The organism is Nocardia sp. NPDC059154 (genome assembly GCF_042755705.1).
Classification (GTDB): Bacteria; Actinomycetota; Actinomycetes; order Mycobacteriales; family Mycobacteriaceae; genus Nocardia.
In genome coordinates this window covers 1-114,395 of the sequence record NZ_JBHZCS010000032.1, presented here as the reverse complement: position 1 = coordinate 114,395, position 114,395 = coordinate 1, and the positions used below count along the sequence as shown (strand labels likewise).

105 protein-coding genes and 8 pseudogenes are annotated in these 114,395 nt (G+C 65.3%); 59 read left to right on the top strand and 54 right to left on the bottom strand.

The genetic code is table 11. The features are described from left to right. Positions 1-289 precede the first annotated feature (289 nt). The 7 genes from ACFXN1_RS26615 (at position 290) to ACFXN1_RS26585 (ending at position 8,179) form a co-directional block, all read left to right on the top strand. Complete coding sequence (locus ACFXN1_RS26615; protein WP_379439065.1) at positions 290-1,294, top strand: hemin ABC transporter substrate-binding protein; 1,005 nt, start codon at positions 290-292, stop codon at positions 1,292-1,294. A gap of 717 nt (positions 1,295-2,011) precedes the next feature. Beyond that, the gene (locus ACFXN1_RS26610; RefSeq protein ID WP_379439067.1) at positions 2,012-3,700 is read left to right on the top strand and encodes an MFS transporter; all 1,689 of its coding nucleotides are present in this window, start codon (positions 2,012-2,014) and stop codon (positions 3,698-3,700) included. Positions 3,701-3,762: 62 nt separating this feature from the next. Then, positions 3,763-3,984 carry a hypothetical protein gene (locus ACFXN1_RS26605; RefSeq protein ID WP_379439068.1) on the top strand — a complete coding sequence of 74 codons (222 nt, stop codon included), beginning with the start codon at positions 3,763-3,765 and terminating at the stop codon, positions 3,982-3,984. A 393-nt stretch (positions 3,985-4,377) separates the two neighbouring features. Beyond that, positions 4,378-6,765 carry a nitrate- and nitrite sensing domain-containing protein gene (locus ACFXN1_RS26600; protein WP_379439070.1) on the top strand — a complete coding sequence of 796 codons (2,388 nt, stop codon included), beginning with the start codon at positions 4,378-4,380 and terminating at the stop codon, positions 6,763-6,765. A 16-nt stretch (positions 6,766-6,781) separates the two neighbouring features. After that, the gene (locus ACFXN1_RS26595) at positions 6,782-7,228 is read left to right on the top strand and encodes a roadblock/LC7 domain-containing protein (protein WP_379439071.1); all 447 of its coding nucleotides are present in this window, start codon (positions 6,782-6,784) and stop codon (positions 7,226-7,228) included. Then, positions 7,225-7,602 carry a DUF742 domain-containing protein gene (locus ACFXN1_RS26590; RefSeq protein WP_379439072.1) on the top strand — a complete coding sequence of 126 codons (378 nt, stop codon included), beginning with the start codon at positions 7,225-7,227 and terminating at the stop codon, positions 7,600-7,602. The genes ACFXN1_RS26595 and ACFXN1_RS26590 overlap by 4 nt, the downstream gene beginning before the upstream one ends. After that, positions 7,583-8,179, top strand: a complete 597-nt coding sequence (locus ACFXN1_RS26585) for an ATP/GTP-binding protein (RefSeq protein ID WP_379439074.1) — start codon at positions 7,583-7,585, stop codon at positions 8,177-8,179. The genes ACFXN1_RS26590 and ACFXN1_RS26585 overlap by 20 nt, the downstream gene beginning before the upstream one ends. 100 nt (positions 8,180-8,279) lie before the next feature. On the opposite strand, the gene ACFXN1_RS26580 is transcribed toward ACFXN1_RS26585, so the two are convergent. Further along, positions 8,280-11,378 carry a protein kinase gene (locus ACFXN1_RS26580; RefSeq protein WP_379439075.1) on the bottom strand — a complete coding sequence of 1,033 codons (3,099 nt, stop codon included), beginning with the start codon at positions 11,376-11,378 and terminating at the stop codon, positions 8,280-8,282. Positions 11,379-11,548: 170 nt separating this feature from the next. Beyond that, positions 11,549-12,187, bottom strand: a complete 639-nt coding sequence (locus ACFXN1_RS26575; protein ID WP_379439077.1) for a TetR/AcrR family transcriptional regulator — start codon at positions 12,185-12,187, stop codon at positions 11,549-11,551. 155 nt (positions 12,188-12,342) lie between these two features. On the opposite strand from ACFXN1_RS26575, the gene ACFXN1_RS26570 reads away from it, so the two are divergent. The 4 genes from ACFXN1_RS26570 (at position 12,343) to ACFXN1_RS26555 (ending at position 16,960) form a co-directional block, all read left to right on the top strand. Further along, on the top strand, positions 12,343-13,413 hold the full coding sequence (locus tag ACFXN1_RS26570) for an alpha/beta hydrolase (protein ID WP_379439078.1): 1,071 nt from the start codon (positions 12,343-12,345) through the stop codon (positions 13,411-13,413). Continuing rightward, a complete protein-coding gene (locus ACFXN1_RS26565; protein WP_379439080.1) occupies positions 13,410-14,390 on the top strand; it encodes an MBL fold metallo-hydrolase in 981 nt (326 codons plus the stop codon). The genes ACFXN1_RS26570 and ACFXN1_RS26565 overlap by 4 nt, the downstream gene beginning before the upstream one ends. 28 nt (positions 14,391-14,418) lie before the next feature. Next, positions 14,419-15,348 carry a fumarylacetoacetate hydrolase family protein gene (locus ACFXN1_RS26560; RefSeq protein WP_379439082.1) on the top strand — a complete coding sequence of 310 codons (930 nt, stop codon included), beginning with the start codon at positions 14,419-14,421 and terminating at the stop codon, positions 15,346-15,348. Positions 15,349-15,652: 304 nt separating this feature from the next. Continuing rightward, positions 15,653-16,960, top strand: coding sequence for a lipase family protein (locus tag ACFXN1_RS26555; RefSeq protein ID WP_379463689.1), 1,308 nt, complete (start codon positions 15,653-15,655; stop codon positions 16,958-16,960). A gap of 72 nt (positions 16,961-17,032) precedes the next feature. Here ACFXN1_RS26555 and ACFXN1_RS26550 read toward each other — a convergent pair whose 3' ends face one another. The 10 genes from ACFXN1_RS26550 to ACFXN1_RS26505 all read right to left on the bottom strand — a co-directional run bounded on the left by ACFXN1_RS26550 (position 17,033) and on the right by ACFXN1_RS26505 (position 29,193). Then, the gene (locus tag ACFXN1_RS26550; RefSeq protein ID WP_379439085.1) at positions 17,033-18,463 is read right to left on the bottom strand and encodes a wax ester/triacylglycerol synthase family O-acyltransferase; all 1,431 of its coding nucleotides are present in this window, start codon (positions 18,461-18,463) and stop codon (positions 17,033-17,035) included. Between the two features lie 365 nt (positions 18,464-18,828). Next, positions 18,829-19,722, bottom strand: a complete 894-nt coding sequence (locus tag ACFXN1_RS26545; protein WP_379439086.1) for an SDR family NAD(P)-dependent oxidoreductase — start codon at positions 19,720-19,722, stop codon at positions 18,829-18,831. 25 nt (positions 19,723-19,747) lie between these two features. Then, a complete protein-coding gene (locus ACFXN1_RS26540; protein WP_379439088.1) occupies positions 19,748-20,791 on the bottom strand; it encodes an NADP-dependent oxidoreductase in 1,044 nt (347 codons plus the stop codon). Positions 20,792-20,799: 8 nt separating this feature from the next. Then, the gene (locus ACFXN1_RS26535; protein WP_379439090.1) at positions 20,800-21,945 is read right to left on the bottom strand and encodes an acyl-CoA dehydrogenase family protein; all 1,146 of its coding nucleotides are present in this window, start codon (positions 21,943-21,945) and stop codon (positions 20,800-20,802) included. An 8-nt stretch (positions 21,946-21,953) separates the two neighbouring features. Beyond that, on the bottom strand, positions 21,954-23,006 hold the full coding sequence (locus ACFXN1_RS26530; RefSeq protein WP_379439091.1) for a zinc-binding dehydrogenase: 1,053 nt from the start codon (positions 23,004-23,006) through the stop codon (positions 21,954-21,956). A gap of 42 nt (positions 23,007-23,048) precedes the next feature. Next, the gene (locus tag ACFXN1_RS26525) at positions 23,049-24,620 is read right to left on the bottom strand and encodes an AMP-binding protein (RefSeq protein WP_379439093.1); all 1,572 of its coding nucleotides are present in this window, start codon (positions 24,618-24,620) and stop codon (positions 23,049-23,051) included. 21 nt (positions 24,621-24,641) lie between these two features. Further along, complete coding sequence (locus tag ACFXN1_RS26520) at positions 24,642-25,946, bottom strand: acyl-CoA dehydrogenase family protein (RefSeq protein WP_379439094.1); 1,305 nt, start codon at positions 25,944-25,946, stop codon at positions 24,642-24,644. A 13-nt stretch (positions 25,947-25,959) separates the two neighbouring features. Next, positions 25,960-26,805: an enoyl-CoA hydratase/isomerase family protein gene (locus ACFXN1_RS26515; RefSeq protein WP_379439096.1), complete on the bottom strand. Its 846-nt coding sequence runs from the start codon at positions 26,803-26,805 to the stop codon at positions 25,960-25,962. A gap of 34 nt (positions 26,806-26,839) precedes the next feature. Beyond that, complete coding sequence (locus ACFXN1_RS26510) at positions 26,840-28,072, bottom strand: thiolase family protein (protein WP_379439156.1); 1,233 nt, start codon at positions 28,070-28,072, stop codon at positions 26,840-26,842. A gap of 2 nt (positions 28,073-28,074) precedes the next feature. Further along, on the bottom strand, positions 28,075-29,193 hold the full coding sequence (locus ACFXN1_RS26505) for a saccharopine dehydrogenase family protein (RefSeq protein ID WP_379439097.1): 1,119 nt from the start codon (positions 29,191-29,193) through the stop codon (positions 28,075-28,077). Positions 29,194-29,518: 325 nt separating this feature from the next. Between ACFXN1_RS26505 and ACFXN1_RS26500 the strand changes: the two genes are divergently transcribed. Next, a complete protein-coding gene (locus tag ACFXN1_RS26500) occupies positions 29,519-30,487 on the top strand; it encodes a helix-turn-helix domain-containing protein (RefSeq protein ID WP_379399632.1) in 969 nt (322 codons plus the stop codon). 135 nt (positions 30,488-30,622) lie between these two features. On the opposite strand, the gene dmpG is transcribed toward ACFXN1_RS26500, so the two are convergent. From dmpG to ACFXN1_RS26470, 6 genes are read right to left on the bottom strand one after another with little or no spacing between them, the layout of a single operon-like run. After that, entirely contained in the window at positions 30,623-31,651 is a 1,029-nt protein-coding gene (dmpG, locus tag ACFXN1_RS26495; protein ID WP_379439099.1) for a 4-hydroxy-2-oxovalerate aldolase, read from the bottom strand. Continuing rightward, the gene (locus ACFXN1_RS26490) at positions 31,648-32,634 is read right to left on the bottom strand and encodes an acetaldehyde dehydrogenase (acetylating) (protein WP_379439100.1); all 987 of its coding nucleotides are present in this window, start codon (positions 32,632-32,634) and stop codon (positions 31,648-31,650) included. The genes dmpG and ACFXN1_RS26490 overlap by 4 nt, the downstream gene beginning before the upstream one ends. Beyond that, positions 32,631-33,443 carry a 2-keto-4-pentenoate hydratase gene (locus ACFXN1_RS26485; RefSeq protein ID WP_379439102.1) on the bottom strand — a complete coding sequence of 271 codons (813 nt, stop codon included), beginning with the start codon at positions 33,441-33,443 and terminating at the stop codon, positions 32,631-32,633. The genes ACFXN1_RS26490 and ACFXN1_RS26485 overlap by 4 nt, the downstream gene beginning before the upstream one ends. Before the next feature lie 37 nt (positions 33,444-33,480). After that, on the bottom strand, positions 33,481-34,311 hold the full coding sequence (locus ACFXN1_RS26480) for an alpha/beta fold hydrolase (RefSeq protein WP_379439103.1): 831 nt from the start codon (positions 34,309-34,311) through the stop codon (positions 33,481-33,483). Then, complete coding sequence (locus ACFXN1_RS26475) at positions 34,308-35,246, bottom strand: 3-carboxyethylcatechol 2,3-dioxygenase (protein ID WP_379399637.1); 939 nt, start codon at positions 35,244-35,246, stop codon at positions 34,308-34,310. Before ACFXN1_RS26475 ends, ACFXN1_RS26480 begins: the two co-directional genes overlap by 4 nt. Positions 35,247-35,272: 26 nt before the next feature. Next, the gene (locus tag ACFXN1_RS26470) at positions 35,273-36,256 is read right to left on the bottom strand and encodes a zinc-binding dehydrogenase (RefSeq protein WP_379439105.1); all 984 of its coding nucleotides are present in this window, start codon (positions 36,254-36,256) and stop codon (positions 35,273-35,275) included. Between the two features lie 327 nt (positions 36,257-36,583). Between ACFXN1_RS26470 and ACFXN1_RS26465 the strand changes: the two genes are divergently transcribed. The 8 genes from ACFXN1_RS26465 to ACFXN1_RS26430 all read left to right on the top strand — a co-directional run bounded on the left by ACFXN1_RS26465 (position 36,584) and on the right by ACFXN1_RS26430 (position 43,751). Beyond that, positions 36,584-37,756: an SRPBCC family protein gene (locus tag ACFXN1_RS26465; RefSeq protein ID WP_379439157.1), complete on the top strand. Its 1,173-nt coding sequence runs from the start codon at positions 36,584-36,586 to the stop codon at positions 37,754-37,756. Then, positions 37,753-38,091 (top strand): non-heme iron oxygenase ferredoxin subunit, encoded by a 339-nt coding sequence (locus ACFXN1_RS26460; protein ID WP_379399639.1) that lies wholly within the window; start codon positions 37,753-37,755, stop codon positions 38,089-38,091. The genes ACFXN1_RS26465 and ACFXN1_RS26460 overlap by 4 nt, the downstream gene beginning before the upstream one ends. Continuing rightward, positions 38,091-39,305, top strand: coding sequence for an NAD(P)/FAD-dependent oxidoreductase (locus tag ACFXN1_RS26455; protein ID WP_379439106.1), 1,215 nt, complete (start codon positions 38,091-38,093; stop codon positions 39,303-39,305). Before ACFXN1_RS26460 ends, ACFXN1_RS26455 begins: the two co-directional genes overlap by 1 nt. A 65-nt stretch (positions 39,306-39,370) precedes the next feature. Next, positions 39,371-39,931, top strand: coding sequence for a 3-phenylpropionate/cinnamic acid dioxygenase subunit beta (locus ACFXN1_RS26450; protein WP_379439159.1), 561 nt, complete (start codon positions 39,371-39,373; stop codon positions 39,929-39,931). Between the two features lie 24 nt (positions 39,932-39,955). Continuing rightward, complete coding sequence (locus tag ACFXN1_RS26445; protein WP_379439161.1) at positions 39,956-40,840, top strand: alpha/beta fold hydrolase; 885 nt, start codon at positions 39,956-39,958, stop codon at positions 40,838-40,840. Next, positions 40,837-41,670, top strand: a complete 834-nt coding sequence (gene hcaB / locus ACFXN1_RS26440; protein WP_379439108.1) for a 3-(cis-5,6-dihydroxycyclohexa-1,3-dien-1-yl)propanoate dehydrogenase — start codon at positions 40,837-40,839, stop codon at positions 41,668-41,670. The genes ACFXN1_RS26445 and hcaB overlap by 4 nt, the downstream gene beginning before the upstream one ends. Before the next feature lie 30 nt (positions 41,671-41,700). Then, positions 41,701-43,290, top strand: coding sequence for an AMP-binding protein (locus ACFXN1_RS26435; RefSeq protein ID WP_379439109.1), 1,590 nt, complete (start codon positions 41,701-41,703; stop codon positions 43,288-43,290). Between the two features lie 2 nt (positions 43,291-43,292). Continuing rightward, positions 43,293-43,751 (top strand): hypothetical protein, encoded by a 459-nt coding sequence (locus ACFXN1_RS26430; RefSeq protein ID WP_379439110.1) that lies wholly within the window; start codon positions 43,293-43,295, stop codon positions 43,749-43,751. Between the two features lie 35 nt (positions 43,752-43,786). Here the strand turns inward: ACFXN1_RS26430 and ACFXN1_RS26425 are convergent, their stop codons facing one another. Beyond that, positions 43,787-44,425 (bottom strand): helix-turn-helix domain-containing protein, encoded by a 639-nt coding sequence (locus ACFXN1_RS26425; RefSeq protein WP_379399644.1) that lies wholly within the window; start codon positions 44,423-44,425, stop codon positions 43,787-43,789. A 360-nt stretch (positions 44,426-44,785) separates the two neighbouring features. Between ACFXN1_RS26425 and ACFXN1_RS26420 the strand changes: the two genes are divergently transcribed. Continuing rightward, positions 44,786-45,574, top strand: a complete 789-nt coding sequence (locus tag ACFXN1_RS26420) for an IclR family transcriptional regulator (RefSeq protein WP_379439111.1) — start codon at positions 44,786-44,788, stop codon at positions 45,572-45,574. Between the two features lie 309 nt (positions 45,575-45,883). Here the strand turns inward: ACFXN1_RS26420 and ACFXN1_RS26415 are convergent, their stop codons facing one another. Then, positions 45,884-46,048 carry an acyl-CoA dehydrogenase C-terminal domain-containing protein gene (locus tag ACFXN1_RS26415; RefSeq protein WP_379463691.1) on the bottom strand — a complete coding sequence of 55 codons (165 nt, stop codon included), beginning with the start codon at positions 46,046-46,048 and terminating at the stop codon, positions 45,884-45,886. Positions 46,049-46,055: 7 nt separating this feature from the next. Beyond that, positions 46,056-46,288, bottom strand: a pseudogene (locus ACFXN1_RS26410) (acyl-CoA dehydrogenase); the annotation flags it as partial. A 51-nt stretch (positions 46,289-46,339) separates the two neighbouring features. On the opposite strand from ACFXN1_RS26410, the pseudogene ACFXN1_RS26405 reads away from it, so the two are divergent. Continuing rightward, a pseudogene (locus tag ACFXN1_RS26405) lies at positions 46,340-48,620 on the top strand (protein kinase); the annotation flags it as partial. 38 nt (positions 48,621-48,658) lie between these two features. On the opposite strand, the gene ACFXN1_RS26400 reads toward ACFXN1_RS26405, so the two are convergent. From ACFXN1_RS26400 to ACFXN1_RS26385, 4 genes and pseudogenes are all read right to left on the bottom strand, one after another. Further along, positions 48,659-48,904 (bottom strand): hypothetical protein, encoded by a 246-nt coding sequence (locus ACFXN1_RS26400; protein WP_379439112.1) that lies wholly within the window; start codon positions 48,902-48,904, stop codon positions 48,659-48,661. Continuing rightward, positions 48,898-49,239 (bottom strand): hypothetical protein, encoded by a 342-nt coding sequence (locus ACFXN1_RS26395; RefSeq protein ID WP_379439114.1) that lies wholly within the window; start codon positions 49,237-49,239, stop codon positions 48,898-48,900. Before ACFXN1_RS26395 ends, ACFXN1_RS26400 begins: the two co-directional genes overlap by 7 nt. A 154-nt stretch (positions 49,240-49,393) precedes the next feature. Then, positions 49,394-50,110: pseudogene (locus ACFXN1_RS26390) on the bottom strand (sensor histidine kinase); the annotation flags it as partial. A 353-nt stretch (positions 50,111-50,463) separates the two neighbouring features. Next, positions 50,464-51,255 carry an amidase family protein gene (locus ACFXN1_RS26385; RefSeq protein ID WP_379439115.1) on the bottom strand — a complete coding sequence of 264 codons (792 nt, stop codon included), beginning with the start codon at positions 51,253-51,255 and terminating at the stop codon, positions 50,464-50,466. A gap of 231 nt (positions 51,256-51,486) precedes the next feature. Here ACFXN1_RS26385 and ACFXN1_RS26380 point away from each other — a divergent pair, with 231 nt between their 5' ends. From ACFXN1_RS26380 to ACFXN1_RS26370, 3 genes are read left to right on the top strand one after another with little or no spacing between them, the layout of a single operon-like run. Beyond that, positions 51,487-52,119 (top strand): DUF1989 domain-containing protein, encoded by a 633-nt coding sequence (locus tag ACFXN1_RS26380; RefSeq protein WP_379439117.1) that lies wholly within the window; start codon positions 51,487-51,489, stop codon positions 52,117-52,119. Continuing rightward, positions 52,116-53,237, top strand: coding sequence for an NADH:flavin oxidoreductase (locus tag ACFXN1_RS26375; RefSeq protein WP_379439118.1), 1,122 nt, complete (start codon positions 52,116-52,118; stop codon positions 53,235-53,237). The genes ACFXN1_RS26380 and ACFXN1_RS26375 overlap by 4 nt, the downstream gene beginning before the upstream one ends. Beyond that, complete coding sequence (locus ACFXN1_RS26370; protein WP_379439119.1) at positions 53,234-54,103, top strand: polysaccharide deacetylase; 870 nt, start codon at positions 53,234-53,236, stop codon at positions 54,101-54,103. Before ACFXN1_RS26375 ends, ACFXN1_RS26370 begins: the two co-directional genes overlap by 4 nt. Positions 54,104-54,161: 58 nt before the next feature. Here ACFXN1_RS26370 and ACFXN1_RS26365 read toward each other — a convergent pair whose 3' ends face one another. The 3 genes from ACFXN1_RS26365 to ACFXN1_RS26355 all read right to left on the bottom strand — a co-directional run bounded on the left by ACFXN1_RS26365 (position 54,162) and on the right by ACFXN1_RS26355 (position 57,642). Next, the gene (locus ACFXN1_RS26365; protein ID WP_379439120.1) at positions 54,162-55,736 is read right to left on the bottom strand and encodes a PucR family transcriptional regulator ligand-binding domain-containing protein; all 1,575 of its coding nucleotides are present in this window, start codon (positions 55,734-55,736) and stop codon (positions 54,162-54,164) included. An 89-nt stretch (positions 55,737-55,825) separates the two neighbouring features. Further along, positions 55,826-56,800, bottom strand: a complete 975-nt coding sequence (locus tag ACFXN1_RS26360) for an aldo/keto reductase (protein WP_379439122.1) — start codon at positions 56,798-56,800, stop codon at positions 55,826-55,828. 185 nt (positions 56,801-56,985) lie between these two features. Further along, positions 56,986-57,642 carry a response regulator gene (locus ACFXN1_RS26355; RefSeq protein ID WP_379439124.1) on the bottom strand — a complete coding sequence of 219 codons (657 nt, stop codon included), beginning with the start codon at positions 57,640-57,642 and terminating at the stop codon, positions 56,986-56,988. Positions 57,643-58,109: 467 nt separating this feature from the next. Between ACFXN1_RS26355 and ACFXN1_RS26350 the strand changes: the two genes are divergently transcribed. Continuing rightward, the gene (locus ACFXN1_RS26350; RefSeq protein ID WP_379439125.1) at positions 58,110-58,592 is read left to right on the top strand and encodes a Dps family protein; all 483 of its coding nucleotides are present in this window, start codon (positions 58,110-58,112) and stop codon (positions 58,590-58,592) included. 49 nt (positions 58,593-58,641) lie between these two features. Beyond that, positions 58,642-59,622, top strand: a complete 981-nt coding sequence (locus ACFXN1_RS26345; RefSeq protein ID WP_379463690.1) for an NAD(P)-dependent oxidoreductase — start codon at positions 58,642-58,644, stop codon at positions 59,620-59,622. Between the two features lie 461 nt (positions 59,623-60,083). Here ACFXN1_RS26345 and ACFXN1_RS26340 read toward each other — a convergent pair whose 3' ends face one another. Further along, complete coding sequence (locus ACFXN1_RS26340) at positions 60,084-61,328, bottom strand: M24 family metallopeptidase (protein ID WP_379439129.1); 1,245 nt, start codon at positions 61,326-61,328, stop codon at positions 60,084-60,086. A gap of 121 nt (positions 61,329-61,449) precedes the next feature. Here ACFXN1_RS26340 and ACFXN1_RS26335 point away from each other — a divergent pair, with 121 nt between their 5' ends. After that, positions 61,450-64,185, top strand: coding sequence for an ATP-binding protein (locus ACFXN1_RS26335; protein WP_379439130.1), 2,736 nt, complete (start codon positions 61,450-61,452; stop codon positions 64,183-64,185). 16 nt (positions 64,186-64,201) lie between these two features. On the opposite strand, the gene ACFXN1_RS26330 is transcribed toward ACFXN1_RS26335, so the two are convergent. From ACFXN1_RS26330 to ACFXN1_RS26310, 5 genes are all read right to left on the bottom strand, one after another. Further along, positions 64,202-65,020, bottom strand: a complete 819-nt coding sequence (locus tag ACFXN1_RS26330) for a class I SAM-dependent methyltransferase (RefSeq protein ID WP_379439132.1) — start codon at positions 65,018-65,020, stop codon at positions 64,202-64,204. Between the two features lie 100 nt (positions 65,021-65,120). After that, positions 65,121-66,119 (bottom strand): MBL fold metallo-hydrolase, encoded by a 999-nt coding sequence (locus ACFXN1_RS26325; RefSeq protein WP_379439134.1) that lies wholly within the window; start codon positions 66,117-66,119, stop codon positions 65,121-65,123. Between the two features lie 124 nt (positions 66,120-66,243). After that, the gene (locus ACFXN1_RS26320) at positions 66,244-66,450 is read right to left on the bottom strand and encodes a hypothetical protein (protein ID WP_379439136.1); all 207 of its coding nucleotides are present in this window, start codon (positions 66,448-66,450) and stop codon (positions 66,244-66,246) included. Positions 66,451-66,461: 11 nt separating this feature from the next. Continuing rightward, on the bottom strand, positions 66,462-66,953 hold the full coding sequence (locus tag ACFXN1_RS26315) for a MarR family transcriptional regulator (protein WP_379379002.1): 492 nt from the start codon (positions 66,951-66,953) through the stop codon (positions 66,462-66,464). A 46-nt stretch (positions 66,954-66,999) separates the two neighbouring features. Continuing rightward, positions 67,000-67,443: a nitroreductase/quinone reductase family protein gene (locus tag ACFXN1_RS26310; RefSeq protein ID WP_379439137.1), complete on the bottom strand. Its 444-nt coding sequence runs from the start codon at positions 67,441-67,443 to the stop codon at positions 67,000-67,002. A gap of 113 nt (positions 67,444-67,556) precedes the next feature. Between ACFXN1_RS26310 and ACFXN1_RS26305 the strand changes: the two genes are divergently transcribed. Beyond that, entirely contained in the window at positions 67,557-67,988 is a 432-nt protein-coding gene (locus tag ACFXN1_RS26305; protein ID WP_379439139.1) for a hypothetical protein, read from the top strand. After that, the gene (locus ACFXN1_RS26300; protein ID WP_379439140.1) at positions 67,985-68,701 is read left to right on the top strand and encodes a class I SAM-dependent methyltransferase; all 717 of its coding nucleotides are present in this window, start codon (positions 67,985-67,987) and stop codon (positions 68,699-68,701) included. Before ACFXN1_RS26305 ends, ACFXN1_RS26300 begins: the two co-directional genes overlap by 4 nt. 204 nt (positions 68,702-68,905) lie before the next feature. Here ACFXN1_RS26300 and ACFXN1_RS26295 read toward each other — a convergent pair whose 3' ends face one another. Next, on the bottom strand, positions 68,906-70,228 hold the full coding sequence (locus tag ACFXN1_RS26295) for a family 1 glycosylhydrolase (RefSeq protein ID WP_379439142.1): 1,323 nt from the start codon (positions 70,226-70,228) through the stop codon (positions 68,906-68,908). 441 nt (positions 70,229-70,669) lie between these two features. On the opposite strand from ACFXN1_RS26295, the gene ACFXN1_RS26290 reads away from it, so the two are divergent. The 3 genes from ACFXN1_RS26290 to ACFXN1_RS26280 all read left to right on the top strand — a co-directional run bounded on the left by ACFXN1_RS26290 (position 70,670) and on the right by ACFXN1_RS26280 (position 72,723). After that, positions 70,670-71,533 (top strand): Ig-like domain-containing protein, encoded by an 864-nt coding sequence (locus ACFXN1_RS26290; protein ID WP_379399667.1) that lies wholly within the window; start codon positions 70,670-70,672, stop codon positions 71,531-71,533. 357 nt (positions 71,534-71,890) lie between these two features. Beyond that, positions 71,891-72,349, top strand: a complete 459-nt coding sequence (locus ACFXN1_RS26285; protein WP_379399673.1) for a hypothetical protein — start codon at positions 71,891-71,893, stop codon at positions 72,347-72,349. Continuing rightward, on the top strand, positions 72,346-72,723 hold the full coding sequence (locus ACFXN1_RS26280) for a hypothetical protein (RefSeq protein WP_379439144.1): 378 nt from the start codon (positions 72,346-72,348) through the stop codon (positions 72,721-72,723). Before ACFXN1_RS26285 ends, ACFXN1_RS26280 begins: the two co-directional genes overlap by 4 nt. Positions 72,724-72,880: 157 nt before the next feature. Here the strand turns inward: ACFXN1_RS26280 and ACFXN1_RS26275 are convergent, their stop codons facing one another. Together ACFXN1_RS26275 and ACFXN1_RS26270 are read right to left on the bottom strand one after the other, a co-directional pair. Then, the gene (locus ACFXN1_RS26275; protein ID WP_379439145.1) at positions 72,881-73,324 is read right to left on the bottom strand and encodes a PIN domain-containing protein; all 444 of its coding nucleotides are present in this window, start codon (positions 73,322-73,324) and stop codon (positions 72,881-72,883) included. Then, positions 73,321-73,551: a ribbon-helix-helix domain-containing protein gene (locus ACFXN1_RS26270; protein WP_379439147.1), complete on the bottom strand. Its 231-nt coding sequence runs from the start codon at positions 73,549-73,551 to the stop codon at positions 73,321-73,323. The genes ACFXN1_RS26275 and ACFXN1_RS26270 overlap by 4 nt, the downstream gene beginning before the upstream one ends. A gap of 262 nt (positions 73,552-73,813) precedes the next feature. Here ACFXN1_RS26270 and ACFXN1_RS26265 point away from each other — a divergent pair, with 262 nt between their 5' ends. Beyond that, positions 73,814-74,524, top strand: coding sequence for a transposase family protein (locus tag ACFXN1_RS26265; protein ID WP_379463688.1), 711 nt, complete (start codon positions 73,814-73,816; stop codon positions 74,522-74,524). A 243-nt stretch (positions 74,525-74,767) separates the two neighbouring features. On the opposite strand, the gene ACFXN1_RS26260 is transcribed toward ACFXN1_RS26265, so the two are convergent. Beyond that, positions 74,768-75,073 (bottom strand): hypothetical protein, encoded by a 306-nt coding sequence (locus tag ACFXN1_RS26260; RefSeq protein ID WP_379439150.1) that lies wholly within the window; start codon positions 75,071-75,073, stop codon positions 74,768-74,770. A gap of 415 nt (positions 75,074-75,488) precedes the next feature. On the opposite strand from ACFXN1_RS26260, the gene ACFXN1_RS26255 reads away from it, so the two are divergent. Next, entirely contained in the window at positions 75,489-75,854 is a 366-nt protein-coding gene (locus tag ACFXN1_RS26255; RefSeq protein WP_379399677.1) for a hypothetical protein, read from the top strand. Between the two features lie 62 nt (positions 75,855-75,916). On the opposite strand, the gene ACFXN1_RS26250 is transcribed toward ACFXN1_RS26255, so the two are convergent. After that, positions 75,917-77,041, bottom strand: coding sequence for an RNA polymerase sigma factor (locus tag ACFXN1_RS26250; protein ID WP_379439151.1), 1,125 nt, complete (start codon positions 77,039-77,041; stop codon positions 75,917-75,919). Positions 77,042-77,405: 364 nt separating this feature from the next. Next, positions 77,406-77,705 (bottom strand): annotated as a pseudogene (locus ACFXN1_RS26245) (alpha/beta hydrolase); the annotation flags it as partial. 243 nt (positions 77,706-77,948) lie between these two features. On the opposite strand from ACFXN1_RS26245, the gene ACFXN1_RS26240 reads away from it, so the two are divergent. The 10 genes from ACFXN1_RS26240 (at position 77,949) to ACFXN1_RS26195 (ending at position 88,366) form a co-directional block, all read left to right on the top strand. After that, positions 77,949-78,620 (top strand): helix-turn-helix domain-containing protein, encoded by a 672-nt coding sequence (locus ACFXN1_RS26240; protein WP_379439153.1) that lies wholly within the window; start codon positions 77,949-77,951, stop codon positions 78,618-78,620. Beyond that, a complete protein-coding gene (locus ACFXN1_RS26235; protein WP_379439154.1) occupies positions 78,617-79,261 on the top strand; it encodes a hypothetical protein in 645 nt (214 codons plus the stop codon). The genes ACFXN1_RS26240 and ACFXN1_RS26235 overlap by 4 nt, the downstream gene beginning before the upstream one ends. A gap of 1,841 nt (positions 79,262-81,102) precedes the next feature. After that, a complete protein-coding gene (locus tag ACFXN1_RS26230; RefSeq protein ID WP_379444615.1) occupies positions 81,103-81,981 on the top strand; it encodes an amidoligase family protein in 879 nt (292 codons plus the stop codon). After that, entirely contained in the window at positions 81,969-82,712 is a 744-nt protein-coding gene (locus ACFXN1_RS26225; RefSeq protein WP_379444616.1) for a class II glutamine amidotransferase, read from the top strand. The genes ACFXN1_RS26230 and ACFXN1_RS26225 overlap by 13 nt, the downstream gene beginning before the upstream one ends. Before the next feature lie 446 nt (positions 82,713-83,158). Beyond that, positions 83,159-84,127, top strand: coding sequence for a hypothetical protein (locus ACFXN1_RS26220; protein ID WP_379444618.1), 969 nt, complete (start codon positions 83,159-83,161; stop codon positions 84,125-84,127). Then, on the top strand, positions 84,115-84,882 hold the full coding sequence (locus ACFXN1_RS26215) for a hypothetical protein (RefSeq protein ID WP_379444619.1): 768 nt from the start codon (positions 84,115-84,117) through the stop codon (positions 84,880-84,882). Before ACFXN1_RS26220 ends, ACFXN1_RS26215 begins: the two co-directional genes overlap by 13 nt. A 148-nt stretch (positions 84,883-85,030) precedes the next feature. Further along, positions 85,031-85,528, top strand: a complete 498-nt coding sequence (locus ACFXN1_RS26210) for a hypothetical protein (protein ID WP_379444620.1) — start codon at positions 85,031-85,033, stop codon at positions 85,526-85,528. Between the two features lie 1,225 nt (positions 85,529-86,753). Next, a complete protein-coding gene (locus ACFXN1_RS26205) occupies positions 86,754-87,335 on the top strand; it encodes a bifunctional DNA primase/polymerase (protein WP_379444622.1) in 582 nt (193 codons plus the stop codon). Positions 87,336-87,462: 127 nt separating this feature from the next. Beyond that, a complete protein-coding gene (locus tag ACFXN1_RS26200; protein WP_379444623.1) occupies positions 87,463-87,624 on the top strand; it encodes a hypothetical protein in 162 nt (53 codons plus the stop codon). A gap of 517 nt (positions 87,625-88,141) precedes the next feature. Further along, positions 88,142-88,366: a hypothetical protein gene (locus ACFXN1_RS26195; protein ID WP_379444624.1), complete on the top strand. Its 225-nt coding sequence runs from the start codon at positions 88,142-88,144 to the stop codon at positions 88,364-88,366. 607 nt (positions 88,367-88,973) lie between these two features. Here ACFXN1_RS26195 and ACFXN1_RS26190 read toward each other — a convergent pair. Next, positions 88,974-89,444 carry a DUF2267 domain-containing protein gene (locus ACFXN1_RS26190; RefSeq protein WP_379444626.1) on the bottom strand — a complete coding sequence of 157 codons (471 nt, stop codon included), beginning with the start codon at positions 89,442-89,444 and terminating at the stop codon, positions 88,974-88,976. A gap of 146 nt (positions 89,445-89,590) precedes the next feature. Beyond that, the gene (locus ACFXN1_RS26185) at positions 89,591-89,746 is read right to left on the bottom strand and encodes a hypothetical protein (protein WP_379444627.1); all 156 of its coding nucleotides are present in this window, start codon (positions 89,744-89,746) and stop codon (positions 89,591-89,593) included. 411 nt (positions 89,747-90,157) lie between these two features. On the opposite strand from ACFXN1_RS26185, the gene ACFXN1_RS26180 reads away from it, so the two are divergent. Beyond that, on the top strand, positions 90,158-90,376 hold the full coding sequence (locus ACFXN1_RS26180; protein WP_379444629.1) for a hypothetical protein: 219 nt from the start codon (positions 90,158-90,160) through the stop codon (positions 90,374-90,376). Here the strand turns inward: ACFXN1_RS26180 and ACFXN1_RS26175 are convergent. From ACFXN1_RS26175 to ACFXN1_RS26165, 3 genes are read right to left on the bottom strand one after another with little or no spacing between them, the layout of a single operon-like run. Then, complete coding sequence (locus ACFXN1_RS26175) at positions 90,370-91,215, bottom strand: helix-turn-helix domain-containing protein (RefSeq protein WP_379444630.1); 846 nt, start codon at positions 91,213-91,215, stop codon at positions 90,370-90,372. The two genes, ACFXN1_RS26180 and ACFXN1_RS26175, sit on opposite strands and share 7 nt — an antisense overlap. Then, entirely contained in the window at positions 91,212-91,736 is a 525-nt protein-coding gene (locus ACFXN1_RS26170; RefSeq protein ID WP_379444631.1) for a DUF6879 family protein, read from the bottom strand. The genes ACFXN1_RS26175 and ACFXN1_RS26170 overlap by 4 nt, the downstream gene beginning before the upstream one ends. After that, complete coding sequence (locus ACFXN1_RS26165; RefSeq protein ID WP_379444633.1) at positions 91,708-92,046, bottom strand: hypothetical protein; 339 nt, start codon at positions 92,044-92,046, stop codon at positions 91,708-91,710. Before ACFXN1_RS26165 ends, ACFXN1_RS26170 begins: the two co-directional genes overlap by 29 nt. Before the next feature lie 228 nt (positions 92,047-92,274). Between ACFXN1_RS26165 and ACFXN1_RS26160 the strand changes: the two genes are divergently transcribed. Together ACFXN1_RS26160 and ACFXN1_RS26155 are read left to right on the top strand one after the other, a co-directional pair. Beyond that, positions 92,275-92,745 (top strand): hypothetical protein, encoded by a 471-nt coding sequence (locus ACFXN1_RS26160; protein ID WP_379444634.1) that lies wholly within the window; start codon positions 92,275-92,277, stop codon positions 92,743-92,745. 195 nt (positions 92,746-92,940) lie between these two features. Further along, a complete protein-coding gene (locus tag ACFXN1_RS26155) occupies positions 92,941-93,474 on the top strand; it encodes a hypothetical protein (RefSeq protein WP_379444636.1) in 534 nt (177 codons plus the stop codon). A 59-nt stretch (positions 93,475-93,533) separates the two neighbouring features. On the opposite strand, the pseudogene ACFXN1_RS26150 reads toward ACFXN1_RS26155, so the two are convergent. Both ACFXN1_RS26150 and ACFXN1_RS26145 read right to left on the bottom strand, forming a co-directional pair. Further along, positions 93,534-94,563: pseudogene (locus tag ACFXN1_RS26150) on the bottom strand (IS30 family transposase). Between the two features lie 890 nt (positions 94,564-95,453). Next, the gene (locus ACFXN1_RS26145; RefSeq protein ID WP_379444637.1) at positions 95,454-96,119 is read right to left on the bottom strand and encodes a hypothetical protein; all 666 of its coding nucleotides are present in this window, start codon (positions 96,117-96,119) and stop codon (positions 95,454-95,456) included. Between the two features lie 245 nt (positions 96,120-96,364). Between ACFXN1_RS26145 and ACFXN1_RS26140 the strand changes: the two genes are divergently transcribed. The 9 genes and pseudogenes from ACFXN1_RS26140 to mobF all read left to right on the top strand — a co-directional run bounded on the left by ACFXN1_RS26140 (position 96,365) and on the right by mobF (position 109,375). Beyond that, a complete protein-coding gene (locus tag ACFXN1_RS26140; RefSeq protein WP_379444638.1) occupies positions 96,365-97,450 on the top strand; it encodes a DUF4192 domain-containing protein in 1,086 nt (361 codons plus the stop codon). Then, on the top strand, positions 97,447-97,617 hold the full coding sequence (locus ACFXN1_RS26135; RefSeq protein ID WP_379444640.1) for a hypothetical protein: 171 nt from the start codon (positions 97,447-97,449) through the stop codon (positions 97,615-97,617). The genes ACFXN1_RS26140 and ACFXN1_RS26135 overlap by 4 nt, the downstream gene beginning before the upstream one ends. A 12-nt stretch (positions 97,618-97,629) precedes the next feature. Continuing rightward, positions 97,630-98,315, top strand: a pseudogene (dprA, locus tag ACFXN1_RS26130) (DNA-processing protein DprA). Between the two features lie 149 nt (positions 98,316-98,464). After that, the gene (locus ACFXN1_RS26125) at positions 98,465-98,704 is read left to right on the top strand and encodes a hypothetical protein (RefSeq protein WP_379444641.1); all 240 of its coding nucleotides are present in this window, start codon (positions 98,465-98,467) and stop codon (positions 98,702-98,704) included. Positions 98,705-98,817: 113 nt separating this feature from the next. Next, on the top strand, positions 98,818-100,509 hold the full coding sequence (locus ACFXN1_RS26120) for a ParB/RepB/Spo0J family partition protein (protein ID WP_379444643.1): 1,692 nt from the start codon (positions 98,818-98,820) through the stop codon (positions 100,507-100,509). 64 nt (positions 100,510-100,573) lie between these two features. After that, positions 100,574-101,077 carry a single-stranded DNA-binding protein gene (locus ACFXN1_RS26115; protein WP_379444644.1) on the top strand — a complete coding sequence of 168 codons (504 nt, stop codon included), beginning with the start codon at positions 100,574-100,576 and terminating at the stop codon, positions 101,075-101,077. A 371-nt stretch (positions 101,078-101,448) separates the two neighbouring features. Next, positions 101,449-102,885: a hypothetical protein gene (locus ACFXN1_RS26110; protein ID WP_379444645.1), complete on the top strand. Its 1,437-nt coding sequence runs from the start codon at positions 101,449-101,451 to the stop codon at positions 102,883-102,885. Between the two features lie 418 nt (positions 102,886-103,303). Beyond that, positions 103,304-103,468, top strand: coding sequence for a hypothetical protein (locus ACFXN1_RS26105; protein WP_379444647.1), 165 nt, complete (start codon positions 103,304-103,306; stop codon positions 103,466-103,468). A 312-nt stretch (positions 103,469-103,780) separates the two neighbouring features. Continuing rightward, positions 103,781-109,375, top strand: coding sequence for a MobF family relaxase (mobF, locus tag ACFXN1_RS26100; protein ID WP_379463687.1), 5,595 nt, complete (start codon positions 103,781-103,783; stop codon positions 109,373-109,375). 227 nt (positions 109,376-109,602) lie between these two features. Here mobF and ACFXN1_RS26095 read toward each other — a convergent pair whose 3' ends face one another. The 4 genes and pseudogenes from ACFXN1_RS26095 to ACFXN1_RS26080 form a co-directional block, all read right to left on the bottom strand. Then, positions 109,603-109,923, bottom strand: coding sequence for a transposase (locus ACFXN1_RS26095; protein WP_379446434.1), 321 nt, complete (start codon positions 109,921-109,923; stop codon positions 109,603-109,605). A gap of 77 nt (positions 109,924-110,000) precedes the next feature. After that, a pseudogene (locus tag ACFXN1_RS26090) lies at positions 110,001-110,270 on the bottom strand (IS3 family transposase); the annotation flags it as partial. Positions 110,271-110,272: 2 nt separating this feature from the next. Continuing rightward, a pseudogene (locus tag ACFXN1_RS26085) lies at positions 110,273-110,554 on the bottom strand (transposase); the annotation flags it as partial. A 197-nt stretch (positions 110,555-110,751) separates the two neighbouring features. Continuing rightward, positions 110,752-111,090 (bottom strand): Lsr2 family protein, encoded by a 339-nt coding sequence (locus ACFXN1_RS26080; RefSeq protein WP_379446432.1) that lies wholly within the window; start codon positions 111,088-111,090, stop codon positions 110,752-110,754. 30 nt (positions 111,091-111,120) lie between these two features. Between ACFXN1_RS26080 and ACFXN1_RS26075 the strand changes: the two genes are divergently transcribed. Then, positions 111,121-111,351, top strand: a complete 231-nt coding sequence (locus ACFXN1_RS26075) for a trypsin-like peptidase domain-containing protein (protein ID WP_379446431.1) — start codon at positions 111,121-111,123, stop codon at positions 111,349-111,351. A 981-nt stretch (positions 111,352-112,332) separates the two neighbouring features. On the opposite strand, the gene ACFXN1_RS26070 is transcribed toward ACFXN1_RS26075, so the two are convergent. After that, positions 112,333-112,905 (bottom strand): 2-phosphosulfolactate phosphatase, encoded by a 573-nt coding sequence (locus ACFXN1_RS26070; RefSeq protein ID WP_379446430.1) that lies wholly within the window; start codon positions 112,903-112,905, stop codon positions 112,333-112,335. Positions 112,906-112,989: 84 nt separating this feature from the next. Between ACFXN1_RS26070 and ACFXN1_RS26065 the strand changes: the two genes are divergently transcribed. After that, positions 112,990-113,169, top strand: coding sequence for a hypothetical protein (locus ACFXN1_RS26065; protein WP_379446429.1), 180 nt, complete (start codon positions 112,990-112,992; stop codon positions 113,167-113,169). 212 nt (positions 113,170-113,381) lie between these two features. On the opposite strand, the gene ACFXN1_RS26060 is transcribed toward ACFXN1_RS26065, so the two are convergent. After that, the gene (locus tag ACFXN1_RS26060) at positions 113,382-114,227 is read right to left on the bottom strand and encodes a 3-hydroxybutyryl-CoA dehydrogenase (RefSeq protein WP_379446782.1); all 846 of its coding nucleotides are present in this window, start codon (positions 114,225-114,227) and stop codon (positions 113,382-113,384) included. A 58-nt stretch (positions 114,228-114,285) separates the two neighbouring features. Beyond that, the coding region (locus ACFXN1_RS26055) for a hypothetical protein (RefSeq protein WP_379446784.1) at positions 114,286-114,395 on the bottom strand (110 nt) is incomplete at its 5' end.

Sequence of the window (114,395 nt, the reverse complement as noted above, 5' to 3'; positions counted from 1 at the left end):
CGGCGCTCATCACAGGGCTACCGATCGGTTCGAAAATCGGGCAAAATACCTGGTCAGTCGCCCATTTCGGCGTGGTTCACGCCGCGTTCACCCCAGCCCCCTCGATTTCACCATGCGCACACGCCGAACCTGTCCTGTCAGGGGCACTTCGGCAGACGACAGGGGCGGCCGAGCGCTCACATTAATGCATCCTGAACACCTGAAAGCCGTTGCGGGAAAGGAACATGCACCGTCCGTCACACGAGAATTGAGTAGCGGTGGATGAGCTGCCGGCCGATACGCTGAGTGCGTGTTCAGCTGCGGCAAGCTCGGAATACTCACACTCGGACTGGTGGTCTCACTCGGGCTGGGGGCATGCTCGGCCACCGATACCGGCGACAGCGCCACCAAGAGCAATGCCACAGCTACGCTGGGAGACGCCAACCCGCAACCGATAGCCTCGGACCCGCACCCGACGCTCCCGGTCACGGCTCACAGTTTCGACGGCACCGACGTGACGATCCAGGACTCGAGTCGCATCATCGCCGTCGACAGGTTCGGCACCCTCGCACAGACCGTCTACGCGCTGGGCCTCGGCGGCCGTCTCGTCGGGCGCAGCACCTCTGCCAAGATCCCCGCGCTCGCCGGCCTGCCCAACGTCACCCCGGACGGCGAGGCCATGAGCGTGGAAGCCGTCCTGGCCCTGCACCCGACCGTACTGCTGACCGACACCACCACCGGCACTCCCGCGGTATTCGAGCAACTGCGCGCCACAGGGGTGCCGATCGTCTTCTTCGACCCGGCACGAACGCTGAACGGCACCGGCCCACAGATCCAGGCGATCGCCGATACGCTGGGTGTCCACGACCAGGGTGTCGCACTCGCACAGCGCACAACCGCCGAAATCGCCACCGCGACTGCGGCTCTCCCCGCAGAGAATCCGAAGTTGCGCATCGCATTCGTCTATCTGCGCGGCACGGCGCTCACCATGCTCGCCGGCCCGGGCTCCGGCGCGGACGCGCTGATCACCGGCCTCGGCGCGGAAGACGCGGGAACTGCGGCCGGACTCGGCGAACCCTTCGTCACCATCACCGGCGAGGCCATGATCGCGGCCCGCCCGGACATCCTCCTGGTCATGACCGACGGGCTCGATTCGATCGGTGGCACAACGGGATTGCTCAAACTCCCCGGCATCGCACAAACCCCCGCCGGGCACGCGCACCGGATCATCGACATGTCCGACAGCGTCCTACTCAGCTTCGGCCCCAACACCGGCAGAGTGCTGGCCGCACTCCGATCGGCGATATTTCGCTGAGTACCAGGGCACATAGCAGCCGCCGTAGCGGGTGCCGCCTGCGTACGCGCCTCATACGCGACGGCGTCGAGGCCGGCCCGCCGCAGCGCGACGCCGGATACGTGCTTTAGACAGGCACCGAAACCCTCCCGTTCGGGCCGAAATTCCATGCCTTGCCAGTCAGCACCCTGTGGAACGCGCGACCGTGATCGCCTTGAACAACATCAGGCCCGGCATTCGCCGAGCCTGATTATTTTCCCTGTGGAGCTGAGGAGAATCGAGCACCTGACCTCCAGCTCTGGGGCCCTGCTCACCTGTGGGACCGCAGCCGTGCGGCGCGGCCGCCTCTGTCGAGGCTGCCCTGCGAAAGTCCCGGACCGCTGTCGGTTGCAGAGCCGATGCTGGAAGACCGGACAGCCACCGCGCCCCGACAAAGAAGGTGGTACCACCAGTCCGGACACATGGGGGCCGTCACTCCGATCCCAACGGACGCACCGGACAAACCGTCAACTACATCCGCGCGAGTCTCCAAGAAGTAGCTGATGCGCTTGCGGCCATTGCAAATACTGTCCATCGAACCGAGGCGGTCCAATTACCGCCCATTGCACGGATCGACAACCGACACTGCACTCTCGATCAAGCATATCGGCACCACGACTGTAAAGGTGTTGGGCACGGAGAGTGACTGGCGCCACATCAGAGACTCACCCTGAACCGTCAGCTAATTTAGGGAATCGTATGACCAATGATCTTGCCCCTACAAAACCGTATGGAAATTGGATGTGGCAACGTCAGCTTGCGCACTATCCAGTCGGCCCGCGTCGGTACGTATATCTCGGTATCACCGTCATTGCAACGGTTGTCCTTTATTACGAGTTATATGTGCAGGGCGCAGTCGCTATCAACATCATGCGCGACTTTGGCATGAGCTTCACACAGTACGTGTGGGTCGCGGTCTCCTCGACGATAGCTGGTGCGCTGGCCTCCGTTGCCGCGGGGTTGGCCGACAGGTGGGGACGCGCCAACCTTGTGGTGGCCGGACTGTTCTCGAGCGGTCTGCTGGTATTGGTTGGCCTGCCGCATGCATCCAATAAGACGGCATATATGGTGATATTCGCGTTGCTGGGTGTCGTGGAGGGCGTGACGCTCGTGGCAACGCCCGCGCTCATCCGCGATTTCTCGCCGCAACTCGGTCGAGCGTCAGCCATGGGCTTCTGGGCATTGGGACCGGTGCTGGGCAGCCTCATCGTGACCGAGGTTTCCAGCAGCACACTCGATTCGCACCCTTCGTGGCAATTCCAGTTCTATGTCTGTGGCGTCGCCGGACTCATCGTGGCGGCCATCGCGTTCATCGGGCTGCGGGAATTGTCGCCCCGCCTGCGTGACCAATTGATGGTCAGTATGAACGATCGGCTACTCATTGAGGCCCGGGCAGCAGGAATCGATCCCGAAGCGGCGCTGAAGGGTGGATGGCGCCAGATGTTGAAGTTCGATATCGTGGGCTCTGCATTGGCCATCAGTCTGTTCTTGATGTTCTACTACATACTTGTCAGTTTCGTGATCGTGTATTTCGCAACCATCTTCGGCTACTCCGAAGCGCGTGCCAATGCGCTGGGCAACTGGTATTGGATCACCAATGTGATCGCACTCGTGGTGGCCGGCATCTTGTCCGACAAGTTGCGCGTTCGTAAGCCGTTCATGGCCGTCGGCACCGTTATCTCGATGATCGGTACCGGCATATTCGCGGTGTTGGCAACCAAGCCCGCAACCTCTTACTACACCTTCGCGGTGGTGTTCGTCGTCATCGCGATCGGTGTGGCTATGACGTACTGCGCGTGGATGGCGAGCTTCACCGAGACCGTCGAGAGGCATAATCCAGCGGCCACAGCCACCGGTCTGGCTGTATGGGGTGGCACGCTGCGCGCCTTCATCACAGTCGCACTGATCGTGTTCGCCGCTGCGTTGCCCGCCACGTCGGTGTTGGTCGATCGGGGTCCACAGGTCACCGCTCTCGCCGCGAAGTACCACGATCAAATCGCAACCGCGACTGCGGTGTCTCCCGTGGCGCTGGCTTCGCTGCAAAAGAACCCCGCTGATCCGGCGGCAGGCGCGGCCGCGGTGGGTGACCTGATGAAGGCAGGTCTGGCTTCCGACCCGCAAGCGGCGGTGAGCCGGTTGACGCAGTTGGCGACGAGGCCGATCCCCGCCGCTGATGCGCAGTATCTCGCAGCACATGGCGCGGAGGTGCAGCAAGCAGCAAAAGACAGCCCTCGCCAATGGCAGCGGTGGTGGTGGATCTGCTTCGCCTGTCAGGTTCTCTTCTTGCCGTTCCTTTTCATCATCGGGGGCCGTTGGAGCCCAGCACGCGCCCGTGAAGATGCCGAGCAGCATGAGGCTCTGGTCCAGAGGGAACTGGCCACGCTGTAGGTGGACTGCTGGTGCCTCATCCGGAAAGGTTGACACGATATGCGTGGGGATGGCGACCGGCCATGACTACCGAAGGATGGTTCCCGCCCGAAGGTGATGTCCACGTGCGAATCTGGCTGGCCGACGTGGTCTTCGACTACAGGGCCACCGCGGCGGCAGTACGCAACTTGATCCACGATTGGAGGCGAAAGCATTGGTTCACAATCGAATTGATACGCGCCACCATCGACGACTGTCGGTTGCTGCCGCGCCTGCCGTGCGAACAACTGTTCCTCGGACCGTGACCAGCGCGGTATAGCGCCGAGGGTTCCGCTTACTGAACCAACTTTTACGGAAATGACACCAGGCGAATGTCCCGCTCGAGATGCCAGCTCGGGCGGGACTCGGCGGGATGTGGCCCGGAGAAAATGATTGATACGACATCTGGGCGCGGGGGTTGTCGCTCTCGTGTCAAATCGTCTGGCCGAGGGCGTGTTCGGCTCCGATGGTCGCTCGCCAACCCTCTCCTATCACCCGGTCACCTGCTGAACGCTGATCGAATCCCGCTCGGCTCTGGATATCGGCGCGTCACCGAGTGCCGACCCAATCGACCAAGGAAAAGCGTTGAATAATCCGATCTTCACAGGACATCCTTCACTCTCGGTGCGAATTCGACTGCACCGCAAAGGGAGCACGCGATGCAGCAAGGCGTAGAAGCGCCCGTCACCCGATCGACGGGCTGGGCCCGCTATCGCGCCCTGCCGCGGTTTCGACCGCGTACGAGCATCCGGAGCAGGGTGCTGGCAATCGCGCTGATCCCGAGCATCATCTTGCTGATTACTGGCAGCTTGGTCGTGGTGTCGCTGGCAAGACAAGCACAATCGGCGCGCGATTGGTCGCAGTATCAAAGCAAGATCACCGACCCCAGCCTGGGATTTGTCAGTGCAGCCCAAGACGAGCGGACCGACAGTCTCCTGGCGCTGGCCGGATCACAGTCCGCCGCTGCGGAACTGGCGGTGCGACGCAACCAGACAACTACATCGGTCGCCGATCTGGGTCGGGCAGTCGCCGGGCTTCAGGACATCGATGCCGGCTCAGTCTCGAAATCCAGCGCCGCCTTCAAGGACCTGTCACAGCAATTGCAGCTCGTCAGACAGTCCGTCGACACGAAAAGTACCGACACAGGGAAGATCGACAGCTTCTATTCCCAGCTGGTAGCGGTTGTCTCCGCCGGCGTCCTGGAGAGCGCCGCTCGCAACGCACCCAACCACGAGAGTGTCGCGCAGCAATACGTCGCGGCAGCGTTGCTACAGGTCGCCGACCTTCATTCCCGCGCAGTCGGTTTGGCAACTTTTGCCGCAGTCCACGGCAACCCGGACCCGGCCCAGCAGCGCAGGATCGCCGCCCTCGACGGCGCGTTTCAAGAGCAGGCCAAGACCGTCGTTGCGCAGCTGCCCGAGCAGACAGCAAAGTCCTATCGGGATCTGTCCGGAAGCCGTCAGTGGCAACTTGCAGCCCTCGGTCGCGAAACCCTGGCAGAGGACGGCACCTTGTCGATGCCGTACCAAGACTGGTTGACCGCGGAGAAGGCGGTTGACGACGGATTGCTCGGATTGCTTCGGAACTACGGCGCGTACACCTTCAAGGCTGCCGATACGGCGGCTACCGATTCGCTGACGCGGTCGATCGTGGGCGGGGCCGCGTTGGCTGCCATGACATTGGCAGCCCTGTGGGTGGCTGCAACTCTCGCGAATCGACTCGTCACCAGGCTACGGAATCTGCGTTCACGCAGTCTCGAGCTCGCCGAGGAGGAGCTGCCATCTCTGATGCAGCGGATTCACAATGGCGAGGATGTCGATATCGAGGCCGAGACAACGGCTCTGGACACCAGGCCGGACGAAATCGGGCAGGTTGCGGCAGCATTCATCAGCGCACAGCGCACCGCTCTTGCGGCGGCTGTCGGCGAAGCACGTACCCGCTCGGGGTTCGGCCGAGTCTTTCTCGATATCGCCAACCGCAACCAGGCGGTGGTTCGCAGGCAACTTCAAGTACTGGATGCCGCCGAGTCCAAACAGACCGACCCCGAACAGCTGCAATACCTGTTCGACCTGGATCATCTGACCACACGGGCTCGACGAAACGCCGAAAATCTCCTCATCCTGGGCGGCGGCGAAGCAGCCAGGCGATGGCGAAAGCCCGTTTCACTCGAAGAGATCGTCCGCAGTGCGGTTTCGGAGACCGAACATCTGACCCGCGTCGGTGCCGTGCGTGTACCAGAGGTGTGGGTCGAGGGCCGGGCAGTCGCGGACCTTGTCCATCTGCTTGCCGAGCTCATCGATAATGCGACCGACTTTTCCCCGCCGGAGGCACCGGTCTCGGTGTACGGCAACGTCGTTGGGCGCGGAGTTGCTGTCGAGATCGAAGATCAGGGTCTCGGCATCCGGTTCGAGGAACGTGAGCGACTCAACGAACTCCTGCGGAATCCGCCCGACTTCCACGAGATGGCATTGGCGGGCAGACGAAACCTCGGTCTCTTCGTTGTGGGCCGGCTCGCACGCAGACAATCCCTCACCGTCAGTCTGCAGGAGTCCGCTTACGGTGGAATCAAAGCCATCACGCTGATTCCCGAAGGGTTGCTGCGGGAATCGCCCAGCGACGCAGCGCTTGTGCAGTCTCCGGACATCGCCGACGCTGATATTGGACGCAGCCGGGCCCGCCCCGCTCCCGCGACCAAGCCTTCAGGGTTCCGCGGCGGGGCCGACATATTGCCGGCGACCTCATCCTGGGAGGTCTCCGGTCCCACCGTTTCCATGGTGGACGACAACGGATTTGCCCACTCGTCCGCAGCCGACAGCCAACCCTCTGTGGGAGTTACAGGAACCGAGGGCCGCACCCAGCTACCTCGGCGGCAACGTCAGAAGCATCTGAAACGCGAGCTGCGGGTCGATGGTCGCCGACCGGAAGCCGACGTCGATCAGACGAGCCACGACGTTCGGCGGACTCCAGATGCCGTACGAGGTGCGATGGCTTCCTTCCAGCGCGGTACACGACAGGGCCGCGCGTCCTTTCCAAGTTCCTCTGAATGAAACGAGCAACCACACGATGAAGAACGAAACCCCTGTTCGGCTGGCGTCACCCGGATTGGACTGGCTGCTCGATGGTCTGGTCGACCGTGTCCCAGGCGCCGAGAACGCCGTGGCTCTCTCCACGGACGGCCTTCCGCTCGCCGCATCTCGCGGACTGGATCGTGAGCAGACCGAGCATCTGGCGGCCATGGGGTCCGCGCTGTGCAGCTTGGGCCGTGGTGTGGGTATGCGATTCGGCAAGGGCGCGCTCCAGCAAACCGTGATCGAACTCGACCAGGGCTATCTGGTCGTCACATCCGCGGGCTTCGGCACCTGCCTCGCATTACTCGCGGATCTGAGCGCCGATCTCGGCATGATCGCCTACGAATTGAACGTGATCGTGGGGCAGGTTCGTGATCAACTCTCGACCGGTTCACGAGTGCCCTCGGCCGGCAGTTCCCTTCGGACGCAACACCACCCATGAACGACAACGACATCGATTTCTGGCAGGACGACGACCCCGGTCCCTTGATCAGGCCGTTCGCGGTTACTCGCGGTCGCGCTGGTTCCGGAATCCACAACCTCGACCTGCTCACATTGGTGGTCGCCGTGGGGTCGGGGACAGCGGCGGTCACGTTGGAGCGGGAGTACGGCGCCATCGTGCAAATGTGTCAGGGCCGACCGTTGTCCATCGCCGAGATCGCCGCTCATCTGAATCTGTTGGTCGCAGCGGTGAAGGTACTCGTCAGCGATCTGATCAACTCGGGGTATGTCATCGTGAGATCTCCTGTGGCAGCAGGCAATCGCCCCGACTCCCTTCTCCTCCAGGCGGTGCTCGATGGCGTTCGCAAGCTCTGATTCGTTCGGCGCAGCCGGGCTGCAGACGGTTCAAGTGGCAAAACTACTTATCGCCGGCGGGTTCGGCGCCGGTAAGACCACCATGGTCGGCGCCGTCAGCGAGATCATGCCGCTCCGCACCGAGGAGCTGATCACCGACCTCAGCGTCGGCGTCGACGATCTCGCCGGCGTCGAGAACAAGACAACGACCACGGTGGCGCTGGATTTCGGCCGCATCACCCTCAGCTCGGAGGTGGTCCTCTATCTGTTCGGGACCCCAGGGCAGGACCGGTTCTGGTTCATGTGGGACGAGCTCTCAACGGGTGCGCTCGGCGCTGTCGTCCTCGCCGATACTCGGCGATTGGAGGACTGCTTCGCGCCGGTGGACTATTTCGAGTCCCGTGAAATGCCGTTCATCGTTGCGGTCAACTGCTTCGACCGCGCCGATGTCTATCTCGAGGACGAGGTCCGCGTGGCGCTCGACCTGCCGACGGATGTTCCCGTGATGCTGTGTGACGCCCGTAGCCGGGAATCTGTGAAGAGGGTGCTGATTTGCTTGCTGGAGTACGCGATGTCGGCAGGAGCGAGGTACTCGTGAGCCTCGTGAAGACCCACGACGGACCTGACGGCTACGGCGCGCTCGTCGCTGCCCGGCACAACCGTGCGGTTGAGTAGTTCGGCGACCGCGCCGGCGGTGATCAAGAGTCGGGGTCGTCCGCTGGAGGGTCGGGAGATTTGTCGTGCGTAGTCGAGATGTGTTCGCCGAGCGCGTAGTCCATAGCAGCGTCGAAACTGAGCCCTTCACCTTTCCGGCGAGCCGCGGCGAAGCTTCGCTCACTCATCGCCTGGCGGACTTTCTGTTCACACTCGTCTTGGTAGACGAGCAGGTCCGGGAAGAGCACCGGCGGACTCCCCACCGACTGGCTGAGCCGCTCCGCGGCTGCCGTGAGAACCACCGCTCGTTGAGCATCGTTACTGTCGGCGGCAATCCATGCCAGAGCTTGCATGCACAAGGTCGCGTTCAGGCGGTCCTGGACTTTACGTCCTGCCTCGAGAGCCTGCCCGAGTTGTCGAATCGCTCGGGCGTGATCACCTTGCCGCCACACCACAATCGCCTGCGCCCACAGCATGTACGACCGGAACCCAGATTCTCCCCGCGTCTCGGTGATCGCAAGCGCGCGCTCGTAGCATTCGATCGACTTCTCCGTGTCGTCGAGCAGCAAGTACGTCAGCCCGAGGACGCCCAACGCCATGAGCAGGAAGGCGAGGACGTCCCTTTCGGCGTATACCTGGGCGGCTTTCTCGAGATGCGGACTCGCCTCGGAAGGATTCCCGCGGAACACATGGAGAAGTCCGTCGGCAAGGTCTATATGTGCGTGGGCCAAGGGGTCGGTGGTCCGGTCGATGAGCGCGTGCCCGTCACGCATCGGAGCGGCCATTGCATCAATGTCGCCCTGCATTCCGGCCATATAGACACCGAGGCAGAGCGCAGCGGCGCGGTCGACGGTAGCTTGGTCCGACTGGCAGGCCAGAAATCGGTCCAGCCAGCGCCTGCCCTCGGTGATCGAACCGTGAGAGTGCCAGAAGGGGAAGAGAGTCGTGGCGATCCGGGTTCCGATTTCGGGGCTGTCGGACACGCAGAATTCCATCGCCTGCCGTAGATTCGGTAGCTCCCGACCGAACCTGGTAATCCACTCGAGTTCCCGGGGACTGACCCAATCGTCTTCCGCGTCGAGGGCGAGCTTCTCGTACCAGTCTCGGTGGCGGCGGCAGAGTTCAACGTATTCGCCCGACGCTCGGGCCTTCTCGAGGCCGTATGCACGCACGGTCTCGAGCATTCTGAACCGCACCGCGACACCCGCCTCCTGCCGTGTCAGGATCGATTTGTCGACGAGGAAGGCTTCCGTGTCCAGGAAATCCTGTGCCGTGAGGCCATCGCCACAAACGTATTGCGCCGCATCGAGTTCGAAGCTTCCGGCGAACACCGACAGCCGCACCCACAGCTGTTGTTCGGCCGGGGTGCACAGGTCGTAACTCCAGTCGATACACATGCGCAGGGTCTGTTGCCGCGACGGAGCGTTCCTGCTGCCGCGGGTCAGCAATGCGAAGCGGTCGGTCAACCGCTGCAAGATCTGCTCGGGCGACATCGCCCGCAGCCGGGCCGTCGCCAGCTCGATCGGCAACGGCAACCCATCCAGCCGCTGACAGATTCGCGCGATGGTGACCTTGTTGTCCTCGGTGAGCTCGAACCCCGCGACAGCCGCGCGACCACGTTCGGCAAAAAGTGTCATCGCGTCGTTTCGGGGCAGGCCACTGGATAGCTGATCGGGGTCAGGGATCGACAGCGGGGGAATCGGCAGCACCGCTTCACCGCCGAGGCCGATCGGCTCACGGCTCGTCGCAAGAATCCGCAGGCCGGCACACGTGCGAAGCAGCGATTCAGCGAGCGTCGCGACCCTATCCACCAACTGCTCGCAGTTGTCCAATACAAGCAACAGTTTCCGCGGCGCGAGGAAATCGACGAGCGCTTCGTCGACCGGCCGCGCGGCGCGGTCTCCCAATCCCAGTGCGCCCGCCACCACACCGGCCAACAGTGACGCGTCACGTAAGTCGCCCAGCTCCACAAAGGCCACGCCGTCGGGGAAATCGCGTTGCACGGTGGCGGCAACCCGCACCGCCAGGCGGGTCTTTCCTACCCCACCGATCCCGGTCAACGTCACCAATCGCGAGGTAGACAACGAATTCTTCGCCTCGATCAGCTCTGCGCTCCGATCAACGAAACTGGTCAGCTCCAGCGGAAGCCCACCGATTCGGCCCGACCCCGACGGCGGATGGCGGTGGGACACGTGCCCTGCCGAGGAGGACTTCGGGCGTCCTGCCGCATGTTCTGCTTCGGACCTCGTGGCCAGACCCATCTCATCGACGGGGAAACCATGGCGAAATTGGGATGCCTGGAGTTGTTCACCCAATTCTGCCGCTGAGGGGCGACCCGCCGGCTCGCTGGACATGGCACATTCGATGATGGTGCTGACATCCTCGGGAATGCCGTGCTCACGCGGGTCCGGAGCGGGCTCGGCCGTAATTCTGAGGAATTGGGCCACCAACTGCTCACCGCTGCGTCGTTCGAACGCGGCATGACCGGTGACCGCAGCGAACAATGTCGCACCCAGACCGTAAATATCCGTCGCGGGACTCGGCGGCTCGCCGGCCACCACCTCGGGAGCAGTGAACGCCGGCGTACCGGTCAGAAACCCGGTGGCAGTAACGAATCCGCCCGCAATATGGGCGATTCCGAAGTCCGTCAGCGCAGGATCGCCGTAGTCGTTGTAGAGGATGTTCGCGGGCTTGACGTCACGGTGGAGCACCCCGCGGCGGTGTGCAGCCTCCAAGGCCCCGGCCATCCGCACCCCGAGCCGGAGCGCTTCCTGCAGCGGGAGCGGTCCGTGATGGCGGATCCGCGCGTCGAGAGAGCCTTGGGGATAGTAGGGCATGACGATGAAGGGGCGACCGTTATCGGTGGCACCAGCCTCGAGGACATTGACGATATTGGGGTGCCCGGTCAGCCTGCCCGCCGCACGCTGCTCGCGGAGAAAGCGCGCCCGATTGTCCTCGTCGAGATCGGCGGTGAGCACCTTGACCGCCACGATCCGGTCCAGCGAACCCTGCGTGCAACGATAGACAACACCGAAACCACCACGGCCGATCTCCTCGGCATCGTCGAACCCAGCCATCGCTAGTTCCGCCACGACCGAACCGGATACGTCGCGTTGCGTCGGAAACGGATCGACGTCGCTCATCGACTACACCTCACCCCAAGAATATCGCCGGTCGACCCGTCGGAGACCGACAAGTAGCCGGAGGGGGTTGCATGGTCAGGCCAGCTCAAACCTGCGACGTCATGATCGTGGCTTCGAACCGCACATGAGCAGTAGCCGCGGAGGCGAGGGGCGTCCCGCGCAAGAGTGCATTACGGGCGAGCGTTCACGTTGCGGGCCAAACCATCGAGGATCAAGCCGAGCTTGGCGTGCAGGGCGGGAGCAAGGGGGAACGGGATGCGGCTGTGCTCAGCGGCTTGGAGCCAGCGTTGAAGGGTGTCCGTGTAACAGGCGGACAGGACCTCGGCGACGATCTCGGCCTCGGGCGATGGCTCGAATTCGCCAGATGCTTGTCCGTTCCGGATAGTCACCACAAACGACTCGAAGACCGGGAAGGGGCCTTCGAAGGTGCCCAGTTCGGTGAGCCAGCCCATGGCGAGGACCTTGGCCATGCGCGGGTCGGTCTCATTCGCATGCGCTAATGCTTCGAATTGCAAAGCCAATTGGTCCCGCGCCGACTCCCGGTCCGCACCATCGACAAGCCATGCTGAAGCCAGGGCGCGGCGATCGGCGGCCCACACGGCGAGCATGTCCTGCTTTCGCGCGAAATGGTTGTACACCGTGCGGCGAGCCAGGTCAGCGCGAGCAGCGATCTGGTCGACGGTGGTGGCGGCATACCCCTGGTCTGCGAATAGCTCCAATGCTGAAGACAGGATCCGGTCGCGAATCTCCTGGCGACGCCGATCGCGACGGTCGGCTGGGGGTCCTTCTGCCACGGCTCGCGCCGACATGGCCGTGGGATCGGTCCGCTCGCTCACTCGCTCTCCTGTCGTCGATCTTCCGTAAGCATAATTTGCACTCTTAGTGCATGCATGCACTCTGTGTGCATACACTTCGGGCATGGCTGCGAGAACGAGGTCCGCGGCTGCAGGTCCGGAGGTTCACCATGGCATTCACCTTCCCCATCGACGCGCAAGAGTTGATCGATGAACGCGCAGCTCAATGGATCGGTCAGGGCGTCCAGCCCGGGGTGGTTCAACAGGTACGCGGCCGCATCACCAACATGTGGCTGGACGGCCCTGGAGGGTGGGCACACGAATGGTCCGCAGCCGCAACGCAGGCCGAACAGGACAGCGATCCACTGTCGGCAGCCTTGCTCTACGGTGTCGCGAAGTTCCCTGTCCTGGCCGATGATTCACATCGACGTGCATACGACAACCAGCTCCGCACCTATCTCGCTGCGGCCGAGCACCTTCCGGTCGCGTTCGAACGCCACTCCGTCGATGTGCCGTTCCGGGCATCGTCGGTACCGGTGGCCACACACCTGTACCAGCCCACGGATCTCCCGGACGACGCACCCCTCGTGCTGGCCCTCAGCGGCGTCGACACCTGGAAGGTGGAACTGCATCGCACCGCCGTCGGCGCCGCGCAGGCAGTGCGCGCTCGGATCGCAACCGTCGACATGGCCGGCACCGGCGAGTCGCTGGTACCCAACGGCCCCGACGGCGAGCTGTATCTGGTCGGGGTTATCGATTGGCTGCGCAAACGTTTCCCGGCGAGCCGAAAAGTGGGAGCCATCGGCTTCAGCTTCGGTGGGCACTGGACCACCAAGCTCGCACTCACCCGACGTGTGGACGCGGCCGTCAGCATCGGCGGCCTCGTGGAAGCGGCGTTCTCCGCCGAGAACGTCACCGCCCTCCGGTTCGGTATGGCGGGAATCTTCGGCAATTCGCTTCGGCTGGACGTTGCCCCCAGCCCCGCGCAACTCGTCGAAACCATGGCGTCGTTCTCCCTGCGCACCCAGGGGCTGCTCGACAATTGGGGAGCCGATCCGATCCCACTGTTGTCGGTCAACGGCGACCTCGACCAGCATGTGCCGACGGCGGATACGACCGTGCTGGAAGACCGCCCGAATACCATCGCCCGGCTGGTCCCCGGCGCATCGCATTGCGCCGCAGAGCGTCTCGGTGACCTGATGCCCTGGATTCTTGATTGGCTGCGAGCGGAGCTGTCATGAGCGACGTCACGAAATCCATTGCAGCAGTACGGAACACCAGTACCGCATCCCAATTCGGAACGCCCGGCGGCCAACTCACCGAGCTGCGCCGCGGTGTCTACGCCTGGATACAACCCGACGGCTCCTGGTGGATCAATAACGCCGGTGCAATCGCGGGCGGCAATGGTGTCGTGCTGGTCGATACCTGCGCCACCGCCGAGCGCACACACGCGTTTCTGAACGCCGTCGACACCGCAACCTCCGGAACGCCCGTTCGCGCGGCCATCAACACCCACGTCCACGGCGATCACACCCATGGCAATGCTCTTCTCCCGGACACTGCGCGGATCATCGGTCACCGGGAGACCCGGGACGGCATAGCATCCGACACGGTACTGACCGCTCCCCCACCGGTGTGGAATCCCATGCCGCACTGGGGGATCGACCGCCATCGGCTCCCTGATGTAATCGCAGACGGTCCGCTGTCACTGTTCGCCGGTGACCGCGAGATCATCGTCCAACATCCCGGATATCACGCACACACCAGCGGCGACCTGATCGCCTGGCTGCCGCATGAACGCATTCTGTTCGCCGGTGACCTGCTGTTCAACGAGGTCACTCCGTTGGCATTCATGGGATCGATGGAAGGGGCCCGTCGGGTTTTGACCTGGATTGCCGAGTTCGAACCGGCAGTGGTCGTTCCCGGCCACGGTCCGATCATCGAACGCACTGAGCTCAGCGGGGTTCTCGACGCACACGACCGGTACTACCGTTTCGTCCTCGACACAGCCTGCGAGGGCCGCGCAAAGGGCTGGACACCGCTGGAGTCTGCCCGCAACTGTGACCTCGGCGCATTCGGACACTGGGGTGACCCGGAACGGATCGTGCTCAACCTCCATCGCGCCTACTGCGACGCCGACGGCACCGATCTCGATCCGGCAGCCGCCTTCGCCGATGCGGTGGCATTCCACGGAGGCCCTCTGCGCTGCCACGTCTGATCACGGAAATCGGTACAGGAGTTCCACATTGCGATACATCACCTATGTACACGCCACTGACGGCGAGCGAGTAGCCGTACTCGAAGACAACAACGCCTTCGCCCTCGAACCGGGACTTCGATTGATCGACCTACTCGGCGACGACGGCGAGCGGTTGCACGAAGCAGGCCGCCGAGCCCTGGCCGATCCACGCCAGGTACGCGCCGTCTCGGAGGTGACACTGCGCTCACCAATCCCGCAGCCACCAACCGTCCGCGACTATATGACGTTCGAAAGCCATCTGGAAGGGGTCATGAAGCTGACCGACCCCCGAGCGGCGATCCCCGCTGAGTGGTACCGCGCCCCCGCGTTCTACTTCACCAACCCCTACGCGGTGATCGGCCCGGCCGACCCCGTACCGATCGCACCCGGCAGCCACGCATTCGATCTCGAACTCGAGGTCGCCGCCGTCATCGGTCGGGCAGGCAGCAACATCCGAGCCGAGCGAGGCGAGAACCACATCGCCGGCTACACCGTCATGATCGACTGGTCGGCGCGGGATCTCCAATTCGACGAAATGCAGGTTCGACTCGGTCCGGTCAAGGGGAAAGATACCGCCACCACGCTCGGGCCCGCGCTCGTCACCCCGGACGAGTTGGAGTCGGCACGATCGGGCACATCCTTCGATCTCGCAATGACCGCGTCGATAAACGCCACCGCTATAGGCCAGGACACGTTGGCGTCAATGCACTTCTCGTTCGGCGAGATGGTGGCGCATGCCTCCCGCGGTACCTGGGTCAAACCTGGAGACGTGCTCGGATCGGGCACCTGCGGCGGCGGATGTCTCGCAGAGCTGTGGGGCCGGAAGGGCCGCGATGCGCATCCGGCTTTGGCCCCCGGCGATTCCGTCACGGTCACCGTGGACCGGCTGGGTTCACTGACGACGCGGATAGCCGCGGATTCCGAAGTGGCCGGCTAGCAGCCACTTCGAGCGATCGAAGCACATCCGGCCCGGAACGACGGACATGATCGCGCTCCGCGGAGCCGCCAATCGTGAATTCCCCTCCGGCAGAGGAATTTTCATCGACTGAAATTCGACTCGCTGGTTGTTGATCGCCCAGTGCACAGATCGACAAGTGACGCTGCGCTCTCGGTCAAGCGCGTCGTGAGCGCAGCGGTGAAAGTGGTGGGCGCGGCGAGTGACCGGCGCCACATCACGGGGTGGAGACGTATCGGTTCTCGTGGCGTGCGGGCAGCGCACGCCGTGGAGAGGACGAGCAACCATGGGATTGCGCAGGCGAATAGCGGCATCTTTCGTGGCCGCGGCCGTTATGGCGGTATCGGTCGCGAGCACTGCAGCCGCCCGGCCGAGCGGCGACTTCTACGATCCACCGGCACAACTACCAGCGGAGCCCGGACAGATAATCCGTTCCGAAGCCTTCACACCCGCAGTGCCTGCGATCGGTGACAGCGGGCTCGAGGCGGCCACCGCACTACGAATCATGTATCGCAGCAATGACACTCACGGCGATCCGCTCGCGGTGACAGGATCATATTTCGAACCGATCGCATCCTGGCGCGGGCCGGGACCTCGGCCTTTGATTGTCGTGGCACCAGGCACCGTTGGCCAAGGTCCCCAGTGCGCTCCGTCGAAGCTGTTCGGCGATCTCGCGCATTACCAGCCGCCCTTCATGACCGCATACGAGGCGACCACCGTGTACCCGCTACTGGCGCTCGGAGCGGCAGTCGTCATGACGGACTATGACGGATTGGGCATGCCAGGGGTGCACGATTACGTCAATCGGCTCGCCGAGGCCCACGCGGTGCTCGATTCCGCCCGGGCCGCAAGGAATCTGCCGGACGCGGAGATCACGGAGCGAACACCGATCGTGCTCTTCGGCTATTCGCAGGGTGGGCAGGCGTCCGCTGCTGCGGCCGAGCTCCACAGCGCATATGCCCCCGACCTGAATATCGTCGGCGCCTACGCCGGCGGCGTTCCCGCAGACCTGCGCGCCAATTTCGCGGGCGGATCCATCGATAGCGGCCCCCTCGCCGGGGCGGGCGGCGCCACAGGACTGATCGGGTACTTCCTCAACGGCGTATACGCCGACTACCCACAGATCCGTCCCGAGATCGACAGAATGCTCAACGATGCAGGTTGGGCGATGCTGCGCGCGGCGGCCGGAATGTGCATCCCCGAAACGACACTACGCTTCGGCTGGCATCCATCGAACGAATTCACTTCCAACGCAATGAGCTTCAGTGAGTGGATCGCCAACTCACCACTCCTGGGCGAAATAGTTGATGAGCAGCGGCTCGGCGGCGCAATACCGGATATGCCGGTGCTGCTGATGAACTCCACCTCAGACGACGTCATGCCGTTCGAGCCGGTGCGCCGCCTCGCGCAGCAGTGGTGTGCACGCGGTGCCACAGTGCAGCTGACCGCGATCGATTCGGTGCCCTCCCTGCTGCCGAGCAGCGGTCTCAGCCATAGCCTCGCCGATCTGCCTGCGATGATCGACGCGCGCGACTGGATCATGCGGCTGTTGAGCGGTGCCCCAGCGCCGTCAGACTGCACCGACCTGCCATGAATCGAGGGGCTCGGATGCGCAGCCCGTGAATAGATTTGGCCCGGCGACCGTAGTCGCCGGGCCGCGGGTGCCCTACCGCACCAGTTTCAGCAGCTCCCGGTGGCTGCGGTCGTAAGCATGCGCGAGCTGCCATGGATCGGCGTCGGCGCTCGCGTCGACCACGAATCCCACATTCAGCTCTCCGTCATAGCTGAAGACGATGACGCTGAATCCGAACCCTTCGACCACACCTCCCACCGGATAGATGGCTTCGACTCGTTCACCGAAAACCGCGACCGGTCCCGAAGGCCCGGGCACATTAGAGATCACGGCATTCGCGGTCGCCCCCGTGAGGCCGGCGAGACGGGACGCCGCTCGTGAGGCTCGCAGGAACAGCGCAGGCAGCACTAGATCGTTGGCACCCTCGATTGCCGACAGCGGGACCGCATGTTGGCGGGCCTTTGCAAGACGCAACGTCTGATGTGTACGCCTCAGCATCGATTCAGGATCGAGTTCATCGGTTCGCAGCTCGACCAGCATCACTTGGACGTGGTTGCCGTCTTCGGTGGCGTCGGCGGAGCGCACCGACATCGGCACCAGTGCGACCAGCGGCTCGTCGGGAAGTTCGCCGAGTTCGGTGAACCAGTCGCGAACGGCACCCGCCGTGGTGGCCACAATGACGTCGTTCACGGTGACCCCGTAGTGCGCCTTCAACCGCTTGACCTCGTCGAGCGGCACACGGGTGAACGCCCATCGGCGTTGACCGAGCGGCGGACGATCGCACCTCGTGCCCGGCACACGCAGTTTCGGCGTATCGAGACCGTCTCCCCCGGCTGCGATTCGGCTCAACCGAGCCACCCTGCGCACGGTGCCGGAGAGAGTTCCCGCACCTGGCACGACCCGGAACGGCATGAGGTGATCAAGGTAGGGAACCGACCGAGCCCCGCCGCGTACTGCACGAAGTACCTGGTCGGGCAGGCTCGACAACCCTTTGGTCAGCAAATCCCAATTGGAGGGCACGGGCTCGCCGGGCGGCATCGCAGGGTGCCGCAGAGGGGTCGGAAGCGGCTGATCGAAGAGCACGGAGTGCGCGCGCAGGCCCGAGATACCGTCCACCGCAGCGTGGTGCAGTTTGAACATGATGGCCCGGCGGCCTCCCTCCAGCCCGGTGATCAGGTACAACTCCCACAGTGGACGCGTGCGATCCAGTGGCTGGGAAACGATCTCGGTGACCAGCTCGGCCAGCGCACGGTCGTCGCCCGGACTCGGCGCCCTCACCTCGCGCACGTGGTGGTTCAGATCAGGGCTCGGCTCATCAGCCCAATACGGAAAGTCCAGCCCGAATGGCACATTCACGAGTTTGCGCCGCAAAATCGGCGCGAGATGCATGCGTTCGTCGATCCGGTCGTGAAGCAGCTGCCGCGTAATTTGCTCAGTCCCGTTGCTGGGCGCCAGAATCGACACCGAGGCCATCTCCAGCCGCTGTGTTGCGGTCTCGACCGCCAGCATGAACGCGTCGGTCATGGACAGCTTCTTCATTTGTATCTCCCCGCTGGATCCGTATGCCGTCATCGCTGGGCTCGGTTCCCGAGAAGGGCGTGAACGCCGCACCGGCCGCGGGGGCGGACCGGTCGGCAGGTGAGCCCGATCTCAGGCACCCCTGCCTTGTGATGCATACAACTCTTCCAGCGTCGTACCGAGCTCCGCTTGTCCCACCGCGCAGATCAGGTTGCCGATTCACGCAAACGCTGCCGCCATTCAATATGGCGGCAGCGCTGTGGGTTTCGCGTGTGCACAGGTTCGGAACGCGTAGTCGCTGCGGGCGGGTTCGAGCCCAATTCCGCTGGCGGATTCGGTGATGACAGCTATCGATGTCGACACGAATCTTTCTAATCCGTGGCGGCACCGTCCACTCGGCGCTGCTGCGCGACCAGCGCTCCTCGGCTGAAACCTGCTGCGAAGGCGCCCCTTTCACGCACCTTGGCCTCGGTCAGAGCATCCACTTCAACTGCGATGCGGCGGAACGGTCGATCGATGAGTGACCACAGCACGCCCCGTAGCACGTGTTGGATACGCAGCGAGCGCGGTACGAAGACGCGCCGGGCACGGCCGTTCACGCCACGCGCCAGCAGGTCGGCCGCCATCGCCACCGGGTAGGTCCTGGCCGCGGCACCGGGAAGCTTCCGGCGCATCCGCGCCAGATCGGCGTGCTCACGATCCCCGTCTCGCACCATCGGGGTGTCGATGAACATGAGATAGGCGATACCGACGTCGATTCCGAGATGGGCGACCTCGGTTCGCAGGGTGTTCAGCAATGCCTCGAGGCCGGCCTTGCTCGCACCGTAGAACGCCTCGCCCGGAGGGCTCATGATCGCGGCCGCCGAGGCCACGCCGAGCACGTAACCGCGGCTGACGGCAAGGTGAGGCAGGCAGGCGTGCAGGAATCGCCAGTTGCCGGTGAGGTTGACATCCAGTTGGACTGCGAGCACATCGGGATCCAGATGCCTTGCCGCGCCGACCGTTCCGATGCCCGCATTGGACACGGCCACATCGATCCGGCCGAATCGTTCGATAACGGCGGCGACCGCCGCAGCGACGGAATCGGATCGCACGATGTCGCAGGGGACGGCGGTGGCCGCGTCACCGATCTCGGCCGCGGCCCGTTCCGCGGCGGCACCGTCGATGTCGAGCAGGGCCACCCGGTGGGTCCGAGCCAACCGGCGAGCGAGTTCGAGCCCGATTCCGCTGGCGGCACCGGTGATGACAGCTACTGGTGTGGACACGAATATTCCTTACTGCGAACGAGTCTCAGGCGGGATCGGCTACTTTGAGGACGAGCTTTCCCGGCTTCTTGCCACTGAACATGGTGGGCAGCAGTGCAGGCGCATTGTCGAATCCCTCGACGATGTTCTCCTCGACGTGCAGGCGACCCTCGGCCACCCATTCGGCCAGCTGGGCCGCGCCTTCGGCCAGGCGGTCACGGTAAAAGAAGAGCAGGATCCCCTGGACGGTCAGCTGGTGGGTGCAGATCCGCATGTAGTTCTTCGGCCCCGGCACCTCCACATCCGTATAGCCGGACGACATTGCACCGCAGATCAGCACCCTCCCGAGAGGGGCCATGTGGAGCAGCAGCGTATCCAGCATTTCGCCGCCCACATTGTCGAAGTACGCATCGACTCCGTCCGGGCACAATTCCTGCAACCGGGCGGCGATGTCGTCGTTCTTGTAGTCGATGGCCGCGTCGTACCCGGCCTCCTCGACCACCCAGCGGCATTTGTCCGGGCCACCCGCGATACCGATCACCTTCTTGGCACCGAGCGCCTTCGCGATCGCCCCTGCCAGGGAACCGGTGGCACCGGTGGCGGCCGAGACCACGACGGTGTCACCGGGCTTCACCTTCAAACCGTCGACGACGCCGAAGTATGCGGTCAGTCCGCCGACGCCGAAGACCCCGAGATTCCATGACAGCGGATAGTCGGCGAGCGGCAGTACTCGCAACGGCATCGGCCCGTCGCTGCGTGCGACCACATAGTCCTGCCAGCTCATGAATCCTTCGACGAAATCACCGACCACGTAGGCGGAATCGTTCGACGCGACGGCCTGCCCGATGCCCATCGTGCGCATCGGTTCGCCGATCTGAACAGGTGGCATATAGCCGCCGTCGTCGGTGATCCAGATCCGCTGACTCGCGTCGTATCCGAAATACAGTGTGCGCACGAGCACTTCGCCATCACCGATGGTGGGAATGTCGGTCTCGTGGTATCCGAAGTCGTCCGGCTCGACGTCACCGGCGGGACGGTTCACCAGACGCCACTGGCGATTGATCAGGGCAGGGGAAGTGATTTGCGACATTTCTACTCCTAGAGGCCGAGATCGCGGCCGATGAGTTCTTTCATGATTTCGTTGGTGCCGGCCCAGATCTTGGTGATCCGTGCGTCGCGCCAGGCGCGGGCGACCCGGTATTCGTTCATGAATCCGTAGCCGCCATGCAGCTGGACGCACTGGTCGAGGACCCGGTTCTGAGCGTCCGCCGACCACCATTTGACCTTCGCGGCATCGATAGCGGTGAGCTCCCCGCGTACATGCGCCATGATGCGGTCGTCGAGGAACGCCGTCGTGACGTCCATCAGGGTGACCAGCTCGGCGATGGTGAACTTGTTGTATTGGAATGCACCGACCGGTTGACCGAAAGCCCGCCGCTGCTTGACGTATTCGATTGTCTCGCTCAGGATTTGAGCAGCACTCCCGACGTTGGTAACCGAGGTCGCCAACCGTTCCTGCGGCAGCAAGTGCATCATCGAGATGAACCCGCGGTCGATCTCACCGAGCCGATTGGCGTTGGGCACCCGGACCCCGTCGAAGAACAGTTCGGCCGTGTCCGCTTCGTCTTGGCCGACCTTGTCCAGCTTGCGTCCGCGGGTGAACCCGGGTGTACCGTCCTCGATCACGAACAGGGTGATGCCCTTGGACCCGCCACCGGGCGTGGTGCGTGTCGCGACGATCACCAGGTCAGCTTGGAAACCATTGGTGATGAAGGTCTTCGCACCGTTGATCACCCAGTCGTCACCGTCGCGGACCGCGGTGGTCTTCAGCGCGGCCAGATCGGTGCCGCCGGAGGGTTCGGTCATCGCGATGCCGCAAATGAGCTCGCCCGCGGCCATGCCGGGCAGCCATCGTCGCTTCTGTTCCTCGGTGCCGAGCTCGACGAAGTAGGGCGGACAGACATCCGAGTGAATACTCAGACATGAGGCCACACCCAAGCTGAAGGCCGAGATCTCCTCGGCGACAATCGCATTGAATCGGAAGTCGTCGGCACCCGCACCGCCGTACTCCTCCGGGATGCTCAGACCGAGCAGCCCCTGTGCACCGGCTTCCTTCCAGATATCGCGCGGCACGGTCTTCTCCGCCAACATCTGCTCGTGACGCGGAGCCAGGTTTCGACTGACGAACGCCCGCACCGAATCGCGGAATACGTCGTGATCGTCGTCGTAGATAGAGCGCTGCATGATTCCTCTCAGGCCTGGGGCAACACGACCAGGCGAACCGGGTTGCCCTGGCGTGCATTCAGTTGGGCGATGCCGTCGGCGATGTCGGTCAGCGGCATGGTGGCAGTCACCGAGCCGGAGACGTCCAGTCGTCCCAGTTCGACCAGCTCGACCAGCTCCTCCAGGTGCCGTAGTCCTCCGCCGAGGTGCCCGCGGACCTCCTGCATGCGCAGCTGGAAGGTGAACGGGTCCGCCAGCGTGATCGGCTCGGGCGTCAAGCCGACCAGTACCGCCTTACCGCCCTGGCCCAGCGCGGCCACGGCCTGTGCCCGCACGGCGTTCACGCCGACGAATTCGGCCGCGATGTCGAGCCCGGAACCTTTTGTCACCCGCCGTATTTCATCCAGGTGCGTGGGGTCGGTGGGGTCCAATGCGATATCCGCGCCCAGGCGCAGGGCGCGCTCGCGAGTGGCCGGTACCGGATCGAGGGCGATGATCGGTGCGGCCCCCGCCAGCCGAGCGATCTGCACAGCGTGGGTACCGAGACCACCGAGTCCCCAGATACCAACCGATCGCGACGGGCCGACCGCGGCGGTGTCCACGAGCGCGGCATAGGGAGTCGTGACCGCATCGGCGAGGATGGCCGCCTGCGCGAGCGGGATGCTTTCCGGCACCGCGACGAGCTGTTCGTATCCGACGACCACGTATTGCGCCCAGGCCCCGTCGTAATAGGCGCCCATGACCTGAAGGTCGGTGCAGGCATCGGCGCCCATTCCACGTACACAGTTCTCACAGCGCCGACACGCCCTGCCGGGTGTGAGCACCACTCGCGCACCATCTTTCCAGCGATCGGGCACGTCCGGCCCGATCGCAGCGATGGTGCCGGCGGCCTCGTGGCCCGGGGTGACGTCCGGAATCGGGGGCGGCAGCAGGCCCTCGATCAGATGCACGTCCGACATGCAGATCCCACACGCCTCGACCCGCACGAGAACCTCGCCTCGACCCGGCTCCGGGATCGAGACCTGCTCGAGCGCAAAAATCTTGGTGTCGGAGTGGTACCGCGCAGCTGTCATTGTGTTCATTGCCGTCCTCGATTCCGGGTGGGGCCACGACGGGCCACGTGGTCAGATCTGCCGCGCGTGCTCGCGCCAGAACGGCTCGCGTACATCCTTTTTCAGGACCTTGCCGTTGGCACTGCGGGGCAGTTCGGCCACGAAGACCACGCTCTTCGGCGTGCGAATACCGCCCAGGCGCTCCCGGCAGTAGGCGATGAGCTCCTCCTCGGCAACCTCGGCGCCAGAGTTCAGCTCCACTACGGCTGTAACCGCCTCGCCCCAATCCGGGTGCGGCGCCCCGATCACGGCGCAATCCTGCACGGCCGGATGCGACCAAACGACCTGCTCGACCTCGCTCGGGTAGACGTTGAAGCCACCCGAGATGATCATGTCCTTCTTGCGGTCGGTGATGTGCAGGAAGCCCTCGTCGTCGAGGTAGCCGATGTCGCCGGTGTGCAGCCAGCCGTCGATGATGGTTTCGGCGGTCTTGTCGGGGGCCTTGTAGTAACCCTTCATGACCAAGTCACCGCGCACGCAGATCTCACCGGGTGTTCCGGTGGGCAGCATCTTCCCGTCGGCGTCGAGGATCTCCACCCGCACCATCGGGCCCGGTCGCCCGGCCGCCGAAAGCCTGGTGTCATCCGCGATTTCGCCGTTGCGGAAGTGATCTTCCGGGCGCAGGAACGCGATGCCGGACGGGGCCTCGGTCTGGCCGTATCCCTGATGCAGCACCGGCCCGAACACCTCGATCGCGCGGCGCAGCTTCTCGGTCGACATCGGGGCCGAGCCGTACATCAGATACTCGAGCGAGGAGAAGTCCCGCTGTTCGACGCCCGGAACCTCGAGCAGCCGGTAGATCACCGTCGGCGGCAGGAAAAGCTCGGTGACGCGGTGCTTTTCGATCAGGTCGAGCAGTGCGACCGGATCGGGCCTGGTCATCACGACGACGGTTCCGCCCCGGGCGGTGCACGGCAGGGTGAGGGTACCCGCCGTGTGCGTCATCGGGGCGGCAACGAGGTTCACGATCTGCTTAGCCGCCGGATAAGGGGCGGCGAGCATCTGGTGCACGGCACTGACGGTCAGGCTTCGGTGGGTGTTCATCACCCCCTTCGGAGCTCCGGTCGTGCCGCCGGTCGGCATGATTCCCGCGACGGCGTCCGGTGCTGGAATGTAGTCGGGGAGAGCGCTGGACACGCCGTCGAGAAAGCCCTCCAGCAGGCGCGCATCGGCCGACGCCGCCGTCTCGCCGTCCGAACCGAGCGAGACCACCGTGTGCAGCTGCTCGAGCTCTGGGCGCAGCTTGGCCACCAGCGGCAAGAACTGTTCGTGGCAGAACAGCACCTCGCAGTCGAAACCGGACAACAGCCGTTGGGTTTCCTCCGCAGGGTTGGCCGGATTGACCGGCACCCACGCCAGCCCGGCCCGCCACAGCCCGAGGACACACGCCCAGGCCAGCGGATCGTTGCCGGACAGTACAGCGCCCTTCGTCTCCGGCGGAAGCTCCTGCGCGAGAAGTGCGTTCGCGACTCGACAGGAGAGTTCGCCGATTTCGGCGTAGGTGTAGCTGCGATCGCCGGCGATGAACGCCACACCCTCCGGGTGAGCGCGCCAGCCTCTATCGAAGAAATCGGTGATTGCCATGAATACTTCCTTCTCGGCGAGCTACGGATGTAGCTTTCCAGCGCGGTGCAGCATCGAGTTCAGAGAGCCGAACTTCATTGTCAGCAAATGGTTTTCACCATCCTCGATGCGCGCGGCGCGCGCGTCGCGGAACAGCTTCTCCATCGGGTATTCCTTGGTGAGGCCGTAACCGCCGAACAGCTGCAATGCTTCGTCGGCAACCTCGAAGGCGAGTTCGGTCGTGGTGACCTTCGCCGAGGCCGTGTAGTACGGGTGCTTCTGCGGTGACAGGAAGGTGTAGTCGGTGGCCCGGCGTGCGACTGCTCGCATGGTCTCGACGTTGCGGGCCATGATGCCCAGCCGGTACTGCACCAGCTGATGGTCGGCCAGCAGCGCACCACCTTGGCGACGCTGGTGGGTGTACTCGACGGCGTGCTCGAGGGCGGCACGCGCCAGACCGGTCATGATCTGGGACATCGCGACACCAGCCGACGACCAGGTCCCGGCGTGCCCGCGCCAATAGTCGTCACCCAGCGACAGCGCGTATCGCACCGGCACTTTCACGTTATCGAAGAAGATCTCGCCCTGGGGCTGGGCGCGCTTGCCCAGCTTCTCCAGCGGCCGACCGCGGCTGACGCCAGGAAGGTCCAGCGGGACGATGACTTCCACGCCGCGAGGGTGCCCCTCCTCGTCGAAGAAGCCCTCACCGTAGTCGGCGGCAATGGTCAGCAAGCCGACGTGCGCGACGGGGCCATTGGTCACCCACGCCGAACTCTGGCCGTTGATCACGATGTCGCCGCCGGAGACCCGCGCCGTCAGATTGCCCTTGTTGCCCTGTGCGGCGTTGGCGTGTCGTTCGCTCGGATACAGGCTCAAGCCGTCGGAGCCGCGGTCGGGCTGGGTGCCGATCCAGGCGCCGAGCTTGCCCGTGCACAGATCGACCAGCTCCTGGTTGCCGGCGCGGGCGGCCATCATCTTCGGGAAGGCGCCGGCGCCGAGCGTCACGGCCAAACCGGCATCGCCCCAGCCGAGTTCCTCCACCGCGATGGCCTGCAGTCGACCCATGGTCGCCGGGGGCACGCCTTCGATCGTGGTGTCGAATTCGATTCCGGATGTCGATGCGGTCTGCAGGAACTCCCAGAACGGAGATCCGTGCGCGACCACATCCTGCGCGGTCATCCTGTCGAGCACGACGCCGGCCGGGCGCATCACCTCGCGTGCGAAACCGTGCAGTGCCTGTTGCACGGCACGCTCGTCATCGCCGAGCACCTCGAAGCCGGACAGCTCCACGTGCGGGAAACCGGGCCGCACCGATGCGCGGACTTCATTTCCGAGCTGTTGTGTCATGTGCCTGCCTCCTCTACTTGGCCACGGCGGCAAGCGATTTCGCGATGGCGGCCGGGAGGTCGCGTTCGTTCTCGGCGTCCTGGAGCGCGGCCAGCCCCTGCAGGAATTCCTGCACGGCCGGAATCGTGAGCAGCGTCTTCATGGCGTTGTTCTCGACACGGAAACCAGCGAACTGGGCATCGACGGCGCTCTCGTAGACGGTCTTGAGCACCTCGCCGACCGCCGCCACCGAACCGGGCGAGCGGGCCGCGATCCGCTGCGCGAGATCAGCTACGTAGGAGACGATTTCGTCCTTCGGCAGGGCGCGGTTCACCAGCCCGTAGGCCGCGGCCTCGGTACCGTCGAAGTCGCGAGCGGACAGGACGATCTCTCGTGCGCGAGCCGGGCCTACCTGGAGAGCCAGACGCGTGGTGCCACCGCCGGTGGGCAGGAATCCACCGCTGGTCTCAGGGAAGCCGAACTTGCTCTCCGGGGTCGCGAAGCGGATATGAGTACCGAGCAGGAACTCCAGTCCGCCGCCACGCACCATGCCGTCGACCAAGCTGATGGTGACCTGCGGCACCGCCTCCCACATGGTTGTCAGCGCCTGCACGACATTGATGTCGTCGTACTTGCTCTGCGGAACGCTGGGGTCGCTCATCGCCCGGAACAGGTCGTTCAGATCGAAATGCGCGATGAAGAACTCTGGGTTGGCGCTGCCGAACACGACTACCCCGGTGGTCGGGTCGAAGATCAGCTTTCCGGCCAGGTCGAACAGTTCGCCGACCATCTCGATGGTCATCAGGTTCAGCGGCGCGTTGTCGAAATCGACGTAGAGCACCCGCCCGTCGCGACGCACCTTCAGGGTCTTGTAATCCATTGTGACTCCGTTGTTTCCACTAACCGTGCGCAAGTCACGCACTCAGGATGGTGATTGCGGCGACGGCTTCCTCCCCGCCGTACATGCCGCCCCCGTTCTCCGCGAGCGCGATACGCGCGCCCGGGACCTGACGCTTGCCACTCTCGCCGCGCAGCTGCTGCACCAGCTCGTACACCTGTGCCAGGCCGGTGGCTCCCATCGGATGGCCCTTGGACTCGAGCCCTCCGGAGGGATTGACCGGCAGCCGGCCGCCGAGCGTGGTGGCGCCGGATTCGGCGAACTTGCCGCCGGTACCGATCTCACACAGACCGAGCATCTCGGTCTGCAGCAATTCCCCGAAGGCGGAAGCGTCGTGCACCTCGGCCACGTCCACGTCACCCGGGCCGACTCCCGCCTGCTCATAGGCGAGGCGGGCCGCCAGGCGGCTGACGCCGTGATCCCAATCCGACAGCGCGCGAACGGTTCCGGTTCGAGTCACAGCGGCCCGCACCTTGATCGGCCGGGTGGCTCCGAGGCGGCGCATGGCCGCCGTGCTGCACACAATCGCGGCGGCGGCGCCGTCGGTCATCGGCGCGCACATCGGCACCGTCAGCGGTTCGGTCACGACGCGTGCGGCCAGGATCGCCTCGACGGACATCGGCGCCCGGAAGTGCGCGAGTGGATTGTGCTCGGCGTGACCGTGGTTCTTCGACGCGATCAACGCCAGTTGTTCCCTGGTGGTGCCGAAGGCGCTCATATGCGAACGGGCGAGCGCCCCATAGATATCCATGAACATGCTGCGCGGCGCCTCGCCCTCGGCCGGCACCTCGCCGCCGAGTTCGCGCAGTATCTGCCGCACACCTTCGGAGTCGTGGACGTCGACGCCACCTTCGAAGACGCTCAACATCTTTCGTTTGTCGTCGATGTTCGTCTTCTCCGTGCCGACAGCCAGCACCACGTCACCGGCACCTGACCGTACATGCATCACCGCCTGGTGCAATGCGCTCGCGGCTGTCGCACAGGCATTTTCGACATTCACGATCGGAATGCCCTGAAAGCCCATGCTGCGCAAGGCCATCTGCCCGGGCACCACAATCTGGCCTTCGAGCACCGCCTGGCAGGTATTGCCGAAGTACGCAGCCTCTATCGTGCCCAGTTCGAGTCCGGCGTCGGACATCGCCTCGGTGACGGCCTCGCGGGTCAAGTCTTTGACCGATGCCTGCGGCCGCACACCGAATCGGGTCATGCCCACTCCGATGATCCATACCGGTTCGGCAGCGCCGGTCATCGTCACGCGACGCTTTCTTCGGTGATGCGTGCGAAGCCGTAGGATTCGAGCGCACCCATGAGCTCGCGGTGACCGACAAGCTCTGCCGGAGAATGGAATCCGTTTCCGTTGTAGGTGTCACCCAGCAGTCGCATCGCGGTGTAGGCCTGAACGAGTCCCGTCATCTGATAGCCGGTGCTGGAGTGGATGACCACACGCGAGGTGGCGATATTGCCACGGGCGGTACACCAGTCGACCGAGCGCTGAATCTGCCGGTTCTCACGCGGCGGGCTGTCAGGGGTCATCGTGGCGGCCATACGGTCCAGCACCGGGTAGAGCGTCTCCTCCGGCAGCCACTGCAGCGACACTTTGAACAGGCGCTCGACATCGAGGACCCGCTTCCAGATGTCCTGGTTCTGCATTGCCACATACATCCGGCAGTTGCGGACGCGACGATCGTTGCGGAAGAACACCGGCATGGCCGTGCCACCCCAGTTGGTGCCCTTGAGCACCAGGCCGGTACCCGGCACGACCAGGTCTTGAACGACGACGCCGTCGTACTTCTTCAGCTGCCCGTCCTCGAGGTAGTGCGCCTGCGCCCGAATGACATCGAAGATCGACTGGGTCGAACCCACGGTCGGAATAGCGGTCGCGTAGGAGCCGAGTTCGAGAGTGTCGACGCCGGGGGTCTCCAAGCAGATACGGGCGGCGATGTCGTGCAGCGCGTACTGAATGGATACCGCGGTGGAGACCGCGCGCCCGTTGGCGGCGAATCGCGGCCCGAACTCCTCCTGGACGCGCAGCATGTGCAACTGCTCGCCCGCCGTGTCGAGGTAGTGGATACCGGCCCGCGCGGCCGCCTCCAGCACCACCGGGGCATAACGCAGGAACGGCCCCACCACGTTGCACACCACCTGGCGGCCTTCGAACAGCTCGGTCAGCGACTCCACCGAGCCGTCGACCTCCGCGATCTCATAGTCGGCGGTCTCGATACCCGGGACCTTGTCCATGACCTCCTGGATGCGCGCCTTGTTCCGGCCGGCGGCCACGAACGGAATGCTGTACTCACGCAGATACTCGGCAACCAAGCGGCCGGTCGAACCGCTGGCACCGTAGACGACAACCGGACGCCGATCGCTCACGGCTGCTCCTTCCGATATGCGCCGAAGCTCCGGCATCGCCGGGCTCGGCCTGAGAATCGAATGGCAGGTGGGCCCGGATTCGGGGCGCCCCTGCCCGTGTGACGAAGACAACTCTGACGGTTCTCCAAGACCTATGCTTGATCGTGAGTGCACGACCGATTGCCGATTCGCGCACCCGCGCGCAAGCCGGGTACGGACTGATTCCGGACCGCCCGTTGTTCCGCACGACGGAACGGGACCATTGCCCGTCACAACCCACCGGAGCTTGACTGAGTAATGGATTGGCACGTTTTCCCCGCGTGCCCTCCAATGGAGGTGGGTCCTTGTGACCGAAGCAGTGATCTGGTCAACCGACGGGTTGCCGCGTACCGGCGCTTTCGACGCCTGGACGAGCAAGATGGCCGAGCTGCATTTGAGCTGGGCGCTGTCGTTCCCTACGGATGAGCAGTTCGAAGCAGCGGTGCGATATCGGCGGTTGGGCGACCTCACGATCGCCGACTTCCGCGGTGGTCGGTTCGCTGGGCGTCGCGTACGCAGCGGAAGCAATCAAGACCGAGACCAACTCGTCGGTGTCTCGATGAATCTGGTCGGCCGGGTCGCATGCCAGTACGCCGGCAGCGAACTATTGGTGGGCCCCGATCAGCTTCTGATTTGGGATGGTGAGCTCGCCCAGGGTTTCGACGCCGTGGACCCACACCGCGAGCTGACGCTGCTACTTCCCCGCGAGCGCGTGCCGCGCGGCCTGGCTGCGGCGGCCTCACGGGTCGACAGCTCGGTCTCGACGGCGGCCGGGACCGGTCTGTTGGCCATTGCTGGAGATCAATTGCGCTCCATAGCAAGGGAATTGGATAATCTCAGTGATGCCGCTCTGGCGATCGCCTGCCAGAGTTTCTTCGACACCCTCGATTCCGCCCTCACCCCACTGTCCGAACGTCCACCGTCGACGGCTCGGGCGGCACTGATGGTCAGGGTCCGTCACCATATCGAGGACAATCTGGGCGACCCGGGGCTGTGCGCGTCGTCGATCGCCACCGCACATGGCATCTCTGTCCGTACTCTGCATCTGCTTTTCGCCGATAGCGGCACCACGGTGGGTCGCTGGATCCGGGAGCGCAGGCTCGAGGCATGTCGTCGTGAACTCGCCCGCGGCGGTGGCCACAAGACCGTCACCGATATCGCGTTCCGGTGGGGCTTCAATGACACCGCGCACTTCAGCCGTAGCTTCAAGCAGGCCTTCGGCGTCACCCCCAGCAGCGTGCTGTCGCAGGCCGGCGGAACGGCTCCGCGCGCCTGAGGCACACCGGACCGCCAACGCAGACGGCCGCCGTCGTTGGATACGACGGCGGCGCTGTTCCTGCGTCCGGCGATCAACAACCGAACCCCGTGGGCCGGCAGCGTATTCGACAATGCGGCGCGGCCAGCTGCCGCGTCAGCCGGCCGGGACCGCGTCCCGCTCCGGCAGCAGGTCCAGGGCGATGTCGACGATCATGTCCTCTTGCCCGCCAACCAGACGGCGGCGGCCGACCTCGAGCAGCAAGGTGCGGGCGTCGATGCCGTAGCGCTGCGCGGCGATCTCGGCGTGGCGCAGGAACGAGGAGTACACGCCCGCGTAGCCGAGGGTGAGGGTTTCTCGATCGACTTGAACCGGACGGTCGCGCAGGGGCCGGACCAGATCGTCGGCGGCGTCCTGGAGTGCGAAGAGATCGCAGTTGTGCTGCCACTCTTGCAGATTCGCCACCGCGATGAACGGTTCGATCGGGCAGTTGCCCGCTCCTGCACCCTGCCCCGCCAGGGAGGCGTCGACGCGGGTGACGCCCTCCTCGACGGCGATCACACTGTTTGCCACCGACAGCGAGAGATTCTCGTGAGCGTGGATGCCGATCTGTGTGGCCGGGTCGAGTACATCGCGGTAGGCCCGGACGCGGTCGCGCACACCGTCCATGGTCAGGCGGCCACCCGAGTCGGTGACGTAAACACACTGTGCGCCATAGGATTCCATGAGTTTGGCCTGGGCCGCCAGGTCCGTGGCCGGAGCCATATGACTCATCATGAGGAATCCGGAGACATCCATACCCAGTTCACGGGCCTTGGTGATGTGCTGAGCGGAGATATCGGCCTCGGTGCAGTGCGTCGCGATACGTATTGACCGGACGCCGAGCTCGTAGGCACGTTCGAGTTCGACGATGGTGCCGATACCGGGCAGCAGCAGGGTGGTGAGGACGGCGTTGGTGATATTCGCGGCCGCGGCCTCGAGCCATTCCCAGTCGGTATGACTGCCCGGACCGTAGTTGACCGAGCCCCCGGCCAAGCCATCTCCGTGCGCAACCTCGATGGCGTCCACGCCGGCGGCGTCCAGCGCGGCGACGATGCGCCCGACGTCGGCCGGGTCGATGCGGTGACGGATGGCGTGCATCCCATCGCGCAGGGTCACGTCCTGGATGTAGAGCTGACGGGTCATCGCACTGCCTCCCCGGCGGTCGTAAGTCCCAGCGCGGCGCTGTCTTTCCGGCGGGCGATGGATTCGGCGACACGCAGCGCCGCCGAGGTCATGATGTCCAGATTGCCCGCGTAGGCGGGCAGGTAGTGTGCCGCGCCCTCGACCTCGAGGAACACCGACACCCGGGTCGTCACCGGACCCGCACCTGCGGGAACCAGGGTGTGGACCGGCTCACTCGGATCGACCGCGGTGAATTGCACCTGCTGCTTCAGCCGGTAGCCGGGCACGTACTGCGCGACCCGTTCGGCCATCTCGGCGATGGACGCGCGGATGGCGTCCTGGTCTGCGTCGCCGATCAGGCAGAAGACGGTGTCACGCATGATCAACGGCGGCTCGGCCGGATTCAGGATGATGATCGCCTTGCCCCGCGCCGCGCCACCGACGGATTCGATGGCATGCGAGGTGGTTTCGGTGAATTCGTCGATATTGGCGCGGGTGCCGGGGCCCGCGGACTTGGAGGCGATGGAGGCCACGATCTCCGCGTAGTGCACCGGGGTGACCGCGGAGACTGCCGCGACCATCGGGATCGTGGCCTGCCCACCGCAGGTCACCATGTTGACGTTCGCCACGCCGGCGTCGAGGTGCTCGTCGAGATTGACCGGCGGCACCACGAATGGTCCGATCGCGGCCGGGGTGAGGTCGATGAGATTCTTGCCGAAGGGTTCCAGCTTGGCGGCGTTGGCGATGTGTGCCTTGGCCGAGGTGGCGTCGAAGACGATGTCGATATCGTCGAAGTTCGGCAGGGCGATCAGTCCGTCGACGCCCTGCGAGGTGGTGGGCACCTTCAAGCGCTGGGCGCGCGCCAGCCCGTCGGACTCCGGATCGATGCCGACCATGGCGCCGACCTCGAGAGTGTCCGACAGGCGCAGCACCTTGATCATCAGGTCGGTGCCGATATTGCCCGACCCGATGATGGCCACCTTGGTCTTGGTGGTGTTGCTCATTGCCCCTCCTTGGGGGAGAACGTGGCGAAAACCGAACCGAGCGGACCGATTTCGGCCCGGATACGGGTGCCCGGCGGCGCGGGCACCATCGGGCCGAGCGCACCCGAGAGGATGATCTGCCCGGCCCGCAACGGATTTCCATACGCCTTGGCGGTGCGGGCCAACCAGGCCAGGGCATTGAGTGGGTCACCGAGGCAGGCGGCGCCGGTTCCCTCCGAGACCAGCACATCGTCGGCGTACATCCGCATCGTCACCTCGCGCGGGGCGAAGTCGGCGAGGGTGAGTTGCTTGCCGGCAAGCACGAACAGGCCGCTCGAGGCGTTGTCGGCCACCGTGTCGGTGATGGTGATGTCCCAGTCGGCGATGCGGCTGTCGACGATCTCGAGCGCCGCGACGGCGTAATCGACTGCCGCGCTGATCTGTTCGTCGCCCAGGTCACCGTCGGCCAGATCCTCTTTCAGAATGAAAGCGACTTCGGCCTCGGCCTTGGGCTGCAGCAACCGCCGTGAGGGCACTTCACCGGCGCCCGAGACATCCATGTCGGCGAAGAGCACCCCGAAATCGGGCTGGTCGACACCGAGTTGCTGCTGCACCGCCGGTGAAGTCAGGCCGATCTTGCGGCCGACGACCACGCCGCCTGTGGCTTCCCGCCGCCGGGTGAGCTCCTCCTGTACGGCGTAGGCGACGCCGATGTCGCCCACGCCGAGCAGATCGCGGACCGGTGCGACCGGCCGCAGTGCGCGGATCGCGCGCGTGAGGTGGTCGGCAGCTTGCCCGACGATGTTCGCGTCGATACCGGTTGCGCTCATAGGTGAAATCACATCCTTCTGATAGCTGCCACGCCGATCATGCCCGGGCACGGTCGTGCCGATCAGTGGCGCGTTCCGCTGGACGGAACGAGGCTTCCTGCGACCCAATCGAATTCGCGAGGTGGGTGTCGACCAAGGTGTTGAACTCCAGCGGCTTCTCGATGTTCGCCAGGTGCCCGCAGCCTCTGATGAGCCGGAGTTCGGAATCGGACACGAGCGCGTGCATCTCCCGCACCAGTGCGGGCGGGGTGACATGGTCGAGTTCTCCGGCCAGGATCAGCGTCGGCGCGGTGATACGCGGCAACAGCGCACCGGCGTCGTGGGTGGCGAGTGCATCGCAACAGGCCGCGTAGCCCAGCGGGTCCATGGTCGCGAGCATCAGCAGCGATGCCGCGTAGGCCTCCGGCTCCCGCAGGTCGAAGCCGGGGGCGAAGCGGCGCAGCGCGGTGCGCTGTAGCACGCCGGTCAGCCCACGCTTTCGGACCTCCTCGGCCCTGTCATGCCAGAACTCCGCCGTGTAGCGTGGTGCGGCGCAGGCGATTACGACCGATTCGATGCGATCGGGGTGACTTCCCGCAAGGGACTGCACGACCGCACCACCGAACGACAAACCTACTACCGAGAACCGAGCGACACCCAGCGCGTCCATGAGCCGAAGTACCTGGGCTGCGAACCCCGGCACCGTGCACGGCGTTTGCGGCACCGGAGTGCCTCCGTGCCCCGGCAGGTCGACCGCGATGGTGCGATATCGCCTGCCGAGCTCTTCGATCTGTGCGTCCCACATTGTCAGCGTGGTGCCGAGCGAGCCGATGAACACCACGGCGGGCGCACTGCGCAGGCCGTTGTCGGTGTAGTGCGGATACCTCATTGCCGGAGCGCCGTGGTGACGGAGAACCCGGCGATCCAGGCCGGGATCGCTTCGTAGAAGCGGTATTTCAGATCGAAAGGACCGCCCGCTGCGAGCGAAGCGTAGGCGGCCAGCCAGGTGCGCACCTCATGGGCGGAACCGCCGCCCTGCTCGCCCATCCAGTCCACCGGCCAGGAAGCGAACTCGCCGAGGCGGTTCTGCTCCAGCAAGTCCAGTAGCCGGTTGTCCCATTCGGGGTTGATGGGGGTCATCGTGCTGGTTCCGGCGACATAGTCGCGGCCGGCCTGTACGACCCGCTGTTCGCCCTTGGCACGTTGTTCGGGGGTCGGTGCGTGGCCTTCGATCAGCGCGTCGGCGACCCGCGGCGGCGCGCCGTCCAGCACCGGCACCGGCGGATCGTGCGAGAGCCCGCCGGAGGCGAGATACAGGACGCGCAAATCCAATTCGCCGGCGGCCTGGCCGATCGCGGTGCCCAGTGCGTGGACTCGGCTCATCGGTCCCAGCGGAGTGGCGACACCGTTGACGAACACCGGCACCACCGGTACTCGGTCGATGCCGCCGAAAAGGGTTTCGAGCGGCTGCGCGAACCCGTGATCGACGATCATCCGGGCCGAGATGGTCAGATCGACGCCGCGGTCGAGCACGCCCTTCGCGATCAATTTCGCCGCACCCGTGTCAACCGAGAGCTGACCCGCCGCCGAGTCGAAATCGCCGACCGCGTGTGCCTCGGTGGCCAGACAGAACGGCGGCATCTCCTTGTAGAAGAAGCCGTTGTAGTGGTCGGGGGCGTACAACACGACCAGCTCCGGGTCGAAGTCGCGAATGAATTCTTTCGCGGCGGACACGGCCTGGTCCACCCGGGCCAGTACGTCCGGAGCCGGATCGTTCTTGCCGATGAGCGGTGAGTGGGACAGTCCCACGGCTGCTGCAGTCATATCGATTCCTCGAGCTGGGTCGGATGTCAATGCGAGACGCCGGGCGGATGGATGACGAGCTTGCCCGTGAGATCGCCGTCGATCATCAGCTGGAAGCCTTTGTGAATGTCGCTGAGCGGCAATGTTCGATCGATTACGGGCCGCACGCCGGTGGATCCCATCATGCGCAGCATTCCCTCCAGCTCGGCGCGGGTGCAGCCGGTGGAACCGAGAATCCGTTGCTGCAGATAGAACACGCGGGTCAGATCGGCGGGTGGGTTGGCACCACTGGTCGCTCCGGCGACGACGATGGCGCCACCCGGTCGCAGCGACTTCAGGGAGTGTTCCCACGTTGCCGCGCCGACAGTTTCGATGACCACATCGACCTTCTCGGGCAGCCGCTGACCGGTGGGAACGGCGGCGTGGGCACCCCATGCGAGCGCCTCGGCGCGTTTGCTCTCGCTGCGGCTGGTCGCGTACACCACGGCGCCGGCAGCGGCGGCGAGTTTGATGGCCGCCGAGGCGACTCCTCCACCCGCCCCCTGGACGAGCACGCGATCGCCGGGTCGAATTCCCGCCTTGGTGAACAACATCCGGTACGCGGTGGTCCACGCGACCGGCAGACAGGCCGCCTCATCGAAGGACAACCATGTCGGTTTGGGCACCAGATTCCGATTGGGCACGGCCAGGTATTCGGCGAAGGTGCCGTCGTAGAGTTCGGACATCAACGCGCGGTTCGGATCCAGGGTCTCGTCCCCGCTACCGGCGTCCGGGTCCGCGATCACCGGATGGACGATGACTGCATTGCCGTCGGCGTCGTAACCCGCAGCATCGCAGCCCAATACGATCGGCAGTCGTTCCGGCGGATGACCGACGCCACGCAGCGTCCACAGGTCGTGCATGTTCAACGAAGCCGCCACCACCCGGACCAGAGTCCAACCAGGTGGCGGCAGCGGGATGGCGATATCGCGCACGACGAGACCCGACAACGGGTCGGTGGCGCTCTGGGCGATGGCCTGTGCAGCGAGCATGTGGCCACACTCGCTGTTCGGATCCCCGCCGCCCTAGTCCGCGTGCCGCCCTGCGGAACACCGCGCGGATCTCGCGTGGGGCGTGCCGTCCTGCGGAACATGCGGTGGAGTCAGCGGTTTCCGCCGGGTTCGCTGAAGACCATGACCTCCACCATCGAACCCGCGACCGGTTGCGAGACCGCCACCGCCACCCCGTGCGGCGCGCTGCGGCGGCCGGTCGAGCTGGCCCGCACTATCGATGTCTCCGGGCTGGTCGATTCCGAGGGCGGCCTGCTGGACCGGGCCATCTTCACCGACGAGCAGCTCTACCGCCAGGAGCTGCGACGGGTGTTCGCCCCGAGCTGGCTGTTCCTGGCGCACACCGACCAATTCCACAAGCCCGGGGATTTCTTCACCACCTACATGGGCGAGGACCCGGTCATCGTCACCATGGACAAGAACCGGAACATCCGGGCCTACCTGAACTCCTGCCGCCATCGCGGCGCGCGGGTGTGCCGGGCGGATGTCGGGGCGACCCGGAATTTCACCTGCACCTATCACGGGTGGGCCTACGACCTGGACGGCAAGCTCGTCTCGATCCCGAACAAGGACGGCTATCCGGCCTCGTTCGACACCGCGGACTGGGGCCTGGTCGAGGTGCCGCACGTGCAGAACTATCGCGGGCTGATCTTCGGGACCTGGAATCCGGAACCCGTCTCGCTGCGCGAATACCTCGGCGACATGGCCTGGTACATGGACGCCATGCTGGACCACGACCCGGAGGGAACGGTGGTCGTCGGTGGCGTGCACAAGTGGGTACTGGACGGCAACTGGAAGCTGGCGGCCGAACAGTTCGCCACCGACTGGTACCACGTGAACATGAGCCACGCGTCGGCACTGATGGTGTTGTCGCCCAGCAAGAATCCGAAGAACGAGATCGTGCACCGCAGTGGCCGACAGTACCTGGACCCCAATGGCCACGGCGCGGGATTTCCGGTGCATCCGAAGAATCGGTTCAACGCGCAGAAGGTCCACGAGTGGACCGACTACGAAGCGCTGCGCGAGCGTCTCGGCGACGCCCGCGTCGAGGGACCGCTCACCGACGGCCACGCCACCGTCTTCCCCAATTTCTCGTATCTACCGGTGATCGGCACCATCCGGGTCTGGCACCCGAAGGGCCCCGACCGCATGGAGGTGTGGGCGTGGACCGTGGTGGACAAGTCGATGCCGCCGGAAGTCCGTGAGGCACAACGCCTGTACAACCTGCGCACCTTCGGCCCCAGCGGCATCTTCGAGCAGGACGACGGCGAGAACTGGAGCGAGGTGCAGCACATCTCGAATGGCTTCATCACCAACCGGGTGCCACTGAACTACCAGATGGGCATGGGTTCCGAGGGTGAGGACGGCCGCTACCCCGGCACCACCAGTGAGCTCTACAGCGATGCCGCCGGGCGCGCCTTCTACGGCCGCTGGCGCGATCTGATGAACACACCGGCCTGGCATGAAAAGGAAAAACGATGAGCAGCACGGGAATCCGGGTAGCGGCACTAGACGACATCCCGGTCGGCGAGGGTATCGCGATCGACAAGGTCGTCGCCGGCACCGACGACGACATCGCGCTGCTGCGCGACGACGACGGCAGCGTCTACGCGTTGAACGACACCTGTACCCATGAGGTCGCCTCGCTCGCCGAGGGCTGGGTCGAGGGCGGATACGTCGAATGCCCGATGCACTCGAGCAAGTTCTGCCTGAAAAGCGGTGAGGTCCAGTGCCTTCCGGCCACGGAGAACGCCCGTCCGCATCGGCTGGAAGTCCGCGACGGCGAGGTCTACCTGTTCCCGAACGAGGCACCGTGATGGTCGGAAACGTTGTGATCGTCGGCGGCGGAATCGCCGGCGTCAGCACCGCCGCCGCGCTGCGGGCGGGTGGCTTCGTCGGCGATGTCACTCTCGTCGACGCCGGGGAGTTTCCCTACGACCGCCCACCGCTGTCGAAGGAGTTCCTCGAAGGCCGCAAGACGCTCGCTGACATCGCGCTGCAGCCGCCGCGATGGTACGACGACAATAAGATTCGCCTGATCACACGGACGAGCGTCACGGCGCTTCACACCGGCCTGGGCAGTGTCGAACTCTCCGACGGCACAACGCTTTCCACCGATCGCGTGGTGCTGGCCACCGGCGGCCGGGCCGCGCGGCCGCCGATCCCGGGCAGCGATAGCTCACGGGTGCACGTGCTGCGCACCGCTGAGGATGCCGACCGGCTGCGAGCCGCCCTGGTCCCCGGGGCGCGCGTGCTGGTCGTCGGCGCCGGACTCATCGGTGCCGAAGTCGCGTCCACCGCAGTCGATCTCGGCTCCGATGTCGTCTTGGTCGACCCGGTCCGGCCGCCGCTGACGACTGCGGTCGGCTCCGAGCTCGCCGTCTGGCTGCACATGCTGCATACCCACCGCGGCGTCATCACCCTCCAAGCTGGAGTGGAGTCGTTGCGCGACACCGTGTTCGGCATCGAGGCGCGGCTCACGGGTGTAGATCTCTCCCGCACCTTCGATGTGGCCGTCCTCGGCGTCGGCATGGTCCCGGAAACCGGTTTGGCCGCGGCGGCCGGTCTGGAAGTGGATCGGGGCATCATCGTGGACCACCGCCAAATGACCTCCAATCCGGCCGTCCTCGCGGTCGGCGATCCGGCCCGCACTCGGCGCAACGGTGTGCTGCTACCCCGCACCGAGCACTGGGAGGCCGCTCAGCACGACGGGCAGCGGGCTGCCGCAACCATTCTCGGTACCGCTGCGCCCGCCGACACCGCGCCTTGGTTCTGGACCGATCGGCATCACCGGCACGTCGAGGTGGTGGGCGAGATGGCCGCCGCCGAGGACATCGTGCTGCGCGGCTCCCCCGGCTCGGCGTCGTTCTCGGCCTTCGGGCTGCGGGATGGCCGGGTCGTGGCAGCGGTCGGCATCGACAACTCCACCGCCGTGCGCGCCGCTCGCCGCCTCATCGACCGCGGCATCGCAGTCGACGGCGACCGGCTCGCCGACCCCTCGACCGACCTCCGCAAGCTGCTGCGCGGCTGACGTGCCGCCGTGCGGCACAACCACTGTGGCGCTGCCCGTAGAAGGGATGGAATGAGACCGTGAGCATCACGACAGCGCAGTTGGCGGCCGGCTCGAAGGCCGACCGCGAGATTCACTTCGAGGTCGAGCAGTTCTACTACGAAGAGGCCGAACTGCTCGACGACGGACGCTTCACCGACTGGCTGGACCTGCTCGACGACGACCTGGACTACTGGATGCCGACCCGCACCAACCGGTTGCGCCGCCAGCAATCGCTGTCGATCGCGTCCCGCGGCGAGGCGGCCTACTACGAAGAGACCAAGGAGAGTCTCACCTGGCGCATCCGGCGCTTCGACTCCGGGATGGCCTGGGCCGAGGACCCGCCCTCCCGCACCCGCCACCTCGTCACCAATGTGGTTGTGCACCATGCAGATCCGGCCGATCAACCGGGCTTCACGGCCGACGACCTGCTGGTGCGATCGGCATTCCTGGTCTACCGCAACCGCCTCGAACGCGAAGAGAACGTCTTCGCCGGGCAGCGCACCGATGTGCTGCGCCGCAGTGGCGGCCGGCTGCGGGTCGCCCGCCGCGCCATCCTGCTGGATCAGAACATCCTGCAGGCCAAGAACATCTCGACCTTCTTCTGACCAACCGAAGGGACGACCGTGTCCGTGTCCGAACTCGATTTCGCCCTGCAACAGCGCGACATTCAGCTGACGCACCACACCGTGGCCACCACTCTCGGCCCTATCGCCGTGGCCGAAGCCGGGCGCGGCCCGGTTCTGGTCATGCTGCACGGCGGCGGCCCCGGCGCCTCCGGGGTGAGCAACTATCACCAGAACCTGGCCGCCCTTACCCGGCGATTCCGGGTGATCCTGCCCGACCAGCCCGGCTTCGGCGGCAGCTACCGGCCCACCGAGGCCGACCTCGATGCCCGTTCCATCACCGAGATCACTGTCGACGCCCTGTTCCAGGCACTCGACACGCTGGATATCGACAGCTTCCATCTGCTGGGCAACAGCCTCGGCGGGGCCGCGGCGCTTGCGATGGCGCAAACCCAGCCGGACCGGATCACCGGTCTGGTGCTCATGGCACCCGGCGGCGGATGGCTCCCATTCGGCCCCACGCCCACCGAGGGCCAGAAAGAGATGTTCCGCTACTACAACGGCGGCGGGCCCAGCGTGAAGAAGATGGCCAACTTCATCCGCACCATGGTCTTCGACCACAAACAGTTCGGCGAGGACGTCGTCAAGGCCCGCTACGAGGCATCCCTCGACGAGAGCCATATCGAGTTCTACCACCGCTACAACGCTGCCTTCGCCAAACGGCACGGCATGGACCCGCTCTGGCGCGACCTGCACAAGATCAAGGCACCCACGCTGCTGCTGTGGGGCCGCGACGACCGCACCATCACCCTGGACGGCGCCCAGCTCATGCTCAAGAACATCCGCAACGTGCAGATGCACATCTTCGGCAATTGCGGGCACTGGGTCCAACTGGAGCGTGCGCGCGAATTCGAGCGCCTGGTCGGCGATTTCCTGGCGGAGCTGTCATGAGCGGCTGGCTGGACGGGTACGTCGCACTGATCACCGGCGGCGGCTCAGGAATCGGACGGGCGGTCGCCGAACGATTCGTCGCCGAAGGCGCGAACGTGGCCATTCTCGGACGCGACCGCAACAAGCTGGACGAAGTCGTAGGAGCCTGTCCTGACCAGTCCCGCATGCTCGCCTTCGAGGCCGACGTGCGCGATTCCGCTCAGATGCACGCTGCGGTCGCCGAAACCGTCTCCCACTTCGGCAAACTCGACACGCTGGTCGCGAACGCCGGCATCTGGGACTACCAGCGCCAACTCACCCGCCTCAACGGCAAGGAACTCTCCGACACCTTCGACGAGCTGTTCTCGGTCAATGTGAAGGGATACTTCCTCGCTGCCGAGGCAGCTTGGCGCGAACTGGTGAAAACCCGGGGCAGCATCGTGATGACGCTGTCGAACGCCTCCTTCTACGTCAACGGCGGCGGACCGGTCTACACCGCGAGCAAACACGCCTGCCTCGGGTTGATGCGCGAACTCGCCTATGAGCTCGCACCCAAGGTCCGCGTGAACGGCGTCGCCTGCGGCGGCATGAACACCGACCTGCGCGGCCCTGAATCGCTGTCGCTGCAAGAACGTTCACTGGCCGCGTCGTTCGCCAAGCGCAGCCCCGACGCTCCCCCGCCGCCGATCCCGCTGCACGACTCCAGCACCGACCCTCGCGATTTCACCGGGTCCTACGTGCTGCTCGCTTCGCGGGAACAGAGCGGACCGATTACCGGACAAGCGATTTCGGTCGACGGCGGCATCGGTGTCCGTGGCTTCGCCACCGCCGCCGGCGGTGACCACCTGTAATTCGCTCGACGACGAGCACAAGGAGACCCGATGAGCACCGTGGCGCATCCGACCACAACGGTGAATATCAACCCGGCCACCGCAATCAGCACGCTCGCCGGATTTCAGCCCGACAGCACGGTGATCCGCTATGCCGGAGGCGATCTCACCTACAGCCAGCTCGACTGCAAAGCCGCCCGCGTGGCCGTTCTCCTGACAGCCCGCGGCATCACCACCGGTGATCGTGTCGCGTACCTGGGGTTGAACAGCTCTGGCTACCTCGTCACGATGCTGGCCACGTTCCGGCTCGGGGCAATCTTCGTTCCGGTGAACTTCCGGCTGGCCGGACCCGAGCTGCGGGCCGTGCTGTCCGGCAGTGGAGCCTCGGCCATCGTGTGCGAGCCAGGGCACCGCGCCGCGGTGGAAGCCGTGCGCGAGTACACCGAGCTGCGCCACTTTCTGCTCATCGACGATGACCCACAGGTGACGAACGAGGCCGAAGCGCCGGGGTATTGGGAACCTTGGGCACCCCTCATCGAAGCCGCGGGGGCTACGCCCGCTGTCTCCGCCATCCCCCGAGGATTCGACGATCCGGCCATCCTCATGTTCACCTCCGGGACAACGGGGCTCCCCAAAGGCGTTGTCCTCACCCACGGCAACATCTGGTGGAACGCTGTCAATGTGGACAGCCGCCTGGACACTCGACGTGGCGACATCACCCACGCGGTGGCTCCGCTCTTCCATATCGGTGGAGTCAACGCGCTGGCACTGCGCACTATTGTCCGTGGCGGCACCCTCATCGTCCGTCGCAGCTTCGATCCGGCCGCCTTCCTTGGCGATCTCGTTTCGCATCAGGTGAATTCGTTCTTCGCGGTTCCAGCAATGCTGTCCGCCCTGGCAAGAGTTCCCGGCTGTTTCGAGACCGAGCTGCCACACCTGCGCACCGTAGTGGTCGCCGGAGCACCGGTCGCACCGACACTGATCCGGCGCTTTGCCCAGCACGGCATTCGGCTCCAGCAGGCGTGGGGGCTGACCGAAACCGCGCCTTTCGCCACCCATCTGCCCGTCGAGCGCACCCTCGACAAACTCGGATCCGCAGGAATCCCCATGCCGTACACCGAAGTTCGGGTTGTCGACCCGAACCGGAACACGCAGGTCGCGCCCGGCGTCACCGGTGAGGTGGTGGTCCGTGGCCCCAATGTCACGCCCGGTTATTGGAACAATCCCGACGCCACTGCTGCGGCCTTCGACGATGCAGGTTGGTTCCATTCGGGCGATATCGGTTACCTCGACCAGGACGGCTACCTCTTCATCGTCGACCGCCTGAAAGACATGATCATCACCGGCGGTGAGAATGTCTATCCCGCCGAAGTCGAACGCGCCCTTGCCGATCTGCCGGGGCTGGTCGACGTTGCCGTGGTGGGCGCCCCCGACGAGCAGTGGGGTGAAACGGTAGTCGCGATCGCCAGCCTCGCAGAGGGTGCCCGCCTCACCATTGAGGACGTACGCGAGTACGCGGCAGAACAGCTAGCGCGCTACAAGTTGCCGCGCCGACTCAAACTCGTACCGTCCGTGCCGCGGAATGCCTCCGGCAAGCTCGACAAGATCGCCATACGGCGGCTCGCCACGGAAGGGCCCTGATCATGTCGGTCCCGCCGATCTTCATGCCGGTCCTCCCCGAACCGTGGACCGTCGATCTCCGATCCCGTTCCCGGACAACGGTTGTGCTCGATGTCCGCCGCCCCGTCGACGGCGGCGTCACGGTCGAACTCGAGCGCTGCGCATCCGGCCGCCTGCGCCATACCTATCCCGTCAACAGCCACGATGTCGAAGCGCGCGTCACCGGCACGCTACCGGGACCGCTGCTGGCCGACCTGCTGGGCGCGCTCCTCGCGGCCGTCGAGGCCGCCGACCCCAACAGCCGTCGTCTGGTCTTCGCAGCATCCGCGGATGACCACAGCGCCATCGCCGCCGCCGAGTCGGTCGGATTTCGGTATGTCGTCGACGTGGACCTGCCCGACGACGAGCTGAGCCTGCTGGTCGCCGAGCCGAACTGGGTCACCGCGGTGGATATGGATCTCGACCATGTCCCCGGAACCTGATTGACGCACAACACCTTCGCGCCCAGGTTGACAGCTCAGCTCGCAGTCTCGGTCACCGTCGGAGTCCCGCCGCTCCGGATCACAGTCGGCCCGAACTGACGCACCTGCGGCACCGTGGTAACCACATGCGCGACGACCCGCTCGGTCAGGCAGACGTGCCGATGCGGCACATCACCCGGGAACCGTACGAAATCACCCGCCGCCAGATCGACAGGCTCGCTGAGCGGGCCCGTACGCAGTCGTCCTGTCACAACGTAGACGTGGTGCAGCGTGCCAGGAGCATGCGGTTCGATGACAACGGGTTCCGGTCCGGTGCGTTCCAGGCGCAGCATCAGCGTGCGGACGTGACCCGAACCGTAGGTCTCGTCGAGCAGCCGTTCCGACCAGTGGGCACCCTCCGTCCACTCGCCATCGGCGGCCCGCTGCACGTAGACGGGCGTACCCCATTCGGTGAGCAACCGCCGGGCCGGCACATCCAAAGCGGTCCCCAATTGCGACAGCGTCTCGACGGTCGGATTGCCTACACCCTGTTCGATCTTCGACAGGGTCTGTTTGGACAGTCCCGATCGACGCGCCAGATCTCCCAGCGACATTGCCCGCTCGAGCCGATACCGGCGGACGTTGCGCGCCACCAGCTCGTTTTCATCGAGCCGCCCGTCACTTTTGATATGCATATCGTCATTGTTGACGAACAGGCCGCGAAATGCACCCTACGTATCGACAGCCGGTACGCCCGACTCCCGGTCACCGGGGCGGATCGTCGGAACTCGGCCATCGACGTCCGGCACCAACGCCCCGGATACGGGGATACCACTTCCGTCCGGAGTGTCGGACGGCCATGCCGGACGCGGCAGTCTCACACAACATGCCAAAGGCAAGCGCAGCAGCAACCCCAGCTAACAGCCCTGGGTGTCACTTATAATTGACTGGTCGTCACTGTTGACGAACGGCTCGCAGGTTTGCATGATTGTCACATAGAAGTGCCGAAGCGGTGTACTGAAGTTGACACCACAGCATGAGCAAGAGGAACCAGCATGACCACGTCAATTGCCGAACCGGTCCGCGACGACCGCGCCGCCGTCGACAAGGCCATCAGCTTGCTGGTCGCCTTCGGCGACCAGGCCAGCAGCGGCTTGGGCGTCAGCGAACTCGCACGACGCGCCCAACTGAGCAAGTCGACCGCATTTCGCGTGCTCGGGATGCTCGAACGCAACGGTGTTGTCGAACGCATGGGCACTGGCTACCGCCTCGGTGCCCGATTGCATCAGCTGGGTCAGGCGGTGTACTCACCCGAGCACGAACGCGTCCGAGATCTGCTGCTGCCCTTCCTCACCGATCTCTACGAAACAACGCGGCATACAGTGCATTTGGCCGCGCTACACAGCACCGACGTGGTGTACCTCGCCAAGCTGTACGGCCACCGCACGATTCCGGCACCCTCCCGAATCGGTGGTCGACTCCCGGCCCACTGCACCGCGGTAGGCAAGGTCCTGCTCGCCTACCATTCCCAGACCGCCACCGAGGTCTTTGCCTCCCCACTGCAAGCAATCACCCCGCACACTATCGTCGACCCAGCTCAGCTGGCCAGCGAACTGACCACCATCAGGCGCAATGGTGTGGCCTACGACAACCAGGAAAGCCGACTCGGGCTGTCCTGCATCGCTGTGCCGGTCTTCGATGGCCGTGGCCGCGCCATCGCAGCACTCTCGGTGGCCGGACCCCACGGCCACCTCGAAGCCCGCCGCCTCGAGACCACCCTCCGCCAGGTCTGCGCCTCAGCGACGAACACCCTCGGACGCGCGCAGCTGCCCCGGACGGCATAACGCACGGGACCAGGCAATCCTGCGCGGCGGCAGAATCTTCGAACCGTGCGTGCGACATCCGCGACACTTGAACCCCCGGGGCCCGTGTGAGGAGGTCCTGCTCATTCGGGCGAGCGAAGTCAAAGCCGGTGGTAACAGTGATTTCGGGGGATCTCGCTGCAGCCGGGCCGGCGAGATGATCTGATCGCAGATCAGCTCCAGGTGATCCGCGCCGAGGTCCGGCATACAGCTAACACCAACCACCACAACGAATTACATGACAGGACCGAGGCGATCACCAACGAAATGCGGGCTGGTGCCGCGTCGACGTCAGAATGCCGCCTCGCCGAGATCCATCACGCCGAGGTCGATATCGGTGATGACTGTGCGCACCGCGCTGAGTTGAGGGAGTACATTCTTGGCGAAAAACGATGCGGCAGCGACCTTTCCTTCGTAGAACGAGGTGCTGCCCGATGCGGTACAGCTCGGCCGAATCCTGTTGCGCAGCGGAGCGGAAGCCGGTGAGGGTCGCGAGGTACAGCGCGCACAGGCCCTCGGCGTATGCCTTCTGCAGCATCAGGCTGCGACGCACATCGGGATGGTGCGTGATCGTCACCGGGGGCGCCTGCTTGTCGGTCATCCTCGTCAGATCGCTGCCTGCACGCGGGTCTTCGCATAGGCGAGCGCGTTGAGGTAGCCGGTCGACAATGTGGCAATCGCCTTGGTCCGGACGAGAGCCGACGGGGATATTCTGGCTGGTGCCCGCTGGTAGATCACGAGTAACCGATGGTCGAGAACGATCCCTGTAAGACCCAGCGTGATGTCGGCGTCGATGTCATCACGGAGCTGAGAACTGCCGGTTTCGAGGACGCGGTGGAGATCGGGCGGGGCGGGTTCGGAGCGGTGTACCGGTGTCGCCAGGTCGGTGTGGATCGCACGGTGGCGGTGAAGGTGCTGACCGAGGAATTCGACGAGAACCGTGAGCGGTTCCTGCGCGAGCAGCGAGCGATGGGGCGGTTGACCGGACACCCGAACATCGTCGACATGCTGGAGGTCGGTACCACCGGCAGCGGTCACCCCTACCTGGTGATGCCGTACCACTCGTTCGGCTCGCTCCAGACGCGCATTCAACGCGACGGCCCGCTGCCGCTGCCGGAGGTCCTGCACCTCGGGGTGAAGATCGCCGGTGCGCTCGAAACGTGCGCATCGCACCGGCGTTCTGCACCGCGATATCAAGCCGGGAAACATTCTGCTGACCGACTACGGTGAGCCGGCCTTGACGGATTTCGGGATCGCTCACATCACCGGCGGTTTCGAGACCACGACCGGCACGATCACCGCTTCTCCGGCTTTCACCGCACCCGAGGTGCTCAGTGGGGAAGCTCCGAGCCGGGCCTCGGATGTCTACGGGCTGGGAGCCACATTGTTCTGCGCGCTGACCGGTCATGCGGCCTTCGAGCGCCGCAGCGGTGAACAGGTGGTCGCTCAATTCCTGCGCATCACCCAGCAGCCGATTCCGGATCTGCGCGACAACGACATTCCCGAGGACGCGTGCACGCTGATCGAGGGTGCGATGGCGCGCAATCCGCTCGACCGTCCCACCGCCGCGGAGTTGGGAGACCAACTCCGGGAGCTCCAGCGCCGGTACGGTTTCCTGGTCGACCGCATGCCCCTGCGGGCCGAACCTGGAGCCGAGTCCTCATCGGTGGCGACGCCGGCGGACACGGCAGCGAACGGCGTCGGGAATCTGCCGCTCGAATTGACCAGTTTCGTGGATCGCCGCATCCAGGTGACCGAGGTCAAGAACCTGCTCGCCGGTTCACGTCTGGTGACGCTGACCGGGATCGGCGGGGTCGGTAAGTCGCGGCTGGCACTGCGCGTCGCACACAAGGTGACGGGAGATTTCACCGACGGCGTGTGGCTGGTCGAGCTGGGCGATATGCGGGATCCGGCACTACTGGTCGACATCGTCGCCACTGCGCTGGGCCGCCGCAGCAGAGGGGGCAGACCGATGCTCGACGTGCTGGTCGGATATCTGTCCACCCGCAACCTGCTGGTGGTGCTGGACAACTGCGAGCAGGTGATCGACGCGGTCACGACACTGACCGAGTCGCTGCTGAGAGCCTGTCCGCACCTGCGGATACTGGCGACCAGCCGCGAGGCTCTCAATGTCAGCGGAGAATCGGTGCTCACGGTGCCCCCGTTGACAATTCCCGATCCAGCGATCAAGTCGGCATCGAGAGTTGCTCGTGAAGACGCCGTGGCCTTGTTCGCCGAACGAGCCGCCGCGGTGGTGCCCGGCTTCGAAGTCGACGACGACAACAGAGCCTGCGTGGCCCGGATCTGTGCTCGCCTGGACGGGCTCCCGCTGGCGATCGAACTTGCGGCGGCCCGGCTGCGGACGATGTCGCTCGACCAGATTCTGACCCGGCTCGACGACCGCTATGGTCTGCTGACTCGCGGACGTCGCGGCGCCCCGATGCGGCAGCAGACCCTGGCCTGGTGCATCGGCTGGAGCTATGACCTGTGCACGCCGGACGAACAACGGTTGTGGACCCGATTATCGGTCTTCGCAGGCGGTTTCGAGCTCGACGCCGCCGAGCAGATATGCGGTGGCGACCTGACTCAGTCGGAGTTGCTCGACTCCTTGTCCGCTCTGGTCGACAAGTCGATTCTGATCCGTGAGGAAGTCGATCGAACTGTCCGCTTCCGGATGCTCGAGACCGTCCAGGAATACGGTAGGCAGCAGGCCGAGGACCGCGGCGAATATGTGGATTCCTCTCGGCGACACCAGGATTGGTGTCTTCGGCTGACGCTGCAAGCGGAGCTGGAATGGATCGGACCGCATCAGCTGCAGTGGGTTGCCAGACTGGACCGAGAGCTGCCGAATCTCCGCAAGGCACTGGAATTCGCATTGTCCGAGGCGGACGAAGCGGCGTTGCGGATGACCACCGCCCTCTTCCCGTTCTGGATTATGCGCGGACGGCTCAGCGAGGGTCGCCGCTGGTCTGATCGTGCACTCACCCACACGACCGGAGCGCAGACCATTGATCAGGCCAAGGCGATCGCGACGTGGGCGGCCGAGCAGCCCGACTCCTGAATCCGTTACCACCCAACAGGTTGCGGATCGCGGAACAATCGCTCATTCGGCAGGCGCGTTTCCGGCAGCGATTCCTCGATCTCCTGCATGATCAATTCGATTGCACACCAACACTTTCGGCGACAATCATGAATCAAGTTCTGCGCGGCATCCAAGGTTGCCCGGTAGTCGAACACCGTTCCGCCCAACCAGATCCGCAAGTGCACATCGCCCTGGGCCAGGAACCGGGCTTGCTCGGCGAGGGTCAGCATCGAACATCTCCGGTCGTGGTGCGGCCAGGAGGGCGCCACGCCGACGTCAACGCGTCCGACAGCCTCTGCTTGAACCACCGCTCCTCCGAGCTGTCGGATCGCCGGGTCCACAGCCCTTCCTCGAGCAGCGTCATGAACCGCCGCCGGTCGACACCGAAGGTCACGAACAGATCGCCCGCACTCGCACCGCCGTACGGCGCCCACCGGATCGCGAATTCGATCACCGACCTGGTCTCCGGTTCGATCGATCTGCCGGATGCGAGAAACTCCAGCTGACTCAGCGCCGAGCGGACCCAGAATGCGTCGCGACCTCGCTGTTGATTCCGTCCGTCCATGATGTTCCCGAGCGGTAGTGGCTGACCTGTCCTCCACCACCTTCTTCGGGAACAGCCGCTCGGACGACGGGAGATCTACCTACCCACATACCTGTTTTCAGCGCGCCAACTACCTGTTTTCTGCGCGCGATCGGGCGATCGGGTGACGACGAGGCTATTCCTCGGATATCGCAGCCGAGGTCGCGAACGGGATGCTGGCCCGCAGCGACGTCCCCTCGCCGGGATGGCTGGTCAGATCCATCCGGCCGCCGAGGGCTTCGATGCGATCTCGCAGACCAACCAGCCCGGAGCCCTTGGCCGGGTCGGCGCCGCCGATTCCGTCGTCTCGGATCGAAAGCTGGAGCTGGTGACCGGCGGTGGTGATGCGCACGGTCACTTCGGTAGCCTGCGCGTGTTTGGCTGTGTTCGTCAGCGCCTCTGCCGCGATGTAATAGGCGGCTGTTTCGGTGGATTCGGGCATAGGCGTGTCGAGGTTCAGGTCGAGGTTCACCGGAACGGTGCAGCGGCGGGCGAGCGCCTTCAGCGCCGGGCCGAGTCCGCCCTTCGACAGGATCGCCGGATGGATCCCGCGGCAGATCTCGCGGAGTTCGTCCGAGACGCCGACCAGGCCCTGCACGACGTCGGAAAGTTGCGCTTCGAGCGTGGTCAGCTCGGGTGGCACCGATGCCTCGGCGCTGCGGAGCGCGAGTCCCAGCGAGACGAGGCGCTGTTGCGCGCCGTCGTGCAGATCGCGTTCGATCCGGCGCCGTGCCTCGTCGGCGGCGGCGACGATGCGGGCGCGGGATGCGGTGAGTTCGGCCCGGGCCTCGGTATTCGCGATCGCGGTCGCGACGAGGTCCGCGAATTCGGCGAGGCGTTCCTCGGCGGACGAGAACCGACTCCGCCGCAATGAAGAACGCGGCCACTGCGACGCCCAAGGGCAGGGGCGGGGTCGTCGGGCGCATCGACCACGACAGCACATGTGCACGCGTCGAGAAGACGGGCTTGTCGGTCTGGTGACGCGCGGATATCGCACCTGGCGTGAAGGTTGGCCAGCCGTGCACCTCAGACCGTTTCCACATCATCACCCAGCGTTCACGTCAAGCCGACGGGCTCGGACAGGGTCCTCGAATTGGATCGATCGTCACCTTGCAGCCTACGCACCGTTCGGCACCTGTCCGGCGATGGACATCGGAGTTGCGGGTCAGCGGCCCGCGACGCGACCCGGGCCGGCACGCACGGCCGTCACGACGTCTGCGCATTCACGAAGATGCGTCGCGCCCACGCGGCGTGCGCCAGCAGGTCACCGTCGCGCCCGGAGGGCAGCGACAGCAGCAGCCCACACGCGTGCCCGCCTGCCGAAGTCCCGACAGGTAGCGTAATTCCGCAGGTGCCCAGGTAGCTGAGGACCATCGTGGTGCGCAGAGTGGCGGCATTCGCGCTGTCGTAGTCGGCCGGGTCGCGGAGATCGGCAAGGCGCGGCGGTGGGTGACGCACGGTAGGGCACAGCAGTGCCGCACCGTCGAGTTCAGCGGCGAATTCCGCGCGCAAGGCGCTCATCCTGGCGTACACCGGGGCGATGGAATCCGCTGTGTGCGAGTTGCTTTCGAGCCTTCGCCGGGTGGCGGGCTCGATCGGCAGGCTGGAGTCGAGACGGTGCCGGTGCAGACGGTATGCCTCCGCGCCCACGATGGTGCCGGCGCCGTCCATCAATTCCTGTGCAGCACTCAGCGATGCCATGTCGAGCCTGCGAATATCAGCTCCGGCGCGGCGGATTTCGGCAAGAGCGGCCTCGAAATCGGCGGCGATCCCGGGCGTGACGTCTTCTGTCCACTCGCCGCCGGGCACGACGAATCGCCGCAGCGGCGTGCGCTCGCCGCGTCGAATGGGCGCGAAAATCCGGTCGAGGGCGATGATGTCGTTCACGCTGGTGGCGAGGATGCCGGTGCTGTCGAGTGTGCTGGACAGGGGCGCGAAGTCGTTCGCACCGTAGCGTCCCGGGCTGGTATCCGGCGCGCTCGGCGGTGACGGTGACAAGTACCGCGGTCGAATCCGATTGCCGGGCCCGGTCTATGGCGGCTGCGGCCAGTCGGGCCGAGGTCGTATCGCCCGCTGCGAGCGCCTGCCCCATGGCGGTGGCGGTGGTCATGGACAGGACGCTACCCAGCAGTATTTCCGCTTCGATATGTAGGAAGATCCACTGAATTCCAATGATGCTGTGTGATCGTCCATTTCGACAGCGCCCTATCGTTCGGTTGACTGACCTCCATGACAGTGTTAAGCCATCCGGAGCCGATTACCGTGCCGGCGAGGCGAGCCCGAGCGGTGACCCTGAGCGCCGGTGAGAGGTTGCGGATCACCGACGTCGATGGCGGCCAGGTGGGTGATGTGTTCGCCTACAACGCTCACGACCTCACCGAGCACCACAGCGCCTCTCACACGCGCACCCACACCGCGCGACTGTTTCCCGCGCTCGGCGAGTCATTCGTGACCAACCGGCGGCGACCGATCCTCACGTATGCCGACGACACCTCGCCGGGTGTGCACGACATGCTGATCGCCGCCTGCGACCCGGAACGCTATGCGGCGTACGGGGATCCGGAGCACGCCAACTGCGCCGACAATCTGCGCCGATCAGTGACCGAGCTGGGATACGGTGCGCCGCCGTTCATTCCGCAACCGATCAATGTGTTCATGCGCATTCCGGTAGCCGCGGACGAGAGCCTGACCTGGCTCGAGGCCGCCACCGCGCCCGGGGACGCCATCACCTTCCGCGCAGAAATGGACTGCCTGGTGGTGGTTTCCGCCTGTCCGCAAGACCACAACCCCATCAATGGGGCTCGACCCACGCCACTGGCCCTGACCGTCCTTCCCCCGATCAGCGAGGAGAACCACCGATGATCACCACCGAACTCGCCCACCCCGCACTCGAGCCGTTCGGGCTGGACACCCTGAAACTACGCAACCGATTCGCGGTGGCGCCGATGACCCGGGTCTCGGCCACCCCCGACGGCACTCCCACCGAGCAGATGACCGCGTATTACCGCGAATACGCGCTGGGCGGATTCGGCCTGATCATCACCGAGGGCATCCATCCGGACGCCGCCCACAGCCAGGGTTACTTCAACCAGCCCGGCCTGGTCACCGAACAGCATGTCGCGGGCTGGCGCGCGGTGGTCGACGCCGTGCACGCGGCCGGGACTCCGATCGTCGCGCAGCTGATGCACGCCGGAGCCATTTCCCAGGGCAATGCGCACGGTTTCGAGACCATCGGGCCGTCCGCGGTGGCGCCGCGCGGGCAGATGATGGTCGATTACGGCGGGGTCGGTGGAGCGTGGAACGCGCCCCGGGAGATGACCGCGCACGACATCGACGATGTCGTGGCCGGTTTCGTCGCGGCGGCGGAGAACGCCCGTGCGGCTGGTTTCGACGGCGTCGAGATCCATGGCGCCAACGGCTATCTGCTCGATCAGTTCCTGACCGACTACACCAACCAGCGCACCGACGAATACGGCGGGCCGGTGCAGAATCGCATCCGGCTCACCGCGCGGGTGCTGGGTGCGATTCGTGACGCTCTCGGCGACTTCCCGATCGGAGTCCGGCTGTCGCAGACCAAGGTCAACGACTTCACCTATCGCTGGCCGGAGGGTGAGGCCGACGCGCGCGCCATCTTCGCGGCCTTGACCGAGGCGACGTACCTGCACATCGCCAGCGAGGGCCGGGACTTCCTCGAAACCGCGAAACTCCCCAGCGGCATGACCGTCACCCAGCTGGCTCGGGAGGTGTCCGGTCGCCCGGTCATCGCCAATGGGGGCATGCACAATCTGCCCCAGGCCGCCGATGTGCTGGCCGGCGGGCACGCCGACATCCTGTCGCTGGGTACGGGCGCACTGGCCAATCCGGATCTGCCGCGCCGGGTCGAGACCGGGGCTGAACTCTCCTCGTTCGATCATGAGATGCTGCACCCCATGGCAACCCTGGACTGCGCCGCGGCCTGGCGCGAGCGCACCGGCGAATGAGCGCTCGGACCTGGACCCGCGGCGGGGCCGCGGTGGCGACGCTGACCTTCGACGTGGACGCCGAGACGCCGATCCTCGCCGAGGGCCGACACTACGCCGAGCACCCCATGGTTATGTCACACCAGGCCTACGGACCGGATGTGGGGGTGCCGCGCATTCTCGACCTGCTCGACGAGATGGGTGTTCCCGCAACGTTCTTCGTACCCGGTTGGGTCGCCGAACAACGCCCGGGGCTGGCCGCGTCGATCGTCGAGCGCGGGCACGAGGTCGCGCACCATTCCTACAGCCACCGGCCGCCCACCTCGCTGCCGGCCGGCGCCGAGCGCGCCGATTTCGAACGCGCCCTGAAGGTATTCACGTCCCAGGGCATCGAGATCGCCGGGCATCGCGCCGCGATGTGGAGCGCCAGTCGCGAAACCCTTTCCCTGATAGCGGAATACGGCCTGGCCTACGACTCCTCGCTGATGGGCGACGACCGGCCGTACCACGTGGACACCCCGCAGGGCTCGGTAATCGAACTGCCCGTGCACTGGTCGTTGGACGACTGGGAGCAGTACGCGTACCTGCCCGCACCGCGCATCGGCTCGGTGATCGAGTCGCCGGTCAAGGTCGAGCAGATGTGGCGGGCCGAGCTCGACGGCATGCGTCACTACGGCTGCCTGTTCAACGTGTGCATGCATCCGTTCCTGACCGGTCGTCCGGGCCGGATGCTGGCCCTGCGCAACCTGATCGCCTACGCCCAGGAACGCGGAGACGTCACCTTCGGCCGCTGCCGCGACGTAGCGACCTGGGCACGGGAGGACGCCCACACCCCGACCCGTCCCCTGCCCGCCTACGACGTGGACGAAGCCGTCTATCCGCAGTAGCACACCGCTCACGTCGACGCGGGTGTGCGGCGTGGGAGCGCATCCGGATCGAGGCCGGTCAGAAGGTGGCCGGGCCCAGCGGTTCGGCGACCAGGGCCAGGTACAGGTCGATGGTGTCCTCGAGGCGATTGACATTGCGGCCGGTCAGCTCGGTGATGCGTGCCATGCGATTGCGCAGGGTGTTGACGTGGACGTGCAGGGCAGCGGCCGTGACCGCCCACTGGCCATTGTGCGCGAGGAAGGTGCGCAGGGTGTGCTCGAGGTCGGTGTGGGTGCGGGCGTCGTGGTCACGGATGACGCCCAGCACCTGCTCCGAGAACCGTTGCCGCACCTGGTCGTCGAGCAGGCCGAGCAGCATCCGGAAGGTCGCGATATCGGCGAAGACAGCGGTGTCCGGGCCATGCTGCACTCGCAAGATCTGGCAGACCTCGCGGGCGCGCACCAGCGATTCCCTCAGTCCACCGGCGGTGGCGATATCTCCTACGCCGATCACGACCCGTTCGGCGGAGACCCGTCTGCCGACCTCCGCGGCCAGATCGCGGGCGAAGCGCGCCAACTCGTCCGCCGAGCGCTCCCACAGGCAGATGGACACCACATCCCGGCTGCCCGCCGCGGTGAAGACGGGTATGCCGTGGGTGGCGAAGAACGCGCCGACCGCGTGGGCGATATCGCCGGCCAGGGTATCGGCGTCGGAGGCGGCGACCGGTGCGGACACGAGCACTCCCAACGGCCGGTCCGGTGGCACGCCATAGGCGCGCAGGCGGCGAATCACCTCACCGCTGCTTCGCGGCCCGGAGAGGATCATCTCCAATAGCTCTGTGGCGAAACGCGCCTCGATGGCGTGTACGGCCTGCTGTTTGGTGACCTCCAAGCTCAGGAAGCGCGCCGCCTGGGCCAGCGCGTCCCGATCGGCAGCGGTGAGAGTCGCGGCCGGTTCCAGGCAATAGAGTCCCGCGTCGATCTCTCCCATCGCACCCTCCACGAGATACAGCACCGCCGGTCCGGGCCCGAGCAGATCGACCTCGATCGGCGGCGGGGTGCGATTGAGCGCGGCCGCGGCCATCCGCACCTGCTCATCGGTCGGCTCACAGCCGATACTGGCCAGGCGGCGACCTTTTCGGTCGACCACGAGCAGCGGCAATTCCGTTTCACCGCGCAGGATTTCGAGTACACCCGCCGCACCGCTGCCGCGCGAGAGAGCGGTGGCGAGGGCGTCGCCACGATGGACAGTGGCAGTCAGTTCCGCCTGCAGCACCTCGTTCTGGATCCGGGCGGCCGCTCGGGTGAGCGCGGCGAACGGCACCCCGACACACAGCTCGATGAGCGGCAAACCGTGTGAAAGGCACAGCGCGGCAAGCCCTTCGGGCAGCGACGGGGTTTGCGCCGTGAGCCCGAACACCAACCCCGCCGCACCCGCCCGCGCGACGGCCGCCACGAACCGGTCCGCCGAAACATGTGACAGCCACAGGCCATTGGTCAGCACGAGTTCGCCGGACCGGACATAGGGCGACGGGTCGGCGAGCTCCGTCGTGTGCAGCCAGTGGATCTCCGTCCCCAAGGATTCGGTGAGTGCCGTCGTCACGACTCGCAGCCCCAGGGCGGGATCCGCGACGAGCCGGCCAATAGTCAACACCTGGCGGAATGTACACGGAGAGCCAGTGATTGGTGGATGAACATCCATCCCTGCATTTGAACGTGCCGGCCCCGGTGATGGCCACCAGCTCACACACTCTCCGGAGACGGCCCGGCGATCGGCATGGCCCATGCCATGATCTTGTCGATCTCGTCCAGGTCGGAATCGTCGAGCACGATGTCCGCGGCGCCGAGGCTGTCCTGGATATGGCGTGCATGCCGGGCGCCGACGATCGCGACGTGCACGGCGGGATTGGCCAGCGTCCAGGCGATCGCCAATTGACCGACCGTGATGTTGCGGTCGGCGGCAAATGTCTCCAGTTCCCACAGGGCTGTCAGATTCTGCCGGTAGACGTCGCCGGCGAAGTCGGGGCTCGTGCTGCGCCAGTCGTCATCGGCGAACGTCGTGTCACGATGCAGCGTTCCGGTCAGCAGGCCATGTGCCAACGGCCCGTACACCAGCACGCCGATGTTCCGAACCCGGCAGTACGGCAGCAGGTCGTCCTCGATGTCCCGCCGGAACAGGTGGTACGGCGGTTGCACCGTCTCCACCGGCAGCACCGCGGAGAATTCCGCGATCTGCGCCGGGCTGTAGTTCGAGACCCCGACGTGGCGGATCTTGCCCGCGGCGACGAGGTCGGCCAGCGCGCCCGCGGTCTCGGCGGCCGGCACGGCCGCATCCGGCCAATGCACCTGGTAGAGGTCGATGTGGTCGACGCCGAGCGCGGCCAGACTTGCGTCCACTCCCCTGCGCAACCAATCGGGGCTCGCATCGCGGACCAGGCCGGTATCGGTCCTGCGCAGCCCGCCCTTCGTGGCGATCACGAGTTCGTCACGGGCGCAGGTGAGTTCGGGGCGCAGCGCCCGGCCCAGGATCCGTTCGGACGCACCGAAGCCGTACGCCTGCGCGGTGTCGAAGAAGTTGACGCCGAGATCACGGGCGCGCCGGATCGCCCTGATCGCGGCGTCCTCGTCGAAGCGGCCCCACTCGCCGCCGAGTTGCCAAGTGCCGAAGGCAATTCGAGAAACGTGCAGTCCGCTTCTGCCCAAAATTGTTGTCTTCATGTCGCTCTCCGAATCTCTGTAGGGGATCTTGCTGCCTACTGTCGCGCTCCGGAGGGCGCTTGTCGCCACGGCCAGCGCCCATCGACGATTCCTGCCAGCAGCAATCCCGGCCTTCCCGGCAGCTGCACCTGTCCTGCGTTTGCGCAGCACGGCGGCACTGCTGCGGGGCGGAGGAGCGGCTCGGGTCAGCGCGATTCGAGGAAGGTGATCACTGCCAGCACCCGGCGATGATCGTCGTGGGTCTCGGCCAGATTCAGTTTGGTCAGAATGCTGCGCACGTGCTTCTCGACGGTGCCTTCGGTGACCCACAGCTGCCGGGCGATACCGGCGTTGGAACGCCCCTGCGCCATCAGGGCCAGCACCTCGTGCTCGCGTGCGCTGAGCGCTGCGAGCGGATCGTTGCGCCGGCGGGCCGACACCAACTCCGTCACCAGCACCGGATCGACGACCGCCGCGCCCTTGGCGATTCGCTGGAGCGTGTCGATGAAATCCTCCACATCGGTGACCCGGCTCTTGAGGAGATAGCCGATCCCCCGGCCGCTGGCCAGCAATTCCATCGCATGCTCGACATCGGAGTGGGCCGACAGCACGAGAATGCCGGTTTCCGGGAATTCATCGCGGATCGCGCGGGCCGCGTCGAGCCCCTCGGTGGTGTGGGTCGGCGGCATTCGAATGTCGACCACCACCAGATCGGGCCGCGTGTCCCGGACCAGCTCCAGCAAGCGCGAGGCGTCTCCGGCCTGCGCCACGACGTCGAAACCCGAACGCGTGAGCAGGCTCGCCAAACCCTCCCGGAGCAGCACATCGTCATCGGCCAGCAGCACCCGCAACGGAGTCGTCACTGAACTCTCGCCTTCCTTGGCTGCGCCGGACGTGGATGGCCGATAGACGTCGAGCATAACCGGGCCGATTGCAGGTAGCCGCCATACCCACTGTGGTGCTGGCGGGGAGCACCGATGGAGGTCAGCAGCGACGACACCAGCTCGGGTGACAGCGATTCTGGAAGTCCCAGAAGGCAAACCGAGGAGTCGCGACATGGTCACATTCGAAGAGGCCGCCGCTGTCCGCGCAGCTGAACCACACCGGGCGGCCGCTGCCCGCCCGACCGCGGCGAAGTACACCGTCGAGCTGATCGGGACATTCTTCCTGGTGTTCACGGTCGGCACGGCGGTCCGCAGCGTCGGCCCGTTCGCACCACTGGCGATCGGCGCGGTGCTGATGGGGATGTTCGCCTGGGCGACCGCATCGAGCAGGGTGTCCGCGCCCATCCCGAATAGTCCACCACCCCAACACATTCAGGAGCACCATCATGACCACCCACATGGAATCGGCAAGCGCATTTCGCGCGTCGTCACGACTGGCGGGCAATCTGCAGCAGGTCCTCGTCGAGCTCACCGCCCTCCACCTCAACGGCAAGCAGGCGCATTGGAACGTCGTCGGTCACAACTTCCGTGACCTGCACCTGCAGCTCGACGAAATCGTCGATGCCGCACGCGAAGCCGGTGACACCATCGCCGAACGGATGCGCGCCCTCGACGCGGTGCCGGACGGCCGACCCCAGACGGTCGCGTCGACCAGCCTCCTGCCGGAACTCCCGGCCGGCGAGCAGCACACCGCCGTGATCGTCGACCTGGTCACCACACAGATTCGCGATGTGGTGGCGACACTGCGCGCCGTGCACGACGACACCGATGCCGAAGATCCGTCCACCGCGGACCTGCTCCATGCCGTCATCAATCAACTCGAGCAGCAGGCGTGGCTGCTCAGCAGCGAAAACCGCACCGCGGGATAGACAGCGGCGATGTCGGACGAGGCGATGTCGGACGAGGGGAGGACGATGAATCGGGCTCGGTCCGTCCGGCCCGGCCCCACTGGCCTTCGACCTGGAGACGGCCGCCGTTCGGCCGGTCGGCCGACGACGACAACGAGGAGTGTGCATGACCGGAATGACAGTTGGTTTCATCGGGCTCGGCGCAATGGGACAGGGCATGGCCGCCAGCCTGCTGCGGGCCGGCCATCGGCTCCGGGTCTGGAACCGCTCCCCCGAGCCGGTCGCCGCGCTGGTCGCCCAGGGCGCCGACGCGGCCGGGAGCCTCGCTGACGTGTTCGCCGCCGAGGCGGTCGTCTCCATGCTGGCCAACGACGACGCCGTCGAACAGCTGCTGCTCGACCCGGCGCTGCTGGCCGGCGCGAAGGCCGCCGTGCACGTCAACATGGCGACGGTCTCGATCGCGCTCGCCGACCGGGCCGCAGCCCTGCACGCCGAGCACGGCATCGGGTACGTCGCCGCGCCCGTCCTCGGCCGGCCCCAGGTAGCCGCCGCCGGCGAACTGAACATCCTCGCCGCCGGCGGTAACACGGCGCTGGCGCAGGCGGCACCGTTGCTGTCCGCGATGGGCCGGCACACCTGGCCTTTCGGCACCCGCCCCAGCCACGCCAACGCCGCGAAGATCAGCGCCAACTTCCTGATCGCCTGCGCCATCGAGTCCATGGCCGAGGCGTGCAGTCTGGCGGAGTCCCACGGTGTCCGGCCCACCGACCTGGTCGAAATGTTCAGCGGCACACTGTTTCCCGGTCCGATCTACTCCGGCTACGGCGAAATGGTCGCCGCCCGCCGCTACGAACCGGCCGGCTTCCGGCTGCCACTCGGCCTCAAGGACGTCAACCTGGCCCTGACCGCCGGCGCCGCGGCGAACGTCCCGCTGCCCTTCGGCAGCGTGCTGCGCGACGCCTTCCTCGACGCCCTCGCCCACGGCGACGGTGACAAGGACTGGGCCGCCGTGGCCGCCGTGGCCCGCCGCCGGGCCGGCCTGCCGGCGTAGCCGAGGCAGCCACCTCGGCACCACAACTCGGCTGGTCAAGGGCCTATAAACCGGAACTGCAGACGCCGAACCGGTCCCACGGAGTAGCGTGCGATCCATGAGCGCATGCGAGGTTTGCGGTAATGATTACGCGATGCCGATCGTCGTCGAAGCTCAGGGAGTGCGGCACGTTTTCGACTGCTTCGAATGTGCGATCCACCGAATGGCACCCATCTGCGAGCACTGCAACTGCAAGATCATCGGTCACGGCGTGGAGGCAGACGGCAGGTTCTTCTGCTGTGCGCACTGCGCCCTGTCCGAGGGTGCCAGAGGCCTGGTCGACCACATCTGAAATCCCCAACCCGACAACGAGAACGGGGCCGAAGCCGCAAACCCTGCAGCCTCGGCCCCGCCGGGACCATCAGGTGCTCAGATCGCCAGGAAAGAACAGCACACTCGTGGCGAGCGCTGCGGTCAGGCGGTCAGGGTTGTGCCCGCAGTAGATCGGTGGTGAGCGAATTCAGTTCCACCGCACCGTCTGCCCCGACTACGACGGTGCCGCCGATGTTCGCGAGCCTCCCGCCGATGACGCAGTTGGGTTCGAAGGCGAACACCATGCCTTCGGCCAGTGGCAGATCGCTGCCGATGGTCGGCACCTCGGCCAGCAGTCCGTACTCGGCGGCCTCCGGCAGTTCGCGCATCCCGCCGCCGAAACCGCACACGGTGCCATAGGGATTCATCCCGTGCACCAGTGGATGCACGTTCCAGCCGCCCGCCGCGTCGAGGGGTGCCTTCATGGCGTCGACCACCTGACCGAAGGTATTGCCCGGCCGCAGCGCGGCCACACCGGCTTCGTAGGAGGCGCGCGCCACCTTCGCCGCCACCTCGATGTCCGGATGCACCTCACCCACGGCGATGGCCACCTGATGCTGGGATTCGCGCATGCCGTACTGGCAGAACACTTCCGCCAGGATCACGTCGCCGTCCTCGATGGTCCGCGGTTCCTGCGGGCGGTAGGACCAGACCGGCGGTCCCCAGCAGGCGAAGCCGGGACCGGACTGGATGAGCATGCCGGGCGCGACCGTGCCCAGCCGGAACGACGTGGACATGCCGGCCGCGTACACCTCGGCCTCGCTCACGCCGGGCGCGGCGACGTCCAGCATGGCCTGCGCCATCGCCTCGCCGATCTCGGCCGAACGCCGCAGCACCGCAAGCTCTTCCGCGGATTGGGTCAGGGTGCGCAGCAGGAACGGAAACCACATCGGTTTGAAATTCACCTGCGGCAGCTGCTGCAGGACCGCCGTCCACAGCCCGTACGGCATGATCGGGTTGAAGTGGAACGGCGGATACGGCTCCAGGCCGATCACCCCGACCGCCGACCGCTCCAGCCCGTGCTCCTGCAACACGTCGACGACGCCCTGGGCATGCTTGGCCACCCGCATGTTGTGCGGTTCGGTCCAGCAGGCCTCGCCGCGGCGGCGGGCCTCGATGTGGTCGGCGATGTGCATTGGCGACCACACCAGGGAGATGGGGTCGGCGTCGCGGGGGAAGACCACGATCGCGCCGGGACGCTCATTGGTGAAGTAGACGTCGGGCGCGAACGGCGCGGGGCCGCCGGTCTCGTGCTCGCCGTAGATCACCAAGGCGTCGACGCCCTGGTCGTCCATCAGCTCGCGGGCCAGCGCCCAGCGCCGATCACGTTCGCTCAGCGAGTAATTCGGATGCATGCGGGTTCCTTCTCGAGGTGTGATTCGACCTGGTAGGAACGCTATCTGTGGTGCGGGACCGGAGTATTCAGTCAATCGACCTGTCTGGTACCGATCAGTTTGCTTAGGTAGGGTCTGCCGAGTGCTGCGCGGGCGCGCCGACGAACAGGCGCTGATCGATCAACTCCTTGCGGACGTACGTACCGGCCGCAGCGGGGCGCACGTGCTGAGCGGGCCCGCCGGCATCGGCAAAACCGCGCTGCTCGACTACACCGCGGCGAAAGCCCAGGGATTGCGTGTGATTCGCGTGGCAGGCATCGAATTGGAAGCCGAACTCCCCTTCGCCGGCCTGCATCTGCTGCTGCATCCGGTGCTGGACCGGCTCGACGCCCTGCCCGCACCGCAGGCCGCGGCACTGCGCAGCGCCTTCGGACTGGCCCCGGCTGCACCCGGCGATCGCTTCCTGGTCGGCCTCGCCGTGCTGTCCATGCTGGCTGAACTGGCCGAAGACGGACCTGTGCTGTGCCTCGTCGACGACGCCCAGTGGCTCGACCGATCCTCCACCGAGGCACTGACTTTCGCGGCCCGGCGCCTGCACCACGAAGGCGTTCTGCTGCTGTTCGCGGTGCGCGGCGAAGCCCGGGAACCGGCCGGACTCACCGCACTCCCCACTCGCGAACTGACCGGACTCGATCCCGCCTCCTCGGCCGCGCTGCTGGACGAGCGGTATCCCGAACTCGCCGCGCAGGTGCGCGCCCGACTCCTGGCCGAAACCGAGGGCAACCCCTTGGCCCTGGTCGAACTGCCCTCCGCGCTCAGCACCGAACAACGCACCGGCCAAGCACCGGCCGGCTCCTACGACCTGGCCACGCTGCCCCTCTCCACCCGGGTACAGACGGCGTTCGGCGCACGGGCCGCACGACTGGGCGACGCGGCCACCAGCCTGCTGCTGATCGCCGCCGTCGAGGAGACCGGCCGGCTCGAAATCATCTTGGCCGCCGCGGCCGCCCACCACGCGGGACCCACCGAACTGGCAGCCATTGAGGACTCGGGACTGCTTGTGCGCCAAGGCGATCGGATAGCCTTCCGGCATCCGCTGGCCCGCGCGGCCGTACTGGGCTCCGCACCGATGCACCGCAGGCTCGACGCGCACCGCGCGCTCGCCGAGGCACTGACCGCGAGCCACTCTCCCGAGGCTGCCGACCGCGCGGCGTGGCACCGCGCCGCGGCCTCGACCGGCCCTGACGACGAGATCGCCACGGCACTCGAGACCGCGGCACTGCGGGCCTCCGAGCGGGCCGACCACGCGCTCGCCGCCGCAGCCATGGAACGCGCGGCCGAACTGACCGTCGAGCCGCACACCGCGGCGCGACGCCTGACCTGCGCCGCCCACTCAGCGGCGACCGGCGGCGATCTACAGCGGACCGCCACACTCGTCCGCCGCGCGTATCGTGGACCCGTCCACCAAACCGACGCACCACGCCTGGATTACCTGCGCGCCATCGTCGAATCGGAATTCGGTTCCCGGCACCAGGCCGCCCGCATCCTGATCGACGCCGCCGGCCGGGCTCCGGCCGACCTTGTGTGCATGATGCTCGTGGACGCCATGCGCAATGGCGTGTTGGTCGGCGATGCCGAACTCACCGAAGAGGCCGCGACCCTGCTGCAACAACGCACCGGCCGGACCCCGATCAGCGAGGGAATGATCGGCATGGCCCGCATGCTGGGTGGCGACGACGAAGCCGCGCTACACCGGCTGCACGCCTGCGCGATGCACGCACATTCCCACCCGGCGGGCTTCAGCCCGGACGAGCGCATGAACGCCGCCGCGATGGGCCTGATGACCGGCCTCGACGACGAGGCACGCGACCTGCTCACGACCCTCGTCGCCGATGCCCGCGAGCAGTCCACACTCCGGCTGCTGCCGATGCGCCTGCACTACCTCGCCTCCGCCGAGTACGCCACCGGCCGCCTCCGCGACGCCACGGTCCACGCCGAGGAGGCGCTGACACTGGCCGACTCCATCGGACAACACCACCAAATGGATGGCCTGCGTAGCATTCTCGCCTGGGGTGCGGCACAGACCGGCGACGAGCAGCGCTGCCGGGAACTCGCCGAACCCACCCTCGCCGCCGCCCTCGACCGCGGCGAACTCGCCACCGCGCTATTGGCCACCACCGCGCTCGGGCTGCTCGACCTGGGCGCGGGTCGCTACGACCGAGTGCTGGACCGCATCGAATCCGCCTCCCGCGGCCCGATGGGCAGCCACTACATGGCCGTCTTCTTCACACCGCTGTGCGTCGAGGCCGCGATGCGCACCGGGCAGCCGGCGCGCATCGGCGAAGCTCTCGAACGCTTCCGCCGCTGGGCAGACGCCAGCCGATCACCGTGGATTCAAGGCGTTTACGCACGCTGCCTGGCCCAGACGAGCTCCAACGACGAGGCCGGCGAGCACTACGCCGCGGCGGTGCGGCTACACGAGAAAGGCGGCCGACCCTTCGAAGGTGCCCGCACCCAACTGCTGTACGGGGAGTGGCTCCGGCGCGCCCGGCACAAGACCGAGGCGCGCACGAGCCTGCGTGCGGCACTGGAGACCTTCGATCGAATCGGCGCGAGCGTCTGGGCCGCCCGAGCCCGGGCCGAGCTGCGCGCGACCGGCGACACCGGCCAGCAACCGGCCACCGCCTCGATACTGGATCTGCTTACACCACAAGAACTTCAGGTGGTCCGCCTGGCCGCGCACGGACTGTCGAATCGCGAGATCGGCGCGCAGCTGTTCCTCAGCCCCCGCACCGTCGGCTACCACCTCTACAAGGCTTATCCGAAACTCGGCGTCGCAGTGCGGGCCGAACTACCCGCACTGGTCCATCAGCTGTAATGGGAGCCGGTCCGAGTCAGAACCGGTAGCGCAGGATGCGTGCGCCCTGACGGGACAGGGCGGTGCTGCGGGACATGGTCCGGGTGAGTCCCCGCAGGGGTTGCGGCCAATCGGCTACTTCGGGTGCGCGAGTGAGGAAGTCCTCGTCGATGAGGGTCAGCCCGGCGCCCCAGGATTCCGGTTCACGGGGGTCGTCGAAACCCGCGGCGGCGGTGATGCCGAGCGCCTTGATGGTGGGATGGTATTTCATCGCCCACGCGGCGAAACGGGTATAGCCGTTGAGGGCTATCTCGCCGGTGCCGAAATGCGTTGTGAGAGTATGGGTCAGGACTTGGAACGAGCTGCCGGGCAAAAAGGGGATCAGCCCCTCGGCGACGATCATGGCCGGCCGGTCGCGCGGTATTCCCGCGAGCCAGTCCGCGGCGGTGACGTCCGCGCCCACGAGATGGGAAGGCTCCGGGAGGAATTGCGGACGCATCGCGACGACCTCGGGGAAATCGACATCATACCAATCGATTCCGGCGGTCGGCTGACACCGGACCATTCGGGGATCCAGTCCACAGCCCAGGTCGAGCACCACCGCGTTGGGATGCGCGGTGGTGAAAGACCGCACGGCATCGTCCAATTTCTTACTGCGCAGCGCTGTTTCGTAGGTCAGGGCGGCCTTGATCTTCAAGGTGTCGAAGTCGTAGTCGATCCGATCCGCGATCTCCGCGGAGCGGGTGTCGCCGAGCATTGGGACGCGCAGCCTGCTGTCGAGGGCCTTGGCCCACAGTGTGATCAGCAGGGTTTCCTCGATCTGGTTCAGAGTCAAACTGGTGCGTTGCGTGGTCATGCGATACCTAACTTCTTACATGAGGGTGCGCCGCGGAAAGGTCGCGGAGCCGGGTCGATGCCTGGGGGGCGGCGCCGAATCGGCCGCCCTCATCCACGAATCACACCGGACGGGACGCGCTCCGGTAGGTCGCCAGCACATTGAGCCGGTGCAGATTCCGGCACAGCGTGAGCAGGCCCTGGGTAGCGAACTCCACCGGAATCGCGTAATCACCCAGCGCGTCGATCAGACTCGGTTCCAGCGTCTCCGCCCACGGATTCGAGACCTTCGCCTGCGTCTGCTCCAGGGTTTTTCCCGCGGCAACCGCCACGGCGACCTCGTCGCGGAGCTGCTCCAGGTATCCGATCAACCAGTCGACCGCCTCGAGCGCATTGCCCATCGGCCCGTGCCCCGGCACCACGATCGCCATGTCCGGCAGTGTTTTCCGCATCTTCCGCAGGGAGGCGAGATAGGGCTCCGGCCCGCCCTGCAGCAGCATCGGCGCGATGCCCGCATGACAAACGTAGTTGCCGGTCCATGCGGTGCGGGTATCCGGGACGTACACCACGGTGTCGCCCGGACCGTTGCCCGGCCCGAACTGCCACAGCTGCACGACGCGCCCGCCCAGATCGATCTCGGCGAAGTCGTCGAACACCACATCCGGTGTGCGCCAGCGGGTCACCGCGTCGAACTCCGCCTCCGCGCCGTACATGTTCCCGGTCCGCTGCCGCTTCTCGTTGTCCAGATCGGACATGTTCTCCTTGTTCAGCCGCGACGAGATCACCACCACCTCATCCGGGAACGCGGCATTGCCGAACGTGTGATCACCGTGATAGGTCGTATTCACCAGGTACCGCACCGGCCGATCGGTCAATGTGGCAGCCTGCGCCTGAATCCGTGCCGAAATGGCCGGCGTTATTCCCGCATCCACCACGAGCGCCGCAGCGCTGCCCACGATGACCCCGTTGTTATCCTTCGGCGGCAGCGTCGCCATCAGCGCGACAACCCCATCCGCGAACCACTGCGCCCGATGTTCGAGCCCCACCGGCGACAGGTTCGGTCCCAGATATCCGTCTGGCCGCTCGGTGAGCTCCCGGTCCGGTACAGCTTGGGCGTTCATCTCATTGCCTTCCCTCGAGAACGGTGAACCCGCCCAACGCTAAGAACCGGCCGCGTCAACGGAATCCGTCGAACGACTGGGGTCGGTCACTGTTCTTGCGGTGGTGATCGTGAGAACCGGGGTATCAGTGCGCGGCAGCGGCACGTCCGGGGCCGGTCGCTGCGGCGCGGGCGGGTATTCCGATGAGATTGATCTGCTCGACCTGGGTGTAGATCGAGCCGCCGAAATCTCGCAGGGACAGCTCGATAACGAGCAGCGTCAGAAGGGATCCCGCGTAGAGGCCCGCGGAGAGCGGGGTGATCAATCTTGCGATCTTGATGGCCACGTCCATCTGATTTCCTCTCAGCTATCAGCCAATTCCTCGGCTGATTCGTGCCCGGCGGAGCCGGTTCTGCGGAGGAAGTCGGCGATCACCTCGAGTTCGGCCTCGGAGTAGTGGTCGCACAGTTCGTCCATCCTGTTGTTCATTCCGGCGAACACCCGGAACAACTCGGCATTGCGTTCGCGGACGCCCCGCAGCGCGACTGCACGGCGGTCCGTCGATTCGGGGTCGCGCTCGCGCACGATCCAGCCGCCCTTCTGCAACCGATCGAGAATTCCGGTGAGCGTCGCGGGATGCAGGCCGGCCCGGCGCGCCAACTCGGTCGGGGTCAACGGACCGTGTCGATTGATGAGGTCGAGGCAGGTCCAGTCGACGTCTCTGAGTTCGATTCGGCCGCCGAACCGGCGGTTGAGCAGCGACAGCTGAATGTTCAAGTCGCGCAGCGCATCCTTGACGGCAACCGTGAGCTGCCTGCGGCGCCGAGCCCCTGCCTGATCCGCTGTCGAACTCATACGCGCTACTTCCGATCGGTTTGTACGGATTCCGTATGATATTCGATCAGATCGGCTCGACGCGGAACACCGCGATCCGATGCGCCGCCGCAGCGACTCCATCCGGAGTGGACGTCTCGGCGAGACCCGTAGTCACGAAGCGATTGCCGACGCTGGCCGGGCTGGTGGTCACCAATTGACGCAGCAGCGGCGGTCGTTCGTCCACCGGCACCTCGACCAGGCGGACGGTCGAGGACCGTCGGCCGCGAGCCAGCTCGACGGTATCCGCGGCCCGAGCGTTCGCCACCCATGCGGCCTTCGGGAAGGCCTGGAAGATGTACTGCCCGCTGTCGAGCGCGATCACCGCGATCGGGGAGGTCCGCAGTTGCCCACTGCGTCGCCCCCGGACCGTGAGCAACTGCATTGGACCGAAAGCGATTCCGCGCCTTTGCAATCCGACGATGAGGGTGTTGACGGCGTTGGTCAGGCGACGGTTGGTGTCGGCGTTCATGAGGTGCTCTCCCATCGGGACCGAGGCCGATCCCTCTCCAAAAATACGCAAACCATAAGCTATGGGATTAATATAGTATCGAAGTCATACTAGATGGCAAGTAGGAGGTCGCGGTGCAAACAAGGACAGAACGAGTGCGGGTGCGGTTCGCCAGCTGCGACGTCGACTGCGCCGCGTGGCACTACCCCGGCACCAACGGCGCCTGCGTGGTCATGGCGGCAGGCGGAGCGGTCACGAAGGAACCAGGTACCGCCCCCTTCGCGCGCCGATTCCACGACGACGGGTTCACGGTGCTCGCTTTCGACTTCCGGCGGCTCGGAGAAAGCGGCGGGCAGCCGCCGGCCGAACTCGCGGTCGAGGTGGCGAGGTCGGCACCGCACGCGGACATCGCCCACGTGCCTGGCCGACACTACGCGCCGTTCCTCGACGCGCATGAGCAGGCCGTCGACACCCAATTGCTGTTTCTCCGCAGGCAGCGGCTCGCTCACGGCCGAGCGCCGGGCGAGTTCCTCACCGCCACTTCCGAAAGCGACCGAATCCGATGAGCAACGACAACGCAGCACCGCGGATCGACCCGGCGACAGTCGATTACGAGCGGTTGTACCGCGGCGAGGAACTCTTCCCGGGCGTCATCGTCGGGCGACCGCCATGGGATATCGGCAGGCCGCAACCGCTACTCGTGGCATTCGAGAGGGCCGGCCGTATCCGGGGCGAAGTCCTCGACGTCGGCTGCGGGCCCGGCGATACCGCCGTCCACCTCGCCTGCCTCGGCTACCGGGTAACCGGCCTCGACGTCGCACCCACCGCCATCGAACAGGCCCGCCAACGTGCCACGGAGCGCGGTATATCGGTGACATTCGAGGTCGCCGACGCGACGACGCTGGATGGTTACGACAACTGTTTCGACACCGTAGTGAGCAGCGCGCTGCTGCACTGCCTGGATCCGGCGCAGCGCCGAACCCACGTGAGCGCGCTGGCTCGGGCAATCAAACCAGGCGGCCGATTGATCCAGTTCTGCTTCACCCCCGCCGAACACACCGAGCTGTACGCCCCGTACCCGATCCCCGAGCCGGAGTTGCACACCCTGTTCGCTCCGCCGAACTGGGCGATCACCACTCTGCGAGCCGATCGACTGGAGACGACAGTGCCCACCGAGCAACAGTCGAACCTGTTTGCCCAGAACAACTTCCGTCCCGACCGCGACGAGAATGGCGCCCTACTGCTACCAATCCTGGTGCTCGAGGCGCAGCGCACCTGAATCCTGCGCCGGCTCGAGCGCTGATCGAGACACTCGGCATCCGCTGGGCCGGAAAAGACAACGAGGTCGCTGCCGCACAAGCGGTTCCGGCCTCACCGGGATCGGTTTGTCCAATGCCCCTTGGAGCATCGCGGATCAGCTTTCGAGCCGCTTCCCTGGTAACCGATTGGCCGGCCAGAATCTCGAACGTCATCCATGTAGTGCTCAGGGAGCTGTGACCGGGGCGTTGCAGCTGGCTGGGGGATCGACCAGCTCGCAGTCGGCGGGGGCGCGGACCGGTAGGTACTCGGCCGCCACGCCGTTGTGGGCGATGATGTCGCGGTAAGTGTCGACCGCGTCGGTGGGTACGCGGTTCAGGGCCGGGTCGGTGCGTACGTTCACGGTGTAGAGGCCGAATCGCGGTGTGTAGGAGCCCCATTCGTAGTTGTCGGTCAGGCTCCAGTAGTTGTAGCCGATGAGGTTCATGCCGTCGGTCTTCGCGCGCTGCAGCCAGTAGACGGTGTCTCGTAGATGCTCGGAGCGGGTGTAACCGTCTGCGCGGGGTTGCCCGTTCTCGGTGGGCATGCCGTTCTCCACGATCCATAATGGCTTGCCGGGAAACCGTTGCGAATAGTGTTGCAGCGCAAAGTAGATGCCCTCGGGCCGGACCGGAAGATCCCACATTCCCGCCGGGGCGGGTGCCGAGCCGCCGGGCGTGTTCGCAGCGGCGAGGTCCGGTGGTTGGTAGCCGAAGTAGTAGTCGATGCCGATGAAATCGAGCTTGTCGCCGATGCGTTCCAGCAGAGGTCCGTTGACCTGCGACTCCGCCCCGGCAACGTAGCCGACATTGCTGGTCACCAATGCGTTCGGCTGCACCTGATGGATGTAGTCGTAGATGCTGTTGTGCGCCTGCGCCACCTCGTTCAGCATCTGATCGGCGTCGGTCCGGTTCTGACGTACCTCATGCATGATGTAGGCGACCGGCTCGTTTATCGTCACCCAGATCGGGTTGCGAACCGAGTAGCGGTCGACCACCTTCCGCATATTGGTGAGCCAGTCCGGCACCATGCCGGGATTGCGCCAGCCGCCCCGGTCTGCCTCCCAGCCCGGATACACCCAGTGGTCCAGTGTCAGCATGGGGCGCATACCGGCTGCCACGATGGCGTCGATCACGTCGTCGTAGAAGGCGAAGGCGGCCGGATCCCATACTCCCGGTTGGGGTTCCAGCCGTGCCCATTCCACGCCGATCCGAAACACCTTGACGCCGAGGTTCTCGGCCAAGGCGATATCCGACCGGAACCGGGAATGGAAATCGACGGAATCGCCGAGGCCGTCCCAGCCCGGATTGTCTTCGATGTAACGGGTCCAATTGCTGTCGGGTGACTGGCCTTCGGATTGGAATCCGGAGGCCGCCACACCCCAGAGAAAATCGTCGCCGAGCACGCCGATGTGTCTTTCCGGTGCGGTGCGGGCGGCCCCGGGCACCAGGAGCAGGGTGGCGGCCATGACCAGCCCGGCCGCGACGAGACAGCGAAACCGAGTGCGCATCAGCACTTCCCCAGGACCAGTACTCGAAATGAGTGAACGCGGTTACTTACTCCTGGATAGCTGCGATTCGTCTCGGGAATATGCCAGGTCGATAGTGGTTTGGCACAACATCGCCCACGCGGTCCGCACCGTTGCCGTGGCCGCGCACTCCAGGCAAGGAGTCGCGTCCACAGGTGTTTCCATGCGACTGGGAGTGGATCAGTCGAGATCCTGTGTCCCAACGTCTACAGTGCGCTCGCCAGCAGACGCGGGCTGACCGTGCGCGCCGGGCCCACCGGTCCATGACGACCTGGTCCGCCGCGGCACTCACCAAAACTGAATTACGATCATTTCAGAAACTGGTCCATTGACCATTTCACCGTGATCTAATGCTGCCCAACTCGGGTGCGGCAACCCCTCGACGACCGTGTCGAGGGACACCCGATGTCTGTGGGAGAAACAATGATGGACAGCAGTATGCGGCGGGCGGCCGGTTCGATGGCCGCGTTCGCGGTGGCGGCCGGTTTCGCGGTCGCCGCGATCCCCGGCACGGCCTCGGCCGCATCGGGAACGGTCACCTGGACCGACGGGAACAGCAAGTTCACCCGGACGGTCTCGGACACCAACCCGATCGCCGGCGAAACCATCACCGTCACGACGATGTTCGAGCGGACCGGTATCCCGGTCGAGTACATCTACTCGGTCAAAGACGCGCACCCCGCCTGCCTGACTCCGGTCGCGGGCTCGGGCAAGATGGGCGGCGACCAGGTCACGCTCGACACCTCGGCCCCGGACTCGGTCAGCGCCTCCTTCAGCATCGTCAAATACCCCGTGTACCCGAACATCTCACCGAAGTCCCAGACCTTCGAGGTGCAGTACACCGTGGGCGTCAACTGCGCCCGCGACACCCCGCTGCCGACCTCCATGAGCTACACCGGCTCCCTCGGCGCCGGCAACTACACCGACAAGGGCCCGGCCGTCACCGTGTCCAGCGACGCCGTATCGACCACCACGCTCACCCCGGTGAGCGGCGCCCAGGTCAACAATGCCGTCACCCTGCAGGCGACCGTGTCCCCGGCGGCAGCGGGCGGCACCATCCAGTTCAAGGCGGGCGACCAGGTTCTCGGTGACATCCCCGTCGCCGCGAACGGCACCGCCTCGATCGTCTGGACCCCGGGTGCCGCGGGCACCTACAACATCGCAGCCACCTTCTCCGGCCGCACCGGCGTAGCCGGTTCCACCACCACCCAGGCAGTAACCGTGGCCGACACCCCGACCCCCACCCCCACTCCGACCCCCAAGCCCAGCACCGGCTCCTTCGGCTGATCGCGGCACCCGACAGTAGGTGCCCTCTTGCAGTCGGGGGTACCCGGACCGCAAGAGGGCACGTACATATCGAACTCCTTTGCAGGAGGGCAAATCCACGTCAGCCCTGAGATCACCAAGGCACGGGCCGAGCGCAGGTCCAAGGCTGGGGGCCAAGAGATTTGGTCTGGACGAGACCCAGGCCGTGACATCGCAACCTGTGTGAGTCGAAGTGGACCTGACGTACCGGCATACGAACCGCGCCGTGCTGGTGGACAGGCCGGACGTCGCGATTCGCGCGGTGGGTGCCCGCAAGGCGGTGACGAGTCTTCACTCGAAGAGCTGAACTAATTCAGCAGTGTCAGCTATCGTGGATGCATGAGGTCACTACCCTTCAGCGAGCTGATCAGGAAACAGACATCGGTGTTCCCACTCCTGGAGGATGCCGACGTACTGCTCGAGCGGCGGGACGCGGAGAACGTCGTGCTGATGCGCGACGAACGGTATCGGGCGATGGATGGCGCGCTGCGCATCGCGGCCAGGTCGCTCGCTTTGGTAGCGAAGGCGAACCGGGTAATGGCGGAAGAGGTGCTGGCTGTCGAACTGCCCTGGCTGGTTTGGCTGCCGCCGGAGCACCGCAGCGAAGCTGTGACGGAATTGCTCGACGATCTGCTCGCCGGTGTGGACACCGGCTACTACCTGCCGTTCATGCGGAACCTGATCGCGTGGAAGCACACTGCCGAGATCCACACCGATCCATCGCTGGTCGCGCAGCTCACCGGACCGTTCCAGCGTGCCGACTTCAGTGAGGTACAGCGGCCTGGAAATACCGGATGAGCAAACTGAAGCGCGGCGACGAAGCCCCGCGCCCCAAGCCGTGGCGAATCCTGCTGCACAGTGCCCAGGCGGCGCACGTCTGGACGGAGATGCAGCGGAACGCAATCGATGCGCTCGACCGGGCCCGGGTCGACATCACCGCCGACCCCCGCAGCGTCGCGAAGCCCCAGCGGCAGCACCGCCTGAAAGCCGATCTGAAATCGGTCAAGCTCGGCGACGAGGAATTCGAGCAGTGGCAGTACGAAGTCACCGCGGGTGGACGTATCTGGTACGCGATCGACGACGCCACCCGAACCCTCTGGGTTACGAAGGCCGACATGGGACACCCGGGCATCACTGACAAGGGAAAAGGCGGCGGTCGCCGAATTCGTTGACACACAACCAAGATCGGGAAGTGGCAAACGGAACATCGGTCCGGTCGTATCGAATTCGAGTGGACCTGACGGACCAGCATACGAACCGCGCGGTGCTGGTCGACGGGCCGGACATCATGATCCGGGCGGTGGGTACTCGACCGCGGTTGTCGGCGGTTCAGTCACCCTGGAGCAAGAGCCGGAACGACGGATGAGCGGGCATCAGGGGTCGCACGGCGCGAAAGTCCTTCTCGTCCAACGTCAATATGTCATTGGTGAGGTAGCGCTCGGCGAGCACGACCGTGACCGCATCGGCCAGGTCGAGCCTGAGACCGCGATACTGCTCGATGATCTTCTGCGCAACCCGGAGGTCATCGCGGTCCACCTGCGGCACGAGCACGGCGCCCTCCTCAGCTGAGGTGAGCAGGTCATCGAGGACGAGATCGGCTGTGTGGCGATCTTTTCCGAACCGTGCGACGAGCAGATGATCGACCTCGTCCAGCACGAGTGGCGAAACAACCGCGACGGACGTGGAGAGGAATTCACGCGCCCGTTCGTGCAGTTCCGCGGCACGATCGTAGGCGGCGATGATGGCCGAGGCGTCGGCGATGAAGAAGCTCACTCGCCGTATGCCTCGCCGAGCAAGTCCTCAGTATTGGCAGCGAACCCTGGATCGCCGGAATCGAACGACGGCCACGGACGGGTACGACGAGCCCGGTGCGACCGCAACAGCACCAGCTCGATCCCCTCGCGGATCAAATCAGCTTCTGATCGCCCCGCCGCTTCGGCAGCCTCCTTGAGACGGGCAGCCTGCTCGGGATCCAGGTACACGCTCGTTTTGGCCTTCATAAACGTAGGGTACCGCGTAGGGCACCTGCCGGGTTCGTGCATTGCCGGAAAAGCAACAGAGCCGCAGGTCGATGACCTGCGGCTCTGCTGTGGAGTGGAGCTAAGAGGACTCGAACCCCTACTTCCGGGGCTCGGAGGTCCTGCTCATTCGGTCGAGCTGTCAGCGCTCTTCGAAAACTGGATCTGGCACACACTTGGTGATTGCGGTTCGGGATGTGTTGGGGCGCTTGATAATTGACTGCCAACTGGTGTTCTGATCCTGGTGTGTCGAGGGGTTCTGTTCCCACACCTGGACGGGCTGGAGGTCGGTGCGGTTCATGGTGTCGACTCCCCAGTGTGCATCGACGTCGCCACGGGTGGCGAACCAGTTGATTGCCCGAGTTGCTCGGTACCGTCTCGACGGGTCCACAGCCGCTATCGGCGGCGGATGTCCGATACCTCGATCACCGGCCGGGAAGTGGTGATCGCGTTGCGGGTCTGCAGGTTGTTCTGCGACAACTTCGATTGCGGGAGGCGGACTTTCGCTGAGCAGGTGCCGCAACTGGCCGCCCGCTACGGTCGGCGGACACTCCTGTTGCAGCGGGTGTTGTGCGCGGTCGCGCTGGCGTTGGGTGGCCGCGCCGGCGCTCGGTTGACCGGACATCTGGCAGCGCGGGTGAGCCGGATGACCTTGCTGCGGCAGATCCGGGCGCTGCCCGATCCCACTCACCCGACACCGCGGGTGCTGAGTGTCGCCGACTTCGCGCTGCACCGCGGGACCCGGTGTCGCCGTCCGTGCTCGCGCCGGCTGGGCGACCTGCCAGGACCGAACCGGCCCAGGAGCGACGGACATATTGACCATCGAGCTCTTGGCCTCCGAAGGGCGGCAAATGAGCATGTTCAACCGTGCTCTAGCGTGTGCGGCACGCCGACAAGCCGCGGCCAATGGCAGTTGAGATGTCGGCGAGCCGGTCGGCGGCACTCGCGTCGATGAAGCACAGCTCATACGAGTCCGCGGCATCTGCGAACTTGAATTCCGTCACCTACACCAGGGCAGCATCGGTTCGCAGGCATCGATCGCCGATCTCGTCGACTCTCGGCGACTTCGCCTGCGCTCCAGCCGACTTCGCGCAGAGGTATCGAGATCTTCTCCCGGCAGGCTGCGTTGGCAAACCTTGGGGTGCACTGTTCAGGCTTCGGGCAGTGGCGGTTACGGCCTGAACGATGTGGTGGGTGATCAACCGAGCATGTCCCGCGCAGTACGAGTGGTGGTTGTGTGGCGTTCACGCTCGGTGAGTAGAGCGGTGAATGTGGCGTATTCGCTTGGGGGGACGCAGATCTGCCGGTGTGGCAGTGGACGTAGCCTGTCGGAGTATACGTCGTTGGGGGTGACGACGGTGTGGTCGGGTTGGTCGGTCGTGTTGTGCTGGCGGTTGATCCACGCTTGCATGTCGGGTGAGTCGATGCTGGGCAGGCTCGCTACAGCATGAACCCAGTCCAGTCCCGTGATGGCTATGGCCGCTTCTGCGACGGTCACCATCACGGCGTCGGTGCTATGCCAGCTGCCGCCCATCGCCGATCGTGCCTCTCGTGACGACCACTGAGGAAGATGGTCCGAAAGGGCCTGGACAGGTTCGGCAGCGGTGAAACCCCTCTGCATCAACGATAGACGCAATTCGTCGCTATGAGCCGTTCGATTCGCCGCGACCGCCGATGTGCCTACGCCTCTCGGCTCCGCGGCGCGACAAGCGTCGTTCGGGCCCGGTTCGCAGGCGGGGGCTGGATGGGCGCGGAGAGGGTATAGCGTGGATATAGCGGTGATTGCTCGCGTGCCGCCGTCCAGACGGTGCCATCACCCTTCAGCCGGCCAGTCCATGGTCAGACGGGAGCGTCGCAATGACGCTGCTCTACAACAATTTTCGTTCCTTATCCACCTGGCCGGGGCCGGGGTGCGGGAGATGAGCGCGCAGGACGACGCTACCGGCTCACGCCGGGCATGTCTGAACGCGGCGCTGAACGAGAGGGCCGGCGATCTCACCGATGACGATGCGGGGGTGGCAGCATTTCTGACCCTCGGTGATGACGTGGTGCGGAACCTGTTGGATGTGCTGCAGCGACTCGACCGGCTACGCGGCGTTATCGAGGACACCAAATCCACGCTGTTGCAAGTAGGTTCCGCCCGTATCGATCTGCGCGATCTGGTCGCTAGGCTGGAAACCGATTTACGTAGCGCGAACACCGCCATGCTCGCCATCGCCAGCAACTGGCTCATGTCCTCCCCTGAACGCGGCGGCCCCCTCACCATTCGGTCCACACCCCACTGACAAGACGCGGCATTCGTCCCAGGCGACGGCTATGACGAGCGCGGCGCCTGTGGGCGGATCGGTCAGTCGAGGTAGTCCTGCAGGGCCTGTGAGCGTGACGGATGGCGCAGCTTCGACATGGTCTTCGATTCGATCTGGCGAATTCGTTCACGCGTGACGCCGTAGACCTTCCCGATGTCGTCGAGGGTCCGGGGCAGCCCGTCATCCAAGCCGTAGCGCAGGCGCATCACGCCTGCTTCCCGTGGGTTGAGCGTGTCGAGCACCGACTGCAACTGGCGCTGCAGCAGGGTGAACGACACGGCGTCGATCGCGACGACAGCCTCGGTGTCCTCGATGAAGTCGCCGAGCTGGCTGCTACCTTCGTCGCCGATCGTCTGATCCAGTGAGATCGGTTCACGCGCGTACTGCCGGATCTCCAGGACCTTCGCGGGTGTGATGTCCAGTTCCTCCGCGAGCTCTTCGGGCGTGGCCTCGCGGCCCAATTGCTGCAGCAGCGCACGCTGGGCGCGTCCGAGCTTGTTGATGATCTCCACCACGTGCACCGGGATGCGAATGGTGCGGGACTGGTCGGCCATGGCGCGACTGATCGCCTGCCGGATCCACCAGGTGGCATAGGTCGAGAATTTGAATCCCTTGCGGTAATCGAACTTTTCGACCGCACGAACGAGGCCCAGATTGCCTTCCTGGATCAGGTCGAGAAAGGCCATACCGCGTCCGGTGTACCGCTTGGCGATCGATACCACCAGGCGCAGATTCGCCTCCAGCAAGTGGTTCTTGGCCTTGACGCCGTCCTGCACGACCCAGGTCAGGTCGCGGCGACGCGCGGCGGTGATACCGGACTCCGATTCGAGCTCCTCCTGCAGCTTCTCCGCCGCATACAGTCCAACCTCGATCCGGATCGCCAGATCCACCTCTTCTTCCGCAGACAGCAGGGGAACACGGCCGATCTGCTTCAGATACGCGCGCGTCGAATCCCCACCGGCCGTGAGCGCGGCTTCCTTGCGCGCCCGTCGCAGCGCCGGGGACTCGCTGTCCTCCCAGTCGGAATCATCCCCGGAACCACCTCGCTCCGCTGGGTCGACTGCGACCTCGAAGGTTGAATCCTCTTCCGGCGCATCGGTTTCGACGCTTACCGAGTCGACATCCGATGGAGGCTGGTCGGTCGTTTCGTTGGCGGAGGTTGCCACATTCGCCCTTTCGCGGGATCAGGGCGGCACCGCGATGTGAGATCCGCAGAGAGGCCTTGGACGCCCTCGGCAATCACCGAAGCCACTGGCCAGTGTACCGGCCACCAGCCGGTACACCGTGGCTGCAGCGTAGCTCGGGCAGGCAGTCGCCGGCACCGATGCGGCTGCATGCCGCTGGATTTCCATTCCGTCGCCGAGTCCTTCGTAGGCGGCGTGTCCGGAGCACCCGATCAGGGAGGCAAGTCGGCGTGTGATGCGAACAGCGCACTGACTCGCGGGTCGTACGGCGCGAGGCCTTTGAGCCACCGGGACTCGCTTCTTTGAACAAGCCCAGGGAAAGCATGGGATCGCGACGTGCCAGGGCTTACTGATCGGGGTCCTCGCCGGTGAGGTCGAGCGCTGGCGAAAAGAGAATGAGCGCCTTTGGCTGTGGAAGTCCCGCATCGCGCACCGCCTGTGCGAGCAGCAGCGTGAGGGAGGCGCCCGCGGAGTCTCCGAAGACGATGATGTTCTCCGCGCCGTGGGCTTCGGCGAGGGCGAGGTAGTGCCGCTTGATCGCGGTGGTCGTCTCCTGCCAGTCCGCTTCGGGGCCAAGCGGATAGATCGGTGCCACCACCTCGGCGTCGACCGGTCGAGCAGGCCGATCGGGATATTCCACTGGATCGTCTGGAGATCCATGATGAAGGCGGTGGGTGGACCTGACGGATCAGCATACGAACCGTGCGGTGCTGGTAGATGGGCCAGAGATCGCAGTCCGGGCGGTGGGCACGCGACCGAAGCAGCCCGGTGGTGGCATCCGATGATCGCAACCGCTCCATCTGCTCGACCACAACGAATTGGATCTAACTCGATCGTTTGGAACCGTCGGCTCTTTACAGAATAGGTCCGGAATGGGACATTATCTGTCATGAACGAGGGCGACTTCGTCAGCCTCGAAGCAGCAGCCGCAGCGCTTGGTGTTTCCGTTCGACATGCTCGTCGCCTCACGAATTCCGGACGCCTGACGCGAGTCACCCGCGGACTGCTTGATCGCGACTCGGTGGATCGTTATCTAATGTCGCAGCGCCAAGGTCGCACCCGGGCTTGGGCGGAGCACACTGCATGGGGAGCGATCACCATTCTCTCGGGTGGACGAGCCGACTGGCTCGGGCCTACGCAGACCTCGCGGATCCGAAGCACGCTTCGGAAGCTGACAGACCCAAGCGAACTGTCAGTACGGGTGCGCGACCGCGCGCATGTACGCGTATTTACAGCTCACCGCGCCGCGCTACCTCGACTTCGCACGGCCGTCGTATGCCCTGACATGGGTGCTCTCGGCATCGTCGACATCAACGAAGACCATCTCGATGGCTACATCGCCACGCACCAACTCGACAACATCATCCGAACCCTTCGACTCCGGGCAGCACCGTCCGGCAACGTCACCCTGCGCGTCACCGACTTCGACTTCGAACAAGTCGGCAAGCTCGTCTCCACAAGCGCCGTCGTTGCGGCACTCGACGCCGCAACCGCGCTCGATCCGCGCATCCGGGGAGTAGGACAACGCGCTCTGACCGAGATGCTGGAAGCCTATCGATGAGCGATCAACGACCACGACCGACACTCGAGGTCGCGTCCCCGCCCGGTGGCTGGCCTCCACCCTGGCCCAATGTCGCCGAACTGACCGACGCGCTCCCACGCGACAAATGGACTCTGGTCGGGGGACTCATGACCCAACTGCACACGATCCACTACGGACTCGGCATCGTTCGCCCGACCAACGACGTCGACATCGTGTTACACATCGAAACCCAGCGAGGCATCCCGGCAGCCTCGGCGACCGCCCTCGAAAATCTCGGATACCGTCTGCTGCCGTCCATCGACCCACGCAACAACACCGCGCACCGGTTCGTCCGCGGAACGACAACCGTCGATCTCGTCGCAGGGGTTTCGCCAGAAGAGCACGTCGACGTCCTCATCGCCGACCATCCGGCACCCAAGGTCGTCGAACGACTCCGTGGTCGCGAAATGGTCCGCGTGGAAGGCGGCACCCAAGCACTGCGCCGAACCATCAACGCACGCATCGAGATCGCGGCGGGGATAGTCGCAAACATTTCCGTACCGCGCCCATTCGGGGCCCTGATCCTCAAAGCTGCGGCCTACACGACGGATTCCCGCGATCGGGATCGCCACCTCTACGACGCCGCGGGCCTGCATCGAGGATCCGTTCGCGGAACGTGACGACTTCGCCGGCTCCGATCGACGCCGAATCTCCATGCTCGCAACCCAACTCGTACCCGACCATTCCGCCTGGCGGGCGCTACCACGCCAACATCGTGCGCAGGGCGAGACCGCCCTGGCCATCCTCTCCAACCCGGACCCGTGACACCGGAGCCAACGACTTATCCGACAACAAATCCCCCCGAAATAGAAAAGGTCAGGCCCGGCGATTGCCGGGCCTGACCTTCAAGTGGAGCTAAGGGGACTCGAACCCCTGACCCCCACACTGCCAGGGTGCCGGACTCTGTGATCCCGCGTCCCGGCATCTCCCTACTGTCCAGGTCAGACGCTCTTTCACATCCGCCGCAGGTGCTCTTGTCCACCGTGTGACGTCCCGTCTTGGCACGTTCTCGGCACGCTGGAATCAAGGGCACCACCTGCGGATACGCACAAAAGCGACCTGCTGGCCGCGCTGCACTCACAGCGGCGCCCGATTGGTGGATCTCAGGAAAGTCCGCCGTTGTCTCCGTTGCGGATGGCACAACCGGAAAGTCTCACCCAGTGCGTTGTCTACCCGCCCAGCGCAGAAGCACCGGCCCTGGCGCACGGCATGTGCCGACCGCACCTCAGACCATCAGAAGGGCTCCATATGCTATCCGATTCCTCAACATCGAAACGATCTCGACAACCGCGGCGACACAGTGTTCGATGGAACCAGCCATCGCAAGACTCGAAACCAGCACAGATGCTGTTGCGCGGCAACCGTAACCGACGCGGCGCAACCGCAGCGGGACGGGACGTTATCGTGGGTACCGATCTCAGCTGTCCCCACTGCGGACACGACGATCAGGTTCAGGCCGTGCCTGCGATTCGAGCATCTGGCGTTTCGACGATCTACGGGACCAACTACTACTCGGGAACCGGCTTCACTGGAAGCGGACTGGTACCCATCGTCGGCTCAGCCACGACTGAGCAAACACGGGTAACGAATCTTGCGCAGGCCCTCTCGCCTGAGCCGATGCTTCGCAAATCCGGGAAGTTGGTCTTGACCGGCCTTGTGCTGTTACTACCGGCGTTGTTCGCAGTGTTGGTGACGTTTGCAGCAGTTCGAGAACCGGGTCGAACCGACTCAATACCTTCTCTGATTGCGACATGGACGATCGTCACGCTTGTACTGGCAACCCCATCAATATTGCTCTTCACGACTGCGGCGAGGCGCACACGGCACACCAATCGAGTCGTACGCGGACGCCCTGTCGCATATCGACTTTGGAATGCCGGCAAGTATTGCCATCGTTGCGGATGCTGCTTTTGGCTCAACTCCATTGAGGATGTTGCGCCCGCACGGCATCCAGTCTCACCCAGCCAATTCCGCTCGATAGTCTGGACGGCCGGAGGTTACGCCGACGCATAATAGCACCCGAGCGCGCCATGACACCAAAGGCATGGCATTGAACGCACTCCGGCAATCTAGAAATTTCGAACACGAGGGCCCGCGTTCAGCCACTATCTAATTCATAAGTTCATTCATTCAGCGCCGTGACGGACCAGTCCGTCACGGCGCTTTTTGCGTCTTTACGATGCAGAAAGCGATGGTATGAATGCCTCCGAGTTCCATTTCGAACAGCGAGAGACCATATTCGGCGATCCGAGGGTCACAAACCTGCGGCAACTGCCTACAGCCGTCTTCATACTTCGGTCGCACATTCGAGGGGACAAAATTATGCAGACAGTGTTTGAGCGGCTGGGTCGAGTGTTCACGCTGCCGATTGTTCTCCCTTTCGTTTGTGGTCACGATCGATGGGAGTCGCGTGTGCCGACACTGCTCGGATCGATACTTTGACAGGTGTAACGCCTGTGGCGTGTTCACAGCCGAGAGCCGGTATGTCTCGGGTGGATTAAGAGCATGCTCAGGATGCGCGCAACGCTACACAGAATGCGCAGAATGCGGGACACTCACGCGCGATACCGGCTGCGACGAGTGCAGCTCCCACGGTTACGTCTGGAACTACAGCTACAAACCGGATCCGCGGTTCCTCGGTGTCGGCCCAGTATTTCTCGGACTCGAACTCGAGATCATCGTCCCGACCGGCGACTATCACATGTCGGCGCTCACCGTCAGTGATCATCTGGGCAGGATCGGATATCTCAAACATGACTCTTCGATTCAGCCGCTAGGTTTCGAGTTGGTGACCCATCCGATGGATTATCGATTCGCAATCGAGGAATTCCCCTGGCATTTGCTGGATCGATTGGTTGAACTGGGCTGCACGTCCGACAACAAGGTCGGCATCCATGTTCACGTCTCCCGCGACGGATTCGCTTCGCCGACTCATATCTATCGCTGGGCGAAACTTATCTACCGCAACGAGGCGCAGGCGGTCAAGCTTGCCCGCCGGCGAACTCACTTCGCGGACTTCACCGCCCGGGCTCGTCGTAAGGTGAGACACGCTGCCAAGGACGAGCTTCGTCACTATGACCTCGACCGTTATCAGGCGATTAACCCACATCCACGTCACACGCTGGAACTCCGGATCTTTGCCGGCTCGCTCGATCGTCAGCATGTGCAGGCGGCGTTGGCATTCGTCGATGCGTCGGTCGAGTACACCCGCGGGTTGACCTCCGCTGATGTCCTGCACGACGGGGGTTGGGAATGGGCGCGGTTCGTCGACTGGGTTTCGCGCCACGACAAGTACGCACCGTTGCGAGCGGAAATGGAGGCGCTGGAATGTGCTTGCTGACCTTCCTTCCCGCCGGAATCGCACCTGATCTTGACGCCTTGCGGACCGGGGCCGCGATCAATGACGAAGGCCACGGGTTCGCCGTGGTGGCTGGCGATCGTGTGGTGGTGGGGCGTGGCCTGGATGTCGAACAGGTCATCGGTGAATTTGCTCATGTCCGCGCAGAGCATCTCGATGGGCCTGCACTGTTTCACAGTAGGCTGGCCACCCACGGCACGGTCAGCCTCGACAATTGTCATCCGTTTCGGTTGGGTGGCGATCCACGAACTGTCCTGGCACACAACGGCACTCTCCCCCGGCGAGTCCGGCCTGGACCTTATGACCCACGCTCAGATACTCGCATCGCCGCCGAAACTTATCTTCCGTCGATGCCTTTCGGGTCACTTGATACACGTCACGGTCGTGCTGGGCTTGAGGCCTGGCTGGGCAAGTCCAAGCTGGTCATCCTGACCGTCAGCCCGACCTTCGCGGAGAGGGCCTATATCCTCAACGAAGACGCCGGTATCTGGAAATCCGGAATCTGGTACTCGAACAGCGGTTTTCGCGCCGATCACCGTTCACTGCTGCACTCAAGGTCCTGGCTGTATGTGTGCGAGTGCTGTGGTGACGTCGATTTCAGTCGGCGCGGTCGCTATTGCGGGCGCTGCGGATGGTGCTTCCACTGCGCCAATGCTTTCCCGCACTGCGACTGCCAGCGGCGCGCTGCGCTGCAGCTCCACAAGGTTCAGTAGTAGGGGCCACCTCCTTGCGCCATGAACCACACAGTAGCTTCTCTGCTCACTGATTCCCGCGGCCTTGTCCGCCTCTGCGTGTCTGCGGAACTCACTCGCGGACTGCATGCGTCGCCGATAACCAGCGACCGCTCTCGCACGGCCGACGACTGCCGTGTGCCCTCGATCCGCCTGCCCAACCTCGTTTCGGAGGCCGGAAAGCCATGTCCCACTTGACCATCACGCACGCCATTTGCGCGGTCTGCGAAAGCTCAGTGCCCGGCATCATCACTGATCCTCAGCGCAAGCCGATCTGTGAACAGTGCACCCGTCTGCCGTTTTGTCACCGATGCGGTGAACGCGCACAGCATGCGCACCACAGCCTCGACGACGAGTTGCTGTGTGGCAAATGTATTCAGAATCTGAAGCAATGTGAGCGCTGCGATCGCTACGGGCCCGGCACCAGCATGGAGACAACGATCTACTGCGGTCTCGCATGTGAGGAGTGCTCGCGCGACGACTACGACCGCTGTGACGACTGCCATTACCTCGCGGTGGAACTGCACGACGTCCACAACGGGGACAGCGTGTGTTCGGATTGCGTGGGCAGCTATCACGAATGTGGCGACTGCTCACACCTGATCAGCTACGACGAGGATTACTGCTCGGACTGCCGCTACGGCCGCCACGACGACCGCATCCAGTACTACTCCTACAAACCCGATCCCGTCTTCCACGGCGACGGCGACCTTCATCTCGGGCTCGAACTGGAGGTGAAGACCCGCCCGTCGACGCTGCGGCGCTGCGTCGACATCGCCCTCGAGCATCTGGGCAGTCTCGGATATCTCAAAGAAGACGGGTCGATCGGCAACAACGGGTTCGAAATGGTCACCCACCCCATGAGCTACCCCTGGGCGATCATGCACTTCCCCTGGGCCATGCTGCCCGAACTGGATGCTGGCGGAGCATACATCGACGCCGACGTCGGAATCCACGTCCATGTGTCCCGCTCGGGATTCGCCACCCCCGCTCACGTCTATAGGTGGATGAAATTCGTCTACCGCAACGAGTTCCAGGCCACTCAACTCGCTCGACGCACCTCCACCGAATGGGCGAACTTCGATTCCGATGCACGTGCGGAGATCGTGAACTACGCCAAGGGCGACCGTGAGGGCTTTGGCCGCTATCAGGCGATCAACGTCTATCCCGAACACACCTACGAAGTCCGCATATTCGCCAGTTCCCTTCACCCCCAACAGGTTCAAGCCGCATTGGCGTTCGTCGCCGCATCGGTCGAGTACACCCGCGAGCTGACCAGCGCCGATATCGCCCGCCGACGGGGCTGGGAATGGACCGCGTTCGTCACCTGGGTGCGTAGTCACACCGCTTACTCGCCGCTGCTGGCAGAAATGGAGGCCCTCTCGTGTGCATCCTGAGCTTCTACAAATCCGGCATCACCCCCGACGCCGACGCCTTGCGCGACGGGGCCATGGCCAACCCTCACGGCCACGGGTACGCCATCGTGGCCGACGACCGGATCCTCGTCGGCCGCGGACTGCACGGCGATCTCGTTATCGACGAATTCCTCACGACCAGAGCACAGTTCCCCGATCAACCCGCGCTGTTCCACTCTCGGCTGGCGACTCACGGCTACATCGGCACCGAGAACTGCCATCCCTTCGCCCTCGGCGGTGACGAGCGGACTGTAATGGCCCACAACGGGATCCTGCCCGACATCGTTCATCCCCCAGTCGGGGACCTGCGGTCCGACACTCGCATCGCCGCCGAGGACTTCCTTCCCCTCGCGCCCTTCGGGCCGTTGGACTCGTGGACCGGCAGAACCGGCCTCGAAGAGTGGCTAGGCACCGACAAGATGGTCATTCTCACGGTCGATCCGCGATACAAGCACCGCGCTTACCTGTTCAACGAACATCACGGGCATTGGAGCACTGACGGCATCTGGTACTCCAACGGCTCCTATCTCTGGCGCTACGGATCCGAGCTCGGTCCGGGCAGCTATCTACTCGACGGCTGCGACTACTGCGGCGCCGACGACCTTGAGCACAATGGCCCACACTGCCCAGTCTGCGGTTACTGCCAGGACTGCTGGCGCGAATTCCCGCACTGCACCTGCACGCCACTTGAGGGCACCGAACGCTACGCCGACATCGATTTCTCCACCGCCGCATAGCAGTTCGGACCAACCGACCCAACGGGTGCCGCACCGGCAGTTGAGGCCACGCCCCGACAACGACGGAGTCCAATGACAAGTCTTGCTGTGCAACCGATTACATCACGACGCTGCCATCCCACCCCGCGCCCGGTAGGCGGTGAACCAAATGAATAGTGATCTCGACACCCACATCGCACGGGTGCGCGTCGATCCGTGCAACCAGGAAGCGCTGCCGCCACCAGCCGTAGCCGGCGTCCTCGTTGTAGGCTACCGCGCCTCCTTCCACGATCGGCCGACCGCGGGCACTCGGATCACCGCCTTCCCGCGTGTGGCAGCGGCCGCACTACATCGACCTTCGATACCCACAATGGCCTTGGTGTCGGTGGAACCGGCCACCCGAGTCGTCAGGGTGTGCCCGGACGGGCGACACGAGACCGGCTGGAGCGAGGACCTCTTTCCCGAATTCGTCGGATGGCGAATCCGCTGGTCTCTGCTGCCTGTCGATGCCGACTTCGCAGGCGGATTCGTGATTGCCGAGGGTTCGTGGGCCGCGGGCGGCTATCAAGCGGTACTGACCCGCAGCGCACTCGACGACGCCCCCGGCGCTCCGACGATCGTGGCGATCCACAACACCAATCCATGGACCGGCCGGAGCCGCTGGTGATCGACAGTGTCACCGCGTTGGTCGCGTGGATCGAAGCGGCACTGCCGCCGATCGACCCCGATCGGTACGAACCGTGGCAGGCAGCCCCGCCGAATCCCTCAGCTCTCACGGCCGAGATCCACATCCATGTCGAATCGCCCGGCCACTCTCCGCGCACAGCCACCGTGACGCTCTCAGCTGCCCCCATCACCGATCGACGGGCCTTCGGCTGCGCGTCCAATCCCGCCCACTGCCGAGGAGATTCCGTATGACTTCCCGTGTACCGGAACCAAATTCGCTCCGTCCACCAATTCTCGCCTGCCTGCACGATAGCCCGACCGCGCAAGGACTGACCATCCCGTTCCTACCCTCGCCCACCGAGGCCGACACTCGCAAGCTTGGGACCATCGTGACCGGATTTCCCCGGTTTGGGGCGCAGTGGATCCCAAGCGGTATTCGCTCGTCCTCGCTCTCGGGCTCTGCCAGGTATGCGGTCGCGGTCTCGGTGACCGTGTCGTGGTATTCGTCCGGCCGCAGGACTGGCTGCGCGGCATCGGCCCAGAGGCATGCCCGCATCAAACCCCGAATGCGCCGACTATTCCGCACGCGGCTGTCCCGTGCTGGCAGGCCGTATGCCGCAATACCGTTCCACCGCAGTCGCCGCCCGCATCACCCCGTGCAACGATCCTGAATGCGGATGCCGCGAGTGGACACGTCCCGACGCCGGCTCCGAAGAAGCACAGCGGGCTGGACAACCCGCCGACGCCTGGTACGCGCTCTGGCTCGGCGACGACTACCAAATCGTGCACCACCCCGGTGACGGGGCCTCATCCTGCGGATCCGGAAAGTACGCGATGCGGCTGTCCCCGCGACCACGGTGCTCGATCTCATGGCAGCCGCGGACGAACTGGCCCGGCTCACCGACGACACGCGTTCTTGACTGGCGCCGCCGCCAGCTCAGAGGACCCCGTTCCTATGTCCGTACAGCGCTTCGACCGCCTACCTGACGGCACCCTCGGCTGCTACTAGTCCGGCTGCACCAATCCAGCGACACGATGGATCGATATGGAGCGGTGGGAATTCGACGCTGGCTCTCCACCCCTACTGCGACGAACACGGCGACATCGACCCCTGCGACCCGAGCCATCTGTATCGCATCGGGCGCATCCTCACTTGAGGTCCCGACACAGGGCTTCTCACCTCCCCGGTCGGGGCCCGCTCGACAACACGATCTGAGCGAACCAGCATGCACCCCTATCACTTTCGAGATGCCGCACTGCGGACAGCTCACCGCGGCTGGCATGTCTTCCCATTGCGGCCCCATTCAAAAACCCCCGCTATCGGCAACTGGCCACAACAGGCCACCACCGACCCCGTCCGCATCCATCAATTCTGGCCCCGTAACAGCAGACGAAACATCGCGGTCGCTTGTGGACCGAGCCGGCTATTCGTCATCGATCTCGACATCGCAACCACCCGCGTCGACAAATCCATCGCCCAGCCCACCGACGGGCGTAATACGTTAGGCCAGTTGGCCATTCGTCACCGCAAGCCGGTTCCCGCACCCACGCTGACGGTCTCCACCCCCTCGACGGGCTACCATCTCTACTACCGGTCTCCTCCTCGGCCGAGGCTGGGCAACTCGATCGGCCTACTCAAACCTCACATCGATACGCGGGCACACGGCGGGTACGTCGTTGCCGCCGGGTCACGCCTACCGCACGGCGCGTATCGAGTCGTCGACCCGCACCCGGCCGATCCCGCTGCCGCACCGGATCATCGACCTGCTGACTCCACCACCACCGTCGATTCCGCCGCTACACGGTGATCGTCCGCGATATCCCGACGCGTATGTCCGCACTGCTCTGGCCAGACAGGCCGACCGCGTCCGCGCCGCCGCACCCGGCACACGTCATCGAACCCTGCTACTGGCGGCCAACAGTCTCGGCAGACTGGTGGGCCGCGGGCTTCTCGACTGCGGCGACGCCTATGCCAGGCTCTACGCCGCCGCCTCACACCACATCGGAATCGATCAATTCACCGCCACCGAGGCCGACCGCAGCATCACCGACGGCCTCGACTACGCCGCCGGCCGCACCCACGCAGCGACGCCATGACCCCTCAGGTGCTGCTTTTACCAGTCCAGCTCACCGGCGACCAGATCGGTAAGGGCTTTGGCGCTTCCGTCGATCAATGAAAGGCCAACTTCCCTGTGACACCACATCTTCGGCTGCTGTCGTTGGGCGCCGGGGTCCAGTCGACAACCTTGCTGCTGTTGATCGCGCACGGCAGATTGACCATGATCGACGCAGCGATCTTCGCGGATACCCGGTGGGAACCCGAAGCGGTCTAGACCCATGAGACACCAAGCCCGACAAGCGCATCAGGAGGACCTTCCCCACATCCACACGCCCGACGCACAGAACGTCTTTCTATGCCGAGTTGAGTGCGTTCAGGTACCGCCGCATACCCCGGGCGGCCCGAGACCGGAGCCATCAAGCCCGGTGATTCGATTCGTTTCGATTCCCCGCCAATCCGGATGCCAGCAAACTTTCCGCGTACGCTTGAGCGCTGGATCGATGACGAACGAAGGCGTTGCTGTTCGGCGGTAACCAACCGGCAGAGGAGATGGGTATGGACCAGCAGCAGTTCATTGCCACCCGGCGGGAGTTCGACGAGATCGATACAGACCAGGACGGTTTCATCACCTTCGATGACGCACTCGTGTGGGGTATGGCCCAGGACCCGGAAGTGCGCGACATCGTCGGGCGCCGCATCAAGGAAGACCGCATCTGGGCGGAGGGGCAAGTCTCCTTCGAGGAGTTCCGGCGCTACAAGGAGCTGACCAGCCACTCATAGGTATGGCGAGCAAGGACATCGTGGTGACGGTGAGCGAGGACGACTGGCTCACGTTGAACGATGCCGCCGAGTGCGCGGGGATGGGCGTGGCGGCCTACGTCTGGTGGGGAGTCCGGCTGATGGCGATCCTGGCCCCCGCCCCGGCGGCGCGAAACAGGACAGCCGTGCCGCTAGCCCGAAGACGCGACCGCGCGCGTCCGGGCTCAGTGAGGAACCGGAGACCGCTGGACGCAGACCTTCGCCCGGCGCTTGTCGTCTCGCGGGGACCGGCATCCCCCGACACCGAGCTGTGGGCTGAAGCGGTGGGGGATGTGTGTCGCGGCGTGGCGGGGGGCCGGTGCGCAGTCGCGCACCTACGATGATCGGTGGTCATCCGGCAATGGCCACGGCCATGGTCGGGTAGCTGCTGTTTGAGATGTGTACACCCCGCCCGGTTCTGCCCTTCCGTCCGCAGGCCGGGTGGGGCCACGTCCCGGCGGCGCGGCACTGCGGATTCAGGTGAGTTCGTGGACCCGACCGGTTGCCCGGTGGGTGATCTTGCCCTGATGCGAGCAAAGGTTCCGATTGATGACCCATTCCGGTCGGCGGGATGTGACCGGCGTTACTCTTATCGCAGGTCAGCGAACAACCAACTACCTCCCAGGTTCGCTGACCTGCCATGTGCGGCTCCCAATGGCCGCGATCCGCACCATAGTCCAGTGCCGCCAGGGCTGTCCTGACGGCACTGTTGCGTCATAACCCCGGCCCGGCCAGGGTCACGCTCGGGCGACGGATTCGGCGGATCGACCGTTATTGGGCGACCGGTTCGACCGAGCGAGGAGCGCAGAACGCGAACTGGCCTGCCACGCCGGTTACGTCCAATATCCGTGTGACGCAGTACGACCCGTCGATGCACATCTTGCGGTGGCACCGGTCCCTCCAGCAGGCCCGGCAACTGCTGACCATACTGATGGCGGACCGCTGCCGGCAGAGACCGTGCACAGGTGGACAACACCGCCATGACGGCCTCGCGGGCCTGCCCGCGGGTGTCGAGTTCGGCTAACTGCTGCACGGCCTCGATGATCTCGTCACACTTCATGGTGATTCGACGATGCTGGTGATCTCGATCTCGGCTACTGGTGATCTCCGCTCATCGTACGTGGCCGCGACGGCGGTGAACTGCGGCAACCGAACTCCTCGTCTGCCGCATACCGCGTTCTGTCGCACACCGCGGTGGGCTTCCCGCTAGACGATGTCCTCCGGCGGGGGCAGCAGTGGATACGGCCGGGTCGAGTTCTGGTGCTCGATCCGCGCCCGGCATTCCGGGCACAACATGGACATGTAGCCAGATCCGACCGGCCGTTCTCTACAGATCTCGCACATCTTCGGTTCGTCTGCCACCGGCAGATTCTAACCAAGCGGTCGGTTATCATTCGCACATGGGTTCGAGTAGCCAGCGGCGTGTCTGGTACCTGCACCCGGACGGGCATGCGATCGAGTCCGACGAGCTCATCGAAAGGGTGGGTTAAACCGCCGCCGATCTTCTGCCCGGCAGGCCACGTCCTTAACGCGCGCGGCAAGACGGTGGGCTGGACCGCATGCCGGACCGGTCCGGGCCCAGCCTGCGACGGTCACCTTCTCCACATCTGCGGGATCTGCCGGGGCTGCGTGTTCCAGCCGGCACTCGGGCCTGGATGCAACCCGGTTGCCCTCGACAGTCGGGCGGCGCTACATGGCGAGTGACCATCTCTTGCTGCGGTCCTCGACGTACTCGCAGATATCGAGCCGACCGAGGTTTTCGACGGGCGCGAGGTGCTGCGCTCGGTCCGGCCGGTGGTCGACCCGGCGCCGGGTCTGGACGAGGTCGACGAGGTGCTCGGGCTGCTCGCCCTGCCGATGCTCGGCGGCGTGGTCGCGGTCCGACCGGGAACATACCGGCGGGGCGCGGCTGGCGAGATCGTGCTCGATCGCCTGCGCCGACTTGCCGACGTCGTCCGTCAGGTTGGCGATGAGGTCGACGACCGCTACTGACCCTCGGCGTTGCGGCGTTCGGCCGCGGCCAGAATGAGCGCGCGTGCAGCGCTGCCAGTAACCGAGAGCTCGGCGAGCATGTCGAATGTCCTTCCGTACACCGCGATCTCGCGCGGCTGGGTGATCGTCAGCTCGGCCGTTATGGTCTCGACGGTGGTCATGCGATCGTCGAACATGACGAAATTCGTTGTCTGCTGCGGAATCTCAGCGACGGCCGGGACGATTCCGACAATGACCCGAGGAAGTCCGATCGCGACGAGCAGGCGGTCGAGCTGCCCGATCATCACGGAGTCATCGCCGACGGTAGTCAGCAGGGTCTGCTCGGCCAGCACGATATGGAACCGCCGGTCGCCGCGATAGAGGAACTGCTGACGTTCCATGCGTTTCGCGACGCCGGCGTCTATGTCGTCGGTCAATCCGTGCCGGGCGACGGACCGTTCCAGGATCCCGCGCGCATATTCGGGTGTCTGCAAAATGCCTGGTATCAGCACATTCTGATAGATGCGGGTGAGTTTGGTTCGTTCGGCGAGCCGGACCAGTACGTCTTGACTGCGCCCGGTGCCGCCGCTGAGCAGGCGCCGCATTTCCATGTATGCGGCGTCGATGTTGTGCAGCGTGGCGAGCAGATCGTCGAGCTGAGCCTCGGCGTGGGCGTGCGTGCAGTAGGCGCGCACGTCGGCGTCCGAGACGCGCAGCTTGCCGTATTCGAGCTTGGATACTTTGGACTCGTGCCAGCCTGCCAGTGTGGCGAGCTGACGCCCGGAAAGCTGTGCCCTGCGCCTGATTTCACGCAAGCGCTGGCCGAGGGCTTCCCGAGCGTCCTGGGCGGCGTTCGTCACCTGGCGACGGTGCCGGCGTATTCGGCGTACGGCGTCGCGATGGACCAGAGCCGGTCTCGCACGCCGCGGCAGTACTCGGCGATCCGCGGATCGCCGGTAACCGCCATTCCGGCGGGCCGGCCGTCGTCGTCGACGAGGTTGTACGCGACGAGCTCGCCGTCGAACAGCCACCAGTCATCCGGCGGGACGTCTCCGGCGAGGTGCCGCGGGACATACCGGATGTCTTCGCCAGCGGCGACGTTGCTGCCGGTGATCGACAGCAACCAGCGCTGATAGTCCGAGTGCGGGGCGCTCACGACTCGCACCCTTCGAACTGCGACCCCGCGGGCGGTCGTCTCCCGCATGAACTGCGTCCACGGTCGCCGGTCATAGTCGGTTGTGTCGGGCTCGCCCGCGAGGAACCGCCTCAGCCCTTCGGATTCCGATGCGACTGCATACGAGTCGCGCACCTCGAGGTGGAACGCCTCGCGTTGCGCCTCGCGGAACAGATCATCACCGGCGGGTCCGGGGACTATCAGCACCGTAGAACGTCCTCTCTCGCTTCGGTACCTCGACCGCGGTCTCGTCGGTCGCCAAGGTGAGTTGGCCGATCGTCTCGGCGTCGGTGATCGGCTGGCCAGAGACCGCGAACGTGCCGCGCCCAGTGTCGGTCATGGTCGCACCGATGAACGTATCCGGATCCGCGAAACCTGGCAGTAGATGCGGGATTTCGACGGTGTCAGGCCGGTCGGTCTTCCAGCCCTGGACGAGGAAACTGTCCCGGTCGGTGGCGTACAGGGACGGGCAGTCTCGATCTCCGGATCCGCCCTTGCCAAGGAATGTCAGCCGCATGATTCGGCTCCCTCAGTTGTGGAATGCGCGGTGTTCCCACGCATTTCCATCATCGGCCCGCGTGCAAGAACTTGGTTGGTGTTTGGGTATTTCTTCCAAGTTCTTGCACACTCCTCGCTGCTGACCGCGCTCGATTCCTACCGTCCAGGTAGGCACTCGGGGCCGGTGATCGTCGTCCCGGCCCCGAGTCGCCCCAAACGACGACGAGACGACGACAAGGGGCGGACCGTGACCGACGCGCCGGAACCAGACGACTACCCGGACCCACTAGCGGAAGCGCTCGAAATGGCAAGGAGCCTCGCGCAACCGGACAAGGCCGTGATCTACATCTTCCGTCCACTGCTGACCACGAAGGCGGATCTGGACTGGGCGGAGTTCTACGCCCGGCAGAGAGCCCACGCGTTGGGCCTACGGGTTGCATGGGTGCTCACGGTGGACAATTCGCACCAGGACCGAATGGGGATGCTGTACCGGCTGCTCCGCCAAATCGATTGCGCTGTGGTGATCACTCCCAGCATGGCGCATGTGGGCGGAAACCCGCGGCGCGTAACGGCTTTCGCGGACCTCCAGACCGTGGACCCGGCCGAGTGCCACCACTGGCGAACCAAGGTATTCGCCACCGACTTGGCCGAGGCGCTGGCGCTCGAGCCCGTAGACCATTCCGATGCTCGAGAGCCGAGAGAGGGGGTGAAGCGATAGACGACTGAGAGCACTTCGCACGAAGGCCCGGCCCCCGATTGCAACCGTGCCCAGGGCCTTCCGGAGCCCCCAGCCATAGGAGAAGGCTGGGGGCTCTCGCTTGTGCGCTGACAATGCGTGCCTGAATGGTCTGTATCCATAGCCCGCAAGCTGTCGTTAGCTGTACTCCCGCGCCACACTCACCGAGGGGACAATATGAGAGCCACTGTCGCACTTCCGTTCACATTTTCCGCCCTGCTGCTCGCCGGTTGCGGGACTGCCGACGATAAGCCTCATGCCGCACCCAGCTCGCCGCCGGCCAGCACGACGACCGCGGCCGCGTCGGTCGCGCCGAGCGCCGAGCCGGCCGCCTGCTACCCGTCGTCGCCCGCGAACGATCCGGAACTGAACGCGTTCCTGGAAGGGCTCCAGTTGCCTGCTGGCGTGCAGGCGGTAACCGGGCGCGTCAGCACGCAGAGCGACAAGCCAGGGCTCGTCGGCGTCGCTATCGACCTGTGCGTCCCGACGTCCAGGAATTCCGATGCGCTGCGGCCGATCGCGACCGATATCGCGAAGGCACTCAAGGGGACCGACCTCGGCGGCCGGACGTTCGCGCTGTACGTCGCGGACATGGATCCGGCCTACAAGACGGAAGCGAAAATCAAGGATCCGGACTACAAATTGCACCTGTGGAACGGCAAACCCTCGGCGAAAGCTGAGCTGTCGACATGGCAGGTTGTCACGGGCTGAAACGCCGAAAAATGCGCCCCGGCACGGGCGAATTCAAGGAGTCGACGCAACGTTGACTGTTAGGCGGCCAGTAGATCACGAAGGCGCTCGGCTGGGGTATCCCAGTCGAGCGTTTTTCGTGGGCGGTCGTTGAGCTGCTGGGCGACGTGCTCGAGGTCTTCGGGGCTGTAGGCGTTCAGATCGGTGCCCTTGGGGAAGTATTGGCGTAGAAGGCCGTTGGTGTTTTCGTTGGAGCCGCGCTGCCAGGGACTGGCCGGGTCGCAGAAGTAGACGGGCATGCCGGTGGCCATGCTGAACTGCTTGTGTCGCGCCATTTCGGAGCCCTGGTCCCAGGTCAGCGACCCGCGCAGGTGGGCGGGCAGGGTCGAGATCGTGGCGATGAGCCCGTCGCGGACGGCTTCGGCGTGGTGCCCGAGAGGCAGGTGGACCAGCATCGTGTAGCGGGTCGAGCGTTCGACCAGGGTGCCGATCGCCGACTGGTGTCCCTTGCCGATGATGAGGTCGCCCTCCCAATGCCCCGGGACAGCGCGGTCGGCGACCTCGGCCGGCCGGTCGCTGATCATGATCATGGTGTCGACGAAGCGCTGGTTGCGGCGATCCGAGCGGCGTCGCGGGGCGCGATAGGCGCGCCCGGAGCGCAACGCTTGCGCGACCTCGCGCCGCAGACCGCCGCGGGCCTGCAAATACAAAGCCTGATAGATCGTCTCGTGGCTCACCCGCATACTTTCGTCGTCGGGAAAGTCCTTGCGCAGCCGATTGGCGATCTGTTCCGGCGAGCGCCGCCGGGCCAGCCCTCCCACCACTTCGGCGCGCAGGGCGTGGTGGATCACCAGTTTCGCGTGTTTCGGGCGCCGACGGGTGCGGGCCGCGGTTTGATTGGCCCGGTAGGGCAGATAGCTGCCCTCGACGCTGTGTGCTCTGACCTCGCGCGACACGGTCGATGTGCTTGCCGATCCGTGCGGCGATCACGGTCAGCGAGTGACCGGCGAGCAGGCCGTCGGCGATGTCGATTCGATTCTGCAGCGACAGATAGCGCTCACCGGCTGCCGCCGGTCCGGTGTAGCGAACTCGCCGGCCATCGTCTTCGATCTTGCTCACGGCAGTTTTGTAGCGGTGTTTGTTCTTGTAGTCCACCACGGTGCCGTCCGGGCGGATCCGGGTGTTGCCCGTGTGGCGAATCCCTGCCCGCCAGTCCTTGCCGGTGCGTTCGTTGATCCCGACCTCGGCCGAGGCCCGGACGTTCGACCAGCCCTGCCCGATCAGCTCCAGGTATCGTTTCTTGGCCTCGACCTTCCCGCGGGGCGATCCCGGCTGGAACATGCCCTCGGCCAACAGAATCCGGCGAGCCACCGAGAACGGCACGTTCGCCGCCTTCGCGGCCTGATTCACCGAACCCGTCGCCTCGAACACCGACTTGATCAGCACCGGGTTCACAGGCCGTGGCGATCTGCGGCGTCCGCCCCCGGACCGGCCCAGCTTCCGAAGGATCGCATACCCGCGTCCCCGCGAAAGACCCAGCGACTTCGAGGCTTCGGTCACCGTGGCACCAGCATCGACCAAAGCCATCAACCGATTGCCGAACTCGGCAACATCCCCAGAAAGCGACACGGCCGCCGCAACCTCCCACTAGGAGTGTTGCGACGACCGCTAGAACCCGCGACGGGTTCGTTTGCCGGGGTGCGTTCTTGTTGGTCGTGTCAGAAGTCCTTGCCGGTCCACGAGTCGATCCCATAGGCGCGCGTGGGGCTGCCGATCGTGTCTTTCGACGAGCCAATGATCCCGAAATAGCGGGGTCGCCGAGTTCACCGGCACTACACCGCCGGTGTCGTTCCAGGTATCCGCGGCCGTCGCGCTGTCGTGGAGACGACAACGACGACCTCGCCGCGTAACCCACCCGGCCGCATCACGCCTGACAGCCTGGCTCCGGAAAGCCTGTGGCCGGCTCTCGATGTGTCAGGGAAATCGACGCTGGTGACCGCTCAATCCGGCGAATGTTCCTCTGTTGGTTGGTCTTTCGAGTTGAGCATTTCGGCGAGAGGGTGCGGCCGAGGTTCGGGGATCGGCGGGCCTTGCGTGGCTGCGGGCTCGGGGTCACTGCCGACACCAACAGTCCTCGGTTGTTGTCGCGGCTCGGGTTTCAAACGAGTCAGCGTCGCGGGAGACTGCTCGACAGCCGTCGTAGTTGCCTCTGCCGGATCGAATGCCTTGTGCTGCGGTGACATTGGATCTTCGTCCTTGGCTGGGCTGTTGTCACCTTTCCGGAAGACGGCAAGGAGTTCGCGGGCCCGCTTGATCGGGATTTCGAGCAGGTCGGCGACTTCGGCGTCGGTGCCGACGTGCGCGCGAACCACAGTCGCGGCAGCTGCTTGATCCCGTTCGAGGGAGTCGATCTCGACTGCCGCGCGGGTACGGGCGTCGTCGATCTGCTGTTGCAGCGCGGCGACCTCTTTATCTCGGCGCTGCACGGTGACCTCGATGGCATTCCAGGCGGTGATGAAGTCGGTTTCCGCGCCGGTGAGGGTTTTCTCCTTCGCTTTGGCACTGGCTCGCCGCTGCTGGCTTCGCTGGCGCGAGCGCTCCAGACGCGCAACGAGTTCGGGTGATTGGCGGCTGGTCCGTGGTGAGAGTGCACGGTCGGAATCCATGACGGATCGCTCCTGGGTGATGTCGACGACACCGCCCGTTCCTCGCAGATTTCACGATACCCGCCTCGCGGATTCACATCGGCCTCGCCGTCACCGGCGCAACCACAGCGCGTGACGCGTGAGTTCGCGTTCGCGGCCGCCCAACTCGGCGGCCATGTACCTGTGTACCGCTCACGCTGCTGCTCTGCGTCCTTCGTTTTTCGACCTTCTGATGCGTCCACCCATTGCGAAAGGAGCTGAATTCTGTGGCGATCCCGATCACAGATCCCGGTGAACTGATTGCGGCGATTCCAGCATTGTTGGGGATCGTCCCACACCGGTCTGTCGCCTTCGCGGTGATGACCGCGATGCCGGACCGCGCCGACGCGCAGGAAATCTGGTGTGTTGCCCGCGCCGATCTTCCCCCGCCCGGCAAGCCGGAGGGATATCTGGTTATCGCGGACCAGATCGCGCGGATCTGCCTGGACCCACGCGTCGCGGGATTGGTCGCGGTATTCATCGGCGAACGATCCACCCCTGCGACGACCGCGAGCGACAGGGAATTCGGGGTGTTCGTGGAGCATCTGCGGAGGCGGTTCTCCGAGCGCGGCATCGAGGTCGGCGGGTTGATGGTGCCCGAACTCGTGCCCGGTGCGCGATGGCGCAGCGTGTTCAATCCCGACTGGTCCGGGACACTTCCGGACCCCGCCAGCTCACCGGTAGCCGAACACAACGCTCTTCGAGGACGGCCGGTGCTCAAGGATGACGAGCTCACACAGCTCGTGCGCGTGGACCCTGTTCTGCGTGAGCGGGTCAGCGCCGCGATGGGTGAGGCCGGCGTCGATGCGGCCCGCCGCCTGGGGCGCGCCATCCGGATCGGCAACCCGGACGCCTATTCCCGCATAGCGCTGTGGCAGGTCGTGCACACGATCAAGGACTCCGCCGACCGGACACCGCCCGCGGAAACTCTCGCGCATGTCGCTGTCGCCCTACGCGACAACGAGGTTCGCGACGCCGCGTTCGCCATCGCGATCGGTGTCCACAAGACGGCCGCGGAACGGCTGTGGTCGACCATGATTCGGGCACTGCCCGATCCCGACCGCGCCCAGGCTGCCGCCTTGCTAGCCTACAGCGCATACCTGCGCGGCGATGGGATTCTCGCCGGCGCGGCGCTCACTGTCGCCCTCGAATCCGACTCCGACCACCATATGGCGCGCCTTCTCGATGTCGCGCTCACTCACGTGGTTGCACCGGACCGGATCGCCCGTATCGCCAGAGCAGGGATCTCGATCGCCGAACGCCTACGCATCGACCTCGGCGTCAGTAACGACGACAGGCAGGTACACCAGTGACCACACCCGATCATCGACTCCTCGCCTGGGCCTTGCTGTCTCGGGCAGCGCTGACCACACCGGACCTGGTTCGTGATCTCCTGCGCGAACATGACGTACTTGAGGCCGCCGACCACGTCACTTCCCTTGTTCGCATATTCCCGACCAAGCCGAGCCTGCATGCCTAGGCCGAACACGACCTGGCGCGCATCGATCGTGTCGAGGGCCGACTGCTCACCCGCGACGAGCCCGAATGGCCGACCGCACTATCCGATCTCGACCGCATCGGCGCGTTCAGCCCGATCGCCATGTGGCTGCACGGATCCGGGGACCTGTCCACGCTCACCACACGCGCGATCGCTGTCGTCGGGGCAGGCGCATCCACCCAGTACGGGAATCGTGTCGCCGACCGCCTCGCTGGTGATCTCGCCGCCCGTGGCTGGACGATCGTCAGCGGCGGTGCGTTCGGCATCGATGCCGCCGCACACACTGCCGCCCTCGATCAGCACGGCACCACCATCGCCGTGCTGCCCTGCGGACTGCACCGTCTATTCCCGCAAGGCAACGCCGACCTGCTCGCCCGCATCAAGTCCACGGGTCTGCTGATCAGCGAATACCCACCAGGAGTGGACCGACGCGCGAGCGGTTCGTCGCCAGGAATCGGATTGTCGCCGCGCTGGCCGCGGGTGTTGTGGCGTGTGAAGCCGGGATCCGGTCAGGCACAGCGAACTCCGTGCGGTGGGGCAACGAACTCGCCTGCCCGGTCGCGGCGGTGCCGGGACCGATCGACTCCCCGGCATCAACTGGTTGTCACGAGTTCATCCGCGACGGTCGCGCTCATCTGGTGACCTCCGCCGACCACGTCCTCGACCTGCTCAACAGCTGACCACGGCCGCCCCCGTCGACGTCACAGGCCAAGTGTCGCGATTGACCGCACCGCTACAGCGGTGCTCGAGCTCCGCAGCGATCTGGGTACGCGCGCGGCTGCTGACTGTCGTCCGTTCTGAATCCACCATCACCTACCGGAGGTTGTTCATGGCATCCAAATCTGTTCCTGTCAGCCAGGTTTCGCGCAGCGACTACGACCGTCTGGTCCATCGAGGTCAGGCAGGACCGGTTCCGGTGATCGAGTCCACCCCGGTTCTGGACCGGTGGCGGGCCGATCACCCGGACTGGAGGGGCCGGTATTGGACCTATGTCCTCGACGACCGCGGTGTGTTGCGTCTGCGGCCGCTCAATGTCGCTCGCGCCGAACGCCGCGCGACCGCCGCCTGACCCTTCGCATCGATCCTCACCCGCACGGGCCGCTCGCGTCGACATCGCGTCGATGTGGGCGGCCCTTGCACCCGCTACCGCCAGGAGGTTTCCCTCTTATGGACTCCGCTTCCATGTCTACCGCCACCGCGGTTCTGGACCCAGATACGACACCCACCCACGCGCCCGCACCCACTGATCTCGTTCCGCCCGAGGCTCCGGACTTCCCAGAGCCCGACACCGAACTCGACACCACGGAACTGCCCGCGGTCGAGGCCCTGTGGGTGCGTCCGGATCAGTTGGTGATCGCCGAGAACGTCCGCAAGACCTTCGACCTCGCCGAATTCACCGAGTTGCGGGACTCGATCACCGAATTCGGTGTGCAGACACCGATTCGGGTCCATCGTCGAGACAAGGACACGTTCTGGGTGCTCGAGGGCCAGCTCCGGACGCTCATCGCCGCAGAGGTCGGGACCCGGTTCGTTCCGGTATGGGTGATCGAACCCGACACCGGCGTCGACGAGAACGAGCGGCGGATCGCCACCACGTTGATGCAGATGAACACCAACGATCGTCGTGTGGCCATGGTCGAGGTCGACCGCGCTGACGGCATCGCGTTGATGCTTGATCTCGGCGCGTCGGTGACCCGCATCGCGAAAGGGTTGCAGCGCAAGCGATCCGAGGTCAAGCAGATCGCCGCGATCGCGCCCTCGCCCACCGCACGCGGTTTGGTCGATGCCAACACCTACAGCCTCGATCAGTTGGCCGTCATCGGCGAATACGAATCTCTCGGCGACACCGACGCGGTCGAACGCCTGCTGGCCGTGCCGCGTTCGCGCTTCGGATACCTTGCCACCCGGATCGCCGCCGACCGCCACGAAACCCGCGCCCGACTGGAAGCCGCCGCACTCTACGCCGGACTGGGTTTCGGTGTGCTCACCGAGGAACCCGACACCAGTGGCGACGAGCCCGCGTTCCACCCGGCAGAGTTGCTCGAGACCAGCGATGGTGAGCCAGTCACCGAAACATTGATCGCGGCCGATGCCCCGCGGTGGGTCGTCTACATCGACATCGAGGAAAACGGGCAACTCATCGACACCACCACCAGGGAGATCGTCGATCCCGACACCGTGGACTGGGACACCACCGACAACCACGCGGCCGACCCCGGCCAGGGATTGCGGCATGCCAGCACCGTGGAGTACCGCGACCAGTGGGTTCCGGCGTACTACCTGCCCTCGGATCAGCTACCGGATTCGGGATTCACCGTTCGCCCACCCGCTCCCGGCCGTACCGGTGACCGCGCCGAAGCAGTCCGGCTGACCGCGGAGCAGGTGACCGCCGAGCGGGAGCAGGCACGCCGGGAGCGGCGGATCGTCCGGGAACTGAACAAGCGCGGCGCAGCGGCAAAACAGCGCCGCGAGGAATTCCTGACACGGCTGCTGGCCCGCCGCACGCCTCCCGCTCAGGCCGCCGGGTTCGTCGCCGAGGCGCTGGCGCATGACCCGGATCTGTTGTCCGCGTTCCACGGGCCCCGCACCACCTTGAGCCTGCTGGGGATCTCGGGGTTCACCAGTGAGTTGGTTGCCTCGATCCAGTCCGCGACCGCGAGCCGGGCGTGGGTGATCGTGCTGGCCATGGTCCTCGGCGCGTTCGAATCGCGGACCGGCAAGGATGCCTGGCGTTTCCGCGACCGCGGCATTCAGCGGTATCTGCGGTTCCTCGCCGCCGTCGGTGAAGCCATGGAGTTCGAACTGGTCGATGTCGAGCAGGCCGCCGCCGGGCTTGTCGACTTCCACGACATCGAGATCGACGCCGCAGCGTAATCGCCGAACAGCTGATGCGGCGGAATCTACTACCGATCAATGACTTTCAGGAAGGAGAGTCCCCTTGGCGCTCGACACGACACTGACGGTGATCGGGAATCTGACCGGAGACCCGGAACTGCGATTCACCCCGGCCGGCGATGCGGTCACCAATTTCACCGTGGCTTCCACGCCCCGCTACTTCGACCGGAAAACCGGCGAATGGCGCGACGGCGAAGCACTGTTCCTGCGTTGCGGACTCTGGCGGCAAGCCGCGGAAAACGTTGCCGAAAGCCTCACCCGGGGCGCACGTGTGATCGTCTCAGGTCGGCTCAAACAGCGCAGCTTCCAAACCTCCGAGGGTGAGAAACGCACCGTCGTCGAACTCGACGTGGACGAGGTCGGCCCCTCGCTACGATATGCGACCGCCACGGTGAAACGCAACCAGGCAGCCGGTCGGACCACCGCCGAGTCGCGCACACCCGCAGGAAACGGGTTCGGGCAAGCCGGTTCCGTCGATGATCCCTGGCAGGCAACAGCCTTGGCCACCGTTGGGGCCGCCGCTTTCGACGACGACCCAGGATTCTAGCCTTCCAGCTTCACCGTCACTGCGGCACGAGCCGCAGTCCCGTTCGGTGGAAGTAGTAGTGGTGGTAAGTGGCCTGCTGGCCTGTCCGACCAGCCATCTCGAGGGCTACCAGAGCCAGGCCAGCCACACCGGCAGGTCCGCGCCCGGCGCAATCGAATTCCCGCGCGCCCAGCCTTCCCCCCGATCTTCCGTCACGGGGGTCAGCGCACGGGAATTCGCTTCCGCACGCCCGCCGCGTCCCCGCCCGGCGCGTCGGACCCGTCCCCGGTTGATCGCCCTCGGCTGGTCGCACAGGCCAGCCGGTCACCCGCGTCGTGTCGTCGCCGCACGTGACCGCCCCGTGAATCCATCACCCAGACAAGGGACTTCCCATGACCGAATCCACCGCGTTCCTCGACGCCATCGCCACCCTCGATTACACCTTCACCCACGACCGCCGCGCCGCCCGCCGAGGCTTCACCGACGCACTCGACCTGGCCACACCCGCGGACCATGCATTCCTCGACGGCCTTATCGACACCTTCACCCTCTACCCGTTCCACACCGCGCTGAAAAGGCTCGCCGCGCAGTACGATCACGAGCCGCACAATCGCCAGCGACTGGCCAAACTCGTTCCCGACACCGATCCCGGGCTCTATATCCGTGATCGCGCCGACCGGCTCGCGCTCATCGAGCAACGCGCCAAACAGAACAACACGACCGTCGACGACGAGTACTTCCCCCTGCACACCGACTTGGTCACCGCGGAACTTCCGCCCCTGCCGATGCGGCAATGGCGCAATCCCCCCGCCCGCACCTACCTCGCACCCCGCAAGGACACCGACAAGTCCCGCAACACCTCCGCCAAGATGCTCAAGCGAATCCAGCAGCGCACCAAGCGCCGCCCAGCCGAACATGAGCCCAAACTTGTTACCGAGTACGCGGCCGAGACCCTCTACACCGACACCATGGCCGCCGACATCGCCACCGCCCAAGCCGCCGAAACCCGCGCGGTCGAACGCGGCCTGATGAAACCGCCCTCCACCCCATCGACTACCACGCGCGCCGTCGGTGCCGCACAACCGGTTCCGGCCGCCGACGCCCGCGCACAATGGGACTTCACCTACGTCGCCTATGTCGCCGAACAGCATCAGCACGCACGCGCGCTCGCCGGGAAACGACCCGTCAGCGACAACAGCGCGGTCACCGCCTCCATCCGTCGCACCACCCTCTACGGCTACGGTGACCGACGCTCAGCAATTCCGTTCCAGGGCAACGGCCTCGACTACGACCAGGAAGCCTTGACCATCGTGCTCGGGTGGCGGTGCGTGTCGTGTTTCGTCGAACGCGCCGAAACCGACCGCCGCATCCTCCACGCCCGCAACGGACAACTGCGCAGCGACGACGGCCTGTGCGACTACTGCCGCGACGACCAGCGTCCCGGCCTCCCGCCCCTTCCTGCCGGGTTCAACGCCCGCGACCTCGCCACCGCCTACTGCCGGTTTTTCGCCGCAACATACCCGGCCGCCGCGCGCCCCCTACTGACCGAGGTCCGCAACCGTGCACCACGGTGGCTGTCCGGCCTCATCGACGAATTCCTCACCACCTCCTGCCTTCCCGCAGCCACTACCGCAGCGCACCAGCCGGAGCCCGCGACTCCGACCGCCAGGCCGACACGGCAACGCGGTCCCGTGCACGGTGCCGGGCAGCACACCGGCCGCTGTGACGCCTGTACACGCATCACCGTCATCGCCGACGACAGCATCTGCAGTTCCTGCCGTGTCTGGCTGGGCCTCGAGGTTCCGACACCACGTCACCGCGCCGCCTGAGCAACCGGATCGGTCCCGCGTGTCCGATCCGACGCGCGGGACCGCTCGCACTGCCCAGCCGCAACCGACGAAAGGCCACCCAATGCGCGAGCCGTCCAACCAAGGCGAGCCTGACCGTGAGATCGACCTCTCGGTCCAGATCACATGTCGCCGCTGTTGCGACACACGGATATTCCCAGTCAATCCGGCCGACTTCGCTGGCTGGGCCCGCCGCATACCCGTCCAGGATGCGTTCCCTCACCTGTCCGAGCGCGAGCGCGAGTACATCAAGTCACGAATCTGCCTGGACTGCTGGACCAACGAACTCGGCGCTCATCCGCCCCGCACCTAGCACGCCTTCATGCACTCCGGTCCGTCGTGGTGATCACTCCTGCGGCGGACCGGCAACCACCGCCAACCATCCAACGAAGGAAACTCGATGCCCACCGCATTCGCGATCCTGCGGTACACCGCCATCTACATTCTCGTCTTCGTCGCGTTCTACCTCGCCACGTACGTGATGCTTCGCGTCCGGCCGATCGACCTGAACCCGTCGATCCAGATCACCTGCCCCTCCAGCGATCCCGCCGTCCGTCCGGCCTAGCGGCCGGCCCCCCCAGCCGGCCATCAGCATCGACAGGTAACCGAACCATCGGCTACCTGTCGATGCTGCAACACCTCTCACCCCACCCAATCCTCCATCCACATCCAACGCATCACATTCGCACCTCCACTCCGCCTTCACATCTCACCTTGCCCACACTCCCCCATTCCTTTCTTTCCCCTATTCGCGCGAGCAGACCTCTTGCATATCGGAATACAATTCGATAACGACCAGCCGAAATCGCCAAACTGGTAAATTCCTTACCAGACTGGACTATAGCAATGCGCGGTCATTCAGGGTTTCGATGAATGTGTGACAGCGACGCTGCACAAGGTGTTGGCCGGCAACGGCTATTTGTATTACCTGCGGCAGGTCGCCGCTGACGATTCCACCGACCGCGGTCCCGGGACGCTCGCCGATTACTACTCGGCGCGAGGTGAATCACCTGGTCGGTGGCATGGTAGCGGTCTGTCCGCGCTGGGATTGGCCGCCGGGAACGTGGTCACGGAAGTGCAGATGAAGAGCCTGTTCGGTGAAGGTCGCCATCCGAACGCCGACGCCATCGAGACCGAGGTCATCGACCGCGAGATCGCCGCCGGCGCCAAGCCCAAAAACGCGCTGCGCGCAGCGAGCAAGGCCACCCGTCTGGGGCGTCCGTTTCGGGTGTACAACGGCGACAACGAGTTCCGAGAACGCTGCGGGACCGCGTTCGCTGAACACAATGCCGCACAAGGTCTCCCACGGTCGGCAGCTGTTCCCGACGACACCCGTGCCCGAATCCGCAGCCGTGTCGCCACCACGATGTTCACCGAAACGATCGGACGGGCACCCCTGGATGCACGGGAGTTGTCGGGATGGGTTGCCCGCAACTCGCGCCCGCACTCGGCGGCGGTCGCGGGATTCGACATCACCTTCAGCCCGGTCAAGAGCGTATCCGCCTTGTGGGCGATCGCCCCGAAAGCGGTCTCGAACACCATCGCCGCCGCGCACGACAAGGCCATCGACGACGCCGTGGCCTGGCTGGAACAGCACGCGATCTTCTCGCGGCTCGGAGCCAATGGGGTGCGGCAGGTCGATGTCGAAGGGATCATCGCCGCGCGGTTCGTTCACCGCGAATCACGGTGCGGAGACCCTGATTTGCACACACACCTGTTGATCGCCAACCGGGTGCGCACCCTCGATGGCCGCTGGCTGACCCTCGACGCCGCGGTGATCTACCGGCTGATGGTCACCGTCAGCGAGATCTACAACACCCGCTTGGAACACCACCTCGAATACGACCTCGCACTGTCGTTCAGCGAGCGGCCCGGCACCGACCCGTCGAAACGGCCCATCCGCGAAATCGACGGTGTACCACTGGTGTTGATCGAATACTGGTCACGGCGCGATGCCGCGATCACCGCCCGCCTCGGCGTACTCGCGGCCAGGTTCGATCGTGAGGTCGGGCGCGAACCGATGCCGAAGGAAATGTTCGCCCTCACCGAGCGCGCCACCCTCGAGACCCGACCGGCCCGGCATCGGTCGCGCTCCTGGACCGAACAGCGCGCCTACTGGCGCCGACAAGCCGAAACGGTTCTCGGCTCACCGGAACTGCTGTCGAACACCGTGTCCGCCGTCCTGTCTCACAAGCCCGCACCACGCCGTGGTCTCACGTCCACAGAGATTGCGGATATCGGGCGTCGCGTTGTGGCGACGGTGTCCACGGAGCGGTCGAGCTGGCAGTGGCACCATGTCCGGGCCGAAGCCGAGCGACAACTGCGCGGACTACTGAACAGAGATCAATGGGCCACCACGGTCGAAGCCGTGGTAGCCGAGGCACTCTCACCTGTGCACGTGGTCGCTCGAGGCGATCCGGACATCACCGCCGAGCCCGTCCTCGCCGAAATTCCCCCGATATACCAGCGCGCCGATCACACCAGCGTCTACACCAGCGCCGTCACCCAGACCTACACCACCATCCACCGGCTGGGCACCACCCAGCGGTTGATCGAGCTGTCGCTGCGCATCGGCGCCCACACCCTCACCGACCGCGACGTCGACACCGCGATCCGCGCCTACCACCGCGACCCCGCCAACACTGGGCGTCGGCTCAACGCCGGACAGGTCGCGGTCATCACCGATTTCGCCCGCTCCCCCTGGTTCATCACCACCACCAACGCACCCGCCGGCGCCGGGAAAACGACCGCCATGCGCGTGCTCGCCGACGCCTGGCGCACCGACGGCGGCACCATACTCGGCCTAGCGCCCACCGCCGCCGCGGCCGCGGTACTCGGCGAAGCGATCCACGCACGCACCGAAACCGTCGACAAACTCCTCGACATACTCCGCAAACACTCCCCCACCACCATGCACTCGGCCGACGATCGACCGTTTCCGCCGTCGCTGCCGCAGTGGGCGCTCGATATCGACGCACACACGTTGGTCATCATCGACGAGCACGTCCGCCTCGGAGACGACAAACGGCTACAGCTGTTCGAATTCCTTCTCACCCGCCAGGCAGCAGTGAGGTGTGTCGGCGATAACCATCAGCTGCCCGCTATCGAAGCCGGTGGCTCCGCGGCCGACACCGCCGACGCCGCCCGCGCCTCGACCATGACCCACGTCGTGCGCTTCGCCTCCAGCATCGAAGCCTCCGCGAGTCTCGCACTGCGCGAAGGAGATCCGAGCGCCCTCGGGTTCTACCTCGACCACCAGCGAGTTCGGTCGGGATCACCGGCCGCAGTGCGCGAACAGACGTATGCGGGATGGATCGCCGACCATCTGGCCGACCGTGACACCGTCATGCTCGCCGCCACCAACGACATCGTCACCGGACTCAACGACCAAGCCCGCGCCGACCGACTCGCCCGCAGCGACACCACCATCGGTGTAGAAGCCGAACTGGCGGACGGACTGCACGCATCGATCGGTGACATCGTGAGCACCCGCCGCAACGATCCCAGACTGCGCCTGGGCCAACAAGACTGGGTACGCAACGGCTACCGCTGGACCGTCACCGCCGCCCACCCAAACGGAGCACTCACCGTCACCCACCTACGCACCGGCCACCGCACCGGCGAAACCACTATGCTCCCCGCCGAATACGTGCACGAACATGTCCGGCTCGGATACGCGATGACCATCGACTCCGCCCAAGGAATCACTGCCGACACCTGCCACGTCGTGATCACCGGCAGCGAATCCCGCAACCAGCTCTACGTCGCGCTCACCCGCGGCGCCACCACCAACACCGCCTACGTCACCACCGCGATCGACGGCAGCGAAGCCTCCTTCTGGACCGAACCCGGCCTATTCCCCCGCACCGCCGTCGAAGTCCTGCAACGAATCCTCGCCCGCGACACCACCAACCAATCCGCGCACACCGAGCTGCGCGACGCACTCGACCCACACCAGCGCCTCGGTCACGCTATCGATGCCTACCACGACGCACTCGCGCTCGCCGCCGAACACGCACTCGGTCCCGAAGAACTCACCGCGCTCGACACCCACGCCGAACAGATATGGTCCAGGCTCACCGACGCACCCGCCTACCCCGCACTACGCGAAATCCTGTCGATCATCGCCCTGTCCGGCCGCGATCCCCGTCAAGCACTCGCCTCCGCCTTGGCCGCGCGTGAACTCACCACAGCTGACGACCCTGCCGCCGTCTTGCACTGGCGCCTCGACACCCCGCACTACTCTCCAAACCACACTCCACCGCTGCCCTGGGTGCGGGGGCTGCCAAAGAATCTGCCCGAGGGCCTGGTCTCCGATCATCTCCGTGCCCGCGCACGGCTGATCACCCAGCTCGCCGAGCAGATTCGCGCCGAAACCCGCACCTGGACCGCCTCTACCGCCCCTGTATGGGCGGCACCGCTGCTCGGCAACGACGCCCTGCTCAGCGACCTCGCTGTCTGGAGAGCCGGCCGCCACACCATCGACACCGACCTACGGCCCACAGGCCCACCAGGATTCACCGTCCGCGAACGCGACCATCAACGGCTGCTGGACGTGCGTGTCACCGACGTGCTCGGCGATCTCCACACCGCGATCACCACCTGGTCTCCCTTGGCCAAACGCCTCGACGCCCGCGTCCTCGACGACCCCTGGTGGCCGCAGCTGGCCGAGCGACTCGATGCCGCTGCCCGCGCCGGCCTCGACATCGACACCCTGCTCACCCGCGCCGCCCGGCGGCGTCCCCTGCCTGACGAGATGCCTGCCGCCGCGCTCTGGTTCCGGCTCGGTCTCGACCCCTCGGCAGTGCAAACCCGTACCGGCACCACACAACTGCGGCCCGACTGGATCTCCCACCTGCACCAGCTGCTCGGCGACCACCTCGCCGACACCGTCATCGCCAGCCCCGCCTGGCCACGCCTGGTCGCCGCGGTCGAGCACGGCACCACCAAGGGCTGGGACCCACGCGAGCTGCTCAACACCGCCCACGAACTACTCACCGCCGCCCAACACGACGACCCAGGACCACGACCGGACCAGTACACGACCGCACTCGCCTGGCGCATCGAAGCACTCCTGCACCCCGTCACCCCATCCCCGGCCACCACCACAGGACTCGGCGAGAACCACAGCGCAGAAACAGATTCGGACGAGCTTATGCCCCACCACGACAGCCACACGGCACCCCCGGACGACAGCGAACCGACTCCGGCCGACCAACACAACCACCCCCGCGGCGCCGACACCGGAGAGGCGATCGCCGAAGGCCTTCGCGCTGTCGCCGCGCTGTTCCACGCTGGCCGTGTCGCCGACGCCAAGGACGCGCTCATCACTGCCTCACGCGCCGCGAGCGACACCGAACTCGACGTCCTCCATCGCGTCGCTACCACGCTCTACCAGTACAGCTTCCCGGTCGCCACAGCCCGACTACGCTGGGCGGCCGAACAATTCCCCCAGCACCGCGCGCTCATCGAAGCAGCCACGCCCGGCACCGACCCGCACACCTACAATCCCAATTTCGGCACGAGACGATCGAGCACTGTCGGCAGCACCGGCCACACCGCCCGCGACCACGAACCCCGCATCGATGACGCGCCCGCCCGCACCCGGCTCACCGCAGACGAGATCGCCGCCGTCCATGGCACCACCGAATACCTCGACACACGAGCCGATGTCGATGCCGCACCCCACCACCTGCCTCTACCTGAAGGCGTTCCTCACCGCTACTACAACCCGCGCCCACATGACCCGCAGCCGACCCAGCATCCCTTGGACTACGACCTCGCCGCAGTACCCGACACCCGCGGATTCGACTGTATGCACTGTGGCCTCGAGCGAGCCTCCCTCGACGCCACCCCACCCCCGGGCCGCCGCGGTGACGACGGCTTGTGCGGCGAGTGCCGCGACAGCAACGCTCCCGCGATCCCCGACCACGAACCGCGCGACCATATCTCGGCTCGATGCGCACACATCGCGAACGTCTACCCTGCGCCTGCGGCGTTGGCGATGCTGCGCCGTGACTGGCGCAGCGCACCCACCGTCGGCATCCGCGCTCAGATCGAAACTTGGGTCACACAGCACCTGACCGATCTCGTCGCGCACCATGTCCCAGACACCGCCGCAGATCTCGCTGCCGCGAATCCCCTCAGTGTGCTTGCCGACGAAGAACTGGCTCAAGATATCGAGCACATCACCCGCCGACTGACGCTCGCCGACACCGAAGCAATTCTCTACGGCCCCGCCCAGCCACAAACCGACACATCATCCAACCCCGACAACGACTGGCTGATCGTTGAATTGGACCAGCTCCAGCACGAGCAACAGCGCCGCTCCCACCTCACCTCCGAAGCGGCAGAGACTGAACGTCATCTCCGCCGCCGCGCTGTCAGCATCGAATCCGACATCCCGGCACCCGACATCGGAACAGAAGCGGCCGACGGCGCCAATCCCTCCAACCCCGGAGCCGATTTGTGACAGCGAGCCCGGGGCAGCACACGGTCCACACGGCGATGATTCGCCGATGCCACTGGGGTCTGTCCAGATAATCGCTCAGACGCACGTCCGGTTTGCGCCGTGAGGCGCTGTGTTTCGAGTGGAGGTGAGAGACCTTCGTCTCCGTTCTGTCGTAGCAGGTCGTTGGAGCTGAGGGCAGCCGTGCGACGTGAGGTCGCACGTTGTGAGTGATCGCATTGTCGTAGCTGTCACCGGCCGACCCGCATTGATTGCGTTATTCCGTTGTCGGCCAACCTGTTCGCGAACCGGATGGCCGTGTAGGTCGACCCGCGGTCGGAGTGGTGGATCAGCTCGCCATCACGGATGTCACGGCTCCAGACTGCGTATTCCAGCGCGCCGAGCACCAGCTCGGTGTCGCAGCGGTCAGAGGTCTTCCAGCCGACGATACGATTGGAGAAGGCGGCGCGGACCGCAGCCAGCCAGAACACACCCTGCCCGCACGGAATCCGGGTGGCGTCGGCGACCCATAACCGGTTCGACTCCTCGGCGGTGAAGTTGCGCTCGACCAGATCTGGCGCCGGGGTGGCCCGTGGATCCTGCCGTGTCGACGGGATTCGCCACTTCTTTCGCAGGAACGCACCCTGAAATCGTGCGACCGAATCAGCCGCTCGACGCGTCTACGGCCAACCCGAATTCCTCTGCGCCGCAGCATGGCATGCACCCTGGGTGACCCGTAGGTGCCACCAGGACTGGTGTGAATATCGACGATCTCGCCCAGCAACTGCTCGTCTTCGACATGGCGGTCCGACGGCCGCACGGAGCGTTTCTTCCACTCGCAGTAGGTTGCGGACGCGATTCCCAAAACCCGTAATACGAGCTCGACCGGGTGTTGGCTGTTCTGTTCGACGAACCGCATGATCACCGCCGGGTCGGGCCGAGCTCCGAGGCGAAATACGCACTCGCAGAATGCAATATCTCGTCGACCCGCTCCGACTCCGCCACCCGCTTCTTCAACGCGCGGTTCTCGGCAGCCATATCGGTCGTCGGCCTGTCCTCGCGTTCGTCGGCGTCGGCCTGGCGGATCCAGTGAAGCAACGCCTCGTGATGCACTCCGAGTTGCTCGGCCAGTTTCCGGATCGCCGGCTTCGGGTCCGACTCCCGATACACGCGGACCGCCCGCGCCTTCAACTCGTCCGGGTACTTTCTTCGGTGCTGCCACGAATGACTCCTTCCGGCCCTATCGGACCGCGGTCAGAGCCAGCCCTCCAAGAAAGCGGGGGAACCTCAAGCATCGGCTTTCTCCGCGGATGCAGGACATTGCGCGGTCTGCTTCTTCGGGTGAGTGCCGATTCTGAGACCTGCCGGCTGAGCACTGACAAGCAGGCAGGTCCCGATCGTTACTTGCCGGCCTTGTTGTATGCGTCCAGGATCTCAGCCGACACCCGACCGCGGCTCGAGACCTCGAAGCCGTTCTTCCGCGCCCAGTTGCGAATGGCCTGGGTCTGCTCGCGATCGACGGCAGGGCGAGTCTTGCTGGCGGTCACATTCCTCGACGCTCGCCCCAGCTTGCGGGCATGCTGGGTCCACTGCTCGAACATCCCGCGCATGTTTTCCGCGTTCAGCTTGGACAGGTCGATCTCGTAGGCAACACCATCGACAGCAAAGAGCACTGTCTCTTCGGCGGCCGACTTGCCGTCATAATCGTCCACCAGCTCGACGACCACTTTGCGTGCCATGAAAGCAGCCTTTCCAGTTGTACCGATGTAGTGATACGGAAGCTTAGTCGAGGCGACGACACCTGGGCTTTCGGCTACCCACGGGTACCCAGTGCGATCGATCCCCCGCCCCTGGTCGTGGACAGGGGCGGGGTCGCAAACCCCGAGGTATCCAGCATGTTCGGCCCCGAATATTTTCTGTTTTCGGCGACTCCGCGGCCCGGCAACAGTGGAGGGCCCATCGTCGCTCAAGATGGGCGGGTCATCGGAATCGTCACATAAGCCCTTGAAGCAAACGGCGCCACGGCTGAAACCGGCATAGGAAAGTCAGTAGTGATCCCTGCCGCCCGGTTCTCCGCGGGCGTGCTTTCCAGACAGATAAACTGGGCGGTTGCCGAGTTGGGATTTGCTCAACGTCGAGAACTGGGAAAGCCCGAGCCTCTGAGGAGCTGGCGGTCCGAAGAGCTGGTCAGGGTTGCTGGTCTGCAGGTTCGCCGGTTCGGCTCTCGCTAATTCGGAATGGCTTCGTCGCGCCCGTTGCCGCAGTGTGGTTCTCACCATGCCAGCTCTTGGCGTTGCTCGGGCATCGGGATGGTGCCACATCTTCTGCCCGCACGGTCGATCCACATCGCCGGGCTTGCGCCTTGGATGGTCGGTCGCTCGAATTGAGTTGGCCACCAATCTCATTCGCACGGTGGCCTGCCGCGAATGCGGGCGCTGGTATTGCTCGGCGCGGTAAGGTCTCGAGCCACTACAGCTCGAGATCGGAGTCAAATTCGTGGGTGGGGCAACTCCCTCGCCGAAGCCGGGGCGGACCGTTTCAGCTTCGCTGCACGGCAATTCGTTGGCGTCCCGCATCACCGTCGGCGCGCCCAGCCCACCGGCCCAGGGTCACGGCGTCGACGGACATGGACTTGGATCGGTGGCGGTGTGGTGTTGGTTCTCGCGATCGTCTTCGGAGGTCAGGTGGTCGTAAACGGCAAGTCTTCCGCGCCCCCATGAACACCTCCATCGCGACGTCGACGACTTCTGCGGCAGGCCCCGTGACCTGGTCAAGGCGGCGCGAGGACGAGGCGCGTTCGGCCCGGTGTATGTGATCAACATGTTCGGAGGGCTTCGGGGTCTCGATCCTGCGGTGTGGACAGGGCGAGCCGTCCCGTCCATGACCGCCAGGCCCACTTCGACCGCGAGACAGCAACCGAACGCGCCACCTGTCTGATGCCCGGCTCGACGCCACCGTCGAGCGCCCGCTCGCTAGTGGCTTCAGCCGGGAGGGAAGTCTGCGGCGGTGAAGAACCCGTCCGGGGCCAGTTTCGGTACGGTGTGGTCGGCGTCGAGGTCGGCTGCGGCGTCGACGTCTGCGCTGAAGCCCTTGGCTATCAATTCCCGCCCGGTTGTTGACTCGCGCAGCCAGTTGGTCAGCCCGTACTGTTCGGCGGCCGCGAAGGTGGCGGCGGCTTGGGCTTCAGCCGATAGAACCATTCCTGTGTCGGCTGCGCAGTGAGCGATTGCTCCGGCGCCGAGCCAGTCCTCGATGCTCGGTCGCAATCCGTCGACACCGTCGAGTGTGGAGGCCCACTGCTCGGCGGCGGCCACCACCGTCACTCGTGTGATCGGGCCGCGGTCGAGTGCTGCCGCACACCAGTGGGCGACGGCGGTGCGGTTGCGTAGGCTGCCGACCAGCAGTGCTGGGGCGTGTCGGGCGTTACCTGCTATGTCGGCGCCGTTGAGTGAGACCAGCGCTACGCGGTCGCCTCGTGTGAGGTTGGTGACGCTGCTCGGTGAGAGTGTCAATTTCGCGCCGGCTTCGTCGCGTAGCAGGGCGGGTTTGGGCACCCCGTATGTTTTGGCCGCGACGTCGGCGCCGCCCAACTCCGCGATGTGGCGCGGGGCAGGGCGATCACGTATGCGCCGGCCGCGATGGCTGTGCTGACGGTTGTGGAGAAGGTCAAGGTGTCGACGACGACGGCGTCGCCGCGTTCGGCGGCGAGCCTCGCCGCCGCTTGGCTCGCCAGAGATGCCGTCAACTTTCAGGCATGCTGCCAATGCCGCTACCTGAAACTTCTCACGGAAGTCTGGCAGTCGGATCGACTTCGATGAGAGCCCCGCGGGCCCCGGATCCCGTTTACGGCTGGATCAGAGTTGTGGATCATCGAGTTGTGGGGTCGTCGCCGGACTGTTGCAGGCAGTCCGGCGACGAGTGCGGGCCGGGGCGAAGGGATCCGGGCCCGCGTCCTTCCCGGTCCCGGTGCTCACGCGGGCAGCGCCGGAACCGGAACCTGATGGGGCGGAAAGCGGATTCGAGTGTGCGGTCAGTAGCTGTAGAACCCGCGTCCGGTCTTGCGGCCGAGGTGGCCGGCGTCGACCATGCGCCGCAACAGGGGCGGTGGGTTGTAGTGGGGTTCGCGGAATTCCGCGTGCAGGGATTCGGCGATGGCGAGGGTGACGTCCAGGCCGATGGTGTCGGCCAGACGTAACGGACCCATGGGGTGCGCGCAACCGGCGACCATGCCCTCGTCGATATCGGCGACGCTGGCGAATCCGGACTCGGCCATGCGAATCGCCGCACACAGGAACGGAATCAGCAGCGCGTTGACGACGAACCCGGCCTGGTCCTTGGACTCGATGGTGCGTTTGCCCAGCATGTCGCGGGCGTAGGCGGTGACTGTGTCGACGACCGCACGATCGGTCTTGAGGGTGGCAACGATCTCGACCAGCGGCAGCACCGGCACCGGGTTGAAGAAGTGGACCCCGACAACGCGGCCGGGGTTGGCGGTTGTGTTGGCGATCCGGATGACCGGGATGGAGGAGGTGTTGGTGGCCAGGATCGTCTCCGGCGCGACGATGGTGTCGAGTTTGGTGAAGAACTCGGTCTTGAGTGCCTCGATTTCCGGGGCTGCTTCGATGACCAGTTCCCGGTCGGCGAAGTCGTCGATCGTGGTCGTGAGGGCGATGCGGTCGGCGGCTTGGTCGGCGAGGTCGCGGTCGAGTTTGCCTGCCTCCACTGCGCGGGTCAGGGATCGTGCGATGCGGGCGCGGGCGAGGTAGGCGGTGTCGGTGTCACGCTCGAGGACCAGGACCTCACCGCCCGCGCGGGCGGCGACCTCGGCGATGCCGGCACCCATGGTGCCGCCACCGATCACACCGATACGGTGCATGACAACTGTCTCCTCACTTCGGCTGAAACACTCTGGCTCTGAAAGGGATTGGCGGTGTTTACTTCACGCGGATGATGAGGGCGTCGCCCTGGCCGCCGCCACCGCAGAGCGCGGCCGCGCCGACACCGCCGCCGCGGCGCTGCAGCTCGAGCGCCAGGTGCAGGACGA

What these genes read in the sequence shown, in the direction of transcription:
- ACFXN1_RS26400 (WP_379439112.1), bottom strand. Translation starts at nt 48,904, where the DNA reads ATGCTGACCCTCGCCGAGCAAGCCCGGTTCCTGGCCCAGGGCGATGTG.
- ACFXN1_RS26595 (WP_379439071.1), top strand. Translation starts at nt 6,782, where the DNA reads ATGAAGAACGAAACCCCTGTTCGGCTGGCGTCACCCGGATTGGACTGG.
- ACFXN1_RS26080 (WP_379446432.1), bottom strand. Translation starts at nt 111,090, where the DNA reads ATGGCACGCAAAGTGGTCGTCGAGCTGGTGGACGATTATGACGGCAAG.
- ACFXN1_RS26235 (WP_379439154.1), top strand. Translation starts at nt 78,617, where the DNA reads ATGAGCGATCAACGACCACGACCGACACTCGAGGTCGCGTCCCCGCCC.
- ACFXN1_RS26300 (WP_379439140.1), top strand. Translation starts at nt 67,985, where the DNA reads ATGAGCAACGACAACGCAGCACCGCGGATCGACCCGGCGACAGTCGAT.
- ACFXN1_RS26425 (WP_379399644.1), bottom strand. Translation starts at nt 44,425, where the DNA reads ATGCATATCAAAAGTGACGGGCGGCTCGATGAAAACGAGCTGGTGGCG.
- dmpG (WP_379439099.1), bottom strand. Translation starts at nt 31,651, where the DNA reads ATGACCCGTCAGCTCTACATCCAGGACGTGACCCTGCGCGATGGGATG.
- ACFXN1_RS26195 (WP_379444624.1), top strand. Translation starts at nt 88,142, where the DNA reads ATGGACCAGCAGCAGTTCATTGCCACCCGGCGGGAGTTCGACGAGATC.
- ACFXN1_RS26490 (WP_379439100.1), bottom strand. Translation starts at nt 32,634, where the DNA reads ATGAGCAACACCACCAAGACCAAGGTGGCCATCATCGGGTCGGGCAAT.
- ACFXN1_RS26065 (WP_379446429.1), top strand. Translation starts at nt 112,990, where the DNA reads ATGGCTGTGCTGACGGTTGTGGAGAAGGTCAAGGTGTCGACGACGACG.
- ACFXN1_RS26105 (WP_379444647.1), top strand. Translation starts at nt 103,304, where the DNA reads ATGCCCACCGCATTCGCGATCCTGCGGTACACCGCCATCTACATTCTC.
- ACFXN1_RS26555 (WP_379463689.1), top strand. Translation starts at nt 15,653, where the DNA reads ATGGGATTGCGCAGGCGAATAGCGGCATCTTTCGTGGCCGCGGCCGTT.
- ACFXN1_RS26585 (WP_379439074.1), top strand. Translation starts at nt 7,583, where the DNA reads ATGGCGTTCGCAAGCTCTGATTCGTTCGGCGCAGCCGGGCTGCAGACG.
- ACFXN1_RS26485 (WP_379439102.1), bottom strand. Translation starts at nt 33,443, where the DNA reads ATGAGCGCAACCGGTATCGACGCGAACATCGTCGGGCAAGCTGCCGAC.
- ACFXN1_RS26190 (WP_379444626.1), bottom strand. Translation starts at nt 89,444, where the DNA reads ATGAAGTGTGACGAGATCATCGAGGCCGTGCAGCAGTTAGCCGAACTC.
- ACFXN1_RS26435 (WP_379439109.1), top strand. Translation starts at nt 41,701, where the DNA reads ATGAGCACCGTGGCGCATCCGACCACAACGGTGAATATCAACCCGGCC.
- ACFXN1_RS26270 (WP_379439147.1), bottom strand. Translation starts at nt 73,551, where the DNA reads ATGAAGGCCAAAACGAGCGTGTACCTGGATCCCGAGCAGGCTGCCCGT.
- ACFXN1_RS26280 (WP_379439144.1), top strand. Translation starts at nt 72,346, where the DNA reads ATGAGCAAACTGAAGCGCGGCGACGAAGCCCCGCGCCCCAAGCCGTGG.
- ACFXN1_RS26605 (WP_379439068.1), top strand. Translation starts at nt 3,763, where the DNA reads ATGACTACCGAAGGATGGTTCCCGCCCGAAGGTGATGTCCACGTGCGA.
- ACFXN1_RS26165 (WP_379444633.1), bottom strand. Translation starts at nt 92,046, where the DNA reads ATGCGGCTGACATTCCTTGGCAAGGGCGGATCCGGAGATCGAGACTGC.
- ACFXN1_RS26290 (WP_379399667.1), top strand. Translation starts at nt 70,670, where the DNA reads ATGATGGACAGCAGTATGCGGCGGGCGGCCGGTTCGATGGCCGCGTTC.
- ACFXN1_RS26580 (WP_379439075.1), bottom strand. Translation starts at nt 11,378, where the DNA reads ATGAGCGACGTCGATCCGTTTCCGACGCAACGCGACGTATCCGGTTCG.
- ACFXN1_RS26540 (WP_379439088.1), bottom strand. Translation starts at nt 20,791, where the DNA reads ATGTCGCAAATCACTTCCCCTGCCCTGATCAATCGCCAGTGGCGTCTG.
- ACFXN1_RS26550 (WP_379439085.1), bottom strand. Translation starts at nt 18,463, where the DNA reads ATGACCGACGCGTTCATGCTGGCGGTCGAGACCGCAACACAGCGGCTG.
- ACFXN1_RS26380 (WP_379439117.1), top strand. Translation starts at nt 51,487, where the DNA reads ATGACAGTGTTAAGCCATCCGGAGCCGATTACCGTGCCGGCGAGGCGA.
- ACFXN1_RS26370 (WP_379439119.1), top strand. Translation starts at nt 53,234, where the DNA reads ATGAGCGCTCGGACCTGGACCCGCGGCGGGGCCGCGGTGGCGACGCTG.
- ACFXN1_RS26225 (WP_379444616.1), top strand. Translation starts at nt 81,969, where the DNA reads ATGTGCTTGCTGACCTTCCTTCCCGCCGGAATCGCACCTGATCTTGAC.
- ACFXN1_RS26205 (WP_379444622.1), top strand. Translation starts at nt 86,754, where the DNA reads ATGCACCCCTATCACTTTCGAGATGCCGCACTGCGGACAGCTCACCGC.
- ACFXN1_RS26110 (WP_379444645.1), top strand. Translation starts at nt 101,449, where the DNA reads ATGACCGAATCCACCGCGTTCCTCGACGCCATCGCCACCCTCGATTAC.
- ACFXN1_RS26120 (WP_379444643.1), top strand. Translation starts at nt 98,818, where the DNA reads ATGTCTACCGCCACCGCGGTTCTGGACCCAGATACGACACCCACCCAC.
- ACFXN1_RS26535 (WP_379439090.1), bottom strand. Translation starts at nt 21,945, where the DNA reads ATGCAGCGCTCTATCTACGACGACGATCACGACGTATTCCGCGATTCG.
- ACFXN1_RS26375 (WP_379439118.1), top strand. Translation starts at nt 52,116, where the DNA reads ATGATCACCACCGAACTCGCCCACCCCGCACTCGAGCCGTTCGGGCTG.
- ACFXN1_RS26470 (WP_379439105.1), bottom strand. Translation starts at nt 36,256, where the DNA reads ATGCTCGCTGCACAGGCCATCGCCCAGAGCGCCACCGACCCGTTGTCG.
- ACFXN1_RS26610 (WP_379439067.1), top strand. Translation starts at nt 2,012, where the DNA reads ATGACCAATGATCTTGCCCCTACAAAACCGTATGGAAATTGGATGTGG.
- ACFXN1_RS26525 (WP_379439093.1), bottom strand. Translation starts at nt 24,620, where the DNA reads ATGGCAATCACCGATTTCTTCGATAGAGGCTGGCGCGCTCACCCGGAG.
- ACFXN1_RS26340 (WP_379439129.1), bottom strand. Translation starts at nt 61,328, where the DNA reads ATGCATCCGAATTACTCGCTGAGCGAACGTGATCGGCGCTGGGCGCTG.
- ACFXN1_RS26285 (WP_379399673.1), top strand. Translation starts at nt 71,891, where the DNA reads ATGAGGTCACTACCCTTCAGCGAGCTGATCAGGAAACAGACATCGGTG.
- ACFXN1_RS26220 (WP_379444618.1), top strand. Translation starts at nt 83,159, where the DNA reads ATGGAGACAACGATCTACTGCGGTCTCGCATGTGAGGAGTGCTCGCGC.
- ACFXN1_RS26475 (WP_379399637.1), bottom strand. Translation starts at nt 35,246, where the DNA reads ATGACTGCAGCAGCCGTGGGACTGTCCCACTCACCGCTCATCGGCAAG.
- ACFXN1_RS26395 (WP_379439114.1), bottom strand. Translation starts at nt 49,239, where the DNA reads ATGGACGGACGGAATCAACAGCGAGGTCGCGACGCATTCTGGGTCCGC.
- ACFXN1_RS26455 (WP_379439106.1), top strand. Translation starts at nt 38,091, where the DNA reads ATGGTCGGAAACGTTGTGATCGTCGGCGGCGGAATCGCCGGCGTCAGC.
- ACFXN1_RS26315 (WP_379379002.1), bottom strand. Translation starts at nt 66,953, where the DNA reads ATGAGTTCGACAGCGGATCAGGCAGGGGCTCGGCGCCGCAGGCAGCTC.
- ACFXN1_RS26240 (WP_379439153.1), top strand. Translation starts at nt 77,949, where the DNA reads ATGAACGAGGGCGACTTCGTCAGCCTCGAAGCAGCAGCCGCAGCGCTT.
- ACFXN1_RS26565 (WP_379439080.1), top strand. Translation starts at nt 13,410, where the DNA reads ATGAGCGACGTCACGAAATCCATTGCAGCAGTACGGAACACCAGTACC.
- ACFXN1_RS26520 (WP_379439094.1), bottom strand. Translation starts at nt 25,946, where the DNA reads ATGACACAACAGCTCGGAAATGAAGTCCGCGCATCGGTGCGGCCCGGT.
- ACFXN1_RS26320 (WP_379439136.1), bottom strand. Translation starts at nt 66,450, where the DNA reads ATGGACGTGGCCATCAAGATCGCAAGATTGATCACCCCGCTCTCCGCG.
- ACFXN1_RS26295 (WP_379439142.1), bottom strand. Translation starts at nt 70,228, where the DNA reads ATGCGCACTCGGTTTCGCTGTCTCGTCGCGGCCGGGCTGGTCATGGCC.
- ACFXN1_RS26310 (WP_379439137.1), bottom strand. Translation starts at nt 67,443, where the DNA reads ATGAACGCCGACACCAACCGTCGCCTGACCAACGCCGTCAACACCCTC.
- ACFXN1_RS26575 (WP_379439077.1), bottom strand. Translation starts at nt 12,187, where the DNA reads ATGTCGGCGCGAGCCGTGGCAGAAGGACCCCCAGCCGACCGTCGCGAT.
- ACFXN1_RS26350 (WP_379439125.1), top strand. Translation starts at nt 58,110, where the DNA reads ATGACCACCCACATGGAATCGGCAAGCGCATTTCGCGCGTCGTCACGA.
- ACFXN1_RS26255 (WP_379399677.1), top strand. Translation starts at nt 75,489, where the DNA reads ATGAGCGCGCAGGACGACGCTACCGGCTCACGCCGGGCATGTCTGAAC.
- hcaB (WP_379439108.1), top strand. Translation starts at nt 40,837, where the DNA reads ATGAGCGGCTGGCTGGACGGGTACGTCGCACTGATCACCGGCGGCGGC.
- ACFXN1_RS26600 (WP_379439070.1), top strand. Translation starts at nt 4,378, where the DNA reads ATGCAGCAAGGCGTAGAAGCGCCCGTCACCCGATCGACGGGCTGGGCC.
- ACFXN1_RS26570 (WP_379439078.1), top strand. Translation starts at nt 12,343, where the DNA reads ATGGCATTCACCTTCCCCATCGACGCGCAAGAGTTGATCGATGAACGC.
- ACFXN1_RS26155 (WP_379444636.1), top strand. Translation starts at nt 92,941, where the DNA reads ATGAGAGCCACTGTCGCACTTCCGTTCACATTTTCCGCCCTGCTGCTC.
- ACFXN1_RS26590 (WP_379439072.1), top strand. Translation starts at nt 7,225, where the DNA reads ATGAACGACAACGACATCGATTTCTGGCAGGACGACGACCCCGGTCCC.
- ACFXN1_RS26460 (WP_379399639.1), top strand. Translation starts at nt 37,753, where the DNA reads ATGAGCAGCACGGGAATCCGGGTAGCGGCACTAGACGACATCCCGGTC.
- ACFXN1_RS26330 (WP_379439132.1), bottom strand. Translation starts at nt 65,020, where the DNA reads ATGACCACGCAACGCACCAGTTTGACTCTGAACCAGATCGAGGAAACC.
- ACFXN1_RS26145 (WP_379444637.1), bottom strand. Translation starts at nt 96,119, where the DNA reads ATGGATTCCGACCGTGCACTCTCACCACGGACCAGCCGCCAATCACCC.
- ACFXN1_RS26060 (WP_379446782.1), bottom strand. Translation starts at nt 114,227, where the DNA reads ATGCACCGTATCGGTGTGATCGGTGGCGGCACCATGGGTGCCGGCATC.
- ACFXN1_RS26325 (WP_379439134.1), bottom strand. Translation starts at nt 66,119, where the DNA reads ATGAACGCCCAAGCTGTACCGGACCGGGAGCTCACCGAGCGGCCAGAC.
- ACFXN1_RS26515 (WP_379439096.1), bottom strand. Translation starts at nt 26,805, where the DNA reads ATGGATTACAAGACCCTGAAGGTGCGTCGCGACGGGCGGGTGCTCTAC.
- ACFXN1_RS26430 (WP_379439110.1), top strand. Translation starts at nt 43,293, where the DNA reads ATGTCGGTCCCGCCGATCTTCATGCCGGTCCTCCCCGAACCGTGGACC.
- ACFXN1_RS26125 (WP_379444641.1), top strand. Translation starts at nt 98,465, where the DNA reads ATGGCATCCAAATCTGTTCCTGTCAGCCAGGTTTCGCGCAGCGACTAC.
- ACFXN1_RS26360 (WP_379439122.1), bottom strand. Translation starts at nt 56,800, where the DNA reads ATGAAGACAACAATTTTGGGCAGAAGCGGACTGCACGTTTCTCGAATT.
- ACFXN1_RS26530 (WP_379439091.1), bottom strand. Translation starts at nt 23,006, where the DNA reads ATGAACACAATGACAGCTGCGCGGTACCACTCCGACACCAAGATTTTT.
- ACFXN1_RS26480 (WP_379439103.1), bottom strand. Translation starts at nt 34,311, where the DNA reads ATGAGGTATCCGCACTACACCGACAACGGCCTGCGCAGTGCGCCCGCC.
- ACFXN1_RS26210 (WP_379444620.1), top strand. Translation starts at nt 85,031, where the DNA reads ATGAATAGTGATCTCGACACCCACATCGCACGGGTGCGCGTCGATCCG.
- ACFXN1_RS26420 (WP_379439111.1), top strand. Translation starts at nt 44,786, where the DNA reads ATGACCACGTCAATTGCCGAACCGGTCCGCGACGACCGCGCCGCCGTC.
- ACFXN1_RS26510 (WP_379439156.1), bottom strand. Translation starts at nt 28,072, where the DNA reads ATGACCGGCGCTGCCGAACCGGTATGGATCATCGGAGTGGGCATGACC.